This window comes from Mycobacterium sp. Root265, assembly GCF_001428895.1.
Lineage (GTDB): Bacteria > Actinomycetota > Actinomycetes > Mycobacteriales > Mycobacteriaceae > Mycobacterium.
The window spans coordinates 113,340-228,682 of the sequence record NZ_LMJA01000030.1; the positions used below are offsets into that span (position 1 = coordinate 113,340).

Below are 115,343 nucleotides of genomic sequence, written 5' to 3' on the forward strand. Positions count from 1 at the left end.
GTGGGACCGTGGCATCGCTGACCGAACTGGTGCCCGACCCGTTGACCCCCGAGCAGTCCAAGGCGCAGGTCGTCGATGCTGCCCGCGATGTCGTGCGTGCTCTGCAGCTCGAAGTGACCAGGGTGGTGTTCTGGCGCGCTTCGTGCAATGACCAGCACGAAGCCCCGTTCCGCAGCGTGATCAGCATCTGGTATCCGACCGCGCCGACATTGGAGACCTCCGATGCCGAGGTGGCGGAGATGATCCGGCGGTTACAGGCCGACGGCTGGACCGGCGACACCGAGTTCGCGAGCCACGGTGCCGCCGTCGCCAAACACAACGTCGTGGCGGTGCTCACCCCACAGGCGGTGGGGCACAAGAACAGAGGTATCGACCTGTACGGCGAATGCCGCGATGTCACCACTACCAAGGCGACCGTAGGCAGCACCGAGCGCATCAGCCTCGACTAGGCGCGGGCCAACCGGTCCGGCGGTACCGCCGCCAGCAACGCGCGGGTGTACTCGTGCTCCGGCGAGGCGAAAAGCTCGGCGGCGGGCCGGTATTCGATACACTCACCGGCGCGCAGCACCAACACATCGTGGCTCACCCGCTCGATGACCGCCAGATCATGCCCGATGAACAGGTAGGTCAGCCCGAGATCGCGCTGCAGTTCGAGCAGCAGATCGAGCACCTTGGCCTGCACCGACACATCCAGTGAGGCAGTGGCCTCATCGAGGATCAACAGTTCGGGCTGCACGGCCAATGCGCGGGCGATGTTCACCCGCTGGCGCTGCCCGCCGGATAGCTCGTGCGGGTAGCGGGATGCGAACGACGCGGACAGCCCGACGGACTCCAGCAGCTCACCCACCCGGGCCTCCCGATTGGTGCGGTCGGTCACCAGGGCGTGCACGACGAGCGGTTCGGCGATTGACACCCCGACCGGCATCCTCGGGTTCAGCGAGGCGAACGGATCCTGCATCACCAGACTGATGCGCCGTCGCACGGTCTTCTGCTGTGCGCCGGGCACATTCAGTACATCGGTGCCGTCGAGGACCGCACTGCCCGCTCGGGGTGCCACCAGGCCGGTGAGCGCCGAGGCCACGGTGGACTTGCCCGAACCGGATTCACCCACCAGGCCCAGGGTGGCGCCCCGGCGGATCCGGAATGACAGCTCCTTGACCGCGTGCACCACCGATTTACCCGTCGGGGTGCGCACCGGGAAGCGGATGTCGAGGCCCTCGACATCCAGCAGCACCGGCGCGTCAGGCGTCGGGGCAGGCGGTCCGCTCCCGCCCAACACCGGACGGGCAGCGAGTAATTCGCGGGTGTAGGGCTCGCGCGGGTGATCGAAGATGTCGTCGACACTCGCCCGCTCGACCACCGATCCGTTGCGCAGCACGGTGACCGTGTCGGCCACCTCGCCGATGACCCCGAGATCGTGACTGATCCACAGCACCGCGGTCCCGAAATCCCGCTGCAGATCCCGGATCAGCTCGATGATCTGGGACTGGGTGGTGACGTCCAGGGCGGTGGTGGGTTCGTCGGCGATCAGCAGTTCCGGATCGCAGGCCAGTGCGATGGCGACCATCACGCGTTGGCGCTGTCCGCCGGAGAGCTGATGCGGATAGCTGCGCAGCCGGTTCTGTGGTTCGGGCAGACCGACCGCCTCGAGCAGTTCCAGTGCCCGCGCGCGGGCCTGCCGCCGCGTCTGATGTTTGTGTGTCTCCAATGATTCGGTGATCTGGCGTTCGACCGTCAGCAGCGGGTTCAGCGAGGTGCCGGGATCCTGGAAGACGAAACCGATCCGGCCGCCGTGCACCCGGCGCAGGGTGCGTGCCGATGCGCCGACGAGTTCCAGGTCCCCGGCGAGGACGCTGGATCCGCTGACCTGGGCCCCGGGTGCATCGAGCAGCCCGGTCCCGGCCAGCACGGTCATCGACTTACCCGAACCGGACTCACCGACGATGCCGACGGTCTGTTCCTGTTCCACGGTCACCGACACCCCGCGCACGATCTCCCGGCGCCCGATGCGCACGCCGAGATCGCGGACCGACAACACCTCGGACGTCATCGTCGCCTCCGCGCCTCGATCATGGTGCGCTGCTTGGGGTCCAGCACATCGCGCAGGCCGTCACCCAGCAGGTTGCAGGCGAGCACGATGACGAAGATGGCCAGCCCGGGAAACACCGCCATCCACCATGCCAGCGTCACGAAACCCTGGGAATCGAAGATCATCCGCCCCAGCGACGGCTGCGGTGGCTGCAGTCCCAGGCCGAGGAAGGACAGCGCCGCCTCGGACAGGATCGCGAAGGCCAGCGACAGCGACGTCTGCACGATCAGCGGGCCGGTGATGTTGGGCAGGATGTGCCGCGTCAGGATGTAGCCCGACCCGGTGCCCATCGTGCGCGACACCGCCACATAGGGCTCGACGCGGACCGAGAGCGTGCTGGCGCGGGCCACCCGCGCGAAAATCGGGACGTAGACGGTGCCGATCGCCAGAATCGTTGTGGTGAGCCCCGGCCCGAGGACGGCGACGATGGCCAAGGCCAGCAGCAGCACCGGGAACGCGAACATCACATCGACCATCCGCATCACCACGGTGTCCAGCCAGCCGCCCCGATACCCGGCCAGCACCCCCAACGTGACACCGACGACGGCGGCGAACGCCACGCTGATCACCGCCACCATCATCGATGCCTGCACGGCGACCAGCACCCGCGACAGCACATCGCGGCCCAGTTCGTCGGTGCCCATCCAGTGCGCGCCGCTGGGTGGGTGTAGGGCCTGCGGAACATTCACATCGTTGACGCCGTACGGGGTGATCCAGGAGGCGGTCAGCGCGATCACGATGACCGCGATGAGCACCACTGCACTCAGCACGGTCACCGGATTGCCGGCCAGCAACCGCCAGGCCCTGGTCCGCTCGTCGTCGAGTTCGTGTTCGGTCATGACAGCCGAATCCTCGGATCGACCACCGCGTACAGCAGATCCACCAGCAGGTTGACCACCAGGAACAGCACCGCCATCAGCAGGACCGCGCCCTGGATCACCGGGTAGTCACGCGCGGCCACCGAATTGAACACCAACCGGCCCAGACCGGGCCAGGCGAACACCACCTCGACCACGATGACACCACTGAGGATGGTGGCCAACTGGATACCGGTGATGGTGAGAATCGGGACCAGCGCGTTGCGCACGGTATGACGCATCGTCACCACCCGGGGCGGAAGACCCTTGGAGCGTGCGGTGCGCACGTAACCCATGGCGGTCACCTCCAGCACCGCCGATCGGACGTAGCGGGTCATGATGGCCGCGGCCACCAAGCCGACGGTCAGCCCCGGCAGGATGACGTGGCGCAGCCAGCCGCCCGGGTCCTCGAACAGCGGGCGGTAACCCGAGGTCGGCAGCCATCCCAGCACGGTGGAGAACAGCGAGATGAGCAGGATGCCGAGCCAGAAATCGGGCACCGACACGCCGAATTGGCTTGTGATGCGCACGATCGCGTCGCTGGCGCGGCCTTCCCGCAGTGCGGAGTAGATCCCGGCGGGCAGTGCGATCGCCAGCGCCAGGACGATGCCGACGAGTGCGAGGGACACCGTCGCCGGCAGCCGGTCCAGCAGGATCTCGGTGACGGGGTCGCCGTTGCGGAAGCTCACGCCCAGGTTTCCGGTGGCCGCGTGGCCGAGGTAGCCGAAGAACTGGCTGATCAGCGGCTGGTCGAGTCCGCTGGCCTGGCGTAGCGCCGCGTACGCCTCTGGCGTGTAGCGGGTCCCGAGGGCGATCCGCACGGGATCACCGGGGACCAGGTGCACCAGCGCGAACACCACGATCAGCACACCCACCAACACCACCAGCGAGTACGCCAGCCGCCGGGCCAGGAACCTCAATACCGTCACTGGTCGGCACCGCCGCCCAGGACGGCGCCGCGGAACCGGATCGCCTTGTCGCGGCGCGCCTCATACCCGGACAGGCCCGGCGCCCAGGCCTGCAGCACCGCCGGGTTGTAGAGGTACAGGTAGCTCACCTCGTCGGCGATGAGGGTGGCCGCCTGCGCGTAATCTTCTTTGCGCGCTTGTTGATCGGTTTCGGTGCGGCCCGCGTCGAGCAGTTTGTCCACCCGCGGGTCGGAGAATTTCTGGGCATTGCTGGTGCCGTCGGTGTGGTGCTGGGCGTAGTAGAAATCGTCGGGGTCGATATTGCCCAGCCAGCCCATCATCAGCATGTCGAACCGTCCGCTGTTCTGTTCGTCGAGCCAGGTGGCGAAGTCGACGGTGCGGATGTTCGCGGTAATGCCCAGGGGTTCAAGGTTGTCGGCGATCACCTGAGCGGCAGTGACGGTTTGCGGATACTCGGTGGTGACCAGCACGTCCATCGTCGATGGTGTCACGCCGGCCTCGGCCAACAGCGATTTGGCCTTGTCGAGGTCCTGGCTGTAACGGTCGTACGGCACGAACCACGGGTTGCCTTCGGGGATCGCCAGCTGATTCGCCTGCGCGGTGCCGTAACTGGTGGCCTGCACGATCGAGGGCCGGTCGATGGCATACGCCACGGCCTGCCGGACGCGCACATCGTTCCAGGGTGGCCGGGCCAGGTTCAGTGCCAGATACCAGTAGTCGTTACTGGGTGTTTCGGCCAGATGCAGCGAGTCGTCGTTGCGCAGCTGGGTGACCCGTTGCGCCGGCACGGCATCGGTCCAGTCGACTTCACCGGCCTGCAGTGCCGACAGCGCGGTCGACGGTTCACTGATGAACCGGTAGGTGACCCCGGGAATCTTCGGGGTGCCGCCCCAGTACCGTTCGTTGGCGCGCAGGGTGATCGAGTCGCCGCTTTTCTGGCTGACGAAGGAGAACGGTCCGGTGCCGATCGGGTGGGTGGCGATCTGACCGTCCTCGACATTGGCGCGCTGCACGATCGCCATTCCCTTGAACCCGCCGAGGTTGGTCAGCAGGTTCGGCGTCGGGCGCGCCAGCGTGATGCGCACGGTGCGGTCGTCGGTGGCGCTGACATCGGTGATGGCGCTGAACTTGTCGACGTTGGTGAGTTCCTCGTCGATGATGCGGCGGTAGGAGTAGACGACGTCGTCGGCGGTGAACGGACTGCCGTCATGAAAGGTCACGCCGGGCCGCAGCCGGAATGTCCAGACCAGCTGGTCCGGTGAGGTCTCCCAGGACTCCGCCAGCGCCGGGCGCATGATCAGATCGGCGTCGGGTTCGACGAGCGTGTCGTAGACGTTCTCCAGCACTTCGAAGGAGAAGTAGGCGCTGGTCTTGTGCGGGTCCAACTGGTCGGGTTCCCCCGAGATGGCGGCGATCAGATTGCCTGAGTCCTGGCCGAGATCGACCCGCTGGCCGGTGGAACACGCGCCGCAGGTGAGGACGACCACGGCGGCGAGCACGGCCGCAAGCAGTCGCATATCCGTCACTTTCCGCCTACGTCGGCCCCGGGTTGGGCGGCGACGTACAGGTGACTGGGCGTCTACCCGTCTCGTGGTTTTTCTACACTTCTCGGCGATCTCGGCAGGTCAGCGGCGGTCGACCGGGAGTCCTCCCGCTCGCCGGCCGGACGTGCTTCGGTCTCGGGGGGAGCGACCTTGGGACTCGTGCGGGAGGTGCGTGGGGTGACGCTGCCCACGAGTTCGTGCACGGAGTGCCGCAGGGTGGATGCGACGTCGTGCAGCGGGACGGGCTGCGCGCGTTGCGCGGCGGGACGCGACGGTTTTCTGGGCGCCGTGGTCGTCGGCGTCGCGCCCATCGGCGTGGCCGCGGTCGGTGCTGCCGGTTCCGCCGGGGGGCCGGCCGCGGCATGGCGGACGTTGTCGACCGCGGTGACGACGGCCTCGGTGATGACCTCGCCCGCAGCGTCCACCACCGCGCCCGCGGTCCTGATGCCGGCCGCCAGGGCACGCACCGGGTTTCCGGATCTGGCGAGTTCCTGCGCCATCGCGTCCGGGACCTCGAACACCCCGGCCAGCACATAGTTGAACGCAGGAAAGATCACCGCCGCAACCACATTGATGGCGCCGACCACCGCTACCTGAAACACCCCGCGCGGCATCACCGTCGGCTCGGGGTCGGGCACGAAGGGCAAATTCAGTGCGATATAGGTGTCCTGGCGTGCCTTGTTCAGCGCAGCGGCGACTTCGGGGACGCCGCGCTGAACGGCGGGCAGCACGTTGAGTAAGCCAACGACACCGACCTGGAAAGCGTTGAGCGCGCGCTGCGCCGGAATGGCGGCGTCCGCATCGATGGCGCGCTGTGCGGCGGCCTCGGTGGGCCCGGTGACCGAGGCGGCCGCGGCGCCGATCGCCTTCAGCACGTCACCCGCGGACAGCGCAGCCAAGAAGGTTCCGGGCACCTGCAGGGTGGTGGTCACCGCCGTCGCGCCGGTCTGCGCGAGCAGCGGACAGATGATCGAGCAGTAGACCGTCTGATTGTGCAGAAAACTGCCGATCAGCCCGCCGGGCGGTACCGACGTCGACGCGGTGAGCGCGACGTCGTGGACGACCTCCGGGGCCGCCGGCAGCGGCGTGACCGCCACGGCCGATGCGACGACGGCTGCCACCCCCAGTCCGATGAATCGCTGCATGTCGGCCCCCTGTGTCGCACGCTGATACACGACACACGATGCGCACGTGCGGACGGTTCAATGCCGCCGGCTTGACGCTCCCACCGGGCCCCGCAGGTGCTGGTGCATGTGGCCGGTGGCTCCAGCGCGTCGGCCAAGGCAGCGCTGCGCACCTACAGCAAGGGCCTGGCCAACGAGGTCGCACCGCGCGGCAGCCGCGTCAACACGGTGTCGCCGGGGTTCATTCAGACCGGCGCCGCCGAGGCACTGATCGACCGGATCGCCGCGGCCGGCTTCCTGGAGTCCGATGCGGCGGGTTCGGTGGTGGGCGCCGATATCGTCGTCGACGGCGGCACGGTGCCGACCGTCTGACGAACTAGACGTCGCTGGTGCTGTACCGCGTCTTGACCGGCGGTGCGCTCAGCAGGGCGGGCACCTCGGTGAGTTTGCCCTCGCCGGCCCGGAAGGCGCGGTAGGCCTCATCGTGTTCGACGGACTCCCAGAGTTCGTAGATCAGCCAGTGGCCTTCGTCGTTCTCGTCGACCAGCACGTCGGTGCCGAGATTGCCGGGAAAGGCCCGGGTGTCGGTGAGGGCGCGCCGGAAGACATCGCGCGCGTCGGCGACGGATTCGTGCTTGATCTTCAGTTCGAGGATGACGGTGACCGGCATGGACGACAACATACCGTCGCGATGTCAGCGGCGCTGCAGCGTGATCACGGTGACGTCATCGTCGGTCTCACTCGATGCCAGCGCCTTCGAGATGCCCGATGCGGAGAGGTCGCCGGCCCGGCCGAGCGCGCCGGCCAGTCTGGCCATCCCGTCGTCCACGGTCGAGTGCCGGCGTTCCACCAGGCCGTCGGAGTACATCACCAGTCCCTGACCGTGATCGAGGGTGAAGGTGCTGGGCGCGTACTGCACACCCCGCACACCGATCGGCGGAGACAGCCGCACCGGAGCCTGCTCGACCACGGGGCCAACCAGGTAGGGCATCAGGTGCCCGGCCGATGCCGCCTCGACCTGTCCGGACGCCGGGTCGACCCGCGCGAGGATCACCGTCGCGAACGTGCGGGGCATCAGGTGCAGGCTGAAGTCGTTGAGCTGGCCCAATGCCTCGGCGGGTGTGGCCCCGGCAAACAGCAATGAGCGCAACACGTTACGCAGTTGGGCCATCGCCCCGGCGGCGGGCAGGCCGTGACCGGCGACATCACCGAGCAGCACGATGAGCCGCCCGTTCGGGAGCTGGAAGGCGTCGTACCAATCGCCGCCCACCCGGCCACCGGCGGCGGGCCGGTAGTCGGCCGAAAGCTCCCAGCCCGGGATGGACGGGATCGATGCGGGCAGCAGGCTGCGCTGCAGCATCTCCGCGACGCGGAAGGCCCCCCGGGTGCGCCGGTACAACTCCTCGACGAGGTGACCGCGCAGCGCCTCGGCGGTCTCGACCTGGATCGGCGCCCACGGTTCGCAGCACTTGTCCACAACCTCACGCCAGCGTTCGAACGATTTGCGCGGGCTGAGCCGAACCCCGTCGCCTTCCCGCACCGCGATGGCCTTGTTGTGCGGATCGCCGCCCCAATCCACCGCGCGCAGGGCCTCCTGCCGGAACCAGACCACGTATTGCTCATCGGGCAGATTCAGCGCGAGCGCGCCGGCGGCCTCGTGCAGATCCAGGCCGGGCAGAGCGTCGGACAGCCGCTCGGTGGATGCCATTTCCTCACCCGCGCCGCGCGCCCAGGTCGCGACCTGGGCCACCACGTCGGCCGGCGGAACCACTCCCAGTTCGTGGTACTCGCCTCCGAGGCTGACCACCACGCCGGCCGCGGGCAGCAGGTCCAGCAGGCTGGGGGAGCGCAACAGCGCCGACGCGACGGATTCGCTCTCGTTCAGCGTTGCCGCTGTCACGTGGGCCAGCATCGACTGGGAGGCCAGCCGCTCGCGCAGCTGGTCGTCATCGAACCGGTCGATCAGACGCAATGACAGTGTGGAGCCCAGGAATTCGGCGGCGGCCCGGGCCCCGTAGGGCGGCAGGTGTGGTCCGGCGTAATGGTGGCAGGCGATCAATCCCCAGAGCCTGCCGTGGCGCAGCAGTGAAATGGACATCGACGCGCGCACACCCATGTTCTGCAGGTATTCGATGTGGATCGGTGAGACGCTGCGCAGTGTGGCGTGCGTGAGATCCAGCGGTGCCCCACTGGCCGGATCCATGGTGGGTACCAGCGGAGCCGGGGTGTAGTCGACGTCGGAGATGAGACGCAGCCAGCTCTTCTCATACATCGCCCGCGCCTGCGCCGGGATATCGCTCGCCGGATAGTGCAGGCCGAGAAAGGAATTGAGGTCGTCATGCTTGCATTCGGCGACGACTTCGCCGTTGTAGTCGCGGTCGTAGCGGTACACCATCACCCGGTCGAAGCCGGTGAGATCACGGACCGCGCGGGCGGTGGTGTCATACAGCTCGGTCATCGAGGACGCCCGGTTCAGCTCCTCGACCGAATTACGAACCGCCTGATAGGTATTGGGGAAGGAGAACGGCCGTTCCCCGAACGCGATCTCGAGTTCGACCAGCAGCACGCCTCCCGGCTCGCGATGCAGTAGCGCATCGAAGGGCCGGGATATCCCGTCGACCGTGAGATTCAACTCCAGCGGATTGCGTTGCCGCAGATCACCGAATGCCGACGCCGACTGCTGGACCCGTTCGGCCTGGGCTGGGCCCATCAAAGCCGACAGGTGCCTGCCCAGGACCTCATCGACGGACACACCGAGCAGATCGGCGACGTTCGCGCTGACCTGACGGATCTCGAAGTCGGGCTCGCGGACCACCGCGAGCACCCCGCGCGGCTGGATGCTGCCCGGGATGTGGATCGGCTCGCGTGCGCAGTTGTCGAGATCGATGGGTGTGCCGACAGGCAGCAGATCGTCGGCGGCGTCGTCGGTGTTATCGCGCGAAATTAGGTCCACCCCCAGGTTGCGGTGCTGACTTCCCAGCTCGAGAGTGCCAGGCCGCCCCGTGTCTGGTCACATCGACTTCGGTGTTGCCGTAGGCTCAAGATCAGTAAGCGTTCTAACTTGCCCGGTTGAGCAACAGCCCGCGAGACATTGCGCGCCGAATCAACGCTTTGGCGAGGTATTCGATGACACACCAATTCGTATCCGGTCCATCGTCGTTGGTGTGCACCGAGACGTGGCATGCCACGACCGTAGTGATCAGCTGTTCCGGCGTGGTCGACATGCTGACCGCGCCGCACATGGGCCAGCTCATCACGACGGTTCTGGGCAAGCGGCCGTCGGTGGTCATCATCGACCTCACCGAGACCTCCATGTTTGCCTCCTGCGGTATGTCGCTGCTGGTGGAGACCCACGAGAAACTCCCCGAGGACGCGAAACTGATCGTCGTCGCGGACGGACCCGTCACCCGGCGTCCCCTGGAACTGGTCGGACTGTCGGCGTTCCTCACGCTGCGCTCGACCCTGGATGAGGCGCTCGAGGACGTACCGCTCGCCGAGCACTGAGACACCCGCACGCGTGTCGTGCACCATGGCCCCATGACTGTCGTATTCGTGCATGGGAACCCGGAGACGAGTGCCATCTGGGGGCCGTTGATCCAAGCCCTAAACCGGGACGACATCGTCACGCTGTCCCCGCCCGGGTTCGGCGCCCCGCTGCCCGCCGGGTTCGACCCCACTTACCTTGCCTACCGGGACTGGCTCGAAGACGAACTGCAACAGATCGATGGTCCCGTCGACCTGGTCGGCCACGATTGGGGTGGCGGGCACGTCGTCAACGTCGTCATGCACCGCCCTGAACTGGTCCGGAGCTGGGTCAGCGACATCGTCGGTGTCTTCGACCCCGAATATGTCTGGCACGACCTGGCCCAGATCTGGCAGACGCCGGATGCCGGCGAGGAATACGTCGCGGCCATGATCTCCGGCATCTCCGAGGAGCGGATCGCGGCGGTGGCCGCGATGGGCGTCGGACCCGAGGTCGCACCGGCCCTGGTCGCGGCACAGAATGCCGACATGGGTGCCGCGATGCTGCGGCTGTACCGCTCGGCGGCCCAACCGGTGCTCGCCGAGGCGGGCGTTGCGCTGGGAAATGCCGCCGCACGTCCCGGCCTGGCGATCCTGGCCACCGAGGACCACTTCGTCGGTTCCGCCGAGATCAGGCGCCGGGCGGCCGACCGGGCCGGAGCCCGCACCGAGGTACTCGACGGACTGGGGCACTGGTGGATGATCGAGGACCCGGCTCGCGGCGCGGAGGTGCTCACGCGCTTCTGGGCCGCCCTCTGAGGCTCGCCGAATAGGAACTCGAGGCCAGGTCGCCGTACCCTTGCGCGGTGACCGCGATCGATCCGGACAAGCTGCGCGCCTGCCTGCAGGTGCTGGCCGACGTCGAATCGTTGCCGCCCGAGCACCCGGACGCGGTCGCCGTCCGACGCGCCACCGCGGGCATCTTCAAGTCGGTGCGCAAGGCCCGCAGGCACGCCAAGCGCGACGCGGTGGCCGAGGCCGACAAGGCTGTCATCGCCGCGACCGCCACCGGGGCGCCCGGACGTATCGACGACGAGACGGCCGGCCTGCCGCTGGTCTCCTCGGTGACCGGCGCGTCCGCGGGAACCCTGCTGCGGTCGCGGGCGTGCTACATCTGCAAGAAGCAGCACACCGTCGTCGACGCCTTCTACCACCAGCTTTGTCCGGAATGCGCGGCGTTCAGCCATGCCAAACGTGACGCCCGCACCGACCTGACCGGCCGCACCGCGCTGCTCACCGGCGGGCGCGCCAAGATCGGCATGTACATCGCGTTGCGCCTGCTGCGCGACGGTGCACACACCACGATCACCACCCGCTTCCCGAACGACGCGGTGCGCCGCTTCGCCGCCATGCCCGACAGCGCCGACTGGCTGCACCGGCTGCGGATCATCGGCATCGACCTGCGCGATCCCGCTCAGGTGGTGGCGCTGGCCGACACGGTGGCCGCGCACGGACCGCTGGACATCCTGATCAACAACGCCGCGCAGACGGTGCGCCGGGCACCCGGCTCCTACTCGGCGCTCGTCGAGGCCGAACGCACGCCGCCGCCCGAGCTGGCTCAGGTCGACGTGGTCACCTTCGACCGGGTCAGCGACGCGCACCCGGCGGCACTGGCGGGCAGCCTGGCCGAGCATCAGACTCCGCACGCGATCACCGAGCTGGCGTTGACGGCCCGCAGTGCTTCGCCGGAGCGGATCGCGGCAGGCACGGCCATCGACGCGGGCGGACTGCTGCCCGACACGGCCCCCATCAACAGCTGGACCCAGCGCGTGCACGAGGTCGACGCGATGGAGCTGCTGGAAGTGCAGCTCTGCAACCAGACCGCCCCGTTCATCCTGGTGAGCCGGCTGCGACCGGCGATGGCCGCATCGCCCGCACGCCGCAAGTACGTCGTGAACGTCTCGGCGATGGAGGGGCAGTTCGGCCGCCGCTACAAGGGGCCCGGGCATCCGCACACCAACATGGCCAAGGCCGCGCTGAACATGCTCACCCGCACCAGCTCCGCCGAGATGCTGGAACAGGACGGCATCCTGATGACCGCCGTGGACACCGGCTGGATCACCGATGAGCGGCCGCACCCCACCAAGCTGCGGCTGGCCGAGGAAGGCTTCCACGCGCCGCTGGATCTGGTCGACGGCGCCGCGCGCGTCTATGACCCGATCGTGCGCGGCGAGGCCGGCGAGGATCTGCACGGCTGCTTCCTGAAGGATTACGCGCCCAGCGAGTGGTAGCTGGGCGCTGTCGCCCGTCCGCGAGATTGCGGTTATCGCGTGAAAGTACGAGTGGCTCGCGCAGAAACAGCAATCTCACGGGCCAGGGGCTTGCCACAACTGAAGTCCACTCTGCCTATTAACTTCACTTAGCTCCATAAGTGAAGTTAAAATATATCGATGACTTCACTTCGGCCGATCTTCCGCGAGGACGTTTGTTGGGAACCGCAGGGGGTGACGTATTCGCGCGCTGCGCGGCCGCGCTATGGCACCTATCACCCGTGCGTGCCCGCCGCCATTGCTGACCTAGCACTCGACTTGCCGCCGTCGGTGCTCGTCGCGGCTGAGTCGGCCAGCCGCGAGATCGCACGGTTTGACGCCGAACTCGGCGGCGAGATCGCACCGTTTGCGGCCGTCCTACTGCGGTCGGAATCCGCCGCGAGCTCACAGATCGAGAACCTGACCGCATCGGCGCGCGCAATCGGCGAGGCCGAGCTGCCCGGCGGCAAGGCCAAGCGCAACGCGGCCATGGTCGTCGCCAACACCGCGGCGATGCGGGCGGCGGTCGCACTGTCCGACACCGTCGACGCCGAGGCTGTCCGGGCGATGCACCGTGCGTTGATGATCAACGATCCGCGTCATACGCCGGGCGAATTCCGCACCGAGCCGGTGTGGATCGGCGGCGGGTCGACTCCCATCGGCGCGACATTTGTCGGCCCGCGCCATGAGTTGGTCCCCGGGGCGATTGACGATCTGGTCATTTTCGCACAGCGTGCTGACCTTCCCGCGCTGCCGCAGATCGCAGTGAGCCACGCACAGTTCGAGACCATTCACCCCTTCACCGACGGCAACGGCCGCACGGGCCGCGCCTTGGTGCAAGCGATGCTGCGCAACAAAGGTCTGTCGCGTCAGGTCACGGTGCCGGTCTCAGCCGGGCTGCTGGCCGACACCGATGGGTATTTCGCCGCGTTGACGAGCTACCGCGAGGGCGATGCCGCCCCCATTGTCGTGCGGTTCTCGCAGGCCACGGTCCTGGCCATCGCCAACGGACGCCAGTTGGTCGACGAACTGCGTGACATCCGGGAATCCTGGAACAGTGTGATCACCGCACGCGCCGACTCCGCGGTGTGGAAGGTCGCAGACCTGTTGACCCGCCGCCCGGTCGTGAACGCCGCGTTGCTGGCGCAAGAGCTGGGCATCGAGTCCACCAACGCGCACCGCTACCTCAACCCGCTCACCGATGTGGGAATCCTCGTCGAGGCAACGAACGGACCTCGGAACCGGGTGTGGCGTTCCCCCGAAGTGCTTGCCGCGCTCGATGCTTTCGCCGAACGCGCCGGCCGGCGCGGCTGATCAGCTGTTTCCTGAAGGATTGCGCGCCCAGCGAGGCCATCGGGGTTTGTCGGACCGACGCGCTACGGTGCGATCAAGAACGAGAAGCACACGGCAATTGATCGAGATGTAGTACCCCCGACAGGATTCGAACCTGCAACCGACCGGGTAGAAACCGGATGCGCTATCCGTTGCGCCACGGGGGCAAGTCGGACCACCGTAATTTACACCGCGGCGACGTCCTTGCAGAAACGGATGTGCACTACGTGGGCTGCTCGCACCGCATTCGACGAGATGGGCGATCAGTGGTTCGACATCACACCAAAGACAAGGGCGACCTCGGTGTCGCCAAAGCGCACGCCGACCTGGTGACCAAGGGGTTCTATGTGCTTTTCCCGACTACCGAGCACGCGCCGTTCGACCTCGTTGCGTATGCGGACGGCGCTTTTCACCGGGTCCAGGTGAAATATCGGTCGGCGCGTGGAGGCGCTATCCACCTGAACCTCCGGTCCACATGGTCAGACCGCCACGGCGTTCATTCGACACCCATCGACAAGTCATCCGTCGACGCAATCTGCATCTACTGCCCGGAGACCGATGAGTGTTATTACATCCGGCCGACTGACCACGGCGCTTCCGTCAATCTTCGGATCACGCCGACCAAGAACGGTCAGCAGAAACGAATCCTGCCGGCCGCATCATTCCGCGACCTGCCGGACAGACTCCCGAATCCTGCAGACAACTTCCGCACCTCGGCGTGAAGCCGCCGTGAATTCCGACGCGGCCGCCGTATGACAGCCACGAAAGCCGCGTCGCACCGCGGCGTCGCCGACTAGCGTGGACGCTGCAGGGTGGCCGCTGGTGGAGCGCCGTGCAGGAGGAGAGTTCGCGCGATGAGCAAGGTGCCGTTGGATGCGGCGGGGCTGCCCCAGAAACTGAACGGCGTCGACACATTGCTGCATCGTGGCGAGGCCAATCCCCGTACCCGGTCGGGCATCATGGGCGTCGAACTGCTTGACACCACCCCCGATTGGGAGCGGTTTCGCGCAGTGTTCGAGCAGGCGTCGCGCAAGGTGCTGCGGTTGCGCCAGAAGGTCGTCATGCCGACGCTGCCGACGGCCTCACCGCGCTGGGTGGTCGACCCGGACTTCAACCTCGATTTCCATGTGCGCCGGGCCCGGGTCCCCGAACCGGGCACGCTGCGTGAGGTGCTCGATCTCGCCGAGATCGCGCTGCAGTCCCCGATGGACATCACTCGGCCGCTGTGGAGTGCCACCCTGGTCGAAGGTCTGGCCGACGGCCGGGCCGCCACCATCCTGCACCTGAGCCACGCCGTCGCGGACGGGGTCGGCACGGTCGAGATGTTCGCCCACCTCTACAACCTGGAACGCGATGTCGAGATCGGTGAGCTTGCGCCGCTGCCGATTCCGCAGGATCTGTCGGCCAATGACCTGATGAGAATGGGCATCAACCGGCTGCCCATGAAGATCACCAACAGCATGCTCGGCCTGCTCGGCGGCGCTGTGCACGCGGTCACCAACGTGGTGCGCGATCCCGCCGCCGCGGTCAGCGGCGTTGTGGACTACGCGCTGTCGACCACCCGGGTGTCCCGGCCGGTCGCCGACCATTCACCGCTACTGCGCCGGCGCAGCCTGACCACGCGTAGCGAGGCCATCGACATCGTGTTCTCTGACCTGCACAAGGCCGCCAAGGCCGCGGGCGGATCCATCAACGACGTCTACCTGGCCGGGTTGTGCGGTGCGCTGCGGTTCTACCACGAGGCCCTCGGCATGCCGATCGACACCTTGCCGATGGCGGTGCCGGTGAACCTGCGCTCCGATGACGACCCGGCCGGCGGAAACCGGTTCGCCGGTATCAATCTCGCCGCACCGATCGGCATCGCCGATCCGGAGCGCCGGATCAAGGCGATCCGCTCGCAGATGACCAGCAAGCGAGAGGAACGCGCCATCGACATGGTCGGAACGATCGCGCCGATCGCCAGTTTCCTGCCCGACGCCGTGCTCGAATCGGCGGCCAGTTCGGTGGTCAACTCCGATGTGCAGGCCAGCAATGTGCCGGTCTACCCCGGCGACACGTTCATCGCCGGGGCAAAAGTGCTGCGGCACTACGGTCTCGGACCGCTGCCGGGAGTCGCGATGATGACCGTGCTGGTATCGCGCGGCGGTTACGTCACCGTCACGACGCGCTACGACCGGGCCGCGTTCATCGATGACGCACTGTGGGCCCGGTGCCTGCTGCGGGGCTTCGACGAGATTCTGGCACTCGGCGGGGACGGCCGCACCGTACCGGCCTCCTTTGCGGCCCCCGAAACCCGCTCATCGAATGGAAGTGCTGCGCAATGAGTTCGGCGGACGGACAATCGGGCGGCTCGAAGATCATGCGGCTGCCAGGCACGGTGGCCGAGATCGAAGCGAGCCCCGAGGGGCCCCAGGTGGGCGCCTTCTTCGACCTGGACGGCACCCTGGTCGCCGGTTTCACCGGCGTGCTGATGACACGGGATCAGTTGCGGCGCGGCCAGATGAGCGTCGGTGAGTTCATCGGCATGGTGCAGGCCGGTATCAACCATCAGCTGGGCCGCTCGGAGTTCGAGGATCTGATCGGCAAGGGTGCGCGCATGCTGCACGGGAACTCGATCAGCGACCTCGACGAACTCGGTGAGCGGCTGTTCATCCAGCATGTCCGCGACCGGATCTACCCGGAGATGCGGGCCATGGTGCGCGCGCACATGGCCCGTGGCCACACCGTCGTACTGAGCTCCTCGGCGCTGACGGTGCAGGTGGAACCGGTCGCCCGCTTCCTGGGCATCGACAACGTGCTGAGCAACAAGTTCAAGGTCGACGAGCACGGCCTGATCACCGGCGAGGTCGAGGAACCGATCATCTGGGGCCCGGGCAAAGCCCATGCCGTCCAGAAGTTCTCGGCCGCCAACGGCGTCGACCTGACCAAGAGCTACTTCTACGCCGACGGCGACGAGGATGTCGCGTTGATGTATCTGGTCGGCAACCCGCGGCCCACCAACCCGGCCGGGAAGCTGGCATCGGTCGCGCAGAAGCGCGGCTGGCCGATCCTGAAGTTCAGCAGCCGCAGCGGCAGCAGTCCGGTGTCCCAGCTGCGCACCCTGGCCAGTCTGGCGACCATCCCGACGGTCGCGGCCGGCGCCATCGGGCTGGGGCTGCTCACCCGCAACAAGCGCGTCGGCGTCAACTTCTTCACCTCCAACTGGAGCAGGCTGCTGATGCTCACCACCGGCATCGAGCTCAACGTGCTGGGCGAGGAGAATCTGACCGCGCAACGCCCGGCGGTGTTTCTCTTCAACCACCGCAACCAGGCCGACCCGATGATCGCCGGCCGGCTGGTCAACGTGGACTTCACCAGCGTGGGAAAGAAAGAGCTGGAGAAGAACCCGCTGATGGGTCCGCTGGGCAAGGTGATGGACGCGGCGTTCATCGACCGTGACGACACCCAGTCCGCTGTCGAAGGCCTGCGCAAGGTGGAAGAGCTTGCCCGCAAAGGTCTTTCCATCATGATCGCGCCGGAGGGGACCCGGCTGGACACCACCGAGGTCGGCCCGTTCAAGAAGGGCCCGTTCCGCATCGCGATGGCGGCGGGTATCCCCATCGTGCCCATCGTGATCCGCAACGCCGAGGTCATCGCCGCCCGCGACTCCAGCACCTTCAACGCGGGCAAGGTCGATGTCGCGGTGTTCCCGCCGATCCCGATCGACGGCTGGACCCACGACAATCTGACCGAGCGCATCGCCGAGGTGCGACAGCTCTACCTGGACACCCTGCTGGACTGGCCGCGGGACACGCTGCCCGACGCCGCCGTCTACCAACGCATCCGGGGAGAGCAGGCGTGAAGCAGGTTTCCGAGGACTTCGCCAGCTTCAGCCCGACCGGTGACACCTTGGTGCTGGCCGCGGTGGCCTCGCCGGCCGAACAGGAACTGCTCGACGACTGGCTGCGCCAGCAGCGCCGTGAACATCCCGAGGCCCGGCTGGAGGTGTTGTTGCTGCCGGCCAGTTCCGACGATCCGCCCGCCACCGTGATGGCCCGGCTGGTGGAACTGCTCTCGGCCGACCCGGATCGTTCGGTGGTGCCGGTGCGGGTCTTCTGGGTGCCCGGCGGTCTGCCCACCCGGTCCAAGGTGGTCTCGCTGATCTCGGGTCGCGACACCTACCGGCCACCGGAGCTGTTGCAGCGGCGCATCCTGCGCAAGGATCCCGCGCGCGCCCGGGTGGTGGCCGGTGAACCGGCCAAGGTCTCCGAGCTGCGCCAGCAGTGGAACGACACCACGGTCGCCGAAAACCCCAGGGAGTTCGCCCGTTTCGTGATCCGTCGCGCGATCCTGGCGATCGAGCGGGTGGAACTGCGGCTGCTGGGCCCGGAGTACAAGTCGCCGCGTCTGGTCAAACCCGAGATGCTGGCCTCGGCGCGGTTCCGGGAGGGGCTGGAAAAGATCCCGGGCGCCACGGTCGAAAAGGCCGGCGAGATGCTCGACGAGCTGTCCACCGGGTGGAGCCGCTTTTCCGTCGACCTCATCCCGACACTGGGCCGTGCCATCTTCAGTCGCGGCTTCGATCCCAAGATCGACTACGACAGCACCGAGGTCGAGTCGATGCGGCACAGTCTCGAGACCCACCCGGCGGTGCTGCTGTTCTCGCACCGGTCCTACCTCGACGGCGTCATCGTCCCGGTCGCCATGCAGGAGAACAGGCTTCCGCCGGTGCACACCTTCGCCGGGATCAACCTGTCCTTCGGCTTCATGGGCCCGATCTTCCGGCATTCCGGCGTGATCTTCCTGCGCCGCAAGCTCGACGACCCGCTGTACAAGTACGTGCTGCGTCAGTACGTCGGGTACATCGTGGAGAAGCGCTTCAACCTGAACTGGTCCATCGAGGGCACCCGGTCACGCACCGGAAAGATGCTGCCGCCCAAGCTCGGACTGCTGTCCTATGTCGCCGACGCCTATCTCGACGGGCGCAGCGAGGACATCCTGTTGCAGCCGGTGTCGATCAGCTTCGACCAGTTGCATGAGACCGCCGAGTACGCCGAGTACGCCCGAGGAGGGGAGAAAACCCCGGAGAGCGTGAGCTGGCTCTACAACTTCATCAAGGCGCAGGGCGAGCGCAACTACGGAAAGATCTACGTCCGTTTCCCCGAAGCGGTGTCCATGCGCCAGTATCTCGGCGAACCCAACGGGCCGATTGCCCAGGACGAGGACACCAAACGGTTGGCCATGCAGAAGATGGCCTTCGAAGTGGCCTGGCGCATCGTGCGGGTCACCCCGGTCAATGCGACGGGATTGGTCTCGGCGCTGCTGCTGACCGCCCGCGGGGTGGCGCTCACCGTGGGGCAGCTGCACCACACGTTCCGGGATGCGCTGGATTACCTTGAGCGCAAAGAGATCCCGATGACCAACAGCGTGTTGCGGCTGCGCACCCCGGAGGGGGTGCGGGCGGCCGTGGACGCGTTGTCGGGTGGTCACCCGGTGACCCGGGTGGACGGTGGCCGCGAACCGGTCTGGCGGATCGCCCCCGACGATGAGCACGAGGCCGCGTTCTACCGGAACTCGATCATCTACGCGTTTCTGGAGACTTCACTCATCGAGCTGGCGCTCGCCCATGCCGCGCGCGCCGAGTCCGACTGGCTCGAGGTGTTCTGGGCGCAGGTGATCCGGCTGCGTGATCTGCTCAAGTTCGAGTTCTACTTCGCGGACTCGGCGACGTTCCGGGCGAACATCACCACCGAGATGGGCTGGGTGCCGGACTGGGAGGAGAAGATCGCCTCGGGCCCCGAAGGGATCACCGCCGTCCTGCGGACCAAGCAGCCGCTGCTCGGGGCGGCGATGCTGCGGCCGTTCTTCGAGGCCTATGAGATCGTCGCCGACGTCCTGCGCGACGCCGCCGCCGAGATCGCGGAGGCGGACCTGACCAAGCTCGCCATGGGCGTCGGGCGCCAGCACGTGGCTCAGGGCAGGGTGCGCAGTGCTGAGTCGGTGTCGGCGCTGCTGTTCGCCACCGCACGTCAGGTGGTGGCCGACCAGGGTCTGCTGCGGCGTGCCGAGGATCTCTCCGAGCGGAGGACGGCGTTCCTGCACGAGATGCGCGACATCCTGGCCGACATGGACACCGTGGAGGTCGCCTCCCGTGATCAGTTCAACGCACGCGAGCGGGCCTCACGCCGGTCCGCGGGTCGCTGAGGGCCCCACCTACCCTTGACGACATGACGATCGTCGCGCCGAGCGTGCGCAACAGCGCCGTGTGGCCGATTCTCTGGGGCGTCGCGCTGCTGGCCGGCGCGGTGGCCGCAGGCATCGGCGGGCTGTCCATCGTGGATGCGCTGGCCGCGACGGGGCTGCCCGATCCGGGCCCGGCGACCACCTACGGGCTGCCCTTCGTCCGCGCGGTGGGCGAGATCTCGGCGGCCATCGCCGTCGGCTCGTTCCTGATGGCCGCGTTCCTTGTGCCACCACAGCGCAGCGGGGTGCTCGACGTCGGCGGCTACCGGGCGTTGCGCACCGGCACCGTCGCTGCCGGGGTGTGGACCGTGTGCGCGGTGCTGCTGGTGCCGCTGACCGTCTCCGATATCACCGGCGCACCGTTGACCAGCAGGCTCAGCCCCATCGACATCTGGACGGTTGCCAGCCTGGTGGAGACGGCGGGCACCTGGCGCTGGACGGCTCTGCTGGCCGGGATCGTGACGCTGGTGAGCATCCCGGTGCTGCGCTGGACCTGGACGCCGGTGCTGCTGGCCGGATCGCTGATCACGCTGCTGCCATTGGCGCTCAGCGGGCATTCGTCCTCGGGCGGCGCCCACGATGTGGCGACCAACAGCCTGCTCATCCACCTGATCGCCGGGGTGGTGTGGGCCGGCGGCCTGATGGCGCTGTGGGCGCTCGCGGTGCGCGGCGGCGAGCATCTCGACGTGGCGGCGCGGCGCTTCTCGGCGATCGCACTGTGGTGCTTCGCCGCGATGGCGCTGTCGGGCATCATCAATGCGCTGGTGCGGGTGCGTCCCGGCGAACTGTTCAGCACCACCTACGGCTGGCTGCTGCTCGGCAAGGCCACCGCGCTGCTGGTGCTCGGTGCCCTCGGGCTGTTGCAGCGCCGCCGCAGCGTCAGCGCGCTGGCCGATGATCCCGCCGCCCGCCGCCCGCTCATCCAGCTGGCGCTCGTCGAATCGATGGTGTTCGGGGTGACCTTCGGTCTCGCCGTCGCCCTCGGGCGGACCCCGCCGCCGCCGCTGGCCACGCTGCCGTCGATCACCGAGGTGGAGATCGGCTACGACCTGGCCGGCCCGCCCACGCTGGCCCGGGTGCTGTTCGACTGGCGATTCGACCTCATCTTCGGCACCGCCGCCATCCTGCTGGCCGCGGTCTACATCGCCGGCGTGGTGCGGCTACGGCGCCGCGGCGATGCCTGGCCGGTCGGCCGGATCGTGGCCTGGCTGTGTGGCTGCGCGGCGTTGCTGTTCGCGACGTCGTCGGGGGTCGGGCGCTACATGCCCGCGATGTTCAGCATGCACATGACGGCGCACATGGTGTTGTCGATGCTCGTGCCGGTGCTGCTGGTGCTGGGCGCGCCGGTGACCTTGGCGCTGCGCGCCCTGCCCGCCGCCGGCAAGGACCGCCCGCCGGGTATGCGGGAATGGCTGCTGGCCGCGCTGCACAGCCGGGTGTCGAAGTTCTTCACCAATCCGTTGGTGGCGACCGCGATCTTCGTGGCCGGCTTCTACGGGCTGTACTTCGGCGGAATCTTCGATGCGGCGGCAGACAGCCACGGTGCGCACCTGGCGATGAATGCGCACTTCCTGCTCAGCGGATATCTCTTCTACTGGGTGGTCATCGGTGTGGACCCGACGCCGCGGCCCATCCCGCATCTGGCCAAGCTCGCGATGGTGTTCGGCTCGTTGCCGCTGCACGCCTTCTTCGGTGTGGTGCTGATGGGCACCCAGAGCGTGCTCGCCGGCGATTTCTACCGGTCCCTCGGGCTGCCGTGGCACACCGATCTGCTTGCCGATCAGCGTCTCGGTGGTGGGATCGCCTGGTCGACGGGTGAGGTGCCCCTGGTGCTGGTGATGCTTGCGCTGCTCATCCAGTGGCGGCGCAGCGACAACCGCACCGCCGTCCGGCTGGACCGGGCCGCCGACCGCGACGAGGACGCCGAACTGGCCGCCTACAACAACATGCTGGCGAAGCTGTCCAAGCTCGACGACCGCTGATCAACTGCCGTAGTTCACCGTGACGGTGCCGTCCCGGTTCACCCCGGCGCCGGGTGCCGGGACCTGCTGTACCACCCGCGCACGCCGGTCGCTGCCGGCGTCCATATCGGGCCCCTTCAGAAACTGGCCAGTGAAACCGAGCGCATTGAGTTGGGCCAGCGCGTCGCCGTAGAGCAACCCCCGCAGGTCGGGCATCAAGAACTGGTTGGCGCGGGACACCTTCAGGGTGATCGGGGCATCCGAGGCCACCGACGCCCCGGCCGGCGGGTCGGTGGCGGCCACCTGCCCGGGCGGCAGCGTGCCGTCGACGTCGGCCTGCAGGATGGTGGTGAAACCGGCGGTGTCGAGATTGAGCTTGGCCTGCTCCGCCGTCTGCCCGACCACATCGGGCACCGTCCGGGCCGACGGTCCCGAACCGACGAAGATGACGATCTCATTGCTCGTGGCCGAATCCTGCTGCGCCGCCGGATCGGTCCCGATGACCCGGTCGAGTTCCTCGCTCGTGGAGGCCTGCGGCATCCGGCGCACATTCTCGAAGCCGGCGTCCGCGAGGGTTTTCACCGCCTCGTCGTAGGACAGCCGGGAGACATCCGGGATACGGCGCTGTTCGGGCCCGGTCGACACGTTGACGGTGATATCGCCGCCGGACGAGACGGATTCACCGGCCCCCGGGTCGGTGCCGATCACAAGCCCCGCCTGGACGGACCCGTCGGGCTCGGTGTCCACCACCGGGCTCAGACCACTGTCCTGGAGTTGGCTCACCGCCTCCTGCTGGGTCAGTCCCTGCACATCGGGCACGCGGACCCGGTTCATGGCGCCCACGATGTAGACGCCGGCGATCACCAGCAGGGTGACGGCCACCAGCGCACCGGCGATCACCCAGCGCCGCGAACCCCGGCGCTGCTCCTGCACGGGGAACTGCAGGGTGCTCGGGCCCCGGGTCGCGGGAATGTCGTCGGTGTCATCGGCCTGCTGCGCCGGCGCCTCAGGGGCGTTGCCGCTGCCGACCCGTCGCAGATCGGCGTGCATCTCCGCCGCGCTCTGGTAGCGGTTCTCGGGTTTCTTGGCCAGCGCCTTGAGCACCACCGCGTCGAGGTCCGGCGAGATGCCGCCATGGCGCTGTGACGGCGGGACCGGCCGCTCCCGAACATGCTGATACGCCACCGACAGCGGGGTGTCGCCGGTGAAAAGCGCCTGCCCGGTCAGCATCTCGTACAGCACGCAGCCCAGCGAGTAGACATCGGTGCGGGCGTCGACCTGCTGGCCACGAGCCTGCTCGGGGGAGAAGTACTGCGCGGTGCCGACCACCGCCGAGGTCGCGGTGAGCCGGTCCCCGGTGGTGGCGTTCATCGCGCGGGCGATCCCGAAATCCATCACCTTCACCGCGCCGGTAGGGGTGATCATGATGTTGGCCGGCTTGATGTCGCGGTGCACGATGCCGCGGCTGTGGCTGAACTCCAGCGCCGTGCACACATCGGCGATGATGGAGATCGCGCGCCTCGGGGGCAGCGCTCCGTGGCGCTGGATCAGCTTTCCGACGGTGTGGCCGTCGACGTACTCCATCACCAGGAACGGCAGGTTGCCGTTCGGGGTCTGCGCCTCGCCGGTGTCGTACACCGCCACGATCGACGGGTGGTTCAGCGATGCGGTGTGCTTGGCCTCCCGGCGGAACCGCTGATAGAAGTTCGGGTCACGGGCCAGGTCGGCGCGCAGGATCTTGATCGCGACATCGCGGTGCAGCCGGACGTCGCGTGCCTTGTGCACCTCCGACATGCCGCCGAAACCCAGGATTTCGCCCAGCTCGTAGCGGTCGGTCAGCTGCTGCGGCACGGTCATGGCGCGCTGCCGATCTCGTCGAAGCTGTTACATCCCACGCGTTGATCTTCTCTCAGCACCGACGCGGCGGGTTGCGAGACCCCATTGTTGACCGGAATCCCGGTGCGCTACCCCTGGACGGGCAGCGCCCGCCTGGGCTGCGGCGGCAGGAACTGGTAGTCGCCGCGCGGATAGACCACCTGCGGCCACCAGAACCAGCGGCCCATCAGGGTGGCGATGGACGGCATGAGCAGTGACCGGACGATCAGTGTGTCGACGAGCAGGCCGATGGCGATGGTGGAGCCCATCTGGGCCAGCACCACCAACTGGCTGCCCAGCATGGCCGCCATGGTGGCCGCGAACACCAGCCCCGCCGAGGTCACGACGCCACCGGTGCCCGCCATCGACCGGATGATGCCGGTCTTGAGCCCGGCGTGGATCTCCTCCCGGAACCGTGACACCAGCAGCAGGTTGTAGTCGGCGCCCACGGCCAACAGGATGATGACCGACATCAGCATCACCAGCCAGTGCACGTGGATGCCGAGCAGGTTCTGCCAGATCAACACCGAGATGCCGAAAGAGGCGGCGATCGAGCTGCCCGCGGTGGCGACGATGACCAGTGCTGCCACGGCGCTGCGGGTCAGGATGAGCATGATCATGAAGATCAGCGTCAACGCCGACACCACCGCGATCATCAGGTCGTAGCGGGCGCCGTCGGCCATGTCCTTGTAGGTCGCGGCGACCCCACCGAGATAGATCTTGGCGTCGGACAACGACGACATCTTCAGCGCGTCCTGGGCGGCCTTGCGTTCGGAATCGACGCGGGCGATGCCCTCCGGTGTCGCCGGGTCGGTCTCGTGGGTGATGAACATGCGCGCCGACTTGCCGTCCGGTGACAGGAACATCTTGAGGCCGCGTTCGAAATCGGGGTTCTGGAACGCCTCCGGCGGGAGGAAGAACAGGTCGTCGTTCTTTGCCTCGTCGAAGCTCTGTCCCATCGCCAGCGCGGTGTTGTTACTGGCCTCCATCTGATCCAGCAGCGCCTTCTGCGAGTTGTACGACGCCAGCGACAGGTCTCGGCTGGTTTTCATCGCTGCGATCGACTGGGGCAGCAGCGCGGTCAGCTTGGGCGCGATACCGGCCAACTGGTCGGTGTTGACCTGCACGTCACCGGTCATGCTGGTCACTTCGTCGATCGAATCGAGAGCATCAAAGACCGACCTGGTGGCCGCACACATCGGGATGTCGAAACAGTGTGGTTCCCAATAGAAGTAATTGCGCAGCGGCCGGAACTGATCGTCGAAGTTCGCGATGTTGTCCCGCAGTTGTTCGGTGACCTTGAGCAGATCCTGGGACTTGGCCGCCGAGTCCTGGGTGAGCTTGGTCTGCTGCAGCGACAGCTGATACTGCTGCTCCAGGATGTCGATCGACTGGTTCGTCGATTCGATCGTCTTGAGCTGATCGGCCAGTTGCTGGCGCTGGAACGGCAGGTTCATGTTGCTCGTCTGGCCCTGCACGCTGGTCTGGAAGGGAATCGAGCTGTGCTGGATGGGGATTCCCAGCGGCCGGGTGATGTTCTGCACCATGGCGATGCCCTCGGTGTGCATGACGTTTCGCGCCACCGCGTTGAGCACCAGCATGTCGGCGGGGTTACGCATGTCGTGTTCGGATTCGACCATCAGGATGTCCGGGTTCATCCGGGCCTGCGAGAAATGCCGGTCGGCCGCGGCGAATCCGACGTTCACCGGAGCATCGTCGGGCAGGAAGAAGCGGTCGTTGTAGGCCGCCTTGTACCCGGGGATCGCGACGATCCCGATGAGGACCACGAACAGGCTGGCGACCAGCACCGGAGCCGGCCAGCGCACCACCGACGTGCCCACGCGGCGCCAGAACCGGCTTTGCGGAGGACGTTTGGACTCATACCAGCCGACCCGGCTGCCGAGGAACAACACGGCGGGACCCAGCGTGACGGCCGAGGCCACCACCACGACCATGCCGATGGCGACCGGGGCGCCCATGGTGCTGAAGTACGGCAACCGCGAGAAACTCAGGCAGTAGGTCGCTCCGGCGATGGTCAGACCGGAGCCGACGATCACCGGGGCGACGGACTTGAACGTTGTGTAGTAAGCAGATTCGCGATCCTCGCCCATGCCGCGCGCTTCGCGATAGCGACCGAAGATGAAGATGCCGTAGTCGGTGGCCGCCGCGATGGCCAGCATGGTCAGGATGTTCCCGGCGAACGTGGTCAACCCGAACACGTCCTGCATGGCCAACACCGAGATGACACCGCGCGCGGTCAGCAGCCCGATGAAGGTCAGAAAAAGCTGCACGAGTGTGGTTTTGACCGAGCGGTAAACGACCAGCAGCATGGCGGCGATCGCGACCAGCGTGTACAGGGTGATCTGACCCAGGCTGGCATTGCCGATGACGTGCATGTCGTTGGTCAGGGCCGCGGGCCCGGCCACGTAGGCCCTGACACCCGGTGGGGCCTGCGTTTCCGCGATGGCCTTGCGGACGGCTTCGACACCCTCGTTGGCCAGTGTCTGGCCCTGCTCACCGGCCAGGTTCAGCATCACGTAAGACGCCTTGCCGTCCGCGCTCTGGGCGCCGGCCGCGGTCAGGGTGTCGCCCCAGAAATCCTGGATGTGCTGGATGTGGGCGGGATCCTGTTCCAGCTTGTCGATGATGTCGTTGTAGTAGTCGTGGGCGTCCGGCCCGAGCGGTTTGTCACCCTCGATGATCACCATCACCGTCGCGTTGGAGTTGAACTCCTTGAAGTTGTCGCCCATCCGCTTCATGGCGATCACCGACGGTGCGTCATCTGGTGTCATTGGCGCCGAGTGCAATTCGCCGACCACTTCGAGCTGCGGGGCGATCACGTTCACCAGGACGGTGAAGGCCACCCAGACCAGCACGATGGGCACCGCCAGGATGCGGATGGTGTGCGGGAGAACGGGATGCTTCTTCTTGTCCGCCGGCTCGGCGTTGGCAGTTGCACTGGTCATGCGCGATGCGCCTCCGGGTTCTTGCTCGTCGCTCATGCGGACTTCACCAGGCAGTAGGTCTGGGCGTTGATGCCGTCAGCTGTCTGCTCCTCACGGACGGTTCCGTTCACGGTGACCCGGCACCCGACCTGCTGCCCCTCGGCGCGGGCCATCAGGCTGGCGCTCACCGTCGGTAACGTCGTCGACAGGGTGATCGACCACGGCAGCGCTGCGGTGATCGAGTGGACGTTGGCGTCAGGGTCGAAATAGCTGATCTCGGCGGTGTCGCCCGGGGTGCCGTAGACGTCGTAGACCAGGACCTTGGGGTTGAACTGCACGATCTCGATACCGGCGCCCGCATTCGCGTTCAGATCCTCGGACGCGAACATCTTGTGCAGGCGCGAGACCACGAGCCCCGAGATCGCCAGCACGATGATGAGCACCAGCGGAATCCACAGCTTTTTCAGCCAGCGTCCTACCGGAAATGACTTCACCCCAACCTCTTTCACAGTTCAATAGGCCGCGCGGCCCGTGGATGTGGACCGGGGCGGATCAGCCGGATGCGTCGTCGGCCGGTCCGGCCGTGTCCGCGTCGGCGGTCAGCCTGGCCAGGATCGGCGCAGCCACCCGCGCCGAGAGCCACAATGCGTTCTGTTCTTCCGGGGAAAGCGTCGTGAGAAGCTCGGCAAGGCGCTCCCGGCGCAGCCGCCGGCGATCGTCGAGCAGTGCCTGCCCCTGCTCGGTGATCCCGAGCAGGCAGGCGCGACCATCGTCGGGGTCGGGAACCCGGGCGACCAGACCGGCGCGCTCGAGCCGCTGCATCAGCTGGGTCATCGACGGTTGGCTGACGCCTTCCTTGGCCGCCAGCGCGGTCAGCCGGATCGGACCCTCCTGGGACACCCGATTGATGGCGAACACCGCCGAGGCGCTCAGGTCGGCGCGGTCGGAAAGGAATCGGGCGGTCAGATCCGTCGCATCATCGAGTAGCTGACCGATGCATTCCTGCGCCTGCTCCTCGGAGAGTTGCTGACTCACATCGATATCTATATCACGAAGCCTATCTAATTTATAGCCGAAATGGCCTCGCCAGCTGTGAGTGTGCTGTCAAGAGCGCTGAATGGTGCCCAACTACATGCTCAGTGTGATGTAGGGGTTCCCTCGCGGATTGTGCACAATGCCGGATCCATCCACAGGCGACGGTGCGGCGGAGGTGCCGCCGGGCGGCATGTCGGTGACCGGCGGGTCAATGGGTGCACGAGCCGGCGACAGCGCCGGCGTCCAGAAATGAGTGAAAGGCACCTGCCATGTTCGAAACACCGTTTTCCGTCGTCGGAAACGTGGTCACCGATCCCATCTTGCGCCGCGTCGGCGAACAGGACTTCCTAAAGTTCCGGGTGGCCAGCAACTCGCGCCGGCGCAGCGCCGAGGGCGAATGGGAACCCGGCAATGCGCTCTACCTCACCGTCAACTGCTGGGGAAAGGTCGCCGACGGGGTGGCCGGGGTGCTCTACAAGGGTGATCCGGTGGTCGTCGTGGGCCAGATCTACACCAGCGAATACGACGACAAAGAGGGCAACCATCGGTCCACCGTCGAGGTGCGCGCGATATCGGTCGGGCCGGATCTGAGCCGCTGCCGGGCCAAGCTCGACCGGGTCCGGCCGGCCGCCGATCCGGTGCCGGCAGCCGGACCCGACGGTGGTGAGGGCGCCGAACACACCGGCGAGCCGGAGGAGCTCCCGATCTCGGCGTAACCGGGCGGCCCGGTCGTGCCTAGGATGGTGCCGCGAGACTTTGGCGGACGAAAGGCAAGACGACGGCATGGCCGAATTCATCTACACGATGCGGAAGGTGCGCAAGGCGCACGGCGACAAGGTCATTCTTGACGACGTTTTCCTGAACTTCCTTCCGGGAGCCAAGATCGGCGTCGTCGGTCCCAACGGAGCCGGTAAGTCGAGCGTCCTGAAGATCATGGCCGGCATCGACCAACCCAACAACGGCGACGCCTTCCTCCAACCGGGCGCGACGGTCGGCATCCTCATGCAGGAGCCCGAGCTCGACGAGACCAAGACCGTCCGCGAGAACGTGGAGGACGGCGTCGCCATCAAGGGCAAGCTCAACCGGTACAACGAGGTCGCCGAGCTGATGGCCACCGACTACACCGACGCCCTCATGGAAGAGATGGGCCAGCTGCAGGAGGAGCTCGACGCCGCCGACGCCTGGGATATCGATTCTCAGCTGGAGCAGGCGATGGACGCGCTGCGCTGCCCGCCGCCCGACGAGCCGGTCACCCACCTGTCCGGTGGTGAGAAGCGTCGCGTGGCGCTGTGCAAGCTGCTGCTGTCCAAGCCGGACCTGCTGCTGCTCGACGAGCCCACCAACCACCTCGACGCAGAGAGCGTGCTGTGGCTGGAGCATCACCTCGCCGACTACAAGGGCGCGATCCTGGCGGTCACCCACGATCGCTACTTCCTGGACAACGTCGCCGAGTGGATCCTGGAGCTCGACCGCGGCCGCGCATACCCCTATGAGGGCAACTACTCCACCTACCTGGAGAAGAAGGCCGAGCGCCTGGAGGTCCAGGGCAAGAAGGACCAGAAGCTGCAGAAGCGGCTGAAGGACGAACTGGCCTGGGTGCGTTCCGGCGCCAAGGCCCGGCAGGCCAAGAGCAAGGCCCGTCTGGACCGCTACGACGAGATGGTGGCCGAGGCCGAGAAGACCCGCAAGCTCGACTTCGAGGAGATCCAGATCCCGGCACCGCCGCGGCTGGGCAACCTGGTGGTCGAGGTGAGCCACCTCGACAAGGGCTTCGACGGCCGCATCCTCATCAAGGACCTGTCCTTCACGTTGCCGCGTAACGGCATCGTCGGTGTGATCGGCCCCAACGGTGTCGGTAAGACGACGCTGTTCAAGACCATCGTCGGCCTCGAGGAGGCCGACAGCGGTGAGGTCAAGGTCGGCGAGACGGTCAAGCTGAGCTACGTCGACCAGAGTCGCGCGGGCATCGACCCGAAGAAGAACGTCTGGCAGGTGGTCTCGGACGGGCTGGACTACATCGAGGTCGGTCAGAACGAGATCCCGTCCCGCGCCTACGTGTCGGCCTTCGGTTTCAAGGGCCCCGATCAGCAGAAGCCCGCGGGCGTGCTGTCCGGTGGTGAACGCAACCGGTTGAACCTGGCGCTGACCCTCAAAGAGGGCGGCAACCTGATCCTGCTCGACGAGCCGACCAACGACCTCGACGTCGAGACGCTGTCCTCGCTGGAGAACGCGCTGGAGCAGTTCCCCGGTTGTGCCGTGGTGATCTCCCACGATCGCTGGTTCCTGGACCGCACCTGCACGCACATCCTGGCGTGGGAGGGCGATGACGACAACGAGGCCAAATGGTTCTGGTTCGAGGGCAACTTCGGTGCCTACGAAGAGAACAAGGTCCAGCGCCTGGGCGCCGATGCGGCACGCCCGCACCGGGTAACCCACCGCAAGTTGACGCGCGACTGAACCTGCGGGAGTGCCCGCGAACCGGGCCTTGGCATCACTAAGGTTGCACGTGTGTGCCGTTGCGGCGGCAGGTCTCAGCGCAGAGGCAAGAGGTGAGGAGCCTTGGGCATGACGGTGAATCCCGGAACCACTGAACAGGTGCAGCTGAGTCAGGACGCACTTTCGCGACTGACGAGCGCCTACGTCGAGACCCACCACGGTCCGCACGGTGACGCGCCCGCGGCCGACACCGCGGTCACCGCACCGATCGAACGTGGCGCCCCGACGAAGGTGACACCGCAGCTGCTCGCGGCGCACACCAAGATGGGCCACCGCCGCACGCCGGGGGAGACCCTGGTGGCGGTGTACCCGGCCGACGACCCGGGTGGCTTCGGCCCGGCGATCCAGGTCGTCACCGACTACAGCGCCATGCTGATGGATTCGGTGACGGTGCTGCTACACCGTCTCGGTGTCGCCTACGTATGGGTGATGAACCCGGTGCTGCGCGCCCGCCGGGGCTCCGACGGTGAGCTGCTGGCGCTGGCGCCGGCCTCGGATCCGGATGCCCCCGACGGAGCCGACGAGATGTGGATCCACGTCGGGCTGTCGCCGACCGCAGATCCCGCGGCGGTGGACGAGGTGGCGGGCCTGCTGCCGTCGGTACTCGCCGACGCCCGGCAGGTCGCTGCCGATTCGGCGGCGCTCAACGCGACGCTGATCGGGCTGGCCAACGCCCTGGATTCCGATCACGCCGGGCACTTTCCGGGCCCGGACCGCCGTGATGTCGCCGCCCTGCTGCACTGGCTCGGTGACGGTCACTTCGTGCTGCTCGGTTACCAGCGGTGCGCGGTGCACAACGGTCAGGCCACCGTGGACCCGGCCAGCCGGCTGGGCATCCTCAAGTTGCGCACCGATGTGCTGCCGCAGCTGACCGAGGCCGACGATCTGCTGGTCCTGGCGCAGGCCACCATGCCCAGCTTCCTGCGCTACGGCGCCTACCCCTACATCGTGGTGGTCCGGGAGAACCCGGCCGGGCCCGCCTCCAACCAGGCCGTCGAGCACCGCTTCGTCGGCTTGTTCACGGTGGCCGCGATGAACGCCAACGTGCTGGAGATCCCGCTGATCTCACGGCGCGTGGACGAGGCGTTGGCGCAGTCACACTCCGACCCCAGCCATCCCGGTCAGCTGATGCTCGACGTCATCCAGACCATCCCGCGGTCCGAGCTGTTCGCGCTGCACACTCCCGATCTGCTGGAGATGGCACGGGCGGTCGTCGATCTCGGATCGCTGCGGCGGGCGCTGCTGTTCCTGCGCGCCGACCAGCTGGGCCACTTCGTCTCGGCGCTGGTGTACCTGCCGCGCGACCGGTACACCACCGCGGTGCGGTTGGCGATCCAGGACATCCTGGTCCGCGAGCTCGGCGGCGTCAGTATCGAGTACGCCGCCAGGGTCAGTGAATCACCCTGGGCAGTCGTGCATTTCACCGTGAAGATGCCCGACGGCAGCCAGCGGGCGGATATCGACACCTCTGCGGACAACGAGATCCGGATCCAGCATCTGCTCACCGAGGCCGCCCGCACCTGGGCGGACCGCCTGATCGGGTCGGTCAAGACCGAATCGATCAGCCTGGCCGACGCCGAGTACTACGCCGGGGCGTTCCCGGAGATCTACAAGCAGGCCTTCACCCCGCAGGCTGCCATCGAAGACATCGCGATCATCGAAGAGCTGCAGGACAATTCGGTCAAACTGGTGTTCCGTGACGGCGGAGCGGAGCGGGTGGATCTGCTCACCTGGTACCTGGGTGGCCGATCGGCCTCGCTGTCCGAACTGCTGCCGATGTTGCAGTGCATGGGCGTGGTGGTGCTCGAGGAGCGGCCGTTCACCGTCACCCGACCCGACGGCCTGGTGGTCTGGATCTACCAGTTCGTGGTGTCCCCGCATCAGTCCATCCCGACGACCCCCGAGTCCGAGATCGAGGATGTTGCCAAGCGGTTCGCCGACACGGTGACCGCCATCTGGCACGGCCGGGCCGAGATCGACCACTTCAACGAACTGGTATTGCGGGCCGGTCTGACCTGGCAGCAGGTCACCATCCTGCGCGGCTACGCGAAGTACCTGCGCCAGGCGGGATTCCCGTACAGCCAGTCCCATGTCGAGGGTGTGCTCAACGGCAACCCGCACACCGCGCGGTCGTTGGTGGAGCTGTTCGAGGCTCTGTTCACCCTGGAAGCCGATGTCGAGGCCGGTGGTCGCAAACTGGACGCCCAGACCGCGGCGGCCGCCGTCGCCGCCGACATCGACGCCCTGGTCAGTCTGGACACCGATCGCGTGCTGCGGGCCTTCGCCGGCCTGATCCAGGCGACCCTGCGCACCAACTACTTCGTCGACAGCCCGGACTCGGCACGCGCCCAGAATGTGCTGTCCTACAAGCTCAATCCGGGGCTCATCGACGAACTACCGTTGCCCAAGCCGCGCTTCGAGATCTTCGTCTACTCACCCCGCGTGGAGGGCGTGCACCTGCGGTTCGGATTCGTCGCCCGCGGCGGGTTGCGCTGGTCGGACCGCCGCGAGGACTTCCGCACCGAGGTCCTCGGTCTGGTCAAGGCGCAGGCGGTGAAGAACGCCGTCATCGTCCCGGTGGGCGCCAAGGGCGGCTTCGTCGTCAAATCGCCGCCGCTGCCCAGTGGCGACGCCGCGGTGGATCGCGACGCCACCCGCGCCGAGGGCGTGGCCTGCTACCGGCTGTTCATCTCGGGACTGCTCGACCTGACCGACAACGTCGACAAGTCCAGCGGAGCCGTGATCACCCCGGCCGGTGTGGTGCGCCGCGACGGGGATGACGCCTACCTGGTGGTCGCCGCCGACAAGGGCACGGCCACCTTCTCCGATATCGCCAATGATGTTGCGCATTCCTACGGTTTCTGGCTCGGGGATGCCTTCGCCTCCGGCGGATCGGTGGGCTATGACCACAAGGCGATGGGCATCACCGCCAAGGGCGCCTGGGAATCGGTCAAGCGGCACTTCCGCGAGATCGGCGTCGACACCCAGTCCCAGGACTTCACCGTCGCCGGTGTCGGCGACATGAGCGGTGACGTGTTCGGCAACGGCATGCTGCTGTCCCCGCACATCCGGCTGATCGCGGCCTTCGATCACCGCGACATCTTCCTGGACCCCAACCCGGACGCCGCCGCCTCCTTCGCGGAACGGGAGCGCATGTTCGCCCTGCCACGATCCAGCTGGGCGGATTACGACCGCACGCTGATCAGCGAGGGCGGCGGGGTGTTCAGCCGGCAACAGAAGTCCATCCCGATCAGCCCGCAGGTGCGTGAGGCCCTGGGCCTGCCCGACGGTGTCGAGGAGATGACGCCGCCGGCGCTGATGAAGGCGGTGCTGCTGGCGCCGGTGGACCTGTTCTGGAACGGCGGTATCGGCACCTACGTCAAGGCCGAGACCGAATCCGATGTCGACGTCGGCGACCGCGCCAACGACGCCATCCGCGTCAACGGAAACCAGTTGCGGGTCAAGGTCTTCGGTGAGGGTGGCAACCTCGGCGTCACCCAGCGCGGACGCATCGAGTTCGACCTCGCCGGCGGCCGGATCAACACCGATGCGCTGGACAACTCCGCGGGTGTGGACTGCTCGGACCACGAGGTCAACATCAAGATCCTGATCGACTCGCTGGTGACCGCGGGCAAGGTGAGCGCCGATGAGCGCACCCCGCTGCTCATGTCGATGACCGACGAGGTGGGCCTGCTGGTGCTGGCCGACAACATCGATCAGAACGATCTGATGGGCACCAGCCGCGCGAACGCGGCCAGCCTGCTGCAGGTGCACGCCCGGCAGATCAAGGAGTTCGTCACCGACCGGGGGCTCAACCGCGAGCTGGAGGCGCTACCGTCGGAGAAGGAGATCAGGCGCCGCCACGAGCTCGGGATCGGTTTGACCTCACCGGAACTGGCGACCTTGATGGCCCATGTCAAGCTCGCGCTCAAGGACGAGCTGCTGCGCACCGACCTGCCCGACCAGGAAGTGTTCGCCTCGCGACTGCCGCAGTACTTCCCGGTGGAACTGCGCGACCGGTTCACCAGCGAAATCCGTTCCCATCAGCTGCGTCGCGAGATCGTCACCACGATGCTGGTCAACGATCTGGTGGACACCAGCGGAATCACCTACGCCTACCGGATGACCGAGGACACCGGCGTGGGTCCGGTCGACGCGGTGCGCAGCTATGTCGCCACCGATGCGATCTTCGGCATCGGCGAGATCTGGCAGGGCATCAAAGCCGCCGGTGCCGAAGGGATTCCGTGTGCGGTGACCGACCGCATGACGCTGGACCTGCGCCGGGTCATCGACCGGGCCGGGCGCTGGCTGATCAACTACCGGCCGCAGCCGCTGGCGGTCGGCGCCGAGATCAACCGGTTCGCCGAGAAGGTGGCGCTGCTGTCGCCGCAGATGTCGAAATGGCTGCGCGGTGACGACAAGGCGATCGTGGCCAAGGAGTCCGGCGAGTTCGAAGCGCAGGGTGTGTCCAAGGAACTGGCCTACACCGTCGCCACCGGCCTGTACCGCTACAGCCTGCTCGACGTCATCGACATCGCCGATATCGCCGACCGCGATGCCGCCGAGGTGGCCGACGCCTACTTCGCGCTGATGGACCATCTCGGCATCGACGGCCTGCTCACCGCGATCTCGCAGCTGGAGCGCGATGATCGGTGGCATTCGTTGGCGCGCTTGGCGATCCGCGATGACATCTATGGTTCGCTGCGGGCGCTGTGCTTCGATGTGCTGGCCGTCGGCGAGCCTGACGAGACGGGTGAGCAGAAGATCGAGGAGTGGGAGCTGACCAATAGTTCCCGCGTCGATCGGGCGCAACGCACCCTCGACGAGATCCACCGAGACGGTCAGCTCGATCTGGCGACGCTGTCGGTGGCGGCCCGCCAGATCCGCAGCATGACGCGAACGACAGGAACAGGAACAAGTGGCTGAGCGTTTCACCACACCGGTGCCGGTGCGCTGGTCGGATATCGACATGTACCAGCACGTCAACCACGCCACCATGGTCACGATCCTCGAAGAGGCCCGGGTGCCTTTTCTGCACGAGCCGTTCGTCAACGACATCGAGACCATCGGGTTGCTGATCGCCGAGGTGAAGGTCACCTACAAAGGGCAACTGCGCCTGATGGATTCGCCGTTGCAGGTGACCATCTGGGTGAGCAGGCTACGCGCGGTGGACTTCAACCTGGGCTATGAGGTGCGCTCGGTGCACGCCGATCCGGAGTCCAAGCCCGCGGTGATCGGCGAGACCCAGCTGGCGGCCTTCAACATCGAGGAGCAGAAGCTGGTGCGGCTGCTGCCGCATCACCGCGAGTACCTGCAGCGCTACCAGCGGTGAACAGCCCCGAACGCGGTTTGTGGCTCGATGACGCCGCGCACCGTAAAGACCTGTCCACCTTCGTCGACCGGGCGCTGCGGCTCGACGACTCGGCGGTGATCCGGTTCCGGGAGCGTGCGGGCAGCGGGCAGGTGGTGGCCTGGGTGTCCACCGGATTCGATGTGCTGGCCAGCCGGGTGGTCGCCGGTCGGGTGCGCCCGACGGACCTGTCGGCGGGAGCGGACACCTTGGTGCGCTCGCTGTCGGCGATGGACGCCTCCGGTTATGTCGAGCCGGGTTTCGCGATGGATTCCGCGTGGCGTGGTGTGCTGCCGCCCGATACCGGGTTCACGCACCTCGACGATGTGCCGGCCTGGGCGATCCTGGAACTGGTGGAGCGGGGCACCGCGCTGGCCAAGGAACACAGCAGCGCGCACGGGCCGCCGGCCTCGCTGCTGGATCAGGAGGTCCTCGCGGTCAGCGCAGGGGAGACCACGGTCGGTATCCCGATGCGTTGCGTCTTCGCGTTGACCGCCATGGGGTTTCTGCCGCAGAGCGCCGACGTGCTGTCCTCGGACGAGATCGTGCGGGTCCGCGTGCATCCCGCGTGGCTGCGGGTCGACGCGCGGTTTGGCACGGTGTACCGGCGCCTGGGCGACCCGGCGATGGTGCTCAGGTGATGGTGCGCGGCTGAGCTACACCAACCACGCAGCGGTGTCAGGTGCCAGCTTTCCGTCCACCAGCGGCCCGCTGGTCAGCAGCACCTCGCCGTCCGGAAGCGCGATGGGCGCAGCGCCGGCGTTGAACGCGCACACCAGTCCACCGGGTCGCCGGAACACCGAATCGCTCAGCCACTCCACGGTGTTGCCGGCGAATTCGGCACGCCCGCTGCGTAACGCGATGGCCCGCCGGTAGAGCGTCAGCGTCGACCCCGGGTCGCCCCGCTGCGCCTCGACCGTGAGCGATGCCCAGTCCGCAGGCATCGGCAACCAGGTGTCCGGTGCCGAGGAGAACCCGAACGGCGGCGCAGAACCGCTCCACGGCAACGGAACCCGGCAGCCGTCACGGCCGCGTTCTATCCGGCCGGAGCGCTCCCACACCGGATCCTGCAACACGTCGTCGGGTAGCTCGACATTGGGCAGGCCCAGTTCGGCGCCGTTGTAGACGAACACCGATCCCGGCAGTGCGAGCTTCACCAGCGCCATGGCGCGTGCCCGCCGTAACCCGGCAGCGCCGCCGCCGTACCGGCTGACTTCGCGCGGCACATCGTGATTGGACAGTGTCCACGTCGGTGCCGCCCCGGCCAGTGCTGCCGCGTCCAGCGAGTTGTCGATGGCCGCCCGGATTCCCGCCGCGTCGTAATCGGTCTGTACCAGTTGGAAGTTGAAGCCCAGGTGCAGTTCGTCGGGACGCAGATATTTGGCGAACTGTTCGTTGCCGTGCACCCAGATCTCGCCGATGGTGACGGCGTCGGGATAGTCGTCGAGCACGGTGCGGATGAACCGGTGGATGTCGTGCACGGCCTCGTTGTCGAAGCGGGGGTCGTCGGCCTTGTTGCGCAACAGTTCGTTCTCGCGCAGATCCATGTCCGGCAGTGTCTGCGGCTTGGCCATCCCGTGCGCCACGTCGATGCGGAACCCGTCCACACCGCGGTCCAGCCAGAACCGCAGGGTCTTCTCGATATCCTCGAAGACCTCGGGGTGCTCCCAGTTCAGGTCGGGCTGGGCGGCGTCGAACAGGTGCAGGTACCACTGCCCGTCGTCCACCCGGGTCCAGGCCGGCCCGCCGAATATCGACACCCAGTTGTTGGGCGGCTGGTCGCCGACCCCGTCGCGGAAGATGAAGCGGTCCCGGCGTGCCGGGTCGGCCAGTGCCTCGACGAACCACGGATGCGCGGAGCTCACGTGATTGGGCACCAGATCCATGGTGAGTCGGATACCGCGGGCGTGCGCGGCCTCGACCAGCCGGTCCAGCGCGTTCAGATCACCGAACAGCGGGTCGATATCGCGGGGGTCCGAGACGTCGTAGCCGTGGTCGGCCATCGGGGACACCATCACCGGGTTGAGCCACAGGGCCTGCACCCCGAGTTCGGCCAGATAGTCCAGCCGCTCGGTGATGCCGTCGAGATCCCCGACGCCGTCACCGTTGCTGTCGGCGAACGAGCGCGGGTAGACCTGATAGAACACGGCCCGCGACCACCACGGTGTCATCAGAAAGCGGAGTTGACCATCGAATCGGCGGCCATCTGCAGGTAGTCCAGCAGGGCCCGCCGGTGGGCGTCGTCCAGGGTCGCCGAGTCGATCGAGGCGACCGCGGTGTGCATGCACCGCAGCCAGGCGTCACGTTCGAGGTAACCGATCCGGAACGGTGAGTGACGCATCCGCAGCCGCGGGTGGCCGCGCTCGTCGGAGTAGGTGCGCGGCCCGCCCCAGTACTGCTCCAGGAACAGCCGCAGCCGCTCCTCGGCGCCGTCCATATCGCCCTCGGGATACAGCGGCAGCAGGATCTCGTCGTCGCGCACCTGCTCGTAGAACCGCGCCACGATCGCGGCGAACGTGGCATGGCCTCCGACTTCGTCGTAGAACGAGCGTTGCGGCTGAGTCACCACACCCATTGTTCCCGATCTAGCCGCCACGCACCGGTGGGGGGCCGACGACTACGAGGTCGAGCTCCGCGCGGGCCCGGGCGAAACCCTCGGCGGGAAAGCCGACAGCGGTGCCCTCGGCGTGCACATACGCCTCGGTCGGGGTGTTCATGTAGTCGAAGAACTTCTCGAACACCCCGGTCGTCAACAGGCCGAGCATCTGCGTGGTGTGGCTGTCGAACGCGAAGCTGTGCACGGTGCCCGCCGGGGCGTGCACGAAGTCGCCCTTGGTGAGCAGCAGTTCCTGGCCGTTGACGTGCAGCAGGATCCGGCCTTCCAGGCAGAAGAAGTTCTCGGTGTGCTCGCGGTGGAAGTGCCGCGGAATGTAGTCGCTCTTGACGCCGATGGTGTGCAACGCGAAGTAGGTGGCATCGGTGTTGCGCGGCCGGGCCAGGAACGTGTTGAGCTGGTCCTCGCCGGCCAGACGATCACCCTCACCGGCCCGCAACACGTAGGGAGTGGCGCCGGCGGGCAGGCCCACACCGGTGACCGGAGGCAGCGACTTCTTCTCCAGATCATGGGCGCGGATGCCGAAGCGTTCGGCCGTCTCGGACTGCTGCGCGGGGGACACCCCGGCGTCGTACACGTGCGACGCCGTCTCGCGGCCCACGGACTGCGCCCACCGGTGACCGCCACCGGTCAGCCAGCTCAGGAACCGGGTGCGGTGTGCCAGCATCCGGTAGGCGTACGGGGTGCCGGCCGGGATGGTCACCGAATCCCCGGGCACCAGGTGGTGCGTCTCGCCGGGCAGCCACACCTGCAGCGCTCCGTCGGTGAGGTAGAGGAAGCGGTGCTCGTCATCGTGGGACACGAAGCCGGTCTCGGTGCCCTTGGCGCCGTAGACGTACGCCGCGCCGAACTGGCCTCCGGTGTCCTCGGGCCGGGCGATGACGGTGACGAGTTGGCCGCCGAGTTCGTAGCGCAGCCCTTCGCCGGCGGCCAGGTGGTAGGGCAGGCAGCGCCCCGGCAGTGCGTTCTGCAGCGGTGCGGCGGCCTGGACGTCATCGAGGGTGGGGATGTCGAGTGTCATGGCACGTCTTTCGATGGATGAGTTTTCAAGGTGTGGGCGAAGAAGGCTTCGATGGTGGGGAAGGAGGCGTACCGGTGCCGTGCGGTGAAAGCGCGCAACCGGGCGGTGGATCGCACCGCGGTGGGCGCCTGCGGTTCGCGTTCCAGGTGGCCCTGGTCGAGCGACTGGCCGGGTCCGAGTTCCAGGACGTCGCCCGGATTGAGGAACCCGTGACCGAACCCGTCGATCAGGTACAGCGCGGCATCGTCGCCGTTGCCTGCCAGCGCCTCGTAGAGGGCGATGCTGTGCGCCGCGGGAACCATGGTGTCCTGGAGTCCGTGCAGGATCAGGAAGGGCGGCGCGTCCGGACCCACGTGTGCGACGGGGCTCGCGTCCCGGGCGAGCAGCGGTCGTTCGGCGGCGGTGCCGCCCAGCAGATCGGCCTCGGGGCTACCCGCGCGTGCCTGGGACAGGTTGACCGGACCGTATCCGTCGACCACCGCCTGCACCGCGGATGAGACCGGCGCGGGCCCTTCTCCGGGCAGTCTGTCGACACCGGAATGCAGGCCGGCGAGTGCGGCGAGATGGCCACCGGCCGACGAGCCCCACAGCCCGATGCGGCCGGGGTCGGCGCCGAACCGGTCGGCGTGTGTCCGCAGCCAGCGCACCGCGGCCCGGACATCGTGCAACTGCCCCGGATGCCGGGTGCCCGGCGCCAGCCGGTAGTCGATACTGGCCATCACATAACCATGGACGGCGAAGTGCCGTAACAGGTCTGGACGGGCGGTGCGGTCCTGCATCCGCCATCCACCACCATGTAGCCAGACGATGACCGGCAGTCGGTCAGGTGACTGCGCCGGCCCGGTGACGTCGATGAGCAGCCCGGGGCCGAACTCATGGGTGGTTGTGCGGACGACGGTGGAAACCGTGTCCAAGGGGATGAATCCTCCGACTGCAGTGCCGGGGCCTGGGTCGCCGCCGTAGCGGTTGTAAGGCCCTTCCGTCAGTCACTGCGCTTAGCTAGCCTAACAGATTTTTCACCGGAAGTTCACCGGACTGACCAGCGAACACCGACAAAATTGCCGTGCGATCGGCCCCAAATCGTGGTGAACTGTCTTTCCGGAGGACGAATGTCGCAGCGCAAGAAAAGCCCTGCTCGACGACAGGGCTACCCATTCCCCACGGCCGTGGCCGATTCTCCCGGCGTGCACTCCTCACAAGTGCTGGAGGTTCCGCCTGCCGCCCACCAGGGTTCGGTCTGGGGGCGGCGCAGGGTGCTGCTGCTGAATTCCACCTACGAACCGCTCACCGCATTGCCCATGCGCAGGGCCGTCATCATGCTGATGTGCGGTAAAGCCGACGTCGTCCACGACGACCCGTCCGGGCCGGTCATCCATTCGGCGACCCGCACCATCGTGGTCCCGTCGGTGATCCGGCTGCGCACCTTCGTCCGGGTGCCCTACCGCGCCCGCGTCCCGATGACGCGCGCCGCGCTCATGCACCGCGACCGGTTCCGCTGCGCGTACTGCGGGCAGAAGGCCGACACCGTCGACCATGTGGTGCCGCGCAGTCGCGGTGGCGAGCACTCCTGGGAGAACTGCGTCGCGGCCTGCTCGTCGTGCAATCACCGCAAGGCCGACCGGACGCTCGCGGAGCTGGGCTGGTCGCTGCACTCGGCACCCATGCCGCCCAAGGGGCAGCACTGGCGGCTGCTGTCCTCGGTGAAGGAACTCGACCCGGCATGGGTCAGATATCTGGGCGAAGGCGCGGCGTGAACGGCGCTGCGATACGGTTTGCATCGTGAGTACAGCCCTAGCCCATGCCCTGATGGGTGGGATCCCGCTCGTGGTGTTTCTGGTACTGGCTGCGCTGGCCTACCGCCACAAGGGACCGCACCCTGAGTCCTACAAGCTCGGCGACGAGTGGACCCACGACCCGATCCTGTGGGCGGCCGATGAGCCGGCAGATCACGGCCACGGCGGCCACGGGTCGCACGTGACGGTGGGAGGTGGCGCAAGTGGCAAGTGGTAACCAGGAACTCGCAACCACCCGCACCGACGTCGAGCTGCCCTACGGCTACGCGCTGACCTACAGCGGCCGGATCTCGGGAGTCACCGAGCCCGGCGAGCTGTCGGTGCACTACCCGTTCTCGACCAAGGACCTGGTCGCTCTGGACAACGCGCTGAAGTACGGCTCGCGGTACGCGAAGGCCCGTTTCGCGGTGTTCATCGGAGATCTCGGTGCCGATACCGCGGCCACCGCCCGCGAGATCCTGGCCAAGGTCCCGACTCCGGACAACGCCGTGCTGTTCGCGGTGTCGCCGAATCAGAAGGCCATTGAGGTCGTGTACGGCGCCGACGTGAAGGGCCGTGGCATCGAGACCGCCGCACCGCTCGGCATCTCCGCCGCCCTCGGCTCGCTGCGCGACGGCAACCTCATCGACGCTCTGGTGAGCGCCATCAACGTCACCTCCGCGGCGGTCTCGCCGCGCTGACAGCTGTGCACATCGGCCCCGGTATCGCACGTCGGTACCGGGGCTGATTGCTCTACAGGACAGCCTGCGTCATCGCAGCACGGATCTCGATGTAGCGCATCAGGAAGGTGCGCTCGTCGAGGCGTTTGCGCCGCATCCAGTGCGTGACTTCCTCATTGCACTTGCTGGCGTTACACGCCGCGCACGCGGGCACCACGTTCTCGATGGTGTACCTGCCGCCGCGGGAGATCGCCATGACGCAGTCGCGCTGCATCGGCTTGTCGGTGACACCGCAGTAGGCGCACCCGTTCCAGGCGGATCTGAGTGCGGCCCACTGCTCATCGGTGAGGTCGTTGATGACGGCCTTGACCCGGCGGGTGCGCTTGCGCGCCGCGCGGGCTCTGCGACTGTTGGGCTTACCCGACACGGCCATGGCGCACAGCGTAGGCAGTCCCCGGCGAGCGACCGCGCTTGTACGCGGCGTGCGGCGTGTCGGCGCACAGACACGGTCGCCCGCGGGAAATCAGCTCACATCGAAGGCGCGGGCCCGCAGTGCGCGTTCCACGCCCGCACGCCCCTCCAGCACCAGCCGGTGCAGTGCGGGCGGCACGTCGGGTCCGGACAGGAAGGCGTCCGCGGCGTCCAGCCCGCCCTGGCTGATGTCCCAGGACGGGTAGAGCCCGATCACGACGGTCTGGGCGACCTCACTGGACCGGCGTTCCCACACGCCCGGGATGGACGCGAAGTACAGGTCCCGGAAGCGCGCGAGCAGGTTGCCCTGGCCGGGCTGTGCGAAGCCGCCGACGATCGCGCGGGTGGTGATGTTGGCCAGCGTGTCATCCTCGATCACCCGCTGCCAGGCGGCGTTCTTCACCGTCACCTGCGGGCGCGCGGCGGCCGCGGCGGCGGCGTTGCGCTTGCCGGCGGCGGTCGGGTCGCGCTCGGCCTCGGCGTCGATGAACGGGCTGTCGGTGCCGTCGGCATCGATCACCCCGGCCGCCGCCAGTGCGGTCACGATGCGCCAGCGCAGGTCGGTGTCGATGACCAGCCCGGACAGGTTGACGGCGGCGGGCTCGTTGTCCAGCAGGGTCGACAGCACCGCGATGTGGTTGGGCGCCAGCACCGAGGTGCACAGCGCGTTCACGAACGCCAGCTGGTGATCGGATCCGGGAGCCGACTCACGGGCCCGGTCCAGCAGGGCGTCACCGAAGGCCGGCCAGCCGTTCTCCTTGGCCCACTCCGGATCGGCGTAGGAGTTCAGCGCGGTCTGGGCCTGCAGCAGCAGCCGCTGCGCGACACCGACTTCGGTCTCTCCGTGGATGCCGCCGATGACCAGCGTCACGAAGTCGCGGGCCTTCATCTCGGCCTCGCGGGTCATCTCCCAGGCCGCCGACCAGGCCAGCGTGCGGGGGAGCGGGTCGGCGATGTCGGCGATGCGGGCCAGCACCGTCTGCAGGGACTGCGGATCCAGCCGCGACGAGCAGTAGGTGAGGTCGTCGTCGTTGATCAGCACGAACTGGCCGCGCGAAACACCCACCAGCGCGGGCACATCGGTGCGCGCGCCCTCGACGTCGAGTTCCTCGCGGTGCACGCGCACCAACTTGCCCGAGGCGTCCTCGTCGTAGATGCCGACGGCCAGGCGGTGCACCCGGGTCTCCCCGGCGCCCGGTGCGGCACCGGACTGCACCAGCGCGAAACGGGTGAAGGCCCCGTCGGCGTCGACGTCGAAATCGGCGCGCAGCGTGTTCAGGCCGGTGGTCTTGAGCCACTGCTGCCCCCACCCGGACAGGTCGCGGCCCGAGGACTTCTCCAGCGCGCCAAGCAGATCACCGAAGGTGGCGTTGCCGAACGCATGGTCGCGGAAGTAGTCGCGCAGGCCGGCCAGGAATGCCTCCAGCCCGACGTAGGCCACCAGCTGCTTGAGCACGCTGGCGCCCTTGGCGTAGGTGATGCCGTCGAAGTTCACCTCGACTGCGTGCAGGTCGGGGATGTCGGCGGCGACGGGGTGGGTGGACGGCAGCTGATCCTGGCGGTAGGCCCAGGACTTCTCCACGTTGGCGAACGTCGTCCAGGCCTGGGTGTACTCGGTGGCTTCGGCCTGGCACAGCACCGAGGCGAAGGTGGCGAAGGATTCGTTGAGCCACAGGTCATCCCACCATTGCATGGTGACCAGGTCGCCGAACCACATGTGCGCCATCTCGTGCAGCACGGTCTCGGCGCGGCGCTCGTAGCTGTACCGGGTGACCTTGGACCGGAAGACGTAGTCCTCCAGGAAGGTCACCGCGCCGGCGTTCTCCATGGCGCCGGCGTTGAACTCCGGCACGAACAGCTGGTCGTACTTGCCGAACGCGTATGGTTCGCCGAAGTTGCGGTGGTAGAAGCCGAAGCCCTGCTTGGTCTCGGTGAACAGCCGCTCGGCGTCCATGAACTCCGCCAGCGACGCGCGGCAGAAGATGCCCAGCGGGATGTCGCCGTGGTCGTCGGTGTAGACGTCGTCCCAGCGGGCGTACGGCCCGGCGATGAGCGCGACGAGGTAGGTGCTCATCTTCGGGGTGGTGACGAAGGTGTGCAGGCCGTCCTGCACGGATGCGGTTGCGCCGTTGGAGATCACCTGCCAGTGCTCGGGCGCCTTGACGGTGACGTCGAAGGTGGCCTTGAGGTCGGGCTGATCGAAGCAGGCGAACATCCGCTTGGCATCCGCGGTCTCGAACTGCGAGTAGAGGTACACCTCGTTGTCGACGGGGTCGACGAAGCGGTGCAGACCCTCGCCGGTGTTCGAGTACAGGCAGTCGGCGTCGATCACGAGCTCGTTGTGTTCGGCCAGTCCGCTCAGCGCAATGCCGGCGGACTCGTCGTAACCGGAGACGTCCAGCGCGCGGCCGTTGAGGGTGGCGCTGCGCACGGTGTCGGCGGCGAGGTCGATATAGGTGTCCGCGCCGGCGAGGGCGCTGAACGTCAGGGTCGTGACCGACCGGAACGTCTTCTCACCGGTGGTGAGGTCGAGGTCGATGCGGTAGTTGTCGACGGTCACCAGCGTTGCGCGTTCGGCCGCCTGGTCGCGAGTCAGATTGGGGAGAGCCACGCCGACCAACTTAGTCGCAGCCGGGGAACATATGCCGGGTGGCAACAGTTGTGCCGTTGTGGAGACTGCCCGCACGTACTGAGAGGACTCGGCTGATGGCTCAGAAGGACACCGCAGGATTCTGGTTCGACCCGCTGTGCCCGTGGTGCTGGATCACCTCGCGCTGGATCCTGGAGGTGGAGAAGGTTCGCGATATCGACGTGAACTTCCATGTCATGAGCCTGGCGGTGCTCAACGAGGGCCGCGACCTGCCGGAGAACTACCAGGAGATGATGAAGAAGGCCTGGGGTCCGGTGCGGGTGGCGATCGCCGCCGAGCAGGCCCACGGCTCGGAGATCCTGTCGCCGCTGTACACCGCGATGGGCACCCTGATCCACAACGAGGGCAACAAGGACTTCGACGAGGTCATCAAGAAGTCGCTGGAGCAGGTCGGCCTGCCCGCCGAGCTGGCCGAGGCCGCCGGCAGCGACACGTACGACGACGCGCTGCGCAAGAGCCATCACGAGGGCATGGACGCCGTCGGTGATGACGTCGGCACCCCGACCATCCACGTCAACGGTGTCGCGTTCTTCGGCCCGGTGCTCTCGCGCATCCCGCGTGGTGAAGAGGCCGGCAAGCTGTGGGATGCCTCGGTGATCTTCGCGTCCTACCCGCACTTCTTCGAACTCAAGCGCACCCGGCACGAGTCGCCCGAGTTCGACTGACCTGCCGCCCGCCGCGCCGCGACTTCGTGGCATGCGCCATCATGCCCCCGTACGCTCGGGATCGCTTGTCCACCAACGCATCACCCGGTGAACAGCATGCTTCGCCCAGGTGTACCGGGGGCGTACGGCGACGAAATCCGAAGGCGTGAAATTCGGACGTTCCGGTTGCAAGCATCTGCCGCGCGCGTCAAAGTGCTCAGAATGACAGCGGCTGAGCCCACCACCGACGGCACCTACCGGGACCGCATTGTCGCGGTCGAACCCGGCGGCAATGAATTCATCGCCGAGGCTGATCGGCACGGTCGGCCGAGCCAACTGCTGTGGACGTGGGCGTCGCCCAACCTGGAGTTCGCCACCATCTTCCTGGGCGTGCTCGCCGTCTCGTACTTCGGCATGACGTTCTGGCAGGCGGCGGCCGGCATCCTGCTCGGTGCCGGGCTCGGCGCGCTGGCGCACGCGTTCCTGTCGGCTCGCGGACCTCGCCTCGGTGTGCCGCAGATGGTGGTGGGCCGCCTGTCCTTCGGCTACAAGGGCAATGCCGTGCCCTCGACCCTGATGGCGGTGACCGCCGGCGTCGGCTGGTTCGCGACCAACAGCATCAGCGCCGCATTCGCGTTGTCGACGCTGTTCGGCATTGCGCCGCTGCTGGCGTTGCTACTGGTGGTGGCGGTGCAGACCGCCCTGGCATTCTTCGGGCACAACCTGGTGCAGGCCTTCGAGCGGTGGGCGTTCCCGGTGCTCGCGGTGATCTTCGCGATCACCTCGGTGCTGATCTTGTCCAAGGCCGATCTGGGTGCGCCGGCCGTCGAGGGCGGCGTCGGCGGACTGGGCGGATTCCTGCTGACGGTGGGCGCCACCTTCGGCTACGTCGCGGGCTGGACGCCGTACGCCGCCGATTTCAGCAGGTACCTGCCCAGCACCGTCTCGCCGGTGCGCACCGGGCTGTTCGCCGCGGCCGGACTGTTCCTGGCCAGCTCGGTGCTGGCCATCGTCGGCGCGGCCTCGGTCACCATCGTCACCGCCGCGGTCTCGGACAACCCGACCGACGTCTTCACCAGCTCGCTGCCCGGCTGGCTGGCGGCCGCGACGCTGCTGGCCATCGCGATCGGGGCCGTGGCGGCCAATGCGATCAACGTCTACTCGGCCGGGATGGCCTTCGTCACCACCGGCGTCAAACTGCCCGCCCACGTCGCGCGGGCGACGGCCACCGTGTTCTTCGGGGTGGCCGGTTTCCTGGTCGCCTGGTGGGCGCTGGCGGACGCCGCAGCCAGCTACGAGACGTTCCTGCTGCTGATCGCGTACTGGGTCGGGCCCTGGCTCGGCGTGGTGTTCGCCGATCAGTACCTGCGCCGCGGCCATCGCGTGGACGGATTCCTGTATGACCACACGTATTCCAACTGGCCGGGTCTACTGTCGTTCCTGATCGGTCTGGTGGTGTCGGTGCTGCTGTTCTGCAATCAGGAGTTATTCGTGGGATTCGTGGTCCGGGCGGTGCCCGAGCTCGGCGACATCGGGTTCTTTGTCGGGTTCGTGCTGGCCGCGGGCAGCTATCTGGTGTTGTGCCGGTCCAAGATCCAAGCGGAACGGGTGGCTTTGTGAGTCCTGAGGAAATGCTCGACGTCGCCGTCGAGGAGGCACGAAAAGGGTTGGCCGAGGGCGGGATACCGATCGGCGCGGCACTGTTCACCGCCGGCGGTGTGCTGCTCGGCAGCGGGCACAACCGTCGCGTGCAGAACGACGACCCGTCGGTGCACGGCGAGACCGACGCGTTCCGCAACGCGGGCCGCCAGCGCGACTACCGGTCGACGGTGATGGTGACGACTCTGTCGCCGTGCTGGTACTGCAGCGGCCTGGTGCGCCAGTTCAACATCGGCGCCGTCGTGATCGGCGAAGCCAAGACGTTCTCCGGCGGGCACGACTGGCTGGCCGAGAACGGCGTGCAGATCACGCTGCTCGATGATCAGCGCTGCGTGACGATGATGGAGGAGTTCATCGTGGCGCGGCCGGAACTGTGGAACGAGGACATCGGGGTGGCTGAATGAGTGCCATTGCTACCGTGGACATCTCACGCTGGTACGCCGGTGGTGACGACGCCGACGCGTTGGCGGCCGAGGTCGACGAGGGTCTGCAGCGGGCCGGATTCATCGTGGTCACCGGTCACGGTGTCGACGTGGGACTGGCCGCGCGGGTCCGGGCGGCGAGCCGGGAGTTCTTTGCGCTGCCCGACGAAGTCAAACAACGCTATTCGGTGCCGGTCGGCGGGCACGGCTGGATCGGTCCCGGCGCGGAGGCCAACGCCTACGCCGAGGGCACCGAGACCCCGCCGGATCTGAAAGAGAGTTTCAGCCTGGGCGCCGAGACTCTCACCGGTGATGCGGAGGTGGACCGTATCTGGTTCGCGCCCAACGTCTGGCCGGCCGAGGTGGCGCACCTGCAGGGCCTGGTCGACGAGTACACCACGGCCATGCGCAGGCTCTCCGATGACCTGCTCGCCTTGTTCGCCCACGCGCTGGGCCTGTCCGACAATCCGTTCGCGGCGTTGGCGAGCCGGCCCACCTGGACGATGAACATCAACCATTACCCGCCGGTGAGCGTTGTCGGAGAACCCGAGCCCGGTCAGTTCCGGATCGGCCCGCACACCGACTTCGGCACCGTCACCGTGCTGGATCGCGAGCCGGGCGCCGGTGGCCTGCAGGTGTATTCGGAGGCCGAAGGCTGGGAGGACGCGCCCTGGGAGCCCGGTGCGCTGACCGTCAATATCGGTGACCTGTTGGAGTACTGGAGCGGGCGGCGCTGGCCGTCGGGTCGGCACCGGGTGCTGCCGCCGCAGCCGCACGCCCCCGAAGAGGATCTGGTGTCGTTGATCTACTTCTACGAGGCCAACCACGATGCGATCGTCACGCCGCTGGAACCGCCGATCGGGCGGGTCTCCGGGCTGGATCCGGTGACCTCGGCCGATTTCATCAAGGAACGCCTGGACGCCATCACCGTGGCCTGACGCTCACTGGGCGAACGAGAATCCACCGTTGACCGGAATGGTCTGTCCGGTGATCCAGGCGCCGTGCCCGCTCGCCAGCATCGCCGCCAGCGGGGCGACGTCGTCGGGTGAGCCCGGGCGGCGTATGACGTAGTTGCGCAGGATCGACTGCGCCTGGGTGGAATCGGGTTCGGCCCACAGCGGCTCGGTGGCGGGGGTGCGCATGGTGCCGAGCGCGATGTTGTTGGCGGTGATCCCGTAACGCCCGTGTTCGAGCGCCACGGACCGCGTGAATCCGGCCGCGCCGGCCTTGGATGCGGCATACACGGCAGAGCTGGGATCGCCGACCCGGCCGGCATCGGAGACGATCGTGATGACGCGTCCCCATCGAGCGGCGATCATGTCCGGCAGGACGGCACGCGTGCAGTTGAGCACGCCATAGAGATTCACGCGCAGGTAGGGCTCCCAGTCGTGCGGGGCCGATTCGGCGAAGCGTCCGCGAGTGCCGAACCCGTGCGCCCCGGCATTGCCGGCATTGTTCACCAGGATGTCGACGGAGTCCGCGGCGGCGAGGGCAGCGGTCACGGCGTCGTAGTCGGTGACGTCGAAGGGTGCCGGCTGCGCTGCCCACCCCGCGTCTCGCACCTCGGTCACGACCGCATCGGCGAGGTCCGGCCGTAGATCGTTGACCAGGACCTCGGCGCCGGCTGACGCGAAGGCAAGGGCCAGGTTGCGCCCGACACCCTGGCCGGCGCCAGTGATCAGCGCGCGGTGCCCGGACAGGTCGATGTTCAGGCTCATGGGCCGGGTCTCCTCAGATCGCTGGACATTTCGCCATGACTCTACGATAGTAGAGAGATGTCGCGGTGTGACCTGGACCATATTTGGCTCAAGGCCGGTCACTTGTCATGCCGATGAACGCCGGCAGCTCGGAGGCGACCGCAGGGGTCCGGCGCAAACCCGACCCCGACTCGCGGCGCCGTGAATTATGCGATGGTGCAATCGAACTGCTGGCCGAGGACGGTGTGAAAGGGCTCAGTCACCTGAAGGTCGACCGCCGCCTGGCCCTGCCCGACGGCACGACGTCGTTCTATTTCCGGACCCGGTCGGCTCTGGTGCTCGCTCTGGCCCACCGAGTCGCCGAGCGCGATCTGGCCGAACTCACCGCTGCGACCGAGTTTCAGGCGAACGCCGCACCCGGCCCGTCGGGACTGGCCCGGCTGGTGATGGCTTCGGCGACGGGCGAGCCGTTCGCGAGGACAAAGGCCCGGTACGAACTCATGCTGCAAGCCAACCGCGATCCTGACCTGGCCGTTGTCGTGCACAGCAATTCGGAACGCTTCCTGGGTTTGATCCGTGACTTCGTCGAGCGGATGAACCCCCGGGGCGCCCACATCTCGCGGGCGGTGCTCGACCAGCAGGCCTACGTGCTGACCCAACTGATCAGCGGCATCATGCTGGCGTTCACCGCCGGCGACGACACGATCACCGGCGCCGGGGAACTCGACCGCATCATGGCCGCTGTCGTCGCGGGAGTTGCCGGCGCGCACTGAAACCTCGGAATTGCCGTACAGAAATCCGAAACCGGCTGCGGTCGGTCTGATTCAGGGAGTGGTGATCGATGAGCGGTACGACGCTGGAGACCGGAGTGCTGGCCGGTGACGGTCGGATGCTGATCGGTGGTGAACTTCAGGGCACGGCGAGCGGCGCTGTGTTCGACGTGATTCACCCGGCCAGTGAGCAGGTGGTCGGTCAGGCCGCGGACGGCACGGTCGATGACATGGCTCGCGCGGTCGAAGCGGCCCGGCGTGCCTTCGACGGGACAGAGTGGTCGCGCGATGTCGAATTCCGCTACCACTGCCTGACACAGCTGCATGCCGCGCTGAAGAACAACAGCGAACGTCTGCGCCGGATCTTGGTCACCGAGGTGGGTTGCCCGGTGACGGTGACGGGTTCGCAGATCGAGAGCCCCATCGAGGAGGTCAGGCATTGGGCCGAGTACGGCCGGGCCTTCGACTACGTGGTGGACACCGGCCTGCATGACACCCCGATGGGGCCCGCGCGCCGCCAACTGCATTACGAGCCAGTGGGTGTGGTTGGCGCCATCACGCCCTGGAATGTGCCGTTCTATCTCAACATCGCCGAGACGATGCCGGCGTTGATGGCCGGAAACACCGTGGTTCTCAAGCCGGCTCAACTCACCCCGTGGTCGGGTACCGAGCTGGGACGCATCGTCGCCGAGGAGACCGACATTCCCGCCGGGGTGTTCAACGTGGTGTCCTCGAACGCCAACGACGTCGGTGCCGCGTTGTCGGCCGACCCCTGCGTCGACATGATCACCTTCACCGGATCGACCGCCACCGGGCGGGCGGTTCTGGCTGCCGGCGCACCCACGGTGAAGAAGACCCTGCTGGAACTGGGCGGCAAATCCGCTCACATCGTGCTCGAGGACGCGGACTTCGCTTCCGCGCTGCCCATCGCTGCGATGATGGCGTGTGTGATGTCGGGCCAGTCGTGCGTGCTGCCGAGCCGGATACTCCTGCCGCGCAGTCGCTATGAGGAAGGTCTGGAAATCCTGAGGGTGTCGATGGAGAGTTTTCCGATCGGCGATCCCTGGACGCCGGGGATCATGCAAGGCCCGCAGATCAGTGCTCAGCAGCGTCAGAAGGTGCTCGGACTCATCGCCAGTGGGATCGAGTCAGGGGCGCGGCTGATCACCGGCGGGGGAATCCCGGGGAACCTGCCGGTGGGTTATTACACCGAACCGACGTTGCTTGCCGATGTCGACCCGGATTCGCGAGTGGCCCAGGAGGAGATCTTCGGCCCGGTGCTGACCGTCACGCCCTACGACACCGAGGACGAGGCCGTCGAGATCGCCAACAACTCGATCTACGGCCTGTCCGGTGAGGTGTCGAGTGGTGACGTGGACCGGGCATTGGCCGTCGCCACGCGGATCCGAACCGGCAACGTGTCGATCAACGCCAAGAGCCACTTCGGCATCAACAGCCCGTTCGGCGGCACCGGCCAGTCGGGCCTCGGCTACCGCAACGGCGCCGAGGGCTATCGCGAGTATCTGGCGATCAAAACGATCGGGCTTCCGGAATGAACGGCGTGACCGCCGCGCCCCGCCCAGGCCGGATCACGGTCGCGTGAAGTTCGCGTTCGGGTTGCCCCATACGTTGCGGATCAAGGCGATGATGCAGCCGTGGGAGGCCGGCGTCACCGGCGCGGACCAGACCCGGATGGTCAAGCTCGCCGACGACCTGGGGTACGACATGGTGGCGATCCCCGAGCATTTCGTCATCCCGCGCGAGCACGTGGAGGTGTCCGGGCCGCACTACTTTCACGCGGCTTCGGCACAGGCCTACATCGCGGGAGCCACCGAACGCATCGCGGTGAATTCCTGCATCACCATCTTGCCGCTGCAGAATCCAATCGTGCTCGGCAAGGCACTGGCCACCGCCGACTGGTTGAGCAGTGGCCGAATGATGATGTCGGTCGGCGTCGGGTGGCTCGAGGAGGAATTCGACTCCGTCGGCGTTCCGTTCCGGGAGCGGGGGCGGATCTGCGATGAGTATCTGGCGGCGATGATCGAGTTGTGGACGAGCGACACCCCGGAGTTCGACGGCAAGTACGTCGCGTTTCGCGATATCGCGTTCGAGCCCAAACCCGTTCAGCGGCCCCATATCCCGATCTGGATCGGCGGCGATGTCGAGGCGTCGTTGAAGCGCGCAGCGCGATTCGGTTCGGGCTGGTGGCCCTTTCTGAGTGACCCCGACGACATTCCCGCCCGCCTGGACTTCATCAAGTCGCAACCGACGTTCGTCGACAAGCCTTTCGATGTGATGTTTCCGGTCAAGGCTCCGCCCATCAACGGTCGCCACGAATTCACTGGTGATGCGGCCGACCGCCGCACAATGAGCGTCGATGAGATCGTGGATCGGTTGGGCAGACTTGCCGAACTGGGCGTCACCGTCAGTTCTGTGCCGCCGCAGGGGGTGCGCGATATCGAGGGCTACCTGGACTTCGCGCGCTGGGTGATCGAGGAGATCAAGCCCAGGGTCGGTTGAGGAACGATGCTCAGCCCTGGACCGTCGGCCGGATCGAGAGCTCGCCGATCTCGACCTCCCAGGGCTGATCGATGACGAACTCGACCGCCCTGGCGATCGCGTCCGGCTCGATCCCGGATGTCCCCATCGTGGCGCCGATTTCGGCGCGGATCCCCGGGTCGGTGATGGAATCGACGAATTCGGTGCGCACCACACCCGGCGAGATCGCGGTGGTCTTCAGCGTCCCGTCGGTGGACTCCTGACGGAGACCTTCCAAGAGGGTGCGCACCGCGTTCTTGGTGGCCGCGTACACCGCCATGGTCGGCACTATCTTGATTCCCGCGGTCGAGACGATGGTGACGAAGTGGCCGCGCCCCTGGTCCTCGAAAACAGGGAGGGCGGCGTCGATACCGTGCAGCACCCCGCGCAGATTGACGTCGATCATTGCGTCCCAGTCCCCGCGGCGGCGCGCGGTCATCGGGGAGATCGGGCCGATCCCGGCACTGCTGACCAACACATCGAGGCGTCCGTACTCGGATACGGAAGTCTCGACGAGCCGTTGCAGATCCTCGGCGCGGGTGACATCCACCGTCACCACACTGGCCCGGCCTCCGGCCGCGCGGATCTCTCCGGCCAGCGAGTCCAGCCGGTCGGCGCGGCGGGCTCCCAGCACGACCGCGGCCCCGCGGCTCGCGAGCCGGCGCGCCGCGGCCTCCCCGATGCCGCTGCTGGCGCCCGTTATCGCCACCACCTTGTCGACGATCGAATCCATTCGTTAGCCTCCTGAGTCGACGCGGACAATCTGTCCGTTTCCATATAAGCGGACAATTTGTCCGTTTTCAAGGTGGGGGTGGGGTCATGTCCGAGCGCACCGATGCGGCACGCAATCGGTCGGTGATCATCGAGGCCGCGCGGCAACTGATCACCGAGCCCGGAGAGCTCAAGCTCAGCGCGGTCGCCCGGCGAGCCGGCGTCGGGCAGGCCACGCTCTACCGTCATTTCGCGACCCGGGACGAGTTGGTGCGCGCGCTCTATGACGGGGAGATCGACGAGCTCGTGGCCCTCGCCTACGCACTGGTCGACGAGCACCCGCCGCGCGAGGCCCTCAAGCTGTGGTTTGCCCAGCTCGCTGACTACGCGCGGGTGAAGTTCGGGGTGATGGCCGCGGTCGAGGCCTCGGTATGGCAGGACATCGGTGCGCAAACCATGGGCAAGCTCGGCGACGCGCTCGACGCGTTGCTGGCCGCCGGTCGCCAAGCCGGGGTGCTGCGCGGGGATGTCGATTCGCGCGACGTGATCCTGCTGTCGTGGTTCCTGGCCCACGTCGACGATGACGAATGGGCGCAGCGCACCCCACGCCTGCTCGACGTGTTGCTCGACGGTTTGGCGGCTCGCTGATCGGCGTCGGGGGCGTCTGCCAGAATTACCGCCATGCGCGTCTACATCGGTGCCGACCACGCCGGATTCGAGTTCAAGAAGACCATCATCGAGCACCTCAAGAGCAACGGCCACGAGCCGATCGACTGCGGTGCCTATGTCTACGACGCCGAGGACGACTACCCGGCATTCTGCATCGACACCGCCGTCAAGACCGTCGCGGATCCGGAGAGCCTGGGCATCGTGCTGGGCGGTTCGGGCAACGGTGAGCAGATCGCCGCGAACAAGGTGCCCGGCGCCCGGTGCGCGCTGGCCTGGAGTGTGGAGACCGCGCAGCTGGCCCGCCAGCACAACAAGGCGCAGCTCATCGGTCTCGGCGGCCGGATGCACAGCGAGGAGGAGGCGCTCGCCATCGTCGACGCCTTCCTGGCCACGCCGTGGTCGGAGGCCGAACGCCACCAGCGCCGCATCGACATCCTGGCCGCCTACGAGGTCGACCACGTCGCACCGCCGGTGCCCGGCGCACCCGCCTAAACGTGCCCGAGGGGCATACCCTGCACCGGCTCGCCCGGCTGCATCAGAAGAGGTTCGGTCGTAAACCCGTCATCGTGACGAGCCCGCAACAACGATTCGCCGAGGGCGCCGAACGGGTGAGCGGCCGAGTCCTGCGGGAGTCCGACGCCTGGGGTAAGCACCTGTTCCACCACTACGACGGCGGCGCCGTCGTGCATATCCACCTCGGCCTCTACGGCAAATTCACCGAGGCGCCGCTGCCGCTCGACGAGCCCGTCGGGCAGGTCCGGATGCGGATGATCGGCACCGAGTACGGCACCGATCTGCGCGGCCCGACGGTGTGTGAGGTGATCGAGGACGTGGCCGTCGATGACATCGTGGCACGGCTGGGTCCCGACCCGCTGCGCCCGGATGCCGACCCGGCATTGGCATGGACACGAATCACCAAGTCCCGCCGGACCATCGGTGGGCTGCTGATGGACCAGAAGGTGATCGCCGGCGGCGGCAACGTGTACCGCAGCGAGCTGCTCTACCGGCACCACATCGACCCGTACCGTCCCGGCACCGATGTGTCGGCCGACGAGTTCGCCGACATGTGGACCGATCTCGTCGCGTTGATGAAGGTCGGTGTGCGCCGCGGCAAGATCGTGACGATCCGTCCCGAGGACGACCGTGGCGCACCCTCGTACGGGCGTGGCCGGCCCCGGACCTATGTCTACCGGCGCGCCGGTGACCCCTGCCGGGTGTGCGGCACGACCGTGCGTACCGCAGAACTTGAGGCGCGCAACGTGTTCTGGTGCCCTACCTGCCAGACCTGACGCGAGGTCAGCGCCAATACCGTCGACCAGGGAGAATCTTCGGAGTGGAACTCATTCTCGTCGTCGTCGGAGCCATCGTGGTGACCGCCATCGCGCATCGGCGGGGGCTGGAGCCCGCGCTGATCATCGTGGTGGTCGGCATCGCGGTCTCGTTCATGCCGGATTTCGAACCGCCGGAACTGGACTCGCACATCCTGCTGACGGTGGTCCTTCCGCCGCTGCTGTACTCGGCGGCGCTGAACTTCTCGTTCCCGACCTTCCTGCGCAACATCCGGCCCATCCTCGGTCTCGGTGTCGGACTCGTCGTGGTGAGCGCATTCACCGTGGCGCTGGTGTCCTCCTGGCTGGTGGTGGTGCCGCTGACGTTCGCGACCGCGCTGGTGCTCGGGGCCATCGTGGCACCGCCGGACGCGGTCACCGCCGTCGCCGTCGGCCGCAAACTGGGGCTGCCCAAGAAGGTGATGGCCATCCTGACGGGGGAGAGCCTGATCAACGACGCGGCCGCACTGACGTTGTTCAGCATCGCGGTGGCGCAGGTCGCCGGCAGCCACACCTTCATCGCCAACCCGTTCCTGCTCTTCACCTACAGCGCGCTGCTCGGTCCGGTGGTGGGCGCCGTGCTGGGCTACATCACGCTGTGGATCCGCAAGCGGCTGGCCAACCCCGGCCTGGAGACGGTGCAGGGGCTGGTGGTCCCGTTCGCGGCCTTCATCCTGGCCGAGGAGATCCACGCCTCGGGTGTGCTGGCCGTGGTGGTCGCCGGATTCGTGGTCGGCAACGGGACCCTGTCGGCGGGCTATCAGACCCGGCTGCAGGAGCGCTACGTCTGGAACTCGGTGGACGTGCTGCTCGAGGCGTTCGTGTTCGCCTACATCGGTCTGCACCTGCGCTTCGTGCTCGACGATCTGAACGCCGCACACGAATCGGTGATGGAGGTGCTGGTGGCCTCGACCCTCGTGCTGCTGATCGTGCTGTTCATCCGGCCGCTGTCGGTGCTGCTGATGTTCGGTCGCGGCAAGCTGTTCCGGCACGTCGAGGCGAGATGGAGTGTGCCGGTTCCCGACGGCGATGCCCGCGGCGGGCGGGGCCGCGCGTCGCGGCGCAGAGAGCCGGGCAAGTGGCGGACCAAGATCGACCGCCGCTCACTGTCCTGGCAGGAGAACGTGGTGGTGTCCTGGACCGGGATGCGCGGGGTCGTCACGCTGGCCGCCGCGGCCGCCATCCCGGTGACGACGGCGAGCGGGGAGCCGTTCCCGGAGCGGGCCACCATCCAGGCGATCGCGTTCGTGGTGGCGATCGGCACCCTGTTGATCCAGGGCTGGACGCTGCCACTGCTGATCAAACGGCTGCAGTTGTCCCGCTTCAACGACGACCACGACGCCGACCGGGCCGAGGAACTCAAGGCCGAACAGGTGGTGCACGACGCCGCCGATGAGGTGCTCGCGGAATTCCGGGCCAACCCGCCGGCCGGGATCAATCCCCAACTGGTCGCCGAGATCCGGGCCACCATCGCCCGGCACTCCCAGGATGTCGACGAGATGCCCGATCCGGAGGCGCCCACCAAGCGGGCCGAGGTGTTCTCCCGGGTTTACCGCTCGGTGCTGGCCGCCCAGCGAGCCGCGCTCATCGCCGAACGCGATGAGGGCCGAATCGAGGACGAGGCGGTACGCGCCATGCTGGAGCGCCTCGATCTGCAGGAGGCCGGCGTCAGCGCCCGGCTGGAGAGCCGTCTCTGAGGTCTGTTCGTCACCGAGGCTGACGTTTCCGCGGTCGCGAACTCACTCAGACCTCAAGAGCGTCAGTCTCGGAGGCAGCCGCCGGGTGACCTAGAAGTCGAACCCGCCGAAGTCGCCGCCACCGAAATCGCCACCGCCGAAGTCGCCGCCGCCGTCCCAGCCGCCCTGCTCGGCTCCGCCACCGTCCCAGCCACCCTGGTCGCCGCCACCGTCGCCGAGCTGGCCCTGGTCCATACCGTCCTGGAACCCGTCGCCGTAGCCGTTCTCGAACGCCTGGGCGTCATAACCGACGCCCGCCATCCCGCTGAACATGGTGCTGAACAGCAGCGCCGACCCGATACCCCAGGCGCCCGCGACGAGCGCCGGCTTCCACCACGGTTCGGAGTACCAGCCCGCGGGGACCGGACGTCCGGCGACGCGTCCACCGGGGTAGTAGTTCGGGGTGCGCTCCGAGGGTGTCGGGGAGGCTTCGATCTGGCGGCCCTCGAAGTCGACGCGCCGGTCCTCGGTGACATTGCCCGCAGTGCGTTGGCCCGCAAGGGATTCCAGTTCGGGTCCCGGGTCCATGCCCATCGCGGTGCGGGCGGCGCGCACGTAGTAGAGGCCCTCGATGGCGCTCTCCTTGGCCAGTAGGGCCTGCTTGGCCGTGGTGGCCTGATCGATCTGCGAGGAGGCCGCGGTGTACCGCTCGGAGGCGTCGGCCATCGCCTGCTTGGAGGCGTCGTCGTTGCCGTCCAGGTTGAGCACCTGGCCGCCGAGCCGCTCGATGACGCGGCGGGCGTCGGCCTGTGCGTCGGCCAGCGACTCGGCCGACTTCCGGCCGTTCGCCTGTGAGGAGTTGTAGACGACGAATGCGATCGCCGCGACGACCAAGATGATGAGGATGAGCAAGACGCCGTTCATGGCTCCCAGCGTACCGACAGGAAACGGTTCTCCCTGAGTGTGAACTCAGCTGCTGACGGTGGTGCCCATCGAGGCGTAAATTCAAGCTCAAGCAGGGTCGGGGTACCTCCGATGAAAGGCCTGCACGTGGTGATCAACATTCGTCATATCGCAATCGCAGGCGCGGCAGTAGTCGCGCCCTTCGCGATCGCGACAGGGGTTTCGGCGGGTACGGCCGGCGCCGCCGAGTGTGGGGTCGGGACCGTCTTTGATCCGCCGACCAACACCTGCGTGGCGGCTCCACTGCCGCCGCCGGGTCCGCTCCCGCCCCCGCCGCCGTGGAACGGCGATCCCACACCGGGATTCTCCATCGGGATCTGCGCACCGATCCCGTTCGTGTCGTTGTGCACGGGCATCTGAGTCAGGGCAGCGAAAAACGGCCCTACCAGCGTTTCCGCCGGTAGGGCCGTTTCTTTCGAGAGCGGGCGACGGGAATCGAACCCGCGTAGCTAGTTTGGAAGACTAGGGCTCTACCATTGAGCTACGCCCGCTTGCGGTGCATCGGAGACTGTACCGGCGAAGGCGCAATCAAATCCAATTGATTGCGTCACGTCTCGTGCCCGTAGTATCTCGCGTGGTCGGCGTACGTGCGTGCCGACCAGGCAGGCACGGATCAGGCACGGGGTGTAGCGCAGCTTGGTAGCGCATCCGCTTTGGGAGCGGAAGGCCGCAGGTTCAAATCCTGTCACCCCGACCGCACGAGTATCTCGAACCACACATACAAGGAGTAACGCAGTGAAGAGCACCGTCGAGAAGTTGAGCCCGACTCGGGTTCGGATCAACGTGGAGGTGCCCTTCACCGAGTTGGAGCCCGACTTCGATCGCGCGTTCAAGCAGATGGCCACCCAGGTCCGGCTGCCCGGCTTCCGTCCCGGCAAGGCCCCGCGCAAGCTGCTGGAAGCACGCATCGGCCGCGGCGCCGTCCTGGAGCAGGTCGTGAACGACGCGCTGCCCAGTCGCTACAGCGAGGCCGTCAGCGCCGCCGAACTGCAGCCCCTCGGCCAGCCCGAGATCGAGGTCACCAAGCTCGAGGACAACGAGGAACTGGTCTTCACCGCCGAGGTGGACATCCGTCCCGAGATCGACCTGCCCGACCTGAGCGCGCTGAAGATCTCCGTCGATCCGATCGAGGTCGGCGATGACGAGGTCGACACCGAGCTGCAGAACCTGCGCGCCCGCTTCGGCACCCTGACCGGCGTCGAGCGCCCCGCCGCCGAGGGCGACTTCGTCTCCATCGACCTGTCGGCCACCGTCGACGGCGAGGACGTGCCCGAGGCCGCCACCGAAGGCCTGTCCCACGAGATCGGCTCCGGCCAGCTCATCGAGGGCCTCGACGAGGCGATCGTCGGCCTCAAGGTCGACGAGAGCAAGACCTTCACCACCACCCTGGCCGCCGGCGAGCACGCCGGTAAAGAGGCCGAGGTCACCGTCACCGTGAAGTCGGTCAAGGAGCGCGAGCTGCCCGAGGCCGACGATGAGTTCGCGCAGCTGGCAAGCGAATTCGACACCATCGACGAGCTGAAGGAAAGCCTCGTCGAGCAGGTCCGTCGGGTCAAGCGCATCCAGCAGGCCGAGCAGATCCGCGACAAGGCGCTCGAGGTGCTGCTCGAGGACGTCGAGGTGCCACTGCCCGAGGCGATCGTCAAGGCCCAGGTCGACGACACCCTGCACAACGCGATCCACGGCCTCGACCACGACGAGGACAAGTTCAACGAGCAGCTGACCGAGCAGGGCAGCAGCCGTGAAGAGTTCGACGCCGACAACCAGAGCAACGCCGAGAAGGCCGTCAAAACGCAGCTGCTGATGGACGCCGTCGCCGACAAGCTGGACATCCAGGTCGGCCAGGAGGACCTGACCGAGCGTCTGGTGCTGATGTCGCGCCAGTACGGCATCGAGCCGCAGCAGCTGCTGCAGGTGCTGCAGCAGAACAACCAGCTGCCGGCCATGTTCGCCGATGTGCGCCGCGGCCTGACCATCGCCGCGGTGGTGCACAGCGCGACCGTCACCGACACCGACGGCAATGTCATCGACACTGCCGAGTTCTTCGGTCCGGCCGGTGGCGCCGAGGCTGAGGATGCCGCCGAGGCTCCGGCCGAGGTCGAGGCTGATGACGCCGACGCCGAGGCCGATGACGCCGACGCCGATGCCGACGACGACGCCGAGAAGAAGGCGAAGAAGGCGGAAAAGAAGGCCAAGAAGAAGGCCGAGAAGAAGGCCGAGGCCGACGACGCCGACAGCGCGGAGTGACGCCGCGCGCGTGACGCTGTGAGCGAAAGCGCGCGTTTCAGGGAGTGCACGATCGCGCCGGTTGGTTAGTGTTCGTGTGTACGTAGACGAGAAAGCAGGTATTCAGTCGTGACTGAGATGCGATCGGGCGCGTCGGGGCTCAACCTCATCGACTCGGTGTATGAGCGGTTGCTCGCCGAGCGCATCATCTTCCTGGGAACCCAGGTCGATGACGACATCGCCAACCGGCTGTGCGCGCAGATTCTGCTGCTGGCCGCCGAGGACCCCACCAAGGACATCCACCTCTACATCAACTCACCGGGTGGATCGGTGACCGCCGGCATGGCGATTTACGACACCATGGTGTTGGCGCCGTGCGATGTGGCCACCTACGCGATGGGTCTGGCCGCGTCGATGGGTCAGTTCCTGCTCGCCGCCGGCACCAGGGGCAAGCGGTACGCCTTGCCGCACGCGCGGATCATGATGCACCAGCCGTCGGCAGGTATCGGCGGTAGCGCTGCCGATATCGCCATCCAGGCCGAGCAGTTCGCGTTGACCAAGAAGGAAATGAACCGGCTCAACGCCGAATTCACCGGTCAGACCCTGGAGCGGGTGGAAGCCGACGCGGATCGCGACCGCTGGTTCACCGCTCCGGCGGCGCTGGAATACGGTTTTGTCGACCACATCATCACGAGCGTCAGCGTCAACGGTGAGGGACCAGGAGCAGGAATCAAATGAACCCGATGCAATCGCGCTACATCTTGCCGTCGTTCATCGAGCACTCCAGCTTCGGCGTCAAGGAATCCAACCCGTACAACAAGCTGTTCGAGGAACGCATCATCTTCCTCGGTGTGCAGGTCGACGATGCCTCGGCCAACGACATCATGGCCCAGCTGCTGGTCCTTGAGTCGCTGGATCCCGACCGCGACATCACCATGTACATCAACTCGCCGGGTGGATCGTTCACCTCGCTGATGGCGATCTACGACACCATGCAGTACGTGCGCGCCGACATCCAGACCGTCTGCCTCGGGCAGGCCGCGTCGGCCGCCGCGGTGCTGCTGGCCGCCGGTACCCCGGGCAAGCGCCTGGCTCTGCCGAACGCGCGTGTGCTGATCCATCAGCCCGCCGTGGGCGGCGCCATCCAGGGGCAGGTCTCGGATCTGGAGATCCAGGCCGCCGAGATCGAGCGCATGCGCAGCCTGATGGACGCCACTCTGGCCCGCCACACCGGCAAGGATCCCGCGCAGGTCCGCAAGGACACCGACCGCGACAAGATCCTCACCGCCGCGGAAGCCAAGGAGTACGGGATCATCGACACGGTCCTGGCCTACCGGAAGCTCTCGGCGCAGAACGCGTAGTCGCCTTTTACACACACTCGACCCCGGTTCGCCTTCGCGAGCCGGGGTCGAGTGCTGTGTCAGGTCTCGTCGGACGCCGGGGCGTCGTCGTCATCCGTCGGCGCTGAATCCCCGGACGGTGACGCCGGTGCCGGGTCCGCATCGGTCTCGTCCTCGTCATGCTGTGACGACGGATCAGAAGTCAGTTCGTGCTGGTCGACCTCGGCCTCCGGCTCGTCGGAGAGCAGTTCGTCAGGATCGGATACGGGTTCCGCATCCTCGGGCGCGGTGAGCACCGTCGTCTCCGGGTCGGTCATGGTCTCGAGCGGATCGCCGCCGCCGGGCGCTTCCGGCTCGTCAAAGGTCTGCACCTCGGTACGGTCCTGCTCGGTGTCGTTGCGGTCGGTCGTGCGTGCCGAATCGGCGGTACCGACAGGATCGGGGTCCGTCTGCTCGGGATCGAGGAACGTGTCTGCGGTGCGGAGCACAGGTGCAGACCTGGCAAGGGTGCCGGCCGTGGCGGTTCCGCTCAACAACGTGGCAGGTAAGCCGACGATGCCTCCCAGCGCTGCCCCGATGGTTCCGATGACCGCACCGATCACCCCTTCGATCTGCGCGATCACCCCGTAAATGGCCGCGACAGCGACTCCTCCCACGAAGGTGATGGTCAGAATCGCGCCGCCCACGAGTGGTGTGAGCGCGGGAATTCTGACGAAGGGCGCCAGTAGCCCAACCACGCCGCGGAGCACGGCGGCACCCAGTTGACCGACCCCGGTTGCGATTGGGGTGCCGCTGGCGGCCGACAGCAGGGGTACCGCCGCCGCGGCAATGTCTTGTGATGCCGAGGGTTTGGTGTCCGGGGTGAGCGGTTCGACGAGTGTCGCGAATTGGTCGATCTGCTCGATGAGTTCGGGCACCGTCACGTCGAACGGTGTGGTCGACGCGGTGAGTTCGACGGCGGGCACCGCGGCCGGCGGTGGGCTCGCCAGGACGGGTGCCGCGACAAGCGTCGACGCCACCAAGCATGTACACAACGCAGCGCCACCGGCACTGCGGACGGATCGCGCGGGCTGGATCATCGTCGTTCCTTCCCTGATGTGACGCTCGGAAACCGACATTGTCGGACGCGTCGATCAGGGTGAGGTGAGTAGGACGACACTCATATTTCAGGCGAGTGCGTCGTCGTCGCCAATATTGCCGCTCGCGTCAAAGCTGTCTCACCGAGACGGGGCCCTGGGACTCTTGGTCCGTCGGGAAACTCCGAGGGAGACGACCATGACCAACAGACACCGCGCGATGGCTGGCGCGTGCATGTTCTCTGCCGGGCTGTTCATCCAGATCGCCGCGCCGGCGGTCAGCCTGGCCGACGAACCGGTGTGCCCAGGACCGGTGGGGCCCGGCCCGGTCGGGCCCGGGGGACTGGGACCGCGCTAGCCGATCAGTAGCTGAAGGTGGTGGCCCCGTCGCCGATCCACTCCCACAGCTGCACGGTGCCACCGGGTTCTGCCCCGGCGATGAAGCTCTTCGAGTCCAGCTTCTTGGAGTCGATGCAGATGGGGCAGACCAGATATCGTCCACCGGCCTTCTCGTAGCGTTCGATCAGCCCGGTCAGCGGCGGGCATCCGTCGCAGGCGGTGCCCACTGCGACACCCGGGACCACCAGCCGCACGGCCTCCTTGGTCAGGAACATCATTGTCGGGCGGCCGGATTCGGCCGCGCCGACCGCCATCAGGAAGGCGATGGTGACGCGTTCGGCGTCCTCCAGGCCGGTGGTCAGGCTGATCGCTGCTTTGTTCGTCGAATTGCTCATAACCTGATCGTCTACACCCGAGCGCTTACCCGCGTGGGGCGTTTGCCCCACTTCGCGAGGTCAGGCCTCGACCAGTCCGTGCCGCAACGCGTACATGCTGGCCCCGATGCGGTTGGAGGCACCGATCTTGGCGTAGGTGCGCTCGACGTGATTACGCGCGGTCTTCTCGCTGATCACCAGCGCCGAAGCGATCTCTTTGTTCGACGCGCCGCGGGCCACCATCCGCAGTACGTCGACCTCGCGTGGGGTCAGTCCGTCCGGCCGCAGCGGCGCGCGCCGGGACCGGTGACCGGCGGCCTGGAGCACCGCCTCGACCGCGGTCGCGTCGAGTTCGCCGGCTGCCACCCGGTCGTGCAGCCGGCGCATCGCCGTCTGCGGCGTGTGTTCGGGCCGGTAAGGCCTTGGCTCGCAAGCAGACTGATAGCTGACCGCGGCGGCCAGTATCCGGTCGGGAAGGCCGAGCGCCGAGCCGGGCAGCCCCCGTGGGTACCCGGAGCCGTCCACGCATTCATGATGGTTACCGGCGATCTGGGCCACCTGCTGCAGGCCGGGTACCTGGCTGAGGATCCGCACCGTCAGATAGGGATGCAGGCGCACCCGCTCGAACTCGCCGGCGCTCAACGGTCCCGGCTTGGACCAGATCTGATTCGACACCCCGATCCGGCCCAGATCGTGGACGTGACCGGCGCGGCGGGTCAGCGCGATCGTGTCCGCGTCCAGGCCCGCCGCCGCGGCGCCATCACCGGCCAGTTGTGCCACCGCTCGCGAATGGCCAAGGGTGAAAGGGCATTTCAGATCCACGAAATCGCCGAGCGCTACCAGCATGGCGTCCAGCCCGTCGTCGTCGAGGCGTTCGTGACGGTCGGGCGCCTCGTGCAGCGCAGCCGTCCACACGTCTCCGGTCGTGGGCCCGGCCAGGATCGCGTCCGCGTCCCGCACGAACGCCTCGACCACCCGCGGGTCGAACTGTCCGCCGCGCCGGGTGGTGGCCAGCGCCACCGCGCGGGCCACCCCGCCGGTGCGGTGGTGTACCTCCACCAGATCGGCCAGCTGAGCGATCCGCATCTGGATCGGGATGGCATCCCCGCCCGCGCCGGCGGGCATGCCGCCGCCGTCGTACCGCTCGAAGGCGAAGGCCAGCGCGGCCTGCACCTCGGGTCCCAGCCCCATCCGGTCGGCGAGCAGCGCCGCGGAAGTGCAGTGCGAGTGGATCATTCGGGACAGCTGGCCGCGGGCATCGACGAACAACGTGGCCAGCACGTTCAGCCGTCGTGCCAGCGGTTCGCCCCTGGCGATGTTGTGCAGCAGGAACCGCAGAAACTCCCACCCCGTCGCCTCGACCTGGTAGGTGTCGTGGCGGACGGCGATGTCGTCGCCGAACCACCGTGCGTATTCATGCGAGTCGGCGTGACACCCGATCCACATGATCAGCGTCGTGTAGTAGACGGCGTCGCGCGACGGCCCGGTCAGGCCGAGACGATCGGCCAGCCTGGTCGCGATGAGCGCCGACCGCAGCATGTGTTCGCCGGGCTGGCCCAGACCGAGATCGACGGCCACCGACAGCGCAGCCAGCAGTTCGGCGCGGGTGGGTGTTTCGGCCGGCGGTGGGGCCATCGGCTGATTATGCGCTGCGGTGCACCGCGGGGTCATAGGTCTCGAAGTGCCCGGAGCCGACCACGAAGATGCCGCGCTGCGGCGGCCGGAAGTCGGCGAGTTCGGCCTGCCGGTGCAACGGGCCGGGCGCGCCGAGATCCACACCGCGCAGCGACGCACGCCCGGAGGCCAGCCACACCTGACGCGGAGCGATCATGAACTGCTGCCCGTTGGGGGCGGTGCCGGCCAGGTGGATCGTCCCCGCGCGCAGGACGGCGCCCGCAGCCGTACCGATGAGACCGAGCGCCGCGCGGCTGGTCCAGGTTCGCTCCGGCAGAGCCCGGCCGATGGCACTGATGGCGCGGGTCATCGGCGTGGCGCGGATATCGACGGTCCACTCCAGCAGTCCGTCGATCGTGACGAACAGGGTCCATGGGCTGACCCACGCGACGTCGATACCGCACTGGACCGCGTCCTCGGGGGTCGCCGCGCTGAAGTAACGCGCACAACTCTGTTGGCCCGGAGTCGTGGCATAGAAGGTCCACGTGCCGGCCGGGTCGCGATGCCAGACGGACTGGTAGCCGGGGGAGAACGTGGTCGCGGGGAAGTGGCGTAGGGCCAAATAGTGGCCGCTGGCAAACGGGAAGCCCATGACGCCGAAACCGACGAAACGTTCGTCGTCGCCGGCGGGCAGGACGGGGTGATCGAGTACCGCGGTCGCCACCGCGAGCGGAGTGATTTTCATGGAGTTCACGCTGCCCGGCGGCACCGCCCCGCACATGGGGCGTCTGCCTCAAAATGCCGCCGTCGCCGTCTGAAACCGCCAGGTACTGTGGAAGCCGGTGTACATGGATCGGACCAGGTGCTTTAGACCGCAATCTCGTCACGACGACGACACGCCAGGGACACGGACCGCGTGCCGCCGGGTGGCAGGCCACCAGGAGAGATATGTTCTCCTGCACGCGAACAAATACCACCGACGCGATTCGGCCCTTCGGTCGCACCGTGACGGAACGAACGGGTAGCGTCGGGTTTACACCCGGGGCAACCCACATTTGAGTGACAGCGAACAGGAAGTAGGACCCCCCCACATGGCTCGCATCGGAGACGGCGGTGACCTGCTGAAGTGCTCATTCTGTGGGAAGAGCCAGAAGCAGGTCAAAAAGCTCATCGCGGGGCCTGGTGTCTACATCTGCGACGAGTGCATCGATCTGTGCAACGAGATCATCGAGGAGGAGCTGGCTGACGCTGATGACGTCAAGCTGGACGAACTCCCCAAGCCCGCCGAGATCCGCGAGTTCCTCGAAGGCTATGTGATCGGGCAGGACACCGCGAAGAAGACGCTCGCGGTCGCCGTCTACAACCATTACAAGCGCATCCAGGCCCAGGAGAAGAGCCGCGATTCGCGTGTCGAGCCTGTTGAGCTGGCCAAGTCCAACATCCTGATGCTCGGCCCCACCGGCTGTGGCAAGACCTACCTGGCCCAGACGCTGGCCAAGATGCTCAACGTTCCGTTCGCCATTGCCGATGCCACCGCGCTCACCGAGGCCGGCTATGTGGGCGAAGATGTCGAGAACATTCTGCTCAAGCTGATCCAGGCCGCCGACTACGACGTCAAGCGCGCCGAGACCGGCATCATCTACATCGACGAGGTCGACAAGATCGCCCGCAAGAGCGAGAACCCGTCGATCACCCGCGACGTCTCCGGTGAGGGCGTGCAGCAGGCGCTGCTCAAGATCCTGGAAGGTACCCAGGCGTCGGTGCCTCCGCAGGGTGGGCGCAAGCATCCGCACCAGGAGTTCATCCAGATCGACACCACCAACGTGCTGTTCATCGTGGCCGGTGCGTTCGCCGGCCTGGAACGCATCGTTTCGGACCGCGTCGGCAAACGGGGCCTGGGCTTCGGCGCCGAGGTGAAGTCCAAGGCGGAGATCGACACCCAGGACCACTTCGCCGAGGTCATGCCCGAGGACCTGATCAAGTTCGGTCTGATCCCTGAGTTCATCGGCCGTCTGCCGGTGGTCGCCTCGGTGACCAACCTGGACAAGGAGTCGCTGGTTCAGATCCTGTCGAAGCCGAAGAACGCCCTGGTCAAGCAGTACACCAGATTGTTCGAGATGGACGGCGTCGAGCTGGAGTTGACGCCGGAGGCCCTGGACGCGATCGCCGATCAGGCCATCCATCGCGGCACCGGTGCCCGTGGCCTGCGCGCCATCATGGAAGAGGTCCTGCAGCCGGCGATGTACGACATCCCCAGCCGCGATGACGTCGCCAAGGTGGTCGTCACCAAGGAGACCGTGCAGGACAACGTGCTCCCGACGATCGTGCCCCGCAAGCCCCCGCGCAACGAGCGCCGCGACAAGACCGCATAGGTCACGCTTCAGATCGACGACATGGCTGTTCTCCCCCGCGGGAGGACAGCCATTTCGTCTATCTCGACGAGGTGAGCTGACGTCCGGCGATCACCTCGTCGAGCACAGCGGCGATCTCGGTGACGCCGTCGCGCTCGGCGTACGCGTCCTGCAGGCGGCGGGTGTTGTCGCGGTAGGTGACGTTGCCCAGGATGTCCAGGACAGCGCGCCGCACCTGGGCGGGGGCGGGGGTGCCGGTACGCAGATTGATTCCGGCGCCGAAATACTCGACGCGTGCGGCCACCTCCGGTTTGTCCTCGGTGTGGCCCGCGACCACCATCGGCACCCCATCGGACAGGGCGCGCTGCACGGCCCCGTAGCCGCCGTTGGTCACCATGACGTCCACCATGGGCAGCAGCACATCGTGCGGCAGGTACTCGGCGGCAAAGGTGTTGGACGGCAGTGGTATCCCGATCTGGGAGAGCGGTCGGCCGCCGGTGGTGACGATGACGGTGAGGTCCTCGCCGGCCAGTGCCTCGATGGTGGGTTCGATCAGCCGGCTCAGGTCGGCGTTGTCGACGGTGCCCTGCGTGACGTGCACGACGGGCCGTCCGCTGCGCAGCACATCCCACCATGGCGGTGCGGTGAAATCATCGTTGGGCAGTGGGCTGACCGCGCCGACGAACCGCACATGGGCGGGCAGATCGCTGCGGTGGTACTCGAATTCGGGGATGGTCGGCACGATCACCCGGTCGGCGAGCACCCCGCAGTCCAGGATGAACACCGGCAGCGGTGGCAGTCCCAGTGCGGCGAGCATCCGGTTCGCCGCACGGTGTGCGGGTCGCAGCAACACGTTCTGGACGACTCCGGTGAGCAGACGGTTGCGCAGCCGTCCCAGGGCGCCGGGCATCGGGGCGATGCCGGGGCCGCCCGGCGCGGTGTCCCTGCTCGTCAGGAACAGCGGGGTGGTGGTGTAGCTGAGGATGGGCGGACGTGCCACGGTGTCGTCGAGCAGCAGCGGTAGGGTGCCCAGGAAGAACGCATCGGTCAGGACGGCGTCATACTCGTTGTCCGCCAGCAGCTCCCGAAGCGCGTTGAACTGATGCGGGAGCGGACGCACGAAGACGTTCTCCACATCGAAGTTGATCCGCGCGATGCCGGAGGTCGCCGCGCGCCCCGGCAGCTCTGCGTCGAAGGCCGAATCGTCGTAGTCGGCGGCCAGCGGCAACGGGCGTGGTTCGGCGCCGGTGGCGCGGATCTTGTCGGCGTGCCGTGCGCTGGTGAGGACGGTGACGCTGTCACCGCGGGCGACCAGACCGCGTGCGACATTCAGCAGCGGGGCGATGTGTCCGACGGGCGGGCAGGAGGCGATCAGGATCTTCGGCATGCGGACGATGCTGGTTGATCAGCGGGTGTCCGCACTTGGAGGTTCTATGGAGAAAGCGTGGAGATTCGGGGTTGGTTCCGGACCCGGTCGGGCCGGGTGTAGATGTTCATCGAGTCGCCGCGCAGGAACGCCACCAGGGTCAGACCGGACTGGGCGGCCAGATCCACCGCCAGTGAGGACGGTGCGGAAACCGCCGCCAACAACGGGATTCCGGCCATCACCGCCTTCTGCGTCAGCTCGAACGATGCTCGGCCGCTGACCAGCAGCACGGTGCCGGTCAGTGGTACCCGGCCGGATTCCAGCGCCCAGCCGATGACCTTGTCGACGGCGTTGTGCCTGCCGATGTCCTCGCGCACCACCAGTGCGGTGCCACGCGCGTCGAACAGGGCGGCGCCGTGCAGGCCGCCGGTGGCCGCGAACACCTTCTGCCGGTCGCGCAGCTTATCGGGCAGCGCGGAGAGCATGTCGGCGTCGACGATGACGGGATCGTCGCCCGGCGCGTGCTTGCTGCTCAGCCGCACCGCGTCCAGCGAGGCCTTGCCGCACACCCCGCAGGAGGAGGTCGTGTAGAAATTGCGGGTCACATCGACATCGGGTGCCGGGACGCCTTGTGCCAGCGTCACATCGAGCACGTTGTAGGTGTTCAGGCCGTCCGGCCCGGCGCCGTTGCAGTACTGCACGGCGGCGATGTCCTCGCGCCGGGATACCAGTCCTTCGGTGAGCAGGAATCCCTGGGCCAGTTCGACATCGGATCCGGGGGTGCGCATCGTGACGGTCAGCGGCTTGCCGTTGACGCGGATCTCCAACGGTTCCTCGACGGCCAGCGTCTCTGGCCGGGCGACCGCGTCGGCGGCGGTCACATGCTGCACGCGGCGGCGCGCGGTCACCCTACCCATGTCGATCTCCCGTTGCTTCGCTCGCCCGGGCGACCGCTTGCAAACGGATCACCACGGCCTTGGACACCGGCGTGTTCGACCGCGCCGCAACATGATCCAACGGCACCAGCGGATTGGTCTCCGGGTAGTAGGCCGCGGCGTTGCCGGCCGGGGTGGCGTAGGCGACCACCCGGAAGTCCTTTGCCCGGCGTTCCTCGCCGCCGAACTCCGATATCAGGTCCACACGGTCACCGTCTCTCAGCCCGAGCGCGGCGATATCGTCGGGGTTGACGAACACCACCCGGCGTCCGCCCTTGACGCCGCGGTAGCGGTCGTCGAGGCCGTAGATGGTGGTGTTGTACTGGTCGTGGCTGCGCAGGGTCTGCAGGATCAGCCGCCCTTCGGGCACCGGAACCCACTCCAGCGGGCACACCGAGAAGTTGGCTTTACCGGTGGCGGTGTGGAATTCGCGGGAATCCCGGGGCGGGTGGGGGAGCTGGAATCCATCGGGCCGGCGCACCCGGATGTTGTAGTCGGTGCAGCCCGGCACGACGTCGGCGATGGCGTCGCGGATGCGGTCGTAGTCGGCGTTGAACGCCTCCCAGTCGACCGGGTGATCGGGGCCCAGTAGGGCACGGGCCAGCTGGCAGACGATGGCCACCTCGCTACGCAGCTGATCGCTGGCCGGGGTCAGGCTGCCGCGGGACAGGTGCACCATGGACATCGAATCCTCCACCGACACCAACTGCTTGCCGGATGCCTGGATGTCGCGGTCGGTGCGGCCCAGGGTCGGCAGGATCAGCGCGGTCCTGCCGTGCACCAGATGGCTGCGATTGAGCTTCGTCGAGATCTGCACCGTGAGTGCGCAGTTGCGCAGCCCGGCCTCGGTGACCTCGGTGTCGGGGGTCGCCGAGACGAAGTTACCGCCCATCCCGATGAAGGTCTTGGCGTGCCCGTCGCGCATGGCCCGGATGGCATCGACGGTGTCGTGGCCGTGCTTGCGGGGGCTGGTGATGCCGAAACGCGAATCCAGTGCGGCCAGAAATTCTTCCGGCATCTTCTCCCAGATGCCCATGGTGCGGTCACCCTGCACATTGGAGTGACCGCGCACCGGGCACACTCCGGCACCCGGCTTGCCGATCATGCCGCGCATCAACAGCAGATTGGTGGCCTCGCCGATGGTGGCGACCGCGTGCCGGTGCTGGGTCAGGCCCATCGCCCAGCAGATCACCGTCCGCTCGGAGCGGATCAGGATGTCGGCGACGCGGCGCAGCTGACCCTCGTCGATGCCGGTCGCCTCGAGCACGGTGCCCAGATCGACGGCGCGGGTCTGGCGTTCGTATTCGTCGAACCCCGCGCAGTGCGCGTCGACGAAGAGCCGGTCGACCACCGTGCCGGGCGCGCGGTCCTCGGCTTCGAACAGCAACCGGCCCAGCCCGGCGAACAGCGCCATGTCGCCGCCGATCCGGATCTGCACGAACTCGTCGGCGATCGGGATGCCGTCGCCGACCACTCCGTTCACCTTCTGCGGATCCTTGAACCGGATCAGTCCGGCCTCGGGCAGCGGGTTGACCGCGATGACGGTGGCGCCGTTGGCCTTCGCCTTCTCCAGCGTCGACAGCATCCGCGGATGGTTGGTGCCCGGGTTCTGCCCGGCGATCAGGATCACGTCGGCGTGCACCACATCGTCGACGGTCACCGAGCCCTTGCCGATACCGATGGAGTCGATGAGCGCGGTGCCCGAGGATTCGTGGCACATGTTCGAGCAGTCCGGCAGGTTATTGGTGCCGAAGCTGCGGACCAGCAGCTGGTACAGGAAGGCGGCCTCGTTGCTGGTGCGCCCGGAGGTGTAGAACAGCGCCTCGTCGGGGGAGGCCAGCTCGTTGAGGTGATCGGCGATCAGCCGGTAGGCACCGTCCCAGTCGATGGGTTCGTAGTGGGTGGCCCCGGCCCGCAGCACCATCGGGTGGGTGAGCCGGCCCTGCTGGGACAACCAGTACTCGGGCTTCTCGGACAGTTCCGCGACCGAGTGGCGGGCGAAGAAGTCGGTGGTGACGGTGCGCTTGGTGGCTTCCTCGGCGACCGCCTTCGCGCCGTTCTCGCAGAACTCGGCCAGCTTGCGGCCGCCGTGCTCTTCGGGCCAGGCACAGCCCGGGCAGTCGAAGCCGTGCCGCTGATTCAGTCTCGCCAGCGTGGCGGCGGTGCGTATCGGACCCATCTCGGCGAGGCCGCGCCGCAAACTGACCAGGACCGCCTTGACCCCGGCCGCCTCGTGCTTCGCCCCGGTGACGGTGACATCGCGCTCGTCATAGCTCGCATCGACATCCTTGGTCATATTTTCCAGGCTAACCCTCGGCGGCCGACGAGAGCGCCAATCCGTGGCGCCCCATATTTGCCATTTCACATGCAGTGATAGACGGTGTCTATTGATGGCAAGTGACGTCCTCCTCCAGCACCTGGACTACCTGCTGGCGCTCGCGGCCGAACGGCACTTCGGCCGGGCCGCCGCGCGCTGTCATGTCAGCCAACCGACGCTGTCGGTCGCGATCCGCCGGCTGGAGAAGGATCTCGGCATCGTCATCGTGCAACGCGGGCACCGCTTCGAGGGGTTCACCGAAGAAGGGCGCCGCGTCGTCACCTGGGCGCAGCGCATCATCGCCGAACGCGATGAGATGCTCGCCGATCTGGAACGCATGCGGGGCCGGCTGACGGTCACCGCCCGGCTGGGCGCCATCCCCACCGCGGTCCCCGCCAGTCCCTTCATCACCACCGAGTTCCTGAGGCGCAACCCGGCCGCCTCGGTGCGCATCGAGGCGCTGTCCTCCCGGGAGATCGCGCGCCAGCTCGCCGATTTCGAAATCGACGCGGGATTGACCTACCTCGATGACGAAGCGCCGCCGGGGACGCGGTCGGTCGAGCTGTACCGCGAGCAGTACGTCCTGGTGGCCCCCGCCGACAGCCGGTTGATGGGCGAACCGGAAGTAGCCTGGTCGGACGCGGCGGCGCTGGAGCTGTGTGTGCTGACGACCACGATGCGTAACCGGCGCATCCTGGACGCCAACATGGCCGCCGAGGGAGTCCAGTACCGCCCCGTCGTGGAGGCGGCGTCGGTCGATGCGCTCTACGCCCACCTTGCGCATTCGCGTCGTGCGACCATCGCGTCCACGGCGTGGCTGCCGCAGCTCGGTGTGCCGACGGGTTTCGCCGCCCGGCCGATGGTTCAACACGGTCCTCGGCCGGCGATCGGGCTCGTCGTACTGGACCGGGCGCCGGCGTCCATTGTCGCGGCCGCCCTCGTCGAGGTCGCCGGGGATGTGGACCTCGGGAGCCACATCGACAGCGCGTGGGATGCCGCCCGGCTCGGGTAGATCACGGTCCGCGTGACCGTTGAAACTGAAGTGGCGCAAGTGGTTACCGGGCCGCGAGTTACCGGGGATCCACGATCTGGAGCACGCCTGCCGTCACGCCGGCGATGAAGAGCCGTCCGGTCTCCGCGTCGACCCCGAGTGTGTAGGGATTCTGGACGGTCGCGATGCGCGCCACCTCACGCGGAGTCGGCTGCGCCATGTCGTAGCCGATCACCTCATTGGTTCCCGAGGACGCCACCCAGAGCCGGTCGCGGGTCGCGTCGTACGCGATCCCATAGGGTCCGCCGGGCTGGGCAATCTCGGCGATCTGGCGGGGCTCGGTGTCGAACACCCGGATCGCGTCGCCCCGTGTGTCGGCAGCGATGTACCGACCGTGCTTGTCGGCGACGAGGTGGGTGGGTCCCTGACCCGCCGGGGTCGATCCTCTGATCGTCAGCGCGTCGGCGTCGAACACCGTCAAGTCGTTCGTGCGGACGTCCAGCATTCCCATCAGGTTTCCGACGGGAGCCATACCCGCGGGCTGGACGCTGCCGGTGAAGACCTTGACGATGTCCTCGCCGCGCAGGACGGCCACGGTACCGCCGAGTTCGTTGGCGACAAAGACCGTGCCGTTGGGCGCTTCGGAGGCATCGTGCGGAACCGTGCCCGTGATGATCTGCGGTTCGGCGCGTCCGCCGGGCAGGTCCACCCGCACCAGGGCATTGGCGCTCTCGACCGGAACCAGCACCGGGCCACCGGGCCTGGCGAGCTGCAGATGCCGGACGAATCCGGGTAGTGGGACGCGCTTCGTGACGGCGCCGGTGTCGGCGTCGAGCAGGACGAGTTCGTGGGGGTTGCGTGTGGCCACCGCAACGGTGCGGGTCTTCGCGTCGACCACGACACCCTCGGGCGCATCGCCGACGGGGACTTGCCGGCCGGGCAGCCCCGGCCCCGGTGCGGGCGCTCGCTGCGGCTCGGCGGGCGGCGGCAGATCGTCGACGGGCGGGCGGGTGCCCTCGGTCGGGACGCCGGCGGGCAGTAGGCCGGTGGTGGTTGCCGTTTCTGCGTGGGTGGTGCCGGTCGGGCCGGGCTCCTGCGCAGGTTGCGCGCAGCTCGCCACCGTGAGCACCAGCGCCAAGGCGAAGAAACGGTATCGCATGGTCGAGGGGCTACCCATCTCAGCGACTCTGACCCACCGGTTTGCCGCGTCGCCGTCCGGGCGGACCCGCATTCCGCTGTTGACGCCGGCGTAACAAGTTCGGCATCCATTGTTCCTATCGTTGGCCGGTCAACGTCCGTCGAGTAGCTGGCGGACCGCAGTGCAAAGGAATTCCATTGAGCGCAAATGCTGTCCGCCTCCAGGCGATCACCAATGTCGAAGGCTACGTACCGCCGGCCATCAGCTTCGACCCCACCGAGGCGCCTGGCGAGATCTTCGGCGCGAACGTGTTCACCAAGGCCGAGATGCAGCTGCGGTTGCCGAAGTCGGTGTACAAGTCCGTCGTCGCGACCATCGAGAAGGGCGCCACGCTCGACCCGGCGGTCGCCGATTCGGTCGCCTCGGTGATGAAGGACTGGGCCCTGTCCAAGGGCGCGACCCACTACGCGCACGTCTTCTATCCGATGACGGGTCTGACCGCCGAGAAGCACGACAGCTTCCTTGAGCCGGTGTCCGACGGTCAGACGCTGGCCGAGTTCGCCGGTAAGACTCTGATCCAGGGCGAGCCCGACGCCTCCAGCTTCCCGTCGGGCGGGCTGCGCAGTACGTTCGAGGCGCGCGGCTACACCGGTTGGGATGTCACCAGCCCGGCCTACATCCTGGAGAACCCGAACGGGAACACGCTGTGCATCCCGACGGTGTTCGTGTCGATGACCGGCGAGGCGCTGGACTACAAGACGCCGTTGCTGCGCAGCCAGCAGGCCATGGGCGCGCAGGCCGAACGCATCCTGAAGTTGTTCGGGCACAAGGATTTCGACAACATCGTGTCGTTCTGCGGGCCGGAGCAGGAGTACTTCCTGGTCGATCGGCACTTCTTCCTGTCGCGGCCCGACCTGATCAATGCCGGCCGCACCCTCTTCGGCGCGAAGCCGCCCAAGGGCCAGGAGTTCGACGACCACTACTTCGGCGCCATTCCCGACCGGGTGCTGGGCTTCATGATGGACACCGAGCGTGAGCTGTTCAAGCTCGGTATCCCGGCCAAGACCCGGCACAACGAGGTCGCGCCCGGGCAGTTCGAGATCGCCCCGATGTTCGAGCGGGCCAACATCGCCGCCGACCATCAGCAGCTGCTGATGACGACGTTCAAGACGATCGCCAAGAAACACGGCATGGAGTGCCTGTTCCACGAGAAGCCGTTCGCCGGCGTCAACGGCTCCGGCAAGCACGTCAACTTCTCGCTCGGCAACTCGCAGTTCGGCAGCCTGCTCGTGCCCGGCGACACCCCGCACGAGAACGCGCAGTTCCTGGTCTTCTGCGCCGCCGTCATCCGCGCGGTGCACAAGTTCTCCGGCCTGCTGCGGGTCTCGGTGGCATCGGCCACCAACGATCACCGTCTCGGCGCGAACGAGGCGCCGCCGGCGATCATCTCGATCTTCCTCGGCGATCAGCTGGCCGATGTGTTCGAGCAGATCGCCAAGGGTGCCGCGACCTCGTCGAAGGGCAAGGGCACCATGATGATCGGTGTCGACACCCTGCCGCACCTGCCGACCGACCCGGGCGACCGGAACCGCACCAGCCCGTTCGCGTTCACCGGTAACCGGTTCGAGTTCCGGGCACCGGGTTCGGGTCAGACCATCAATGTGCCGATGATCATCCTGAACACGATCATGGCGGACTCGCTGGACTACATGGCCACCTGGCTGGAGAAGTCAGTCGGCGAGGGCGAGGACTTCGATGTCGCGGTGCAGAAGTTGCTCACCGAGATCATCACCGAACACGGAGCCGTGGTCTTCAACGGGGACGGCTATTCGGAGAATTGGCAGATCGAAGCCGCCGAGCGTGGGCTGCCGAACCTCAAGACCACACTGGATGCGATCCCGGAGCTGGTGAAGCCGGAAGCCATCGAGGTGTTCGAGAAGTACGGCGTGTTCAGCGAGCGGGAGTTGGAGAGCCGCGTCGAGGTCCGCTACGAGACATACGCGCTCACCGTCGCCGTCGAGGCCAAGCTGGCACTGGAGATCGGCTCGACCGTGATCCTGCCTGCGGCGCTGCGGTACCAGACCGAACTGGCGCAGAACGTCGCGACGCTCAAGGCCGCCGGCGTCGAGCCGGATCTCTCGCTGCTGAAGATGGTCTCCGAACCCATCGGTGCCCTCACCGCAGCGTTGGCCACCCTCAAGGAGGGGCTGTCGCATCACGCCGACAGTGCCACCGAGGAAGCAGTGCACGCCCAGTCGGCGCTGCTGCCCGCGATGGACGCCGTGCGCGTTGCGGCAGACACACTGGAAAGCATTGTGGCCGATGATCTCTGGCCGCTACCCACCTATCAGGAGATGCTGTACATCCTCTGACGGTGACCTGGAGCCGCCCCGGCGGCGACATCGGACATCGCCGGGTGCGGGGGACAGGCCCGCCCGGGGCCTCTGGTGACCTCAGCCCCCGCGCCCGGCGATCAGGTCTCTCTTCCGCGAGCGTGCGTGTCTGTGTGGGACACGCCGCTCGCGGAGGCCATTCCGCGCACGCTCGCGCAGGCGTTCAGCCCACGAGTGCAGCAGACGAGGTCCGGCGCAGCTTGCCGGACGGCGTCTTCGGGATCGACCCCGGTCCCAGCACCACCACGTTGCGTGGCCGCATGTCGACCTCGGTGACCACCTCGTGCGCAACGTCATGCTTGATCCGGCGGACCTCGTCGTCGTCGTCGAAATCATTGGATTCGATGACGACGGCGAACGATTCACGGGAATCCCCGGCATCCAGCCGCACCGCGACCGCGCCGCCCGGCCGTACGCCCCGCACCCGGCCGGCGGCGCGTTCGATATCGGTGGGGTAGATGTTGCGGCCCGCCATGATGATGACGTCCTTGACACGGCCGCACACCACCAGATTGCCGGTCTCGGTGAGATACCCGAGATCGCCGGTGTCGTACCAACCTTGGGCATTGCGGGCTTCGACGAACCCGCCCTTGGTGATGTAGCCGCTCGTCACCGGCCCGCCACGAAGTTCGATCACGCCGACACCACGCGCGGCCAGCAGGTCACCGTTCTCGCCGATGATGCGGGCCTCCAATCCGTCCAGCAGGGGTCCGAGGCAGGCGAGCCGGGTGGTTCTGCTGCCCTTGTTCGCCGGGACCGCCTGTCCCAGGGCGGCCAGTAGGTCGCTGTCGACCTCGTCGACCACGAGCCCTCCGCCGCACTCCGAGAACGACACTGCGACAGTGGTTTCGGCCATTCCATAGGCCGGCAGTACCGCGTCCGGGCGCAGTCCGAACGGTTTGCCCACCTCGATCAGTTCTTCGACGTCCGCCGGCTCCACGTGCTCGGCGCCGGACAGCGCCCAGCGCAGGGTGGAGAGGTCGAAGTCGCCGACTTTCGCTTGTCTGGCGAGCCGTTTGGCGAGCAGCGCGTAGGCGAAGTTGGGTGCCGCGGTCATCGTCCCCGCGTACTTGTCGATGAGCTTGGGCCAGAGCAGGATGTCGGTGAGAAAGTCCATCGGCGTGATCTTGACCAGTTCGGCCCCGAAATACATCGGCACCGTGAGGAATCCGGTCATGCCCATGTCGTGGAACAGCGGCAACCAGCTCACGATCACATCGGTGTCGGTGTTGACGTCGGCCCCGACGAACATCGCATCGGCGTTCGCGACGAGGTTGTCGTGGGTGATCTGAACGGCCTTCGGTGACCCGGTCGAGCCGGACGTCAACTGCAGCAATGCGATGTCGTTACCGGTGGTGCGGGTCGGTCCGATGCCCTCGGCGGCGAGCAGTTCGGTCACCGTCAGCACCGTGACGCCATGTTCTTCCAAGATGGGAACGGCGGCCATGAAGGGATCGGAGACGATGACGGTCCGCGCCGCGATCATGTCGATGACGCTGATGGTGTCGATGGCCCAGGACACCAGATCGGTCCGGGGTGTCGGCTGGTGCAACATCGTGATGCTGGCGCCGCGCATCCACAGTCCTTGCGCGGTGGGGGCGATCTCCACCGGCGCGCCCGCAAGCACGCCGACCGCGTCGCCGTGCCCGACGCCCGCGGCGGCCAGGCCGCCGGCCACTCGGCGTGCACGATCGTGGACTTCGCGCCAGGTATGGCGGACCGGGCAGTGCGGTTCGCCCGTCACCATCCCGTTGACGCTCCACTGAGCGTTCGCATACATGTTTTCCGTAAAGCGGCTCACGACAATCCTCCGGATCAGGGCGCAAATCCCGAGGTCCGGGGGATCGGCGTATGCCAGCTAGCCGGAATTCTAGTGCCAAGTCCCGGTGTGGGGGCGTCGACGAGCGGGAAAAGGGCCGCGGATTTCCCTCGCCTGGTGCGTCTGTAGGTGCCTCTTCTCGCTCACTGAGCCCCAGTTCAGAGCATTTGTCCTGACGTTCGCACAAATACTGGACAGCCTCGGTGCCCGGTCGCTACGCTCACCGGCGTGAGCAACTTCCCCGTCGGGATCATCGGTTTCGGGTGGATGGGCCGCGTGCACGCGCAGGCCTATGCGCGGCTGCGTCATCACTATCCGAACGTGCCCGCTCCGCAACTCATCGCGATCGCCGACGAGGTGCCGGGCCGGGCCGAGGAGGCCGCGCAGCAGTTCGGCGCCGCCTCCGCGCACACCGAATGGAAGACGCTCATCGACGACCCGGCGATCCGTGCGGTGAGCGTGACCGCGCCGAACTTCCTGCACCGCGAGATCGGTACCGCCGTCGTCGACGCGGGCAAGCACCTCTGGATCGAGAAGCCGGTGGGCCTCGACGTCGATGATGCGCTGGCCGTTGCACAGGCCGCCGATGCGCGTGGTGTCCAGACCGCGGTCGGTTTCAACTACCGCAATGCGCCGGCGGTGGCCGCTGCGCGCCAACTCATCTCCGCCGGAGAACTCGGCACCATCACCCACGCCCGCTTCTATTTCCTCAGCGACTATGCCGCCCATCCCGACGGCGCACTGAGCTGGCGGTTCCAGCGCTCGCGGGGTGGCAACGGAGTGCTCGGTGACCTGGCCTCGCACGCCGTCGATTTGGTGCGTTACCTGCTGGGCGAGGTCGATGCCGTCGTCGCCGACACCGCAACATTCATTGCGCAACGGCCCGAACCGGACGGCGCTACTTCGGGCCATCAACTCGCCGGCGGTGGCGTGCGCGCCGACGTCGAGAACGAGGACTATGTGACGGCTCAGCTGCGCCTGGCCTCCGGTGCCCGCTGCGGTGTTGAGGCCAGCCGGGTGTCGGTGGGCGAGCAGAACGCCTACGGATTCGAAATCCACGGCACCGCAGGTGTCGTCGCATGGGACTTCCGCCGCATCGGCGAGTTGCGGGTCGGCACCGGATCGACGTTCCAGGATCAGTCGGTGACGACGCGGTTCGTCGGGCCCGGCGACGGTGAGTACGCGGCTTTCCAACCGGGGTCGGCCATGGCCATGGGTTACGACGAGCTCAAGGTCATCGAGGCGCACCGGTTCCTGCGGTCCGTCCAGACGGGATCGGCTGTCGGCGCGACCATCTGGGATGCCGTCGCGGCTGCGCAGGTCATCGAGGCGATCACCGAATCGGTACGCACCGGATCGTGGGTCCGTCCTCGCACCCTGAGCTGAAACTCAGCCGATCTGCCTGCGGATCTCGTCGGCGACCTCCAGCGTCGCGATCGCGTACCGCAACGGATGGATCTCCGACTCGGTACGGCCTTCGGTGATGCACCGGGCGGCGTCGACCGCGGCGAAGTGCAAGCCATCGGTGTGGCCGCCGGGCTTTTCGTCGTAGCGCAGCCTGCGCCCCGGATCGTTGGGGTGGCCGCGGTGCCGGGTCAGGGTGAAAGGGCCTGGCATGTAGAACGATCCGTCGAGAGCCAGAGTGGCGTCGCGTCCGATGATGGCCGCCATGGTCGGGGTGTCGGACAGAATCGTGGTGTGCAGCAACGCCTGATTGCCCGCCGCGTCGGACAGTATCGCCGAGATCTGGCCGTGGAGGCCGGGCTCGGCCTCCTGGCCCTGAGCCTGCACCGAGGTGAACCCGTCGGATACGAAATGTGCCAGCGCGATGGTATAGGTGCCGAGATCCAGCAGTGGGCCGCCAGCCAGGCCGGCGTCGTAGATGCGGTGGTCGGGGGTGAAGAACTCGCCGTGATCGGCGATGACGGTGCGGATCTCGCCGAGGGCGCCGTCCTCGAGCAACTGGCGGATCACGTCGAACTTCGGGAGGAACTTGGTCCACATCGCCTCGCCGACGAAGCGGCTGTTGCGCTGCGCGGCGGCGGCGATCTGCCGGGCCCCGGCGGCGTCCACGGCGAGGGGCTTTTCGACCAGCACGTGCTTACCGGCGTCCAATGCGGCGACTGCATTGTCGAGGTGGCTCGGGTGCGTGGTGGCGATATAGACGATGTCCACCTCGGGATCGGCGAGCAACGCCTGATAGCTGCCGTGCGCGTTGGGCACAGACCATTGCGCGGCAAAGGCTTCGGCGCGGTCGTTCCCGCGCGAACCGACGGCGATCACCTGCTGGGTGGTCCGTGACAGCAGCGTTTCGACGAACCGGTGGGCGATCCATCCCGGCCCGAGGATGCCCCAGCGCAGGCTGGGCGCTGCCCGTGGATCGGGTGTGCGGGCCTGCGGCAGGGCCATGTTCGTCATGACACCAGAATAGATGGCGGAGCCCTACTTTGTTAAGACATTAGTATGTAATACTCGGCCCATGACGGTGCGTGTGGGGGTTGTCGGGGTCGGAGTGATGGGCGCAGACCATGCCCGCAAGATCGCGACCGTGGTGTCGGGTGCCGAACTCGTTGCGGTGAGCGACTTCGACGCCGCCGTGGCTTCCTCGGTGGCGGCCGAACTGGATGCGGTCGTGCACAATGACGGCTTCGGTCTCATCGGTCACGCCGACGTGGACGCGGTGATTATCGCGACCCGCGACGACACGCACGCCGAATTGGTGCGCGCCGCGCTGCGCGCCGGCAAACCCGTCATGTGCGAGAAGCCGCTCGCGCCCACCGCCGCGGAGAGCCGGGTACTGGTGGATGAGCAAGCGGCGCTGAATGTTCCGTTCGACCTCGTCACGGTCGGCTTCATGCGGCGCTTCGACCCGTCGTATGTGGCACTGCGCGAGCGGGTGTCCGGTGGCGAGCTCGGCGCCCCGCTGGTGGCGCACTGCGTCAGCCGCACCGTCAGCAGCAATCCCGGCGGTGACTCGGCGTCGACGGTCACGAACTCGGCCATCCACGAACTCGATATCGTGCCGTGGCTGCTGGATTCGCCGATCGTGGAGGTGAGTTACCAGCGCGGCAGATCCTCGGTGCACTCGGGAACCCGGCAGGATCCGCAGATCTACCTGCTCCGGACGGCATCCGATGTGCTGGTCACCGTCGAGCTTTACCTGAACGCCCGGTACGGCTATGACACCAGATGCGAGGTCGTCATGGAGACCGGCACGGCGGCATTGACCCTTCCGACGCACGTCGTCACCGACGCCGAACGGCGCAGGGGCGTGGACTATCCGGCGGACTGGATCCCGCGCTACGCCGATGCCTACCGCATCGAACTGCAGGAGTGGGTCGATTCGATCAGCCGGCAACGGCGGTCAACCCTCGCCACCGCCGGCGACGGATTGCGGGCGGCGCAGGTGGCCGATGCGCTGGTCGAGTCGATGAACTCGAACGGCGCGTGGGTCGACGTCGCAGTCTAGACGAGCACCGCGGCCGCGGATTCGGCGGCGAGCTTCAGCGCATGCGCCACCGGGAGCTGCCGGAACCCTGACGACAGGATCTCCACGCCCCACGGGCCGCGGAACCCGAAGTAGCGCAACAGCTCCACCAGGCCGACCAGATCGAACGACCCGTCGCCACACAGCAGCCGGTTGTGCACGGTGTCCTCGAACAGGCTGCCGACGATCTGCTCGGCGGCGTCATCGAGTTCGACGCCGAAGATGATCTCCGGGGTCAGTGACCTGGCGAGATCACCGATCGTGGTGCCCGCGCGGAACACGTGCCACGCGTCGATGACCAGCCCGACCGCCGGATGTGCGGCCGCGTGGGCGAGTCCGGCGCCCACCGGAACGGTGTCGATGATCGAGAACGGCATGGGTTCGATCGCGATCCTGGTGCCGCGCGACTCGGCCTGTTCGCCGAGTTCGCGCAGGGGAGCGACCAATTCGAGGAGATCCCCGGTACGCGCCGCTTGTTCGGAGCCGATCTTGATGAAGGCCGGGCACAGGACGTCCGCCGCCTCGAACAGCAGGTCGCGCACATCGTAGGAATGGCCGAGTCGCCCGCGCGGGATCCACCACCGCTCGATCAATTCGATCTCGATGTGGGTGAGTCCGGCGTCGGCGGCCATATCTCGCAGCGCCGCGAATCCGATCCCCTCACGGACGGCAATGAGGTCATCGGCGATCAGTCCGAAGCCGACGAAGCCCGCCTCGGCGATGGCCGACAGCCGATCCGCGATCGGCACCGGGCTCGTCGCCGGGTTGTGCATCGGTGACACATCGCCGGCGCTGGTCCACGCGGTGGCGACGAGCTGGGGTGTGGACATGGATCCTCCTCGATCGCGAGCGTGCGGAAAGTACTGCCCGCGAGCGGCGTGTCCGGCGTCAGACACGCACGCTCGCGGGAGATGGGGTCAGGTCAGGCGTTCTCGGGGAAGCCGAGGTTGATGCCGCCGTGGCTGGGGTCCAGCCAACGCGTGGTCACGGCCTTGGTCCTGGTGAAGAAGTGCACACCCTCCATGCCGTGGGCATGGCTGTCGCCGAACAGGGAGGCTTTCCAGCCGCCGAAGCTGTAGTAGGCCATCGGGACCGGGATGGGAACGTTGATGCCGACCATGCCGACCTCGACTTCGTTCTGGAAGCGTCGGGCGGCGCCGCCGTCGTTGGTGAAGATGGCGGTGCCGGTGTTGATCAGTTCCAGCGCCTGGTCATAGGTTTCGACGCGCAGCACCGAGAGCACGGGCCCGAAGATCTCGTCGGTGTAGACGCTCATCTCGGGGGTGACGTTGTCGAGCAGGGTGGGGCCCAGCCAGAACCCTTCGGCGCCACCGTCGGCGCTCACATTGCGGCCGTCGACGACGACCTTGGCGCCGTCGGATTCGCCGGCGTCGATGTAGGAGGCCACCTTGTCGCGGTGCGCCTTGGTGACCAGGGGCCCCATATCGGAGTCTTTGGTGCCGTCGCCGATCTTGAGCGGGGTGGTGCGTTCGGCGATTTTGGCCACCAGATCATCGGCAATCGGTCCGACCGCCACGGCGGCGGAGATGGCCATGCAGCGTTCGCCTGCGGAGCCGAAACCGGCGTTGACCATGGCGTCTGCGGCCAGGTCGAGGTCGGCGTCGGGCAGGATGACGGCGTGGTTCTTGGCTCCGCCGAGGGCCTGCACGCGCTTGCCCTGCACGCGCTTGCCTGCGGCGGTGCCGGTGGCGTAGACGTACTGCGCGATCGGCGTGGACCCCACGAACGACACCGCTTTGATCTTCGGGTTGGTCAACAGCTCGTCGACCGAGGTCTTGTCACCCTGCAGGACGTTGAACACACCGTCGGGCAGGCCCGCTTCCTTCCACAGTGCCGCCATCCACAGCGACGCGGAGGGATCCTTCTCGGAAGGCTTCAGCACCACCGTGTTACCCGCCGCGATGGCGACCGGGAAGAACCACATCGGCACCATGGCGGGGAAGTTGAACGGCGAAATCACACCCACCGGCCCGAGCGGCTGCAGCATGGAGTGCACGTCGACCTTGGTGGAGGCGTTCTCGGTGAACCCGCCCTTGAGCAGATGCGGGATACCACAGGCAAATTCGACGACTTCCTGGCCGCGGGCGACCTCGCCCAGGGCATCGGAGACGACCTTGCCGTGCTCGCTGGTGATGATCTCGGCGAGCTCACCCTTGCGCTCGTTGAGCAGTTCGCGGAAGGCGAAGAGCACCTGGGACCTGGCCGGTGACCTGGCCGGTCGCCGGGTTCGTGACCGGCGCAGTCGCATCCGAGGAGCCAGTGAAGATCTTGTTGTCAGCCCAGTGGGAGATGGTGCTCATGTGCTTCTACTTTCCGTACTTCGCAACGTATTCGGTCATGGTCTTCAGTTGGTAGCGCGACACCTCGTGCGCGGTCTCGTCCTCGGCGAACACCGATGAGACCATCACGGTGTCCTCGCGGTCGTAGAAGCCGATTTCGGCCAGGCCGCCGAAGAATTCGTCCCAGTTGACATCGCCATCGCCGATCTTGAGGTGCTGATGCACCCGCACCGGATTTCCCGGCGGGTTGGTGATGTAACGCAGGCCGTGGCTGCGGTGGTGGTCCATGGTGTCGGCGACGTGCACCAGCCGCAACGTGTCCCCGGCCGCTCGAATGATCTCGGCCATGTTCCCGCCCATGTGGAAGCTGTGGCAGGCGACGTAGACCATGCCGATGTTGGGGGAGTTGACGCCGCGGATGATGCGCAGCGCCTCCATGCCGTCCTCGACGAAATCGTCGGGGTGTGGGTCGATCCGGACGTCGATGCCCTCACGCTCGATGATGGGCAGCAGCTCCTCCATGGACCGGAAGAACGCCCGCTCGGATTCTTCGGCCTTCTCGGGACGGCCGGAGAACTCGGTGTTGATCACGTTGACGCCGAGGTCGACGGTGATCTGGAGGACGCGCTTCCAGTTACGCACCGCGGCCTCGCGGGCGTCCGGGTCGGGGCTGGCCCAGCGCAGCACCGGCAGCACCGAGGCGATGCCGACACCCGCATCGGCGCAGGCCTTGCGAAACTTGGCCACCAGGTCGTCATCGGCGCGCGGGTGGTTGAAGAACGGGATGAAATCCCGGTGCGGGGTCAGCTGCAGGTACTCGTAGCCCAGCTCGGCCACCAGCTTCGGGAAGTCCAACAGCTCGTAGTCGTGGTGGAACGGTGTGGGATCCAGGGCGATTTTCACCTCACGCCCCCTTGATGGAGGCGCGGTCGACCATCTCGACCTCGACGGGCTGTCCGCTGGTGAGCGATTTCACGCCGGCCTCGCAGACCGCGGCGGCGGCGTAGCCGTCCCACGCGCTCGGACCATCTGTGTAGTTCCCCGTTGAGCTCCCCTGCTGGACCGCGTCGACCCAGCGCTGGAACTCGGTGTCGTAGGCCTGCCCGAAGCGCTCACGGAAACCGGGAGTGATCTGGCCGCCGCGGGTGCCGTCGCTGCGCGAGCGGACCAGGTTGACGTCCAGGCCGATCATGGCGCTGCCCTTCTCGGCCACGACCTCGGTGCGCACCTCGTAGGCGACCCCGGTCGTGACGAAGAGCTCGACGTCCACGTGCCGGCCCGACGCCGTGCGCAGGACGGCGATCTGCGGGTCGGCAAGACCTTCCGGCGCACCGGGATTGGCCGACGGCTTGATGATCTGGATCGAGACGATCTCTTCGTCGAACAGGAACCGCGTCACGTCGACCTCATGCACCAGCGAATCGCGGACCACCATCGCGCTGTCGAATCCGTTGGGGACGGCGGGATTGCGGTGTGCGCAGTGCAGGACCAGCGCGCGGCCCAGGTCACCCGAGTCCAGCAGCGCCTTCAACTGCGCGTACTCGTGGTCGAAGCGACGCATGAAGCCGACCTGGATGAGACGCTTACCCAACTCGGCCTCGCGCTTGACGACCTCCAAAGAGGTGGCCACATCGGTGGTCAGCGGTTTCTCGCACAGCACGGGCTTGCCGTGTTCCAGGCAGGCCAGCAGCTGCTTCTCGTGCGTCGGGCCCGGGGTGGCCAGCACGACCGCGTCGACATCCGGGTCGGCGATGGCATCGAGCGGATCGGCGATGGCGCGGCATCCATCGATACCGGCCGCGATCTGCTCGGCCTTCTCGGTGATGAAGTCGTTGACGACCACAACCCGAGCCCCGGAGATCCGGTTGGTCAGGCGGGCGACGTGATCGGCGCCCATGATGCCGACGCCAAGAACGGCCACACGCAATTCGGACATGTCTTGAACTCCTACAGATCTAGTTGAAACGAACGGATGGGACGCCACACGAACCGAGGTAGTTCTGGGTGCGCTTGGCGATGGGAAGCGGCGCGTCGACCTCGCACGGGTACATGTCCTGCTCCACGATGGCGAACACGTCGATGCCGAGCTTCTCGATCTCGGCCAGCAGCGGCGGCATCTCCGGGATGCCCAGCGGCGGTTCGGTCATCGCGCCCAGCTTCACGGCCTCGCCGAAGGGCAGATCTTCGGCCTCGACCTTGGCGCGCACCTCGGGGTTGACCTGTTTGAGGTGCAAGTAGCCGATGCGCTCCGGGGCGCGCCGGATGATCGCGATGTTGTCGCCTCCGCAGTAGCTGATGTGCCCGGTGTCCAGGCACAGATTGACGAACTCGCCGTCGGTGCCGTCGAGGAAGCGGTACACGTTCTCTTCGGTGTCGACATGGCTGTCGGCGTGCGGGTGGTACTGCGCGCGCACGCCGTACTTCTCGAACATGGCCATGCCGAGTTCGTTCATGCCCTGGGTCTTCTTGCGCCACTGCTCGGGCGTGAGGTTGCGGTCCTCCAGGACCGCGCCGGTGACCGGGTCACGCCACATCTCGGGGATGACGACGACGTGCTTACCGCCGACCGCGGCCGTCAGCTTGGCGACGTCCTCGATCTGGGTCCAGACGGCATCCCACGAATCATCCTGGTGCAGGTGCTCGAACACCGTGCCGGCCGACAGCTTCAGGTTGCGCTTCGCGAGTTCGTCGGAGAGTTGCTTCGGGTCGGTGGGCAGGTAGCCGAACGGGCCCAGTTCGATCCACTCGTAACCGGATTCGGCGACCTCGTCCAGGAAGCGGGTGTACGGGGTCTGCTGTGGATCGTCGGGGAACCAGACGCCCCAGGAGTCGGGTGCGGAGCCCACGAGAATTGACGACATCGAACGTTTCCTTTTCAGCGGTCGGACGGATTGATGAGTGGACGCTGTACTTTTTTCCAGTCCGAATACCGTTGGTAGGCGGTCTGGGTGGACTCCAGCGTGGACACCTCGCTGACGGGAACGTCCCACCAGGAGAAGCTGTCCGGGGCGTAGATCCGGGGATCGGTCTCCACGTAGATGACCGTGGTCACGTCGGCGGATTTGGCGACCTTGACCGCGTCGGCGAACTCGGCGGCGGTGGCGACCTTGATGACGTCGGCGCCCAGGCTGGCGGCATTGGCGGCCAGATCGACCGGCAACTTGTCGCCGTCGAGCCGGCCGTCGGCGCTGCGGTAGCGGTAGTCGGTGCCGAACCGCTGCGAACCGAGGGACTCCGAAAGCCCACCGATGGAGGCGAATCCGTGGTTCTGTACCAGTACCGGGATGACCTTGATGCCTTCCTGCACCGCCGTCGCGATCTCGGTGGCCATCATCAGGTACGAGCCGTCGCCGACCATGATGAACACATCACGGTCGGGCGCGCCCATCCGTACCCCGATACCGCCGGCGATCTCGTAGCCCATGCAGGAGAAGCCGTACTCGACGTGGTAGCCCTTGCGGTCGCGGGTGCGCCACAGCTTGTGCAGATCGCCGGGCATCGAGCCGGCCGCGCACACCACCACATCGCGCGGGTCGGACAGCGTGTTGACCAGGCCGATGACCTGGTTCTGGTTCAGCTGCACCCCGTCTTCGGTGGCATACACCGAGGACACGGTGTCCTCCCACTCGGTTGCGAGTTCGGTAACCCGGGAGCGGTATTCGTCGCTGACGGTGTAGCCGGACAGTGCGGGGCCCAGTGCCTCGATGGCCTCGCGCGCGTCGGAGACCACGCTGATGCCGCCCTGTTTGACCGAGTCCAGCGAGGCCACGTTGATGTTCACGAACCGCACATCGGGGTTGTTGAACGCGGTGCGCGATGCGGAGGTGAAATCGCTGTAGCGGGTGCCGATCCCGATGATCACATCGGCCTCGGCGGCCAGCGCGTTGGCGGCGGTGGTGCCGGTCGAGCCGATGGCGCCGACACTCTGCGGATGGTCGTAGCGCAGCGAGCCCTTACCGGCCTGGCTTTCCGCGACCGGGATACCGGTCTGCTCGCAGAACGCGGCCAGCGCCTCTTCGGCGAATGCGTAGTGCAGCCCGCCGCCGGCCACGATCAGCGGCTTGGTGGCGGAGGCGATGACCTCGGCGGCCCTGGCGATCACCGAGCGCTCGGGCAGCGGCCGGGCGATGTGCCAGGTGCGTTCGGCGAACAGTGATTCCGGCCAGTCGTGCGCCTCGGCCTGGACATCTTGCGGGATGGACACCGTCGCCGCGCCGGTCTCCACCGAGTCGGTCAGTACCCGCATGGCGCCCAGCAGGGCGGCGGGCAGTTGCTCGGGCCGCCACACCCGGTCGAAATACCGGGACAGCGGCTTGAACGCGTCGTTGACGGTGACATCGCCGGAGGCCGGCAGCTCGAGTTCCTGCAGCACGGGGGAGCTGACCCGGGTGGCGAAGGTGTCGGCGGGCAGCAGCAGCACCGGCAACCGGTTGATGGTCGCCAGTGCGGCGCCGGTGAGCATGTTGGTCGAGCCGGGGCCGACGCTCGCGGTGACGGCCCAGGCCTGCAGACGGTCCTTCTGCCGGGCGTACGCGACGGCGCTGTGCACCATGGCCTGCTCGTTGCGGCCCAGCACGTACTTCAGCCCGGGTTCGCGGCCTGCTTGCCGCGATTCGACCTCGTCCTGCAGCAGCGCCTGGCCCAGCCCGGCCACGTTGCCGTGGCCGAAGATGCCGAAGCAGCCTGCGAAGAACTTGGTGCGCTCGCCGTCGTGTTCGATGTACTGGTTGGCGAGGAACCGAATGGTGGCCTGCGCGACGGTGAGTCGCACGGAGGACTCGGTGGCGGCCAGCTTCTCGGTTGACTTCGGCGCGGTGGAAACCACGGGTCAGGCTCCTTGGGTCTTGCGCATCGGCAGGCGCGGATCGATTTCCTGGTGTTCCCAGCTGCTACGCAGCCAGGTGTGGTCGGGGTTGTCGCAGATCAGCCAGGCGCGATCCGGACCGGAACCCGCCATCACGTTGAGGTAGTACATGTGGTGTCCGGGTGCGGCGATCGACGGGCCGTGATAGCCGTGCGGCACCAGCACGACATCACCGGAGCGGACCTCTTCGAGCACCTCGATGGGGCGCTCCGGGGTGCCGAACACCCGGTGGTAGCCGAACCCTGTTGTCCCAGCCGGGCTGTCGTCGATCTCGAAGTAGTAGATCTCTTCCAGCTGGGTTTCGAACTCGGTGTTCTCATCGTGCTTGTGGGCGGGGTAACTCGACCAGTTGCCACCCGGTGTGATGACCTCGCAGGCGATCAGGGAGTCGGCCTCGAAGGCGGTGGCCGTGCCGAAGTTGTGCACCTGCCTGCTGCAGTTACCGGCGCCGCGTAACTCGACGGGCACGTCGGCGGCGGCGACCCGGCGGTTCGGGAACGTCCGGGTGGCACGGGCACCGCAGATGGCGACCCGGCCGTGCCCGGACAGCACGTAGGCCTGGTTGATGCCGAGGTAGACCATATCGGCGGGTCCGTCGAAAACCGATGCGCGGGGCGCCAGTTCGAAGGTCTCACCATCACAGGTGATCCTGCCGCCGCCGGACAGCGGCAGGATCATCGCTTCGCTGTCACCGGTGCGCCTGCTGACCGATTCCACATCATCGAGGTCGACGACGTGCAGGCTGGACTCGGCCCAGCCGGCCGATTCCGGGGTGACGTCGACGGTGTAGGGGGTGACCGCGGTGTTGGCCGGGATGTACCACTTGCTCTTCACGGTCAGCGCACCAACTTCACTGCGGTCGCCACGGCGCCGGCGACATCGTCATCGGGCGGGTAGAGCAGGGTGCGTCCGACGATCAGGCCGCGAACCGCGTTCAGGGACAGGGCCTTCTCCCAGCTGGCGAACGCCTCATCGGGGTCGGTGGGGTCGCCGCCGAGCAGCAGCGTCGGCATCGTCGTGGATTCCATGACGCGGTCCATCTCGTCGACCACCGGCAACTTCATCCAGGTGTAGGCCGATGTCGAACCGAGCCCCTGACCGATGTGCACGGACTTGATCACGGCGTCGGGGGAGAGGTCGTTCTTGACCTTGCCGTTCACCCGTGACGACATGAACGGCTCCAGCATGGCGATGAGACCGTTGGCCGCCAGGTCGTCGACGGCCTGCGCGCACGCCGTCAGGGTGGATACCGTGCCGGGATCATCGAGATCGATGCGGCACAGCATCTTTCCGCCGTTCATCTTGGCCGCCGCGGTCGAGGCCGCAGTCGCCCCGGTCATCCGGTCGTCCAGCTCGAATGAGGATCCGGCCAGTCCGCCGCGGTTGAAGGAGGAGAACACCACTTTGTCCTCCAGCGCCCCGAGCAGCAGCAGGTCGTCGAGGATGTCGGCGGTGGCCAGCACCCCGTCCACACCCGGGTCGGCGAGCGCGGCACGCAGCCGGTCCAGCAGATCGATCCGGTTGTTCATTGCAGTGGGGCGAGACCCCACGGCGAGCGCACCGCGGGCCGGATGGTCGGCGGCGACGATCATCAGCTGGCCGTCGCCGCGCACGGTGGGCCGGGTGGTGCGGGCCTGCCAGGCCTTGGCCACGGCGGCGGGATCGGCGGCACGAACATCGGTCACGTCGGCGTAGGTTTTTGCGAGACTAGACATTGACAGCCTCCACAGCGGTCTGTTCGGCGAGATCGGCCACCTCGGTGGCGGTCGGCATCGCGGTCGAGCATTCGAGGCGGGAAGCGACGATGGCTCCGGCGGCATTGGCGTAGCGCAGCGTCTTCTCCAGCGGCCAGCCGCGCAGCAGACCGTGGATGAGGCTGCCGCCGAAAGCATCTCCGGCACCGAGCCCGTTGATCACGTCGACCTCGTTCGGCGGGACGGTCACGGAGTTGTGCTTGGTCTTGCCGAGCACGCCGCGCGGGCCTTGCTTGACGATGGCCAGTTCGACACCGAGGTCGAGCAGCGCATCGGCGGCCTTGTGCGGGCTGGTCTCGCCGACGGCGATCTCGCACTCCTCGCGGTTGCCGACGGCGACGGTGACGTGACCCAGCGCGCGCTGCACCTGCTCGGAGGCCGTGGCCGGCGTCTCCCAGAACATCGGGCGGTAGTCGAGGTCCAACACGGTGAGGGGTTTCCTTCCGCGTGCCTCCCAGGCGGCGAAATGAGCACTTCGGCTCGGCTCTTCGGAAAGGCCGGTGACCGTCGACCAGTACAGCCGGGCGTCGCGGACGGCGTCCAGGTCGATCTCGGCGGCCTCGATCTGGAGGTCGGGCGCCGATGGCTTGCGGTAGAAGTACAGCGGAAAGTCATCGGGCGGGAAGATCTCGCAGAAGGTGACCGGGGTCGGGTACTCGCCGTGAGCGTGCACGTACCGGTTGTCGACGCCGAGACGGGCGAGCTCGTTGCGGACGAACCGGCCGAACGGATCGTTGCCGGCGCCGGAGATCAAGGCGGTCCGGTTACCGAGTCGGGCGGCCGCCACCGCGACATTTGCCGCGCTGCCGCCGAGGAACTTGCCGAAGGATTCGACGTCCTCCAGGCCGACGCCGGTCTGCAGGGGATAGACGTCCACGCCGCTGCGCCCGATGGCGATGACGTCGAACGGGTCCGTGCTGGACGGCCTTTCAAAAGACACTGTGGCTCCCGAAGATGGTGGGCGGGCTCTTCTCTTAAGACTGTGCCTCGGGTCACTCACTCATGTCAATAGTTTGTCCTGACATTCTAACTTTCGGTCATGATGCTATGGTTCGGCTAATCTGTCTGATCATCGGCCGCAGATCGGAGTGGACGTGCCTTTGACTGTTGAGCTCGACAGGTCCAGCCCTGTTCCCCTCTACTACCAGCTCGCCCAGGCGATCGAAGCGTCGATCCGCAACGGCGATCTGGCCCCCGGCGACCGGTTCGAGAACGAGCTGGCTTTGGCGAGCAGGCTGGCGTTGTCGCGCCCGACGACCAGGCGAGCCATCCAGGAACTCGTCGACAAGGGTCTACTGGTCCGTAAGCGCGGTGTCGGCACCCAGGTCGTGCAGAACCCCGTGCACCGCCGGGTCGAGCTCACCAGCCTGTTCGACGACCTCGCGAAGTCCGGCCAGGACCCGACGACTCAGCTGCTCGAATACCACTGCGGTATCGCCGATGAGGAGATCGCCGCCGAGCTCAACCTCGGCAAGGACCACGAGATCGTCACCATCCAGCGGCTTCGGTGTGCCAATGGCGAGCCGCTCGCGGTGATGACGAACCATCTGCCCGTCGAGATCGCACCGGATGCCGAGGAGCTCGAGGCCAGCGGCCTCTACCAGGCCCTGCGCGGGCGTGGCGTGCACATCCGGCTGGCCCGGCAGCGCATCGGCGCCAAGCCGGCCAACCGCAACGAGGCGCGGCTGCTCGACGAGAAGGCCGGCGCACCGCTGCTGACCATGAGCCGGACTGCGTTCGACGACTCCGGTCGTGCGGTCGAGTTCGGAAGTCACTGCTATCGCGCCTCGCGGTACTACTTCGAGACCACGCTCGTCGACCGCTGACTTCCGGCGATTTCGGCGTGATCGGACGCGCTCAGCGCAACCGACCACGCCGAATTCACTCAGGAGAAGGCCGCGCGGAACGCCTCCAGGGCTGCCGTGCTGTCACTTTCTGCGAAGGCCTCCATGCCGACGGTGCCGTCATACCCGATATCGCGCAGTGCTTTCGCGACGGCGGGGTAGTGGATCTCGCCGGTGCCGGGTTCGCAGCGGCCGGGCACGTCGGCGACCTGGATCTCGCCGATCGCATCACCGCAACGACGCACGAGTTCGACGAGATTCCCTTCGCCGATCTGTGCGTGGTACAGGTCGAGCATCATCTTCACGTTCGGGTGCCCGACGCCCTCGATGAGGGCGAGCGTGTCCTTCGCGCGGGCCAGCGGCACGCCCGGATGGTCGACGATGGTGTTGAGATTCTCGACGCAGAACGTCACACCGGCCGCCGCCCCGAGTTCGCCGATGCGTTCCAAGGCACGTAGCGCTGTCGACCACATCTGACCGGTGGCGCGCTGCCGCGGCCGGGCGGCCCGGCCGTCGACCAGTTCGGCCGGATGCAGGACCAGCCGCGGAGTGCCCAGCACCTCGGCGGCTTTGATGCTCAGCTCGGCGGTCCGCACCACCTCTTCGGCGCTGTCCGGGTCGATCAGGTCGCCGTGCAAATAGCCCGTCATCGACGAGAACCGCGCGCCGGTCGCGGCCAGCGCCTCGAGATCCTTGTCGTGCCAGCTCCAGATCTCGACGTCGAAGCCGAGTTCGTCGATCCGCTTCACCCGGTCGACGATGGGCAGCTCGGTGAAGACCATCTCCGAACACACCGCGAGCCTCATGCCAGCACTCCGTTCAGCGCGACGGGCGCCTTGGTCTCGATGGATTCACGTGCGGCAAGGGCGATTTCGAGTGCGATGCGGGCGTCGACACCCGTCACGGAAGGCTCGCTGCCTGCCAGCACACGGTCGGCGAAGTGGGCGAACTGCGCGGTGTAGGCATCGGCGAACAGTTCGGTGTTGATGCGGCCGGCGTGCTCGGGTGCCAGCCCGGCCTGCAGCACACCGCCGGAGCCGAAGACCTCGCCGCGGATGTCATAGCCGTACACGGCCTGGAAGCTGGCCTCGGCGATCGCGAACGCGCCGTTGTCGAACCGGATCTGCACGACGGAGGTGTCCAGGAAGCCCTGCTCGGCGAACTGCGGATGGACCAGCGCATCGGCCTGCGCGTACACCTCGGTGACCCGCGCACCGGGATTGAGCCAGCACAACGTGTCGAAATCGTGGATCAGCGTCTCGTTGAAAATCGTCCATGGCTTGACCCGGGCGGCGACCTCGGCGGAGATACCCGGATCGCGGGTCAGCGAACGCAACAGCTGCGGCGTGCCGATCTCGCCGGCATCGATGCGGGCCCGCATGGCAGCGAAATCCTGGGCGAAACGCCGGTTGAAACCGACCTGCAACGCGACGCCGGCGGTGCGTGCCGCGTCGATCGCCCGGTCGGCGTCCTGGAGCGTCAAGGCCATCGGCTTCTCGCAGAAGACGTGCTTGCCCGCGTGGGCTGCCGCGACCACCAGGTCGGCATGGCTGGTGGCGGGGGAGCAGATGGCGACGGCCTGGACATCGGGGTCGGCGATGAGCTCCAGCGGGTCCTGGTAGGCACGCGCCCCCGAGAACCTCTCTGCTGCACCGGGTACGGGATCGGCAACGGCGGCGAGCCGGGTGTTGGGCAGGCGCTCGGCCAGCGTCTCGGCGTGGAAGCTGCCGATCCAGCCGGCACCGATGAGGCCGAAGGACAGGGGGGAGGACATGGGGGACTCCGATCGACTAGAACGTTCTAGGGACGGTAGGCGGATCGGGCGTGTTTCGTCAACAATTTTCCTAGAACGTTCTAGAATCCAGCCGTGCAACGACGTCCGACGCTCGCAGACGTGGCCGCGCGCGCGGGAGTCTCGCGCGCGCTGGTCTCCATCGTCATGCGTGATGTGCCGGGTGCCAGCGAGCAGACCCGGGACCGGGTGCGCCGGGCGGCCGACGAGCTCGGGTACCGGCCCGATCACCGGGCGCGCCGGCTGCGTCAGCTGCGTACCAAACTCATCGGGGTCACCTTCACCGTCGGCCAGGAGTTTCATGCCGACCTGGTCGACGGTGTCTACGTCGCGGCCGAGGAGCTCGGCTATGACGTGGTGCTCAGCGGTATCACGCCGCACCGTGACGAGACCCGCGCGCTGCGCACGCTGATCGATGAGCAATGTGAAGGACTGGTCCTCGTCGGACCGGGGACGCCGACCCGGCAACTCGACGAGCTGGCCGCCCGGGTACCGGTGGTGGTGCTTGCCCGCAAGGTCCGCGGTGTCGACGCCGTGCGCAGCGACGATGCCGCCGGCGCCGTGCTCGGGACCGATCATCTGATCGGGCTCGGCCACCGCCGGATCGTCTATCTCGACGGTGGCCGAGCCCCGGGGGCCGCCGAGCGGCTGCGCGGCTACCGGCGCGCCGCCGGTGCCGCCGGGGTGCCGCTTCAGGTGCGTGCCGGCGGACTCACCGAGCGTGAAGGCGCCGCGGCCGCCACCGCCATGCTCGCCGAATCCGAACTGCCCACCGCGGTGTTCGCCTTCAACGACCGGTGCGCCCTCGGTGTCCTGGATGTCCTCATCCGAGCGGGTGTCTCAGTGCCCCAACAGGTGTCGGTGCTCGGATTCGATGACAGCCCGCTGGCCGGGCTTGCCCACGTGGACATCACCACGGTGCGCCAGGATGCCATGGGCCTGGCCGCGGCCGCGGTGCAGCGACTGGTCGGCCGTCTCGATGATCCCGATGGGCCCGCCGAGGTGGTGGATGTGGTTCGGGAACCGACACTGGTGGTGCGCGGTTCGACGGGTGCTCCCGGGGTGGCGGCCTGCGGAAATGGTTCGGACAAATGACTTGCAGTCCTAATGTCAGGACAAAGTATTGACTTTCGGGTGTGAGCCGTATTACATCAGTCGTGCAGGCGTGGCGTCCGGCACTCGGTCCGCCGGGCCGATGTGGACGACACGGCGATCTTGAAACGAGGAGAAACAATGGCGTTGAAGCGGCTCGCGGTACTGGCCGGAGCGGGCGTACTGGCGTTCGGGATGGTGGCGTGTTCGTCCGGCGGCGGCAAGCAGGACAGCGCCGGCGAGGGTGGGGGCGGCGGCACCGTCGACACCCCGCGCATGACCATTGCGATGATCACCCATGAGGTTCCCGGTGACTCGTTCTGGGACCTGATCCGCAAGGGCGCCGAGGCGGCGGCCAAGAAGGACAACATCGAACTGCGTTATTCCAACGATCCCGAGGCGCCCAACCAGGCCAACCTGGTGCAGGCAGCGATCGACAGCGGTGTGGACGGCATCGCCGTCACCCTGGCCAAGCCCGAGGCGATGGCGCCCGCGGTGAAGGCCGCGATCGACAAGGGCATCCCGGTGGTCGCGTTCAACTCCGGCTTCGACAACTTCAAGAGCATGGGCATTCAGGAGTACTTCGGCCAGGACGAGAAACTCGCCGGTATCGCGGCCGGCGAGCGGCTCAACGCCGACGGCGCCAAGAAGGTCGTCTGCATCATCCAGGAGCAGGGTCAGGTTGCCCTCGAATCTCGTTGCGCCGGTGTCAAGGAGGGCTTCGGAGGCCAGACCGAGATCCTGAACGTCAACAGCAAGGACATGCCGTCGGTCGAGGCGACCATCACGGCCAAGATGCAGCAGGACCCGACGGTGGACACCTTCGTCGCGCTGGGCGCGCCGATCGCCCTGACCGCGGTGCAGTCCAAGGCGAACGCGGGCAGCAACGCGAACATCACCACCTTCGACACCAATGCCGCGCTGGTGGATTCCATCCAAAACGGTGACGTGCAGTGGGCGGTCGACCAGCAGCCGTTCCTGCAGGGCTACCTCGCCATCGACTCGCTGTGGCTGTACCTCGCCAACAAGAACCTGATCGGTGGCGGCCAGGCGACGCTGACCGGCCCCTCCTTCATCGACAAGTCCAACATCGACGCCGTGGCCGAACTGGCCAAGGGCGGAACTCGCTAGCAGTGTCGGAAAGAGCAGAGATGTCCACTCAAACCGAGGTCACCCTCGAAAACCATGAGGTCGTCCGCGACGAACGCGTCAAGGAACGAAATCGTCTACAGCGTTTCCTGATCCGGCCCGAGATGGGCGCAGGCATCGGTGCGATCGGGATCTTCGTCGCGTTCTTCATCGTGGCGGCTCCGTTCCGGGAGGCGTCGTCGCTGGCGACCGTGCTCTACGCCAGCAGCACCATCGGCATCATGGCCTGCGGTGTCGCCGTGCTGATGATCGGCGGGGAGTTCGACCTGTCGGCCGGCGTGGCGGTGACCTTCAGTTCGCTGGCGGCTTCGATGCTCGCGTTCAACCTGCACCTCAACCTCTGGGTCGGGGCGGCACTGGCCCTGGTGCTGGCGCTGGCGGTCGGGTTTTTCAACGGCTTCCTGGTGATGAAGACCAAGATCCCCAGCTTCCTGATCACGCTGAGTACGTTCTTCATGCTGGCCGGTGTCAACCTCGCTGTGACGAAACTCGTTGCGGGACAGGTCGCCACCCAGAGCGTCAGCGATATGGACGGCTGGGACTCCGCGCAGAAGGTGTTCTCCTCGACGTTCACCGTGGCCGGCATCGGAATCCGCGTCACCGTGCTCTGGTGGATCCTGTTCACCGTGGTGGCCACCTGGGTGCTGTTCAAGACGAAGATCGGCAACTGGATCTTCGCCGTCGGCGGCGACGCCGAAAGTGCCCGGGCCATCGGTATTCCGGTGACCAAGGTCAAGATCGGGCTGTTCATGTTCGTCGGGTTCTGCGCCTGGTTCGTGGGCATGCACCTGCTGTTCGCGTTCAACACCGTGCAGTCCGGTCAGGGCATCGGCAACGAGTTCTTCTACATCATCGCCGCGGTCATCGGCGGGTGTCTGCTGACCGGTGGCTACGGCACCGCGATCGGCGCGGCCATCGGTGCGTTCATCTTCGGCATGACCAACCAGGGCATCGTCTACGCGGGCTGGGATCCGGACTGGTTCAAGTTCTTCCTGGGCGGCATGCTGCTCTTCGCGGTGATCGCCAACAACGCCTTCCGTAACTACGCATCGAAGAAGTGATCTGATGACCGCAACAGTCGAATCTCCCAGTAACGAAGCCGCAGCCGATCGCAAGGTGCCGCTGGTCGAGCTCCGCAATGTCGGGAAGTCCTACGGCAACATCACCGCGCTGAAGGACATCAGTCTGCGGGTGCATGCCGGCCAGGTGACCGGCATCCTCGGCGACAACGGCGCAGGCAAATCGACGCTGATCAAGATCATCGCGGGCCTGCACCAGCAGACCGAGGGTGAACTGTTGGTGGATGGTGAGACCACGAAGTTCTCGTCACCCGCTGATGCGCTCGGCAAAGGCATCGCGACCGTGTATCAGAATCTCGCGGTGGTTCCGCTGATGCCGGTGTGGCGCAACTTCTTCCTCGGCCAGGAGGTGCGCAAGAAGTCGTTCCCGTGGTCGCTGGACGCGAACGCGATGCGTGCCACCACGCTGGCCGAGCTGTCGAAGATGGGCATCGAGTTGCCCGATGTGGACGCGCCGATCGGGTCGCTGTCCGGTGGCCAGCGCCAGTGCGTTGCGATTGCGCGGGCCGTGTTCTTCGGGGCGCGGGTGCTGATCCTGGACGAGCCGACGGCCGCGCTGGGTGTCAAGCAGTCCGGTGTGGTGCTCAAGTACATCACCGCCGCCAAGGACGCCGGCTTCGGCGTCGTGTTCATCACCCACAACCCGCACCATGCGCACATGGTCGGTGATCACTTCGTGTTGCTCAACCGTGGCAAGCAGAAGCTGGACTGCACGTATGACGAGATCTCGCTGGAGCACCTGACCCAGCAGATGGCCGGCGGCGATGAGCTGCAGGCGCTCTCCCACGAGCTCGGACGCAAATAACGCACTGACGACTTCGGCGCGGTCCTCCGGTTGACCCCGGGGAGCCGCGCCGAAGTCGTGTCCGGCTTGACCGGTCTAGTTCTGTCGCGGATCATCGGTGCATGCCCGACCGCCAGGATCGACCGACGATGCAGGACATCGCCGACAAGGTCGGTGTCTCCAAGGCGCTGGTGTCGTTGGTCTTCCGCAAGGCGCCCGGGCCCAGCACGGAAACCCGCGAGCGCGTGCTGGCGGCGGCCGACGAGCTCGGCTACCGGGTGAACCGCACGGCGGCACTGATGACCGCCAGGCGGACACACCTCATCGGCGTAACGACCAACATCCGCAACAGCTTTCATGCCGAGATCGTCGAGCACATCGTCGCTGCGGCAGACAAGGCCGGCTACGAGGTGGTGCTCGGGCCGATCACACCCACCCATGACGAGACGAAGGTGATCGAGACCCTACTGGACTTCCGGTCCGAGGGGTTGCTGCTGATCGGTTCGGAACTGTCCACCCGGACACTGGCCGATCTCGGCTCGCGGCTACCGACCGTCGTCATCGGCAGACGGATATCTGCGGACTCGCTCGATGTCGTGCGTACCGCCGACGGCCGCGGGATCGGTTCGGTGGTGGATCATCTCGTCGAACTCGGCCACCGGCACATCGTGCACGTTGCCGGGGGAGGCGGCGTCATCGCCGCGGATCGCCGCAACGGGTACCTGCGTGCCATGCGCAGGCATGGGCTCGCAGAGGCTACGGAGATCATCGAGGGTGATTTCACCGAGGATTCCGGGATGGCCGCGGCAACCGAGTTGCTGACCGGTGGGTCGACGGCGACGGCGGTGGTGTGTGCCAACGACCGTATCGCGGTAGGGGTGGTCGACACCCTGCGTCGCTCCGGCGTCCGCGTCCCCGAGGATGTTTCCGTCGCCGGGTACGACGACAGCGCCTTGGCCAGGCTGGGGCACATCGATATGACGAGCGTCAGTCAACAGCCGCGGGAACAGGCCGACCGGGCGGTGCAGGCCGTGGTGTCGCGGCTGGATGGCGGGCGGGTCGAACCGGAGTCCTGGGTGTCGCAGCCCCGGCTGGTGGCGCGGGCGACCACGGGTCCGGTCGCGAACCCTCGCTAGCGTGAAAGACGCTGCACGCCAAACTATTTGAGCCAACACCCCGAACAGGGTGCGGCACCCCCTTGACAGAACCGTGTGACCGCCCTCATAGTTGTGCCATCGAGTTAGACCGGTCAAATAGACCGGACTAAATCCGCATCAACGAAGGTAGGAAGTCGTGAACCGATTGATCCGGACGGCGGTGGCCGCCACAGCCGTCGCGCTGAGCCTGGCCGCCTGCAGCAGCACCGGCGGCAAGCCTGCCGACCAGGGCGGCGAGGAGGGCTCGGTCAACGTGAACCTGCCGCGGCACACCGTCGCGATGGTGGGGCACTGGAACCCCAGTGATGCGTTCGTCGACATCCTGCGCAAGGGCGCCGCCCAGGGCGCCGAGACCAACAATGTCGAGCTGCGCTACTCCTCGGACCCGCAACCCGACAAACAGGCCACCCTGGTGCAGAACGCCATCGACTCCAAGGTCGACGCGATCGCCCTCGATCTGGCCAATCCCGAGGCGCTCCTGGAGGTCTCCAAGAAGGCGGTCGCCGCCGGGATCCCGGTCGTCGCCTTCAACTCCGGTTACGACGACTGGAAGCGGGCCGACGCGCTGATGTACATCGGCCAGGACGAGGTCATCGCGGGCACCGCGGCGGGCGAACGTCTCAAGCAGGCCGGCGCGAGCAAGGTGCTGTGCGTGGTGCACGAGCAGGGCGTGCCCGCTCTGGACAAGCGCTGCAACGGGGTCGAGGCAGGGTTCGGTGGCCGCACCGAGCGGGTCTACCTCTCCGGCTTCGACATGTCCTCGGCCCGCTCCACTGTCGAGGCGAAGCTCGCCCAGGACCCCGCCATCGACGCGATCATCACGCTCAACGCCTCCTACGCGATGACGGCGCTGCCGGTCGCCGAGGCGACGGGCCGTGACATCACGGTCGCGACGTTCGACACCAATCCAGAACTCATGACGGCCATCAAGGACGGCAAGGTCGCCTTCGCCGTCGACCAGCAGCCCTGGCTGCAGGGCTATCAGGCCGTCGACACGCTCGCCAATTACCTGAACAACCGCAGCATCCTCGGGGGCGGTCAGCCCATCCTGACCGGACCGTCGTTCATCGACGACACGAATGTGGAACAGATCTCGGCCTACGCAACGGAAGGTGTCCGCTGATGACCAGCACGATCGGAGTCGCCGTGATCGGCGGCGGTATGGCGGGCCGCGCGCACGCCGCGGGATATCGCAACGCGACAACGGTTTTCGGTACCGATCGGCCCGATGTGCGGCTGGTTGCGATCGCCGACACCAATCAGGCCGTCGCCGACGACACGGCGCGGCGCTACGGCTACGAGCGTGCCGAGTACGACTGGCGGGCCATCGCCGAAGCACCCGACATCGACGCCGTCAGCGTCGTGGTGGCCAACCACCTGCACCGCGAGATCGTCGAAGGACTGCTGGCCGCCGGCAAGCATGTGCTGTGCGAGAAGCCACTGGCCGGTTCGCTCGCCGACGCCGAGGCCATGGTGGTCGCCGCGGAGAACTCCGACCGGGTCACCGCCGTCGGCTACACCTACCGGCGCTCGCCGGCGGTCGAGCAGATCCGCCGCGAACTCGCCGCAGGCACCATCGGTGAACTCGTGCACTTCAACGGCCATTACTGGTGCGACTACGCGCTCGATCCCACCTCGCCGATCACCTGGCGGTATCGGGGCGGACCCGGCACGGGGGCACTTGCCGACGTCGGCAGTCACCTGATCGACCTCGGCGAGTTCGTCTGTGGTCCGATCACCGAGGTCGCCGGTGCGGCGTTCGCGACGGTCATCCGGGAACGCCCGGTGCCGGTCGGCGTCACCTACGGGCACACCAAGGGTGCGGTCAGCGACGAACTCGCGCCGGTGGAGAACGAAGACGTCGCGACCTTCACCGCCACCTTCGCCAACGGTGCGGTCGGCACGTTCTCGGCGTCGCGGGTCGCGCACAACCTGCCCGACGGACTGGCGTTCGAACTGTTCGCCTCCAAGGGTTCGGCGGCGTGGGATCTGCACCGGGCCGCGGAGTTCCAGCTGTCCGCCGACGATGTGCGCACCGATATCGGTGGCGCCCGCCGGGTGCTGATCGGCCCCGATCACCCCTACATCAGCGGCGGTCTGCCGATGGACGCCGGCGGCGTCGGGCACGGCGTGGCGGACCTGTTCGTCTACCAGACCCGCGCCTTCCTGGACCAGATCGCCGACTGTGACTTTCCCCGTCGCTTCGCTCGCCCAGATGGAGCCATGGGGCCGCTGCCCGGGTTCGACGCCGGCCTGCACGGCCTGCGTGTCGTCGCCGCCGTCGCAGAATCCGCCCGGTCCGGCGGCACCAGCATCAAAGTCGTCTAGAACTCCGTCTGACACCTAGGGATACCACGATCATGAAACTCGGCCTGTACAACGCGATCCTGCACGACCGCAGCCTGCCGGAGGCGATTGCGGTGATCGCCGATCTCGGCCTCACCGGGATCGAACTCAACACCGGCGGATTCCTGCCACCGGTGCACCTCCCCACACTCGACGAGATCCTGGTGAGCGATACTGCTCGCGACGACTTCCTCGGCCAGTTCGAGGGCACGGGTGTCGGTATCGCCGGACTGAACTGCAACGGCAACCCGCTGCATCCCGATCCCGAGATCGGGGCCGAGCACGCCGAGGACATCCGGCGATCCATCCGTCTCGCGCAGCGGCTGGGACAGCACCGGGTGGTCACCATGTCCGGCCTGCCCGGCGGCGAAACCGGTGCACGCCGGCCCAACTGGATTGTCAACGCCTGGAATTCGGGGGCATCGGACGTACTCGACTACCAGTGGCAGGTCGCCGCGGACTTCTGGCGCGAGACCGACCGGCTGGCGCGTGATCATGACGTCAAGGTTGCCCTTGAGCTGCATCCGCAGAACGTGGTCTTCAACAGCGCATCGATGCTCCAGCTCGTCGAAGTCACCGGTGCCACCAACGTCGGTGTGGAGCTGGACGCGTCGCACCTGTTCTGGCAGCAGATGGACCCCGTTGCGGTGGTGCGTCACCTGGGCGAGCTGGTCTTCCATGCGGCAGCGAAAGACGTCCGTGTCAACCCGGAGTACGCCGCGCTCAACGGCGTCCTGGACAACAGCTTCCGCCGGCTGAGTCCCGACGAGCCGCGTACCAACCTGGGCGGTGACGAGTGGGCCAACGAATGGCCGAAGAATGCGGCTTGGGACTTCGTGGCGCTGGGCAAGGGGCACGACACCGCGTACTGGACCGAATTCCTGCGCGCGCTGCACGAGGTGGACCCGGACATGATGGTCAACATCGAGCACGAGGACGTCGAACTCGGTCGCATCGAGGGCATCGAAGTGGCGGCCAACGTCCTCAAGGCGGCCGACGCCGCACTTCGGGACTCACTGGTGGCAAGCCGAGCATGAGATACGCCGTCCTCGGCAAGACCGGCCTCGAGGTGTCCGCGGTGTCATTCGGCACCGCGCCGCTGGGGGACATGTTCGGCGCCGTCGATGCCGACTCGGCCGTCGCCGCCGTACACGACGCCATCGACGCGGGGATCAACTTCTTTGACTCCTCGCCCTACTACGGCGGCGGTCTGGCCGAGGAGCGACTCGGTCTGGCGCTCAAGGGAACCCGCGAGCCGGTGATCATCGGCACCAAGGCCGGGCGCTACGGATTCGACGAGTTCGACTTCGCACCAGAGCGCATCCGTGCGGGCCTTCACCACAGCCTGCAGTTGCTGCAACGCGATCACGTCGACGTGCTGCAACTGCACGACATCGAGTTCGTCGGGCTGGGAACGGTTTTCGAGGACGCATATGCCGAGCTGGTGCGGCTCAAGGACGAGGGTAAGTGCCGGTTCATCGGCATGACCGGGTACCCGCTGCACACCATGCGCCGCGCGGTCACCGAGACCGACCTGGACGTGGTGCTGAACTACGCACACTTCACCCTGCTCAACACCGAGCTCACCGACGGACTGCTGCCGGTCGCCGATGAGAACGGGACCGCGGTCATCAACGCGGCGGCGGTCGCACTCGGGCTGCTCACCCCGGGCGGACTGAAGACCGATGTGCCCGCGAGCGCACAGATGCGCGCCGCAGCCGACCGGGCGCGGGGGATCTGTGGGCGGCGCGGAGCCGATATCGCATTCCTGGCCAACCAGTTCGCGATCCAGCGCAGCGGCTGCGCCACCACCCTCATCGGCACCACCAAGGCACATCACCTGGATTCGGCGGTGCGGGCCGCCACCGCCCCCATCGACGAGGATCTGCTCGCCGAGGTGCTGACCGCCACCGCCGACGTGCACGCCGAATCCTGGCCGAGCGGATTGGCGGAGAACAACTGATGCAGGCAGTCCTGTTGGGTGCCGACGGTGTCGAGCACCTCGGCGACATCCCCGATCCGACGCCGGCGCCCGACGAGGTGGTGCTGCGCGTCGACTACTGCGGCATCTGCGGTAGCGACCTGCACGCCCAGCAGCAGGGATTCTCGGCCGGCGTGGCACTCGGGCACGAATTCGCCGGTGTCATCGAGAAGGTCGGTCGCGAGGTCGCCGGGTTCGCAGTCGGCGACCGGGTCTGCGTCAACCCCAACGGCGACTGGTGCGGTAGGTGCGGCTTCTGCCGTGCCGGCCAGTTCAACCTGTGCACCGAACTGTTCCGCACCGCCGTCGGCGTGGCACGCCACGGCGGCATGGCGCCGTTCACCGCGGTACCGGCCACGGTGCTGCACCGGTTGCCCGAGAGCGTGTCGACCAGGCAGGGTGCCTGGGTGGAACCGCTGGCGACGGCGCTACGCGGCGTGCGGCGATCGGGCATCGGCATGGGGGACGCGGCCTTCGTCTCCGGTGCGGGACCGATCGGCCTGCTCGTCATCGCGCTGCTGCGCTCGATGGGTGCCGGGCGGATCACAGTGTTCGAGCCCTCTGCGGCGCGGGGTGCCAAGGCCGTCGCGATGGGTGCCGACGACGTGATGGACCCCCTCACCACCGATCCGGGTGCTGTGTTCGAAGATCCCAGTGCCGCACCGGCGTTCGGATTCGAAGCCTCCGGGGTGCCGGCGGCCATCGAGTCGTCGCTGCGGGTGCTGCGGCCCAGGGGGGTGCTGACGGTCACCGGTGTCGCGCCCAGGCCGCCGTACTACCAGGCGCCCGACCTGGTGTTCAAGGAGGTCACCATCCGTGGCAGCTTCATCTACGAGCAGGAGTTCGGCATGGCCATCGACCTGCTGGCCCGCGGTGCCCTCGATATCGACCCGCTCATCAGCAGAGTTCAGCCGATCGGTGCGGGCCCGCAGGCGTTCGCCGACCTGCGCGGGGCCACCGATGTGGTCAAGGTGCTGCTGAGCGCGTCACATGCCGTGTAGCGCCGCTGCCCGCCGGGTATACCGGCCCTCATGACCACGTCAACACTGAAGACAGAAGATGCCGGGCCGCGCACCGTGAGCCGCAGCGTGCAGGTGGCCGCACCGGTCGCGGCGCTGTTCGACCAGATCGCCGACCCGCACCGGCACCACGATCTCGATGGTTCGGGAACCGTGCGGGACGCCGACGTGCAGGGGCCGCACCGGCTCACCGAGGGTGACAAGTTCACCGTCGCCATGACGCAGTACGGCCTGCCCTACAAGATCACCTCGAAGGCGACCGCGGTCCAGGAGAACCACCTCGTCGAATGGGAGCACCCGCTGGGCCATCGCTGGCGCTGGGAGCTCTCCGAGGTGAGTCCCGGCACCACGAAGGTCACCGAGACGTTCGACTACTCGACGGCCAAGGTGCCGTTCGTGGTGGAACTGCTCGGGTTCCACAAGAAGAACGCCGAGGGCATCGAATCCACGCTGACGGGTCTGGCCGACCGCTACGAAACGCACTAGTCATCCTCGAACCGCGCGCGTCCGCCCCACGGCGGGCGCGCGCGGTTCGTTCGTGAGCACACATCTGATCCGCGGCGGCCCGGAAAAGTCGCGGTGAGTGCCATCAGTTTGCCGATATTTACGTTTTAGTTAATTTTGACCAGATCCGGGTGGCCCGCCGGTCGTTGCCGACTACGGGTGCACTGACGGCGTTCGTCAGCAAACGTCGGATCCGAGGGTGCCGGGTGATCGCCGCGCAAGGCGGTGCGACCTGGAACATTGCGATGACAAATACCTGGGTCGCCGGTCATCTTCCTGGGACGCCGGTGCCGAAATCGGCGACCGTCGCTCCTCCTGTGACGGTTGCCCGCGCGAACGATGCTGCGCAGCAGGCGGTTCCCGCCGTGAATGGACCGAATGAAGTGGGCATTTGCCGGGGTGCGCGGGGGTGAAGCGAGGCCACGTCGACTTGACGTAAAGCCCTCACTTGTCAACTTACTTCTGAGTAAATTACTCGGCGTTCACATGTGTGGGCACACCAGAGGAGGATCCATGCACGCTGCAGTAAGGCCGTACCTGGCAACCGGAGTCGCGTTGGTGGGGGCCGCGTCGATCGCGGTCATGCCCATTCAACCGTCGAACCCGCTGCTCTCCGTTCCGGCGGTTCCGGCCGTCTCGTCGCAGGCCTTCACGCTCACTGCGCAGGCCAACCCCATCGCGCTGTGGGTGTCAGTCCTCCAAGACGCCATCGACAACGTCGGCGCGCTCGGCGGGGACGTGCTCTCCGACCCGGCGCCGATCCTGCGGCAGCTCGTCCGGAATCAGCTGGGATACCTCGGCACCGCGGTCGGCGCCGGCCGATCGGTGGTCGACGGAGTCGGGCAGTACCTGTCGCCGAGCAATCCGTACAGTCTGCCCGCCAGTATCGATACTGCTGTCGGGCAATTGCGGTCCGGTCTGATCGCGGATGCGTTCATCACCCTTTCCGCGGGGCTGATCTCCACGCCCATCATGATGATCATCGGTCTGCCACTGGCCGGTTCGGGTCTTCTCGAGATCCCGGCGAAGATGGCCCAGAACTTCACGGATGTGGTGTCCGCGCTGCTGTCGCTGAACACGGCGCTGCCGCTGCTCTCGAGTGCGCTGGGTCCGGTCGTGGGGGCCGTCGATGCGCTCGGTGGGTCACTGCAGGATGTCGTCGGGGCCCTGGGCAGTGGGCGCCTGGTCGATGCGCTCACGGCCGCGATCAACATTCCCGCCCAGCTGACGGGTGCTGTCCTCAACGGCTACACCGACGCGCAGGGTGGCTTCCATCCGGGCCTGCTGACCTTCAGTGACGACGCGTTCGGCGGCGGCCTGCTCCAGACGCTGCTGGTGACCATCCCTCGTGCCGTCGCCACCGCACTGGGTGCCACGCCGGCCGCCCCTGCCGCCGCGGCTACCGCTGATGTCGCCGACGCGGTGTCGACGCCGCTCGCCGCGGGCGCGAAGGTCGTCACGCTGACCCTTCCCGGTGTCGAAACACCCGCGGCGGCAGCAGAAGTCGAAGAGGCGGCGAACGCCTCGGAGACGTCTCCCGCAGCTGCGGCCGTGCCCGAGGGGGAGTCGGGCGCGGAGTCGCCCGAGGCGGTCCCGGCCCCGGAGACTGTCACCGCGGACACCGATATTCCGGACGAAGTCGGCGCGACCGAGCCCACCGCGGTCGTGACGCAACCGGCTACCGATGCTGCCGCCGAGTCGAACGGCGATGAGTCCACCGACGGCGAAGCGGAGGTCGACGAGACCGACACGGCGGTTCCGGGTGCGGTCGAGGCGGGCGACTCCGAGGTCGACAGCGCAAAGGTCACCGGAGCGGTACGCGGCGCCAAGGGTGCCAAGGCCGGCGCACGCAGCGCCGCCGGTTCCCGGACGGCAAAGCGGATGTCGTCACGGGGGTAGCTCATCCCGGACGTGTGACGGCTGACGGCGCAGGCCCCGGGTTTTCCCCAGGGGCCTGCGTCCGTCGGGTTACCTCGGTTCGAGCCCGGCCGCCCGGTAGGCCGCGTCCACCAGGGCCATATTGGCCACGGCGTCGTCGGCCCCGAACGGCAGCGGCGCGCCGCCCAGCACATGCGCGGCGAAGGCCTCCAGCTGATAGCTGTAGGAGGGTCGGGTGCCGTGATGCTCGACGGTGGTGCCGGCGGCGGTGCTCAGGGTCAGCCTGTCGTCCTGGGCCGGGTGGATGAAATCGTGCACAAAGGCCTCACCCGCGCTGCCGGTGATCTTCAGTGTGAACGAATAGTCCGGTGCCACCATCGAGTTGGTGGACAGCCCGGTTGCCCCGCTGGGGAAAGCGAGCTCGACATCGCAGCGCGCGTCGACACCGGGGGAGCGCAGGTCGGCGCGCGATCCCGTGACGACCGGACCGCCGAGGCACAGACGGCCCAGGGTCCGCATGATGTGCAGGCCGTAACAGCCCAGGTCCATCAGAGCGCCGCCGGCCAGATCCAGCGACCAGCGCGGGTCATCGTCGCTGGGCGCGGGCATCGTCATCCGGGCTTCGACCCGGCGGATCTCACCCAGCTCACCGTCGACCGCCAACTGGAACGCCCGCCGGGTCACCGGGTGGAAGAAGTAGTGAAACCCCTCCAGCACGGTGACACCGGCCGCGCGGGCGGCATCGGCCACCCGGACCGCCTCGGACTGATCACGGGCGAAAGGCTTTTCGCTCAGCACCGGCTTGCCCGCCGCGATGGCGGCAAGATTCCACGGCGCGTGCAACGCATTGGCCAGCGGGTTGTAGATCACGTCGGCCGCGGGATCGTCGATCACGTCCTGGTAGGAATCCAGGACGCGCTCGACGCCGTACTTGCCGGCGAAGGACTCTGCGCGACCGCGGTCGCGCGCCGCCACGGCCACCAGGCGGTGACCGAGTTCGGCCGCGGGACCGACGATCGCGACCTCCGCGATGCGGGACGCGCCGAGCACCCCGATGCGCAGTCCGGTCTGCGTCACGCCGTGACGCTGTTCAGGTACGCGACGCTGGCACGCACATCGGCCAGCGGCCCGTCACCGTCGGGCGCACCGTCCAGGATGGTGTCCTGTTCCATCACGAACCAGCCGTCGAAGCCGTTGTCCCGCAGCACCGAGACGATGCCGGCAATGTCGACGTCACCGGTCCCGAGCGGCGTGTACATCCCGGCCTTCACGGCGTCGGTGTAGCTCAGCTCGCCGGACTGCACCTTGGCGGCCAGCGCGGCGTCCACATCCTTGAGGTGGGTGTGGGCGATGCGCTGCGGTACCGCCTTGGCCAGTTCCAGCGGGTCGGTGCCACCGATGAGCAGGTGGCCGGTGTCCAGGCACAGCGGAATCGAGGATCCGGCGAGCACCCTGTCCACCTCGGCGCGGGTTTCCACGGTGGTGCCCACATGCGGGTGCAGGACGGCGAGCAGGCCCCGGTCGGCGACGATCCCGGCCAGCCGGTCCAGGTTGGCCAGCAGGGTGGACCACTGCGACTCGTCGAGCACCGGACGCGAGTCGTACCCGTCGGCACCGGTGGCGGCGGCCAGCACCACCACGCCGGCGCCCGCGGCCACCAGCGAATCGAGCGGTCCGGCAAGGTCATCGGCCGGATCGTGGTCGGCCTTGTGCAACACCACCGGGACGAATCCGCCCACGCAGGCCAGTTCGTGCTGCGTCAGCACGGACTTCAGCTCGTCGGTGTCGGTGGGCAGGAAGCCCTCCGGTCCGAGTTCGGTGGCGGTCAGCCCGACACCGCGCATCTCGGTGAGGACACGTTCGGGTTCGAGCTGGAAGCCCCAGCCGGGGACTTCACACACGCCCCAAGAGATCGGTGCCCCAGCGATTTTGATGGTCGTGCTCATGCGTTGCGTACCTCCGCGATGGTCACCGGGGCGCCCCGGCGCAGGGATTCGGTGGCGGCTTCGGCCAGCCAGGCCACCTCGACGGCGTCGGCCACGGTCGCGCCGCGGACCGGTCCGCCCTTGGCGACCTCGACGAAGCCGGCCAGTTCCGTGCGGAACGCCTCGGTGAAGCGGTCCATGAAGAAATTGTGTGCCGGGCCCGACGGGAAATCGTTGCGCGGGTCCGTGTTCAGCAGTGGCACACCCTGATCCCAGCCGGCGGCGACGCTGTCCTGAAAACCGTGCACTTCGAGGCGGCAGTCGTAACCACGGGCGTTGTAGCGGGCGTTGGAGACCACACCGAGTGCGCCACCGTCGAAACGCACCACCACCGCAGCCGAGTCGACGTCGCCGTACTCGGCGAAGAGCGGGTCACCCTGCACCGTGCCGGTGGCGTACACCTCGACGGCGTTCTGACCGGTGATCCAGCGGATGATGTCGAAATCGTGGACCGCGCAATCCCGGAAGATCCCGCCGGAGCCCTTGATGTAGTCCATCGGCGGGGGAGCGGGATCCATCGTGGTGCTCCGCACGGTGTGCAGGATGCCCAAGGTGCCTGCGTCGACCGCATCCTTGGCCGCGGCGAAGGCGGCGTCGAAGCGGCGCTGGTAACCGACCTGCACCGGCACGCCGGAGCGGCTGATGATTTCGGCGACCCGGGCGCTCTCGGCGGCGGTGGAGGCGATCGGCTTCTCGCAGAACGTGGGGATGCCGCGCTCCACGGAGGCCAGGGTGAGGTCGGCGTGCGCCGGAGTGGCCGCGGCCACCACGACGCCGTCGACGCCCGAGGCCAGCAGTTCCTCGACGGAGCCGACGGCCCTGGCGCCGTGCTTGGCGGCGACCGACGCTGTCACGTCGGCGCGTTCATCGGTGATCACCAACCCGTCGATTCCGGGCAGCCCGGTGAGGGTTTCGGTGTGGAATGCGCCGATGCGGCCCAGTCCGATCACGCCGATGGTGGTCATGGGGTTCTCCGTTCGTCTTGTGCGTCCATTACTGCAATGAGTCCGTCGAGTTCGAGTCCGTCGGCCAGGGCGGCCAGCACGGTGTCGACCTGGCTGGGCGGGGCGAGGCTGCCGATCGGTTGATCGCTGTCCAGGTTGGTGGGGAAGGCGTAGCCCTCGGCGGTGGCATTGACGGTGTTGACCAGGTCGGCGGCAGGGCGGCCGGCCCGCTGCATCCGCAGCAGTGCCGGGTAGACGGCCTTGACCATGGCCGTCCGGTCCAGCGATTCCATCGCCCGGCCAAACGGTGACGAGATCTGCAGCAGATTGGCCATCCGGCTGATATCGGCCGAAGTATTCTCTCCCGCACCGTGATACAGCGCCGGATTGAAGAACACCGCGTCTCCCTTGCGTAGTGGCACCTGGACGTGGTGCTCGGCGAAGAACTCGATGAACTCGGGCCGGTAGAAGGCGACGTAGCCGGCTTCGAACTGCTGCGAGTACGGCAGCAGCATCGTCGGCCCGCTCTCCAGCGGCATATCGCAATGCGCGACCGCGCCCTGCAGCGTCAGTGCCGCGGACATCCGGTGCAGGTGCGCCGGATAGTGCGTCAACTGGTCGACATCGACGAAACCGAGGTGGTAATCCCGATGCGGAACCTGCGCGGCGCCACCGGGATTGACGACATTCACCTGTGAGGTGACCTGGTAGCGCGGGCCCAGCCAGGCCTGCGACACCAGCGCCAGGGTGTCCGCGGCGTAATACTCGGCGTACACCTCGGGCGCGTGCAGGGCGAGCTTCTGCGCGGCGTTCCAGACCCGGTCGTTGGCGCCGGCCTTGCCGAAGTGGTCTCCGGCCACCCCGCCCAGGGCACGCTGGGCGGCGATGATCTCGTCGAACGCCGCGGACGCGCGGTCGGTGACCCCATCGTCGAAGGCGCCCTCGAAAACCACGACGCCGGGGCCGTCGGTGAGCGCGCGGATCACCTCGGACTGCAGTGCCCGGCGATCGGCATCGGCGATACCGGCGGCCGAGTACACCAGGACGTTGCGCCGTACGTCGACGGCGTGCGGGTAGTCGGCCAGGTCGGTATCGCGCAGTACCTGATGGCGGAAATCCGCGAGGTCGCAGGCGGACTCGGTGATCCAACCGGAAGTGGTGAGTGAAGCGGGCATGGCAGTTAGTCTTGCTGTGATACCGACCGCAATCAACAGCAAAAAACCGTCAAAAACACCTCACCGCGGGAGGCGGGATGCACCGCTACAAGGTTCGCGAGATCGCTCAGCAGTCCGGCCTGAGCGAGGCGACGGTCGACCGGGTCCTCAACAACCGGCCCGGGGTGCGCGAGAACACCAGGGCCGAGGTGATGCAGGCCATCGCCGACCTGGACAAGCAGCGAGCGCAGTTGCGGCTCAACGGTCGTCGCTACCTCATCGATGTGGTGATGCAGACCCCGCAGCGGTTCTCCGACGCTTTCCGGGCGGCGATCGAGGCCGAACTGCCCGCTTTTGCCCCGGCCGTGCCGAGGGCCCGGTTCCATCTGTGGGAGTCGGGCTCGGCAGCGCAGACCGCGGATGTGCTGGCCCGCATCAAAGGCAGCCACGGCGTCATCCTCAAGGCCCAGGACGAACCCGAGGTCGCCGAGGCCGTGGATCGGGTCGTCGCCGCCGGCGTGCCGGTGGTCACCTACTCCACCGACGTGGCCAACAGTGATCGCTGCGCCTATGTGGGCATCGACAATCACGGTGCCGGCCTGACAGCGGCGTTCCTGGTGGATCAATGGCTCGGTGAGGCGCCATCCGGCGTGCTGATCACGTTGAGTCGCACGGTATTCCGCGGCGAGGGCGAGCGTGAGGTGGGATTCCGGTCCGGGCTGCGCGGCACCGGACGCGAGATCGTGGAGGTGAGCGACAGCGACGGTATCGACGCCACCAACGAACGGCTGGTCCTCGACGCGCTGAAACGTCATCCCGGGATCGAGGCGGTGTACTCGCCCGGCGGTGGCAACGACGCGACCGTCGGGGCATTCGACACGCTGAATCGGCGCTGCCGGGTCTTTGTCGCCCACGATCTTGATGTCGACAACCGCAGGCTGCTCCGGCAGGGCAGGCTCTCGGTGGTGCTACACAACGATCTGCGAGCCGACGCGCGCCTGGCCATCCGGGTCATCTTCGCGCAGCACCGGGCCCTGCCCGAGGAGCCGGTACGGCCCACTCCGATCCAGGTCGTCACCCCGTACAACCTGCCGGGGTGATGATCGGCACACGGTTGCCGACACTGCGGAATCGCTGAAAGGGTGCGACGCGGACTACCATTTCCGCGCACGGCCACGTCAACATGTGCCGACGACAGGACAAACCACAAGCAGGGGAATCGATTGATGGCGCCAGAGCTCGTCCCGGGCGTGACAGTGCTGGGGAACCTGGCCATCGACGTCATCAATGGGGCTCCGCCGAGCCCAGGTGGGTGCGCTTCGTTCGCCGGGGTGGCGCTGGAGGCCGCGCCGGGCACCGCCCACATCGTGGCGATGGGCGAGGAGAAGCATCACGAGCTCTTCGACCCGGTGCTGGAGCGGTTCGGCTCTCTGGTGCGCCTACTGCCGTCGGACCGGACCAGTGGATTCAGCCTGGACTATGACGACACCGATCACCGGCACATGGGCGTCCAGGCGATCGGCCCGGTGTGGACGCCGCGCGATGTGGACACCGACGATCCCCGCACCACCTGGATCCATCTGGCCCCGCTGCTGCGTACCGACTTTCCCGCCGACACCCTCGCTCATCTGGCGGCCCGCGGCCATCGGATCGCCTATGACGGCCAGGGCCTGGTGCGCGCCGACAACGTCGGCCCGCTGAAACTGGACCGGCATTTCTCCCCGGAGCTGCTGCGCCACCTCGATGTGCTCAAGCTCGCCGAGGACGAGGCCGTCATCGTCGCCGACGGCGCCTTCGACCTCGCGACGGCCCAGGCGCTCGGGGTGCCCGAGATCCTGGTGACCTACGGCTCCGAGGGCTGCGACATCTATAAGGACGGCACCGTGGTGCGGGTACCCGCGGCGTGGCGCGTGATGGATGTGCAGACGACCGGTGCCGGCGACATGTTCACCGCCTGTTACGTCGCCCACCGGGCGGCCGGGGCCGATCCGCGCCGCGCCGTCGAGATCGCCAGCGAGCTGGTGGCCCGCGAATTGCAGAAGCGCGTGCAGGTGCGCTCGGCGCCGGCGTAGGCCCTGGTTGAAACGATCCACTTGACACCCGTCAAGTTTGACCGGCAGAGTGCTACTGCACGGTAACCAGTTCCTTAGAGAATGACATTCTCCAAAAGTGATGAAGACCACATCGCGCCGGGAACTCGTCTTGCTTCACTGCGCTGAACAGGCAGTTCTTCTCGACGAAACCCGCGTGTCGCCGGCTCGCCCGGCATTGGTCACCCTAAGAGAAGTGCCATACTGGTTACCGGCAGTGACACCAAAAGTTTTTGACGCAAACGCCCCGCGACTTGAGCGCGATTCGTGCGGGTGTGAAAGGCAGGAAGTCGTGGGTCAGAACGGCAACACGGGGACGCCCCGGCAGAAGCTGGAAAAGGTGGTCATCCGCTTCGCCGGTGACTCCGGTGACGGCATGCAGCTCACCGGTGACCGGTTCACGTCCGAGGCCGCACTCTTCGGCAATGACCTTGCGACGCAGCCCAATTACCCCGCTGAGATCCGCGCACCACAGGGCACTCTGCCGGGTGTGTCGTCCTTCCAGATCCAGATCGCGGACTACGACATCCTGACCGCCGGCGACCGTCCCGATGTTCTCGTCGCGATGAATCCTGCCGCATTGAAGGCCAATGTGGGAGACCTACCCCGCGGCGGCCTGATCATCGCGAACTCCGACGAGTTCACCAAGCGCAACCTGGCCAAGGTCGGCTATGACGCCAACCCGCTGGAGAACGAAGAGCTCTCTGACTATGTCGTGCAGTCGGTGGCGATGACGACACTGACGCTGGGTGCCGTCGAGGCCATCGGTGCGACCAAGAAGGACGGCCAGCGCGCCAAGAACATGTTCGCCCTCGGCCTGCTGTCGTGGATGTACGGTCGCGAGCTCGAGGCCAGCGAGGCCTTCATCCGGGACAAATTCGCCCGCAAGCCCGAAATCGCCGAGGCCAACGTGCTGGCGCTGAAGGCAGGCTGGAACTACGGCGAGACCACCGAGGCCTTCGCCGTCACCTACGAGGTGGCCCCGGCCAAGCTGAAGTCCGGTGACTATCGCCAGATCTCGGGCAACACCGCGCTGGCCTACGGCATCGTGGCGGCCGGTCAACTGGGCGATATCCAGGTGGTGCTGGGCACCTACCCCATCACCCCGGCCTCCGACATCCTGCACGAGCTGTCCAAGTACAAGCATTTCAACGTACTCACCTTCCAGGCCGAGGACGAGATCGCCGGAATCGGTGCGGCCATCGGCGCCTCTTACGGCGGCGCCCTCGGCGTCACCAGTACCTCAGGTCCGGGTGTATCGCTGAAGTCCGAGGCGATCGGACTCGCGGTGATGACCGAACTGCCGCTGCTCGTCATCGACGTGCAGCGCGGCGGCCCGTCCACCGGCCTGCCGACCAAGACCGAGCAGGCCGACCTGCTGCAGGCGCTCTACGGCCGCAACGGCGAATCGCCGGTTGCGGTGCTGGCGCCCTGCTCGCCGTCGGACTGCTTCGATATCGCCGTCGAGGCGATACGCATCGCGATCGGCTATCACACACCGGTGATCATCCTGTCCGACGGCGCGATCGCCAATGGCTCGGAGCCGTGGCGCATCCCGGACATCACCGCCTATCCGCCCATCGAGCACACGTTCGCCAAGTCCGGCGAGCCGTTCGAGCCCTATGCGCGTGACCCGGAGACGCTGGCCCGCCAGTTCGCCATCCCCGGCACGCCGGGTCTGGAACACCGCATCGGTGGCCTCGAATCGGCCAACGGTTCGGGCAACATCTCCTATGAGCCCAAGAACCACGACCTGATGGTCCGGTTGCGGCAACTCAAGATCGACGGCATCACGGTGCCCGATCTGCAGGTCGATGACCCGGATGGGGACGCCGAACTGCTGCTGCTGGGCTGGGGCAGTTCCTACGGGCCCATCGGCGAGGCCTGCCGGCGCGCCCGCCGCAGCGGTATCAAGGTCGCGCACGCTCAGCTGCGCTACCTGAACCCGTTCCCGGCCAACCTCGAAGAGGTGCTGAACAGGTACCAGAAGGTCGTCGTGCCGGAGATGAACCTCGGCCAGCTCGCGCTGCTGCTGCGCGGCAAGTA

General features: G+C 67.2%; 100 protein-coding genes, 3 tRNA genes and 1 pseudogene (1 of these 104 only partly in view). 57 read left to right on the top strand and 47 right to left on the bottom strand.

Features of this window, described 5'->3' with window-relative positions; translation table 11 throughout:
* Nucleotides 1-8 precede the first annotated feature (8 nt).
* Nucleotides 9-449, top strand: coding sequence for a hypothetical protein (locus tag ASE48_RS23140; protein WP_057169508.1), 441 nt, complete (start codon nt 9-11; stop codon nt 447-449).
* Here the strand turns inward: ASE48_RS23140 and ASE48_RS23145 are convergent.
* The 5 genes from ASE48_RS23145 to ASE48_RS23165 all read right to left on the bottom strand — a co-directional run bounded on the left by ASE48_RS23145 (nt 446) and on the right by ASE48_RS23165 (nt 6,564).
* Nucleotides 446-2,050, bottom strand: a complete 1,605-nt coding sequence (locus ASE48_RS23145) for an ABC transporter ATP-binding protein (protein WP_057169509.1) — start codon at nt 2,048-2,050, stop codon at nt 446-448. The genes ASE48_RS23140 and ASE48_RS23145 overlap by 4 nt on opposite strands.
* Nucleotides 2,047-2,928 carry an ABC transporter permease gene (locus ASE48_RS23150; protein ID WP_057169510.1) on the bottom strand — a complete coding sequence of 294 codons (882 nt, stop codon included), beginning with the start codon at nt 2,926-2,928 and terminating at the stop codon, nt 2,047-2,049. The genes ASE48_RS23145 and ASE48_RS23150 overlap by 4 nt, the downstream gene beginning before the upstream one ends.
* Nucleotides 2,925-3,875, bottom strand: coding sequence for an ABC transporter permease (locus tag ASE48_RS23155; RefSeq protein ID WP_057169511.1), 951 nt, complete (start codon nt 3,873-3,875; stop codon nt 2,925-2,927). The genes ASE48_RS23150 and ASE48_RS23155 overlap by 4 nt, the downstream gene beginning before the upstream one ends.
* Complete coding sequence (locus tag ASE48_RS23160) at nt 3,872-5,392, bottom strand: ABC transporter substrate-binding protein (RefSeq protein WP_057169512.1); 1,521 nt, start codon at nt 5,390-5,392, stop codon at nt 3,872-3,874. Before ASE48_RS23160 ends, ASE48_RS23155 begins: the two co-directional genes overlap by 4 nt.
* A 62-nt stretch (nt 5,393-5,454) precedes the next feature.
* Nucleotides 5,455-6,564 carry a hypothetical protein gene (locus ASE48_RS23165; protein WP_156409339.1) on the bottom strand — a complete coding sequence of 370 codons (1,110 nt, stop codon included), beginning with the start codon at nt 6,562-6,564 and terminating at the stop codon, nt 5,455-5,457.
* 96 nt (nt 6,565-6,660) lie between these two features.
* Here ASE48_RS23165 and ASE48_RS23170 point away from each other — a divergent pair, with 96 nt between their 5' ends.
* Complete coding sequence (locus tag ASE48_RS23170) at nt 6,661-6,915, top strand: SDR family oxidoreductase (protein ID WP_057169514.1); 255 nt, start codon at nt 6,661-6,663, stop codon at nt 6,913-6,915.
* Between the two features lie 4 nt (nt 6,916-6,919).
* On the opposite strand, the gene ASE48_RS23175 is transcribed toward ASE48_RS23170, so the two are convergent.
* Nucleotides 6,920-7,213, bottom strand: a complete 294-nt coding sequence (locus tag ASE48_RS23175) for a putative quinol monooxygenase (protein WP_057169515.1) — start codon at nt 7,211-7,213, stop codon at nt 6,920-6,922.
* A gap of 24 nt (nt 7,214-7,237) precedes the next feature.
* Nucleotides 7,238-9,496 (bottom strand): SpoIIE family protein phosphatase, encoded by a 2,259-nt coding sequence (locus ASE48_RS23180; protein WP_235571437.1) that lies wholly within the window; start codon nt 9,494-9,496, stop codon nt 7,238-7,240.
* A gap of 173 nt (nt 9,497-9,669) precedes the next feature.
* Between ASE48_RS23180 and ASE48_RS23185 the strand changes: the two genes are divergently transcribed.
* The 4 genes from ASE48_RS23185 to ASE48_RS23200 all read left to right on the top strand — a co-directional run bounded on the left by ASE48_RS23185 (nt 9,670) and on the right by ASE48_RS23200 (nt 13,628).
* Nucleotides 9,670-10,047 (top strand): STAS domain-containing protein, encoded by a 378-nt coding sequence (locus tag ASE48_RS23185; protein ID WP_082614378.1) that lies wholly within the window; start codon nt 9,670-9,672, stop codon nt 10,045-10,047.
* Between the two features lie 33 nt (nt 10,048-10,080).
* Nucleotides 10,081-10,824, top strand: a complete 744-nt coding sequence (locus tag ASE48_RS23190; RefSeq protein WP_057169517.1) for an alpha/beta fold hydrolase — start codon at nt 10,081-10,083, stop codon at nt 10,822-10,824.
* Between the two features lie 47 nt (nt 10,825-10,871).
* Nucleotides 10,872-12,296, top strand: coding sequence for an SDR family oxidoreductase (locus tag ASE48_RS23195; RefSeq protein ID WP_057169518.1), 1,425 nt, complete (start codon nt 10,872-10,874; stop codon nt 12,294-12,296).
* Nucleotides 12,297-12,455: 159 nt separating this feature from the next.
* Complete coding sequence (locus ASE48_RS23200; protein WP_057169519.1) at nt 12,456-13,628, top strand: Fic family protein; 1,173 nt, start codon at nt 12,456-12,458, stop codon at nt 13,626-13,628.
* 112 nt (nt 13,629-13,740) lie between these two features.
* Here the strand turns inward: ASE48_RS23200 and ASE48_RS23205 are convergent.
* Nucleotides 13,741-13,813: transfer RNA gene (locus ASE48_RS23205), tRNA-Arg, on the bottom strand.
* On the opposite strand from ASE48_RS23205, the gene ASE48_RS23210 reads away from it, so the two are divergent.
* The 5 genes from ASE48_RS23210 (at nt 13,787) to ASE48_RS23230 (ending at nt 21,850) form a co-directional block, all read left to right on the top strand.
* Nucleotides 13,787-14,368 (top strand): group I intron-associated PD-(D/E)XK endonuclease, encoded by a 582-nt coding sequence (locus ASE48_RS23210; RefSeq protein ID WP_235571438.1) that lies wholly within the window; start codon nt 13,787-13,789, stop codon nt 14,366-14,368. The two genes, ASE48_RS23205 and ASE48_RS23210, sit on opposite strands and share 27 nt — an antisense overlap.
* Nucleotides 14,369-14,500: 132 nt before the next feature.
* Complete coding sequence (locus tag ASE48_RS23215; RefSeq protein WP_057169521.1) at nt 14,501-15,970, top strand: wax ester/triacylglycerol synthase family O-acyltransferase; 1,470 nt, start codon at nt 14,501-14,503, stop codon at nt 15,968-15,970.
* Nucleotides 15,967-17,487: an HAD-IB family hydrolase gene (locus ASE48_RS23220; protein ID WP_057169522.1), complete on the top strand. Its 1,521-nt coding sequence runs from the start codon at nt 15,967-15,969 to the stop codon at nt 17,485-17,487. Before ASE48_RS23215 ends, ASE48_RS23220 begins: the two co-directional genes overlap by 4 nt.
* Complete coding sequence (locus tag ASE48_RS23225) at nt 17,484-19,829, top strand: glycerol-3-phosphate 1-O-acyltransferase (RefSeq protein ID WP_057169523.1); 2,346 nt, start codon at nt 17,484-17,486, stop codon at nt 19,827-19,829. Before ASE48_RS23220 ends, ASE48_RS23225 begins: the two co-directional genes overlap by 4 nt.
* Nucleotides 19,830-19,852: 23 nt before the next feature.
* Complete coding sequence (locus tag ASE48_RS23230) at nt 19,853-21,850, top strand: cytochrome c oxidase assembly protein (RefSeq protein ID WP_057169524.1); 1,998 nt, start codon at nt 19,853-19,855, stop codon at nt 21,848-21,850.
* Here ASE48_RS23230 and pknB read toward each other — a convergent pair whose 3' ends face one another.
* The 4 genes from pknB to ASE48_RS23250 all read right to left on the bottom strand — a co-directional run bounded on the left by pknB (nt 21,851) and on the right by ASE48_RS23250 (nt 27,684).
* Nucleotides 21,851-23,686 carry a Stk1 family PASTA domain-containing Ser/Thr kinase gene (gene pknB / locus ASE48_RS23235; protein ID WP_057169525.1) on the bottom strand — a complete coding sequence of 612 codons (1,836 nt, stop codon included), beginning with the start codon at nt 23,684-23,686 and terminating at the stop codon, nt 21,851-21,853.
* Between the two features lie 107 nt (nt 23,687-23,793).
* Complete coding sequence (locus ASE48_RS23240) at nt 23,794-26,670, bottom strand: MMPL/RND family transporter (RefSeq protein ID WP_057169988.1); 2,877 nt, start codon at nt 26,668-26,670, stop codon at nt 23,794-23,796.
* Nucleotides 26,671-26,702: 32 nt separating this feature from the next.
* Nucleotides 26,703-27,143, bottom strand: coding sequence for an MmpS family transport accessory protein (locus tag ASE48_RS23245; RefSeq protein WP_057169526.1), 441 nt, complete (start codon nt 27,141-27,143; stop codon nt 26,703-26,705).
* Nucleotides 27,144-27,201: 58 nt separating this feature from the next.
* Complete coding sequence (locus ASE48_RS23250) at nt 27,202-27,684, bottom strand: MarR family winged helix-turn-helix transcriptional regulator (RefSeq protein WP_235571439.1); 483 nt, start codon at nt 27,682-27,684, stop codon at nt 27,202-27,204.
* A gap of 269 nt (nt 27,685-27,953) precedes the next feature.
* On the opposite strand from ASE48_RS23250, the gene ssb reads away from it, so the two are divergent.
* From ssb to ASE48_RS23275, 5 genes are all read left to right on the top strand, one after another.
* Nucleotides 27,954-28,400 (top strand): single-stranded DNA-binding protein, encoded by a 447-nt coding sequence (gene ssb, locus ASE48_RS23255; RefSeq protein ID WP_057169527.1) that lies wholly within the window; start codon nt 27,954-27,956, stop codon nt 28,398-28,400.
* A gap of 67 nt (nt 28,401-28,467) precedes the next feature.
* Entirely contained in the window at nt 28,468-30,141 is a 1,674-nt protein-coding gene (ettA, locus tag ASE48_RS23260; protein WP_057169528.1) for an energy-dependent translational throttle protein EttA, read from the top strand.
* 108 nt (nt 30,142-30,249) lie between these two features.
* A complete protein-coding gene (locus ASE48_RS23265) occupies nt 30,250-35,106 on the top strand; it encodes an NAD-glutamate dehydrogenase (RefSeq protein ID WP_057169529.1) in 4,857 nt (1,618 codons plus the stop codon).
* Entirely contained in the window at nt 35,099-35,512 is a 414-nt protein-coding gene (locus ASE48_RS23270; protein ID WP_057169530.1) for an acyl-CoA thioesterase, read from the top strand. Before ASE48_RS23265 ends, ASE48_RS23270 begins: the two co-directional genes overlap by 8 nt.
* On the top strand, nt 35,509-36,171 hold the full coding sequence (locus ASE48_RS23275) for a hypothetical protein (protein ID WP_057169531.1): 663 nt from the start codon (nt 35,509-35,511) through the stop codon (nt 36,169-36,171). Before ASE48_RS23270 ends, ASE48_RS23275 begins: the two co-directional genes overlap by 4 nt.
* A gap of 15 nt (nt 36,172-36,186) precedes the next feature.
* On the opposite strand, the gene ASE48_RS23280 is transcribed toward ASE48_RS23275, so the two are convergent.
* From ASE48_RS23280 to ASE48_RS23295, 4 genes are read right to left on the bottom strand one after another with little or no spacing between them, the layout of a single operon-like run.
* On the bottom strand, nt 36,187-37,701 hold the full coding sequence (locus ASE48_RS23280) for a glycoside hydrolase family 13 protein (protein WP_057169532.1): 1,515 nt from the start codon (nt 37,699-37,701) through the stop codon (nt 36,187-36,189).
* A complete protein-coding gene (locus ASE48_RS23285; protein WP_082614379.1) occupies nt 37,701-38,105 on the bottom strand; it encodes a globin in 405 nt (134 codons plus the stop codon). The genes ASE48_RS23280 and ASE48_RS23285 overlap by 1 nt, the downstream gene beginning before the upstream one ends.
* Before the next feature lie 10 nt (nt 38,106-38,115).
* The gene (locus tag ASE48_RS23290; protein ID WP_057169533.1) at nt 38,116-39,165 is read right to left on the bottom strand and encodes a quercetin 2,3-dioxygenase; all 1,050 of its coding nucleotides are present in this window, start codon (nt 39,163-39,165) and stop codon (nt 38,116-38,118) included.
* Nucleotides 39,162-40,079: an alpha/beta hydrolase gene (locus ASE48_RS23295; protein WP_057169534.1), complete on the bottom strand. Its 918-nt coding sequence runs from the start codon at nt 40,077-40,079 to the stop codon at nt 39,162-39,164. Before ASE48_RS23295 ends, ASE48_RS23290 begins: the two co-directional genes overlap by 4 nt.
* 195 nt (nt 40,080-40,274) lie before the next feature.
* Here ASE48_RS23295 and ASE48_RS23300 point away from each other — a divergent pair, with 195 nt between their 5' ends.
* Genes ASE48_RS23300 through ASE48_RS23310 form a run of 3 tightly spaced genes read left to right on the top strand, consistent with a single transcriptional unit; the run spans nt 40,275 to nt 41,638 of the window.
* Nucleotides 40,275-40,919: an HNH endonuclease gene (locus tag ASE48_RS23300; protein WP_057169535.1), complete on the top strand. Its 645-nt coding sequence runs from the start codon at nt 40,275-40,277 to the stop codon at nt 40,917-40,919.
* A 52-nt stretch (nt 40,920-40,971) separates the two neighbouring features.
* Complete coding sequence (gene ctaJ / locus ASE48_RS23305) at nt 40,972-41,175, top strand: aa3-type cytochrome oxidase subunit CtaJ (protein WP_057169536.1); 204 nt, start codon at nt 40,972-40,974, stop codon at nt 41,173-41,175.
* Nucleotides 41,162-41,638, top strand: coding sequence for a DUF5130 domain-containing protein (locus ASE48_RS23310; protein ID WP_057169537.1), 477 nt, complete (start codon nt 41,162-41,164; stop codon nt 41,636-41,638). Before ctaJ ends, ASE48_RS23310 begins: the two co-directional genes overlap by 14 nt.
* A 52-nt stretch (nt 41,639-41,690) precedes the next feature.
* On the opposite strand, the gene ASE48_RS23315 is transcribed toward ASE48_RS23310, so the two are convergent.
* Nucleotides 41,691-42,050: an HNH endonuclease gene (locus ASE48_RS23315; protein ID WP_057169538.1), complete on the bottom strand. Its 360-nt coding sequence runs from the start codon at nt 42,048-42,050 to the stop codon at nt 41,691-41,693.
* 90 nt (nt 42,051-42,140) lie between these two features.
* Nucleotides 42,141-44,699 carry an aminopeptidase N gene (gene pepN, locus ASE48_RS23320; RefSeq protein WP_057169991.1) on the bottom strand — a complete coding sequence of 853 codons (2,559 nt, stop codon included), beginning with the start codon at nt 44,697-44,699 and terminating at the stop codon, nt 42,141-42,143.
* A gap of 95 nt (nt 44,700-44,794) precedes the next feature.
* On the opposite strand from pepN, the gene ASE48_RS23325 reads away from it, so the two are divergent.
* From ASE48_RS23325 to ASE48_RS23340, 4 genes are all read left to right on the top strand, one after another.
* Nucleotides 44,795-45,403, top strand: coding sequence for a mycothiol-dependent nitroreductase Rv2466c family protein (locus ASE48_RS23325; protein WP_057169539.1), 609 nt, complete (start codon nt 44,795-44,797; stop codon nt 45,401-45,403).
* A gap of 201 nt (nt 45,404-45,604) precedes the next feature.
* Nucleotides 45,605-47,002, top strand: coding sequence for a purine-cytosine permease family protein (locus ASE48_RS23330; protein WP_057169540.1), 1,398 nt, complete (start codon nt 45,605-45,607; stop codon nt 47,000-47,002).
* An 11-nt stretch (nt 47,003-47,013) separates the two neighbouring features.
* A complete protein-coding gene (locus ASE48_RS23335) occupies nt 47,014-47,445 on the top strand; it encodes a nucleoside deaminase (protein ID WP_082614380.1) in 432 nt (143 codons plus the stop codon).
* Nucleotides 47,442-48,401: an isopenicillin N synthase family dioxygenase gene (locus ASE48_RS23340; protein WP_057169542.1), complete on the top strand. Its 960-nt coding sequence runs from the start codon at nt 47,442-47,444 to the stop codon at nt 48,399-48,401. The genes ASE48_RS23335 and ASE48_RS23340 overlap by 4 nt, the downstream gene beginning before the upstream one ends.
* A 3-nt stretch (nt 48,402-48,404) precedes the next feature.
* Here ASE48_RS23340 and ASE48_RS23345 read toward each other — a convergent pair whose 3' ends face one another.
* A complete protein-coding gene (locus ASE48_RS23345; protein ID WP_057169543.1) occupies nt 48,405-49,181 on the bottom strand; it encodes an SDR family NAD(P)-dependent oxidoreductase in 777 nt (258 codons plus the stop codon).
* A gap of 107 nt (nt 49,182-49,288) precedes the next feature.
* Between ASE48_RS23345 and ASE48_RS23350 the strand changes: the two genes are divergently transcribed.
* The 3 genes from ASE48_RS23350 to ASE48_RS23360 all read left to right on the top strand — a co-directional run bounded on the left by ASE48_RS23350 (nt 49,289) and on the right by ASE48_RS23360 (nt 52,450).
* Nucleotides 49,289-49,933: a TetR/AcrR family transcriptional regulator gene (locus ASE48_RS23350; protein WP_235571440.1), complete on the top strand. Its 645-nt coding sequence runs from the start codon at nt 49,289-49,291 to the stop codon at nt 49,931-49,933.
* A 68-nt stretch (nt 49,934-50,001) separates the two neighbouring features.
* Nucleotides 50,002-51,486 (top strand): aldehyde dehydrogenase family protein, encoded by a 1,485-nt coding sequence (locus ASE48_RS23355; protein WP_057169544.1) that lies wholly within the window; start codon nt 50,002-50,004, stop codon nt 51,484-51,486.
* Nucleotides 51,487-51,529: 43 nt separating this feature from the next.
* Nucleotides 51,530-52,450, top strand: coding sequence for a TIGR03619 family F420-dependent LLM class oxidoreductase (locus ASE48_RS23360; RefSeq protein ID WP_057169545.1), 921 nt, complete (start codon nt 51,530-51,532; stop codon nt 52,448-52,450).
* A gap of 10 nt (nt 52,451-52,460) precedes the next feature.
* Here ASE48_RS23360 and ASE48_RS23365 read toward each other — a convergent pair whose 3' ends face one another.
* Complete coding sequence (locus ASE48_RS23365; protein ID WP_057169546.1) at nt 52,461-53,201, bottom strand: SDR family oxidoreductase; 741 nt, start codon at nt 53,199-53,201, stop codon at nt 52,461-52,463.
* Between the two features lie 86 nt (nt 53,202-53,287).
* Between ASE48_RS23365 and ASE48_RS23370 the strand changes: the two genes are divergently transcribed.
* Genes ASE48_RS23370 through ASE48_RS23385 form a run of 4 tightly spaced genes read left to right on the top strand, consistent with a single transcriptional unit; the run spans nt 53,288 to nt 56,873 of the window.
* Entirely contained in the window at nt 53,288-53,827 is a 540-nt protein-coding gene (locus ASE48_RS23370) for a TetR/AcrR family transcriptional regulator (protein ID WP_057169547.1), read from the top strand.
* Nucleotides 53,828-53,860: 33 nt separating this feature from the next.
* Complete coding sequence (locus ASE48_RS23375) at nt 53,861-54,340, top strand: ribose-5-phosphate isomerase (RefSeq protein ID WP_057169548.1); 480 nt, start codon at nt 53,861-53,863, stop codon at nt 54,338-54,340.
* 2 nt (nt 54,341-54,342) lie between these two features.
* Nucleotides 54,343-55,137: an Fpg/Nei family DNA glycosylase gene (locus ASE48_RS23380; protein ID WP_057169549.1), complete on the top strand. Its 795-nt coding sequence runs from the start codon at nt 54,343-54,345 to the stop codon at nt 55,135-55,137.
* A 44-nt stretch (nt 55,138-55,181) separates the two neighbouring features.
* Nucleotides 55,182-56,873, top strand: a complete 1,692-nt coding sequence (locus ASE48_RS23385) for a cation:proton antiporter (RefSeq protein WP_057169550.1) — start codon at nt 55,182-55,184, stop codon at nt 56,871-56,873.
* Between the two features lie 90 nt (nt 56,874-56,963).
* On the opposite strand, the gene ASE48_RS23390 is transcribed toward ASE48_RS23385, so the two are convergent.
* Nucleotides 56,964-57,776, bottom strand: coding sequence for a hypothetical protein (locus ASE48_RS23390; protein WP_057169551.1), 813 nt, complete (start codon nt 57,774-57,776; stop codon nt 56,964-56,966).
* Between the two features lie 111 nt (nt 57,777-57,887).
* Between ASE48_RS23390 and ASE48_RS23395 the strand changes: the two genes are divergently transcribed.
* The gene (locus ASE48_RS23395) at nt 57,888-58,175 is read left to right on the top strand and encodes a hypothetical protein (protein ID WP_057169552.1); all 288 of its coding nucleotides are present in this window, start codon (nt 57,888-57,890) and stop codon (nt 58,173-58,175) included.
* Nucleotides 58,176-58,235: 60 nt separating this feature from the next.
* Here ASE48_RS23395 and ASE48_RS23400 read toward each other — a convergent pair.
* Nucleotides 58,236-58,306, bottom strand: a tRNA-Gly gene (locus ASE48_RS23400).
* 129 nt (nt 58,307-58,435) lie between these two features.
* On the opposite strand from ASE48_RS23400, the gene ASE48_RS23405 reads away from it, so the two are divergent.
* From ASE48_RS23405 to ASE48_RS23420, 4 genes are all read left to right on the top strand, one after another.
* A tRNA-Pro gene (locus ASE48_RS23405) sits at nt 58,436-58,509 on the top strand.
* A 41-nt stretch (nt 58,510-58,550) separates the two neighbouring features.
* On the top strand, nt 58,551-60,062 hold the full coding sequence (gene tig / locus ASE48_RS23410) for a trigger factor (protein ID WP_057169553.1): 1,512 nt from the start codon (nt 58,551-58,553) through the stop codon (nt 60,060-60,062).
* A 117-nt stretch (nt 60,063-60,179) separates the two neighbouring features.
* Complete coding sequence (locus ASE48_RS23415) at nt 60,180-60,779, top strand: ATP-dependent Clp protease proteolytic subunit (RefSeq protein WP_057169554.1); 600 nt, start codon at nt 60,180-60,182, stop codon at nt 60,777-60,779.
* Nucleotides 60,776-61,402: an ATP-dependent Clp protease proteolytic subunit gene (locus ASE48_RS23420; protein ID WP_057169555.1), complete on the top strand. Its 627-nt coding sequence runs from the start codon at nt 60,776-60,778 to the stop codon at nt 61,400-61,402. Before ASE48_RS23415 ends, ASE48_RS23420 begins: the two co-directional genes overlap by 4 nt.
* A gap of 59 nt (nt 61,403-61,461) precedes the next feature.
* Here ASE48_RS23420 and ASE48_RS23425 read toward each other — a convergent pair whose 3' ends face one another.
* On the bottom strand, nt 61,462-62,400 hold the full coding sequence (locus ASE48_RS23425; RefSeq protein WP_057169556.1) for a hypothetical protein: 939 nt from the start codon (nt 62,398-62,400) through the stop codon (nt 61,462-61,464).
* Nucleotides 62,401-62,656: 256 nt separating this feature from the next.
* Here ASE48_RS23425 and ASE48_RS33210 point away from each other — a divergent pair, with 256 nt between their 5' ends.
* The gene (locus ASE48_RS33210; protein ID WP_200962243.1) at nt 62,657-62,815 is read left to right on the top strand and encodes a hypothetical protein; all 159 of its coding nucleotides are present in this window, start codon (nt 62,657-62,659) and stop codon (nt 62,813-62,815) included.
* Nucleotides 62,816-62,819: 4 nt separating this feature from the next.
* Here the strand turns inward: ASE48_RS33210 and ASE48_RS23430 are convergent, their stop codons facing one another.
* Genes ASE48_RS23430 through ASE48_RS23440 form a run of 3 tightly spaced genes read right to left on the bottom strand, consistent with a single transcriptional unit; the run spans nt 62,820 to nt 65,529 of the window.
* On the bottom strand, nt 62,820-63,191 hold the full coding sequence (locus tag ASE48_RS23430; protein WP_057169557.1) for a DsrE family protein: 372 nt from the start codon (nt 63,189-63,191) through the stop codon (nt 62,820-62,822).
* Nucleotides 63,192-63,251: 60 nt separating this feature from the next.
* Nucleotides 63,252-64,805 carry an HD domain-containing phosphohydrolase gene (locus tag ASE48_RS23435; protein ID WP_057169993.1) on the bottom strand — a complete coding sequence of 518 codons (1,554 nt, stop codon included), beginning with the start codon at nt 64,803-64,805 and terminating at the stop codon, nt 63,252-63,254.
* 7 nt (nt 64,806-64,812) lie between these two features.
* Nucleotides 64,813-65,529 (bottom strand): hypothetical protein, encoded by a 717-nt coding sequence (locus ASE48_RS23440; protein ID WP_057169994.1) that lies wholly within the window; start codon nt 65,527-65,529, stop codon nt 64,813-64,815.
* Nucleotides 65,530-65,875: 346 nt separating this feature from the next.
* Between ASE48_RS23440 and clpX the strand changes: the two genes are divergently transcribed.
* On the top strand, nt 65,876-67,156 hold the full coding sequence (gene clpX / locus ASE48_RS23445; RefSeq protein ID WP_057169558.1) for an ATP-dependent Clp protease ATP-binding subunit ClpX: 1,281 nt from the start codon (nt 65,876-65,878) through the stop codon (nt 67,154-67,156).
* Nucleotides 67,157-67,214: 58 nt separating this feature from the next.
* On the opposite strand, the gene ASE48_RS23450 is transcribed toward clpX, so the two are convergent.
* Genes ASE48_RS23450 through ASE48_RS23460 form a run of 3 tightly spaced genes read right to left on the bottom strand, consistent with a single transcriptional unit; the run spans nt 67,215 to nt 71,732 of the window.
* Nucleotides 67,215-68,522 carry a glycosyltransferase gene (locus tag ASE48_RS23450; RefSeq protein ID WP_057169559.1) on the bottom strand — a complete coding sequence of 436 codons (1,308 nt, stop codon included), beginning with the start codon at nt 68,520-68,522 and terminating at the stop codon, nt 67,215-67,217.
* A 44-nt stretch (nt 68,523-68,566) separates the two neighbouring features.
* A complete protein-coding gene (gene fdhD / locus ASE48_RS23455; RefSeq protein ID WP_057169560.1) occupies nt 68,567-69,418 on the bottom strand; it encodes a formate dehydrogenase accessory sulfurtransferase FdhD in 852 nt (283 codons plus the stop codon).
* A complete protein-coding gene (locus ASE48_RS23460; RefSeq protein WP_057169561.1) occupies nt 69,411-71,732 on the bottom strand; it encodes an FdhF/YdeP family oxidoreductase in 2,322 nt (773 codons plus the stop codon). Before ASE48_RS23460 ends, fdhD begins: the two co-directional genes overlap by 8 nt.
* 94 nt (nt 71,733-71,826) lie before the next feature.
* On the opposite strand from ASE48_RS23460, the gene ASE48_RS23465 reads away from it, so the two are divergent.
* The gene (locus ASE48_RS23465; RefSeq protein WP_057169562.1) at nt 71,827-72,765 is read left to right on the top strand and encodes a LysR family transcriptional regulator; all 939 of its coding nucleotides are present in this window, start codon (nt 71,827-71,829) and stop codon (nt 72,763-72,765) included.
* A 58-nt stretch (nt 72,766-72,823) separates the two neighbouring features.
* Here the strand turns inward: ASE48_RS23465 and ASE48_RS23470 are convergent, their stop codons facing one another.
* Nucleotides 72,824-73,921 carry a Vgb family protein gene (locus ASE48_RS23470; protein WP_235571441.1) on the bottom strand — a complete coding sequence of 366 codons (1,098 nt, stop codon included), beginning with the start codon at nt 73,919-73,921 and terminating at the stop codon, nt 72,824-72,826.
* A gap of 158 nt (nt 73,922-74,079) precedes the next feature.
* Here ASE48_RS23470 and ASE48_RS23475 point away from each other — a divergent pair, with 158 nt between their 5' ends.
* Nucleotides 74,080-76,254 (top strand): glutamine synthetase III family protein, encoded by a 2,175-nt coding sequence (locus tag ASE48_RS23475; protein WP_057169564.1) that lies wholly within the window; start codon nt 74,080-74,082, stop codon nt 76,252-76,254.
* A 184-nt stretch (nt 76,255-76,438) separates the two neighbouring features.
* On the opposite strand, the gene ASE48_RS23480 is transcribed toward ASE48_RS23475, so the two are convergent.
* The gene (locus ASE48_RS23480; protein WP_057169565.1) at nt 76,439-78,076 is read right to left on the bottom strand and encodes a fatty acyl-AMP ligase; all 1,638 of its coding nucleotides are present in this window, start codon (nt 78,074-78,076) and stop codon (nt 76,439-76,441) included.
* A gap of 246 nt (nt 78,077-78,322) precedes the next feature.
* Here ASE48_RS23480 and ASE48_RS23485 point away from each other — a divergent pair, with 246 nt between their 5' ends.
* Nucleotides 78,323-79,480 (top strand): Gfo/Idh/MocA family protein, encoded by a 1,158-nt coding sequence (locus tag ASE48_RS23485; RefSeq protein ID WP_057169566.1) that lies wholly within the window; start codon nt 78,323-78,325, stop codon nt 79,478-79,480.
* A 3-nt stretch (nt 79,481-79,483) separates the two neighbouring features.
* Here ASE48_RS23485 and ASE48_RS23490 read toward each other — a convergent pair whose 3' ends face one another.
* Nucleotides 79,484-80,512 carry a Gfo/Idh/MocA family protein gene (locus ASE48_RS23490; protein WP_057169567.1) on the bottom strand — a complete coding sequence of 343 codons (1,029 nt, stop codon included), beginning with the start codon at nt 80,510-80,512 and terminating at the stop codon, nt 79,484-79,486.
* 61 nt (nt 80,513-80,573) lie between these two features.
* On the opposite strand from ASE48_RS23490, the gene ASE48_RS23495 reads away from it, so the two are divergent.
* Entirely contained in the window at nt 80,574-81,563 is a 990-nt protein-coding gene (locus ASE48_RS23495; RefSeq protein WP_057169568.1) for a Gfo/Idh/MocA family oxidoreductase, read from the top strand.
* On the opposite strand, the gene ASE48_RS23500 is transcribed toward ASE48_RS23495, so the two are convergent.
* The 9 genes and pseudogenes from ASE48_RS23500 to iolC form a co-directional block, all read right to left on the bottom strand.
* Nucleotides 81,560-82,411 carry a sugar phosphate isomerase/epimerase family protein gene (locus ASE48_RS23500; RefSeq protein ID WP_057169569.1) on the bottom strand — a complete coding sequence of 284 codons (852 nt, stop codon included), beginning with the start codon at nt 82,409-82,411 and terminating at the stop codon, nt 81,560-81,562. The two genes, ASE48_RS23495 and ASE48_RS23500, sit on opposite strands and share 4 nt — an antisense overlap.
* A 92-nt stretch (nt 82,412-82,503) precedes the next feature.
* A pseudogene (locus tag ASE48_RS23505) lies at nt 82,504-83,902 on the bottom strand (CoA-acylating methylmalonate-semialdehyde dehydrogenase).
* Between the two features lie 6 nt (nt 83,903-83,908).
* Nucleotides 83,909-84,784 (bottom strand): sugar phosphate isomerase/epimerase family protein, encoded by an 876-nt coding sequence (locus ASE48_RS23510; RefSeq protein WP_057169570.1) that lies wholly within the window; start codon nt 84,782-84,784, stop codon nt 83,909-83,911.
* Nucleotide 84,785: 1 nt separating this feature from the next.
* A complete protein-coding gene (locus ASE48_RS23515) occupies nt 84,786-85,817 on the bottom strand; it encodes a Gfo/Idh/MocA family protein (RefSeq protein ID WP_057169571.1) in 1,032 nt (343 codons plus the stop codon).
* Between the two features lie 19 nt (nt 85,818-85,836).
* Entirely contained in the window at nt 85,837-86,742 is a 906-nt protein-coding gene (locus tag ASE48_RS23520) for a sugar phosphate isomerase/epimerase family protein (RefSeq protein ID WP_057169572.1), read from the bottom strand.
* Between the two features lie 14 nt (nt 86,743-86,756).
* Nucleotides 86,757-88,706 carry a 3D-(3,5/4)-trihydroxycyclohexane-1,2-dione acylhydrolase (decyclizing) gene (iolD, locus tag ASE48_RS23525; protein ID WP_057169573.1) on the bottom strand — a complete coding sequence of 650 codons (1,950 nt, stop codon included), beginning with the start codon at nt 88,704-88,706 and terminating at the stop codon, nt 86,757-86,759.
* Between the two features lie 3 nt (nt 88,707-88,709).
* The gene (gene iolB / locus ASE48_RS23530) at nt 88,710-89,579 is read right to left on the bottom strand and encodes a 5-deoxy-glucuronate isomerase (protein ID WP_057169574.1); all 870 of its coding nucleotides are present in this window, start codon (nt 89,577-89,579) and stop codon (nt 88,710-88,712) included.
* A 2-nt stretch (nt 89,580-89,581) separates the two neighbouring features.
* Nucleotides 89,582-90,460 carry a Cgl0159 family (beta/alpha)8-fold protein gene (locus ASE48_RS23535; RefSeq protein WP_156409341.1) on the bottom strand — a complete coding sequence of 293 codons (879 nt, stop codon included), beginning with the start codon at nt 90,458-90,460 and terminating at the stop codon, nt 89,582-89,584.
* Nucleotides 90,453-91,439, bottom strand: a complete 987-nt coding sequence (gene iolC / locus ASE48_RS23540) for a 5-dehydro-2-deoxygluconokinase (protein ID WP_057169575.1) — start codon at nt 91,437-91,439, stop codon at nt 90,453-90,455. The genes ASE48_RS23535 and iolC overlap by 8 nt, the downstream gene beginning before the upstream one ends.
* 154 nt (nt 91,440-91,593) lie before the next feature.
* Between iolC and ASE48_RS23545 the strand changes: the two genes are divergently transcribed.
* Nucleotides 91,594-92,325: a GntR family transcriptional regulator gene (locus ASE48_RS23545; RefSeq protein ID WP_057169996.1), complete on the top strand. Its 732-nt coding sequence runs from the start codon at nt 91,594-91,596 to the stop codon at nt 92,323-92,325.
* Between the two features lie 59 nt (nt 92,326-92,384).
* Here the strand turns inward: ASE48_RS23545 and ASE48_RS23550 are convergent, their stop codons facing one another.
* Nucleotides 92,385-93,149 carry a TIM barrel protein gene (locus ASE48_RS23550; RefSeq protein WP_057169576.1) on the bottom strand — a complete coding sequence of 255 codons (765 nt, stop codon included), beginning with the start codon at nt 93,147-93,149 and terminating at the stop codon, nt 92,385-92,387.
* A complete protein-coding gene (locus ASE48_RS23555) occupies nt 93,146-94,117 on the bottom strand; it encodes a Gfo/Idh/MocA family oxidoreductase (RefSeq protein WP_057169577.1) in 972 nt (323 codons plus the stop codon). Before ASE48_RS23555 ends, ASE48_RS23550 begins: the two co-directional genes overlap by 4 nt.
* 93 nt (nt 94,118-94,210) lie before the next feature.
* On the opposite strand from ASE48_RS23555, the gene ASE48_RS23560 reads away from it, so the two are divergent.
* From ASE48_RS23560 to ASE48_RS23615, 12 genes are all read left to right on the top strand, one after another.
* Nucleotides 94,211-95,230, top strand: a complete 1,020-nt coding sequence (locus ASE48_RS23560) for a LacI family DNA-binding transcriptional regulator (RefSeq protein WP_057169578.1) — start codon at nt 94,211-94,213, stop codon at nt 95,228-95,230.
* A 138-nt stretch (nt 95,231-95,368) separates the two neighbouring features.
* Nucleotides 95,369-96,358 (top strand): substrate-binding domain-containing protein, encoded by a 990-nt coding sequence (locus ASE48_RS23565; RefSeq protein ID WP_057169579.1) that lies wholly within the window; start codon nt 95,369-95,371, stop codon nt 96,356-96,358.
* 20 nt (nt 96,359-96,378) lie between these two features.
* Entirely contained in the window at nt 96,379-97,437 is a 1,059-nt protein-coding gene (locus tag ASE48_RS23570; protein WP_057169580.1) for an ABC transporter permease, read from the top strand.
* Nucleotides 97,438-97,441: 4 nt separating this feature from the next.
* Complete coding sequence (locus ASE48_RS23575) at nt 97,442-98,260, top strand: ATP-binding cassette domain-containing protein (RefSeq protein WP_057169581.1); 819 nt, start codon at nt 97,442-97,444, stop codon at nt 98,258-98,260.
* A 101-nt stretch (nt 98,261-98,361) separates the two neighbouring features.
* Nucleotides 98,362-99,375: a LacI family DNA-binding transcriptional regulator gene (locus tag ASE48_RS23580; RefSeq protein WP_057169582.1), complete on the top strand. Its 1,014-nt coding sequence runs from the start codon at nt 98,362-98,364 to the stop codon at nt 99,373-99,375.
* A gap of 157 nt (nt 99,376-99,532) precedes the next feature.
* Nucleotides 99,533-100,519, top strand: a complete 987-nt coding sequence (locus ASE48_RS23585; RefSeq protein WP_327049664.1) for a substrate-binding domain-containing protein — start codon at nt 99,533-99,535, stop codon at nt 100,517-100,519.
* The gene (locus tag ASE48_RS23590) at nt 100,516-101,724 is read left to right on the top strand and encodes a Gfo/Idh/MocA family protein (protein WP_057169583.1); all 1,209 of its coding nucleotides are present in this window, start codon (nt 100,516-100,518) and stop codon (nt 101,722-101,724) included. The genes ASE48_RS23585 and ASE48_RS23590 overlap by 4 nt, the downstream gene beginning before the upstream one ends.
* A 32-nt stretch (nt 101,725-101,756) precedes the next feature.
* Entirely contained in the window at nt 101,757-102,779 is a 1,023-nt protein-coding gene (locus ASE48_RS23595; RefSeq protein ID WP_057169584.1) for a sugar phosphate isomerase/epimerase family protein, read from the top strand.
* Nucleotides 102,776-103,705 (top strand): aldo/keto reductase, encoded by a 930-nt coding sequence (locus tag ASE48_RS23600; protein WP_057169585.1) that lies wholly within the window; start codon nt 102,776-102,778, stop codon nt 103,703-103,705. The genes ASE48_RS23595 and ASE48_RS23600 overlap by 4 nt, the downstream gene beginning before the upstream one ends.
* Nucleotides 103,705-104,724, top strand: a complete 1,020-nt coding sequence (locus tag ASE48_RS23605) for a zinc-dependent alcohol dehydrogenase (RefSeq protein WP_057169586.1) — start codon at nt 103,705-103,707, stop codon at nt 104,722-104,724. Before ASE48_RS23600 ends, ASE48_RS23605 begins: the two co-directional genes overlap by 1 nt.
* A gap of 30 nt (nt 104,725-104,754) precedes the next feature.
* Nucleotides 104,755-105,228, top strand: a complete 474-nt coding sequence (locus ASE48_RS23610; protein WP_057169587.1) for an SRPBCC family protein — start codon at nt 104,755-104,757, stop codon at nt 105,226-105,228.
* Nucleotides 105,229-105,759: 531 nt separating this feature from the next.
* Nucleotides 105,760-107,145, top strand: a complete 1,386-nt coding sequence (locus tag ASE48_RS23615; protein WP_156409342.1) for a hypothetical protein — start codon at nt 105,760-105,762, stop codon at nt 107,143-107,145.
* A gap of 69 nt (nt 107,146-107,214) precedes the next feature.
* On the opposite strand, the gene ASE48_RS23620 is transcribed toward ASE48_RS23615, so the two are convergent.
* Genes ASE48_RS23620 through ASE48_RS23635 form a run of 4 tightly spaced genes read right to left on the bottom strand, consistent with a single transcriptional unit; the run spans nt 107,215 to nt 111,228 of the window.
* Complete coding sequence (locus ASE48_RS23620) at nt 107,215-108,201, bottom strand: Gfo/Idh/MocA family protein (RefSeq protein WP_057169588.1); 987 nt, start codon at nt 108,199-108,201, stop codon at nt 107,215-107,217.
* The gene (locus ASE48_RS23625) at nt 108,198-109,070 is read right to left on the bottom strand and encodes a sugar phosphate isomerase/epimerase family protein (RefSeq protein WP_057169589.1); all 873 of its coding nucleotides are present in this window, start codon (nt 109,068-109,070) and stop codon (nt 108,198-108,200) included. The genes ASE48_RS23620 and ASE48_RS23625 overlap by 4 nt, the downstream gene beginning before the upstream one ends.
* Nucleotides 109,067-110,074, bottom strand: coding sequence for a Gfo/Idh/MocA family protein (locus ASE48_RS23630; RefSeq protein ID WP_057169590.1), 1,008 nt, complete (start codon nt 110,072-110,074; stop codon nt 109,067-109,069). Before ASE48_RS23630 ends, ASE48_RS23625 begins: the two co-directional genes overlap by 4 nt.
* Nucleotides 110,071-111,228 carry a phytanoyl-CoA dioxygenase family protein gene (locus ASE48_RS23635; protein WP_156409343.1) on the bottom strand — a complete coding sequence of 386 codons (1,158 nt, stop codon included), beginning with the start codon at nt 111,226-111,228 and terminating at the stop codon, nt 110,071-110,073. The genes ASE48_RS23630 and ASE48_RS23635 overlap by 4 nt, the downstream gene beginning before the upstream one ends.
* Before the next feature lie 77 nt (nt 111,229-111,305).
* Between ASE48_RS23635 and ASE48_RS23640 the strand changes: the two genes are divergently transcribed.
* The 3 genes from ASE48_RS23640 to ASE48_RS23650 all read left to right on the top strand — a co-directional run.
* Nucleotides 111,306-112,307 (top strand): LacI family DNA-binding transcriptional regulator, encoded by a 1,002-nt coding sequence (locus ASE48_RS23640; protein WP_057169592.1) that lies wholly within the window; start codon nt 111,306-111,308, stop codon nt 112,305-112,307.
* A gap of 126 nt (nt 112,308-112,433) precedes the next feature.
* Nucleotides 112,434-113,279: a PfkB family carbohydrate kinase gene (locus ASE48_RS23645; protein WP_200962244.1), complete on the top strand. Its 846-nt coding sequence runs from the start codon at nt 112,434-112,436 to the stop codon at nt 113,277-113,279.
* 310 nt (nt 113,280-113,589) lie between these two features.
* Nucleotides 113,590-115,343, top strand: partial view of a 2-oxoacid:acceptor oxidoreductase subunit alpha gene (locus ASE48_RS23650; protein ID WP_057169594.1) — the 5' portion only. It continues 175 nt past the right edge of the window; the window shows 1,754 of its 1,929 coding nt (coding positions 1-1,754); the start codon lies at nt 113,590-113,592; its stop codon lies off the right edge, out of view.

Bases quoted from the DNA above. Each gene is read 5' to 3' on its own strand.
- ASE48_RS23145 (WP_057169509.1), bottom strand. From the start codon at position 2,050: ATGACGTCCGAGGTGTTGTCGGTCCGCGATCTCGGCGTGCGCATCGGG.
- ASE48_RS23150 (WP_057169510.1), bottom strand. From the start codon at position 2,928: ATGACCGAACACGAACTCGACGACGAGCGGACCAGGGCCTGGCGGTTG.
- ASE48_RS23160 (WP_057169512.1), bottom strand. From the start codon at position 5,392: ATGCGACTGCTTGCGGCCGTGCTCGCCGCCGTGGTCGTCCTCACCTGC.
- ASE48_RS23165 (WP_156409339.1), bottom strand. From the start codon at position 6,564: ATGCAGCGATTCATCGGACTGGGGGTGGCAGCCGTCGTCGCATCGGCC.
- ASE48_RS23175 (WP_057169515.1), bottom strand. From the start codon at position 7,213: ATGCCGGTCACCGTCATCCTCGAACTGAAGATCAAGCACGAATCCGTC.
- ASE48_RS23185 (WP_082614378.1), top strand. From the start codon at position 9,670: ATGACACACCAATTCGTATCCGGTCCATCGTCGTTGGTGTGCACCGAG.
- ASE48_RS23190 (WP_057169517.1), top strand. From the start codon at position 10,081: ATGACTGTCGTATTCGTGCATGGGAACCCGGAGACGAGTGCCATCTGG.
- ASE48_RS23200 (WP_057169519.1), top strand. From the start codon at position 12,456: ATGACTTCACTTCGGCCGATCTTCCGCGAGGACGTTTGTTGGGAACCG.
- ASE48_RS23210 (WP_235571438.1), top strand. From the start codon at position 13,787: ATGCGCTATCCGTTGCGCCACGGGGGCAAGTCGGACCACCGTAATTTA.
- ASE48_RS23215 (WP_057169521.1), top strand. From the start codon at position 14,501: ATGAGCAAGGTGCCGTTGGATGCGGCGGGGCTGCCCCAGAAACTGAAC.
- ASE48_RS23220 (WP_057169522.1), top strand. From the start codon at position 15,967: ATGAGTTCGGCGGACGGACAATCGGGCGGCTCGAAGATCATGCGGCTG.
- ASE48_RS23230 (WP_057169524.1), top strand. From the start codon at position 19,853: ATGACGATCGTCGCGCCGAGCGTGCGCAACAGCGCCGTGTGGCCGATT.
- pknB (WP_057169525.1), bottom strand. From the start codon at position 23,686: ATGACCGTGCCGCAGCAGCTGACCGACCGCTACGAGCTGGGCGAAATC.
- ASE48_RS23240 (WP_057169988.1), bottom strand. From the start codon at position 26,670: ATGACCAGTGCAACTGCCAACGCCGAGCCGGCGGACAAGAAGAAGCAT.
- ssb (WP_057169527.1), top strand. From the start codon at position 27,954: ATGTTCGAAACACCGTTTTCCGTCGTCGGAAACGTGGTCACCGATCCC.
- ettA (WP_057169528.1), top strand. From the start codon at position 28,468: ATGGCCGAATTCATCTACACGATGCGGAAGGTGCGCAAGGCGCACGGC.
- ASE48_RS23265 (WP_057169529.1), top strand. From the start codon at position 30,250: ATGACGGTGAATCCCGGAACCACTGAACAGGTGCAGCTGAGTCAGGAC.
- ASE48_RS23280 (WP_057169532.1), bottom strand. From the start codon at position 37,701: ATGACACCGTGGTGGTCGCGGGCCGTGTTCTATCAGGTCTACCCGCGC.
- ASE48_RS23285 (WP_082614379.1), bottom strand. From the start codon at position 38,105: ATGGGTGTGGTGACTCAGCCGCAACGCTCGTTCTACGACGAAGTCGGA.
- ASE48_RS23290 (WP_057169533.1), bottom strand. From the start codon at position 39,165: ATGACACTCGACATCCCCACCCTCGATGACGTCCAGGCCGCCGCACCG.
- ASE48_RS23300 (WP_057169535.1), top strand. From the start codon at position 40,275: ATGTCGCAGCGCAAGAAAAGCCCTGCTCGACGACAGGGCTACCCATTC.
- ctaJ (WP_057169536.1), top strand. From the start codon at position 40,972: ATGGGTGGGATCCCGCTCGTGGTGTTTCTGGTACTGGCTGCGCTGGCC.
- ASE48_RS23315 (WP_057169538.1), bottom strand. From the start codon at position 42,050: ATGGCCGTGTCGGGTAAGCCCAACAGTCGCAGAGCCCGCGCGGCGCGC.
- ASE48_RS23325 (WP_057169539.1), top strand. From the start codon at position 44,795: ATGGCTCAGAAGGACACCGCAGGATTCTGGTTCGACCCGCTGTGCCCG.
- ASE48_RS23330 (WP_057169540.1), top strand. From the start codon at position 45,605: ATGACAGCGGCTGAGCCCACCACCGACGGCACCTACCGGGACCGCATT.
- ASE48_RS23335 (WP_082614380.1), top strand. From the start codon at position 47,014: ATGCTCGACGTCGCCGTCGAGGAGGCACGAAAAGGGTTGGCCGAGGGC.
- ASE48_RS23340 (WP_057169542.1), top strand. From the start codon at position 47,442: ATGAGTGCCATTGCTACCGTGGACATCTCACGCTGGTACGCCGGTGGT.
- ASE48_RS23345 (WP_057169543.1), bottom strand. From the start codon at position 49,181: ATGAGCCTGAACATCGACCTGTCCGGGCACCGCGCGCTGATCACTGGC.
- ASE48_RS23350 (WP_235571440.1), top strand. From the start codon at position 49,289: ATGCCGATGAACGCCGGCAGCTCGGAGGCGACCGCAGGGGTCCGGCGC.
- ASE48_RS23355 (WP_057169544.1), top strand. From the start codon at position 50,002: ATGAGCGGTACGACGCTGGAGACCGGAGTGCTGGCCGGTGACGGTCGG.
- ASE48_RS23365 (WP_057169546.1), bottom strand. From the start codon at position 53,201: ATGGATTCGATCGTCGACAAGGTGGTGGCGATAACGGGCGCCAGCAGC.
- ASE48_RS23370 (WP_057169547.1), top strand. From the start codon at position 53,288: ATGTCCGAGCGCACCGATGCGGCACGCAATCGGTCGGTGATCATCGAG.
- ASE48_RS23375 (WP_057169548.1), top strand. From the start codon at position 53,861: ATGCGCGTCTACATCGGTGCCGACCACGCCGGATTCGAGTTCAAGAAG.
- ASE48_RS23390 (WP_057169551.1), bottom strand. From the start codon at position 57,776: ATGAACGGCGTCTTGCTCATCCTCATCATCTTGGTCGTCGCGGCGATC.
- ASE48_RS23395 (WP_057169552.1), top strand. From the start codon at position 57,888: ATGAAAGGCCTGCACGTGGTGATCAACATTCGTCATATCGCAATCGCA.
- ASE48_RS23415 (WP_057169554.1), top strand. From the start codon at position 60,180: ATGCGATCGGGCGCGTCGGGGCTCAACCTCATCGACTCGGTGTATGAG.
- ASE48_RS23420 (WP_057169555.1), top strand. From the start codon at position 60,776: ATGAACCCGATGCAATCGCGCTACATCTTGCCGTCGTTCATCGAGCAC.
- ASE48_RS33210 (WP_200962243.1), top strand. From the start codon at position 62,657: ATGACCAACAGACACCGCGCGATGGCTGGCGCGTGCATGTTCTCTGCC.
- ASE48_RS23430 (WP_057169557.1), bottom strand. From the start codon at position 63,191: ATGAGCAATTCGACGAACAAAGCAGCGATCAGCCTGACCACCGGCCTG.
- ASE48_RS23435 (WP_057169993.1), bottom strand. From the start codon at position 64,805: ATGGCCCCACCGCCGGCCGAAACACCCACCCGCGCCGAACTGCTGGCT.
- ASE48_RS23440 (WP_057169994.1), bottom strand. From the start codon at position 65,529: ATGAAAATCACTCCGCTCGCGGTGGCGACCGCGGTACTCGATCACCCC.
- clpX (WP_057169558.1), top strand. From the start codon at position 65,876: ATGGCTCGCATCGGAGACGGCGGTGACCTGCTGAAGTGCTCATTCTGT.
- ASE48_RS23450 (WP_057169559.1), bottom strand. From the start codon at position 68,522: ATGCCGAAGATCCTGATCGCCTCCTGCCCGCCCGTCGGACACATCGCC.
- fdhD (WP_057169560.1), bottom strand. From the start codon at position 69,418: ATGGGTAGGGTGACCGCGCGCCGCCGCGTGCAGCATGTGACCGCCGCC.
- ASE48_RS23460 (WP_057169561.1), bottom strand. From the start codon at position 71,732: ATGACCAAGGATGTCGATGCGAGCTATGACGAGCGCGATGTCACCGTC.
- ASE48_RS23465 (WP_057169562.1), top strand. From the start codon at position 71,827: ATGGCAAGTGACGTCCTCCTCCAGCACCTGGACTACCTGCTGGCGCTC.
- ASE48_RS23470 (WP_235571441.1), bottom strand. From the start codon at position 73,921: ATGGGTAGCCCCTCGACCATGCGATACCGTTTCTTCGCCTTGGCGCTG.
- ASE48_RS23490 (WP_057169567.1), bottom strand. From the start codon at position 80,512: ATGACGAACATGGCCCTGCCGCAGGCCCGCACACCCGATCCACGGGCA.
- ASE48_RS23495 (WP_057169568.1), top strand. From the start codon at position 80,574: ATGACGGTGCGTGTGGGGGTTGTCGGGGTCGGAGTGATGGGCGCAGAC.
- ASE48_RS23500 (WP_057169569.1), bottom strand. From the start codon at position 82,411: ATGTCCACACCCCAGCTCGTCGCCACCGCGTGGACCAGCGCCGGCGAT.
- ASE48_RS23515 (WP_057169571.1), bottom strand. From the start codon at position 85,817: ATGTCCGAATTGCGTGTGGCCGTTCTTGGCGTCGGCATCATGGGCGCC.
- ASE48_RS23520 (WP_057169572.1), bottom strand. From the start codon at position 86,742: ATGTCGTCAATTCTCGTGGGCTCCGCACCCGACTCCTGGGGCGTCTGG.
- ASE48_RS23535 (WP_156409341.1), bottom strand. From the start codon at position 90,460: ATGTCTAGTCTCGCAAAAACCTACGCCGACGTGACCGATGTTCGTGCC.
- ASE48_RS23550 (WP_057169576.1), bottom strand. From the start codon at position 93,149: ATGAGGCTCGCGGTGTGTTCGGAGATGGTCTTCACCGAGCTGCCCATC.
- ASE48_RS23555 (WP_057169577.1), bottom strand. From the start codon at position 94,117: ATGTCCTCCCCCCTGTCCTTCGGCCTCATCGGTGCCGGCTGGATCGGC.
- ASE48_RS23565 (WP_057169579.1), top strand. From the start codon at position 95,369: ATGGCGTTGAAGCGGCTCGCGGTACTGGCCGGAGCGGGCGTACTGGCG.
- ASE48_RS23570 (WP_057169580.1), top strand. From the start codon at position 96,379: ATGTCCACTCAAACCGAGGTCACCCTCGAAAACCATGAGGTCGTCCGC.
- ASE48_RS23575 (WP_057169581.1), top strand. From the start codon at position 97,442: ATGACCGCAACAGTCGAATCTCCCAGTAACGAAGCCGCAGCCGATCGC.
- ASE48_RS23580 (WP_057169582.1), top strand. From the start codon at position 98,362: ATGCCCGACCGCCAGGATCGACCGACGATGCAGGACATCGCCGACAAG.
- ASE48_RS23595 (WP_057169584.1), top strand. From the start codon at position 101,757: ATGAAACTCGGCCTGTACAACGCGATCCTGCACGACCGCAGCCTGCCG.
- ASE48_RS23600 (WP_057169585.1), top strand. From the start codon at position 102,776: ATGAGATACGCCGTCCTCGGCAAGACCGGCCTCGAGGTGTCCGCGGTG.
- ASE48_RS23605 (WP_057169586.1), top strand. From the start codon at position 103,705: ATGCAGGCAGTCCTGTTGGGTGCCGACGGTGTCGAGCACCTCGGCGAC.
- ASE48_RS23610 (WP_057169587.1), top strand. From the start codon at position 104,755: ATGACCACGTCAACACTGAAGACAGAAGATGCCGGGCCGCGCACCGTG.
- ASE48_RS23615 (WP_156409342.1), top strand. From the start codon at position 105,760: ATGCACGCTGCAGTAAGGCCGTACCTGGCAACCGGAGTCGCGTTGGTG.
- ASE48_RS23625 (WP_057169589.1), bottom strand. From the start codon at position 109,070: ATGAGCACGACCATCAAAATCGCTGGGGCACCGATCTCTTGGGGCGTG.
- ASE48_RS23630 (WP_057169590.1), bottom strand. From the start codon at position 110,074: ATGACCACCATCGGCGTGATCGGACTGGGCCGCATCGGCGCATTCCAC.
- ASE48_RS23635 (WP_156409343.1), bottom strand. From the start codon at position 111,228: ATGCCCGCTTCACTCACCACTTCCGGTTGGATCACCGAGTCCGCCTGC.
- ASE48_RS23640 (WP_057169592.1), top strand. From the start codon at position 111,306: ATGCACCGCTACAAGGTTCGCGAGATCGCTCAGCAGTCCGGCCTGAGC.
- ASE48_RS23645 (WP_200962244.1), top strand. From the start codon at position 112,434: ATGGCGCCAGAGCTCGTCCCGGGCGTGACAGTGCTGGGGAACCTGGCC.